Below are 113226 nucleotides of genomic sequence, written 5' to 3'. Positions count from 1 at the left end.
CTCGACATCGGCGATCAGCAGCCGGATGGAGTTGGTTCCGCAGTCGATGGCAGCAACTCTCATGGGGTGTCCTTCTCCTCGCCGGTGTTCGTGGGCGGTCGACGGCGTGGCCGTCCCGCGGGGGTCCTTGCCAGCACTCTATGCGGTCTCTCCGGTGTCCTGCGAGACCGGGTCCTGCGCGGCGTCGTCCTGACGGGCGAAGCCCTGATTCCTGCGGCGCACGTGCCGGCTGAGGTCGCGCTGCGGGACGTCGGCGTCGTGGTCCCAGGATCCGGCGCAGCTGCAGACCTGTGGGCTGAACTCCTCGGTGATGAGTTCCAGCGCCTCATCCCCGAGCGGGTTGATGCCGGGGCCGACCGCCAGGGAGTGCCCGACGAGCACGTGCAGGCATTTGACCCGGTCGGGCATGCCTCCGGCGCTGATGCCCTCGATCTCCCACACCGGTTCCAGCCCGGCGAGAGCGCGGATGCGTTCGCGCTCGGAGAGGTAGTTCTCATGGGCACCACGATAGGCCTGGGCGAGCTGGGTGTCGGTGGTGAGTCGCTCGCTCATCTGCGCCATCAGCCCGGAGGCCTCCAGCCGAGACACCGCGGCGGTGGCTGCCGGGTGGGTGAGGTAGAAGGTGGTCGGGAACGGGATCCCGTTGCTCAGCCGTGGGGCCGTGGCTGCGACCAGCGGGTTTCCGCAGGTGCAGCGGGCAGGGATCTCGACGACGTCGCGCACGGGCCTGCTCAGCTGCAGGCTCAGGGTGTCCAGATCACTGGGATGCGGTGTAGTCGAGTTCACGGGAGCCGAGTTTACTGCACTGCTGGGCGTCGCCGGGCCGGGCCTGCTGTCGAGTGCGGCGGCTTGGACGTCAGAGCGCTCAGCGTGTCGGCTCAGTCCTCGGCGGCGGAGCGGACCAGCGAGTCCCAGAGCGCCTCGGCCCAGGGAAGGTCGTGACGGACCTCGGTGGAGTCCAGCTCGTCAAGCTCTTCGGCGCTCTCCTCAGCCTCACCCATCACCTGGTAGCGACGCTCCCCCGGCATGACCAGGTTGATGCGTTCGCGGGCCTGCTGGCGGACGAAGTCTGGATCATCCCAGCGCATCAGCTCAGACTGCAGCTGGGCCTGTTCCTCCTGCTCGGCGGCGATCTGCGACTGGAGCTCGTTCATCTCGGAGCGCTGCTGGAAGAAGCTGTTCACGGTCGGGACCAGGAAGGAGATGACCACCAGGACCACGATGCTCAGCACGATCATCCGGCCCGGGAACGTGCGTTCCGGGACCACTGTGGCGGCGCTGACCGGGGTCTTCGGCGACCCAGACGCGGTGGAGGTGTTCCGCTTGCGTCGGGCGGTGATGTCGGCGGGGGTCCGGATCTCACCGGAGACCTGCTCGCGTTCGGCAAGCCGACGGGCCTGGGCCGCGCGCGCTTTGACCTCCGCTGAAGAGGCACGTCTGCTCGGCACGATATGTCACCGCCTTGAGGGGGAAGAGGGGGAAGTAGGCGTGGCTTCCGAGGATATCTGGACCCGGCCTCGGGACGCGGGTCTGACACGCGAACAGGTCAGGCTGCACCGTGAATTCTCCTCGCTGCACGTGGCGAACGAAGGACGGGGCGCCAGGCACCCGGACCTCTGGTCGAAACCAGGGTCCGCGACCTGACGCCCCGTCCTCATCGGCGCTCAGCGGGGCTGAGCCCCTCACGTGCGTCACGCGGTGACGTCGCGCGTGGGCTAGGCGTTGAAGCGCGGGAACACGGAGGCTCCGGCGTAGCGCGCGGCGTCGCCGAGCTCCTCTTCGATGCGCAGCAGCTGGTTGTACTTGGCGACGCGCTCGGAGCGAGCAGGGGCGCCGGTCTTGATCTGGCCCGAGTTCGTCGCCACGGCGATGTCCGCGATGGTGGTGTCCTCGGTCTCCCCGGAGCGGTGCGAGATCATCGTGGTGTAGCGGCTGCGCTGGGCCAGCGCGACCGCGTCGAGGGTCTCGGTGAGCGAACCGATCTGGTTGACCTTGACCAGCAGCGAGTTCGCGGTGTCCGCGGCGATGCCCTTGGCCAGGCGCTCGGGGTTGGTGACGAAGAGGTCGTCGCCGACCAGCTGCACCTTGTCCCCGATCTGCTCGGTCAGGGTCTTCCAGCCGGCCCAGTCGTCCTCATCGAGCGGATCCTCGATGGAGACCAGCGGGTAGGCGGCGACGAGCTCACCGTAGTAGGCGCTCATCTGCTCCGGAGTCCGGGACTCACCTTCGAAGGTGTAGACACCGTCGGCGTAGAACTCGCTGGCCGCGACGTCCAGTGCCAGCGCGATGTCCTTGCCCGGGGTGTAGCCGGCCCGCTTGATGGCCTCGGTGATCAGGTCCAGTGCCGCCCGGTTGGATGAGAGGTTCGGCGCGAAGCCGCCTTCATCGCCAAGTCCGGTGGCCAGGCCCTGCTCCTTGAGCAGCGCCTTCAGCGAGTGGTAGACCTCCACGCCGGCGCGCAGCGCCTCGGAGAAGGTGGCCGCACCGATGGGGGCGATCATGAACTCCTGGATGTCGACGTTGGAGTCCGCGTGGGATCCGCCGTTGAGGATGTTCATCATCGGCACAGGGAGCAGGTGCGCGTTGGGACCGCCGAGGTACTTGTACAGCGGCAGGTCGGAGGCATCGGCTGCGGCCTTGGCCACGGCCAGCGAGACGCCGAGGATCGCGTTGGCACCCAGGGAGCTCTTGTTCTCGGTGCCGTCGAGATCGAGCAGGATCTGGTCGATGATGCGCTGCTCGGTCGCGTCCTGTCCTTCCAGGGCGGCGGCGATGACGTCGTTGACTGCACCGACGGCGCCGGTGACGCCCTTGCCGAGGTAACGGTCCTTGTCACCGTCGCGACGCTCTGCGGCTTCGAAGGCGCCGGTGGAGGCGCCGGAGGGGACTGCGGCCTGGCCGAAGCTGCCGTCCTCGAGGAGGACATCGACCTCGACGGTCGGGTTGCCTCGCGAGTCGAGGATTTCGCGGCCGTACACACTGACGATCAGAGACATATTCTGTCGGCTCCTTGTTGTTCATTCGGTGGGAAACTTTTCGGGGGTGCCGAGCGCGCCCTTGCGCCGGTGCTTGCTTCTTCTCGAGCTGGTGCAGCTGCTCGATCAGGTCATGCGGTTCAGGTGGCTGCGCAGCGCCCGCTCCGGGTCCTGGCCCGCAGCGCGTGCGGTGCGCACCACAGCAAACAGTAGTTCACCGAGCTCCTCCTCGTCAGCCGCCGCCAGCGTGGCCGGGCCAGAGTTGGGGAGATGTTCACTGCGCTGCCGCCCGAGCCGGTCGATCACCTTGGCCGCCTTGGCCAGGGCCGGCAGGTGCGCCGGGAGCGAGCCGACGACGCCGGAGAGGTGGGTGCCGTCGTCGTCTTTCGGCTCTGCCGGCGTCGGGCTCTCCGGTGATGGGTTCCCCGGCGTTCCGTTCTCCGCCGCCTTCTCCTCGGTCTTGATCCGGGTCCAGGCGGCTTCGACCTGCTCGATGGTCGCGTGCGGGTCCACCGACAGGCCCCCGTCGGCGGTGAAGACGTGCGGGCTGCGGCGCACCAGCTTCGCGGTGATGGCCTGCGCCACCCCGTCGAGATCGAAGCTGCCGCGCTCCTCGGCGAGCTGCGCGTGCAGGGCGACCTGGAAGAGCAGGTCCCCCATCTCCTTGCGCAGACCCTCGTCGAGGCTGCCGGCCTCGATCTCTTCGAGCACCTCATAGGCCTCTTCGATCAGGTACTCGGTGAGGTCCCCGTGGGTCAGCTGAGAGGTCCAGGGGCAGTGCTCACGCAGCCGGGCGATGACCCAGCGCAGCATCGCGATCTGGTCACCGTCCGCGGGACCAGCGCCGGTCTGATCGGGGCTGGTCTGATCGGGGCTGGTCTGACCAGCACTCGTCGGACCGGTGCCGGTCTGCGGACCGCGACTCGGTATCACTGTGCGGTCACTGCCAGGCTTCGAGGATCATGCCTGCCAGGGCCTCGCGCTCCTCGTGGCCGAGGAAGGAGGACTCCAGGGCGTTGATCTGGAAGTCGGCGAGTTCCCCGAGGCCGTAGTCGAAGGTGCTGGCGATCAGTGCGAGCTCGCCGGAGAGGGTCACGCCGGAGACCAGCCGGTTGTCGGTGTTGACGCCGACGTTGAAGCCCAGCTGGTAGAGCATGTCGAAGGGGTGGTCGCTGAGCTCAGGCGGCTGACCCTGGGCGAAGCCGGCGATCGCCCCGGTCTGCACGTTGGAGGTGGGGCTGACCTCGAGGTGGATCTGGCGGTCGCGGACCCAGCGGGCCACGGGGCCGAGCTCGACCTGGAAGACCTCTTCCCCTGCCTCGGAGTCGACGTCGCCCTCGATCACGCTGATGTCCTCGGCGACCCGGACGCCGTGGCCCAGGCGCTGGGCGCGGCCGGAGACCAGGGCGTCGCGGACGGATTCGATGCCGTCGCCCTCGCCGGCGTGGACCGTGGTGGGAAGCATCTCGGTGGCGAGCCGGGTGAAGGCGTCGGCGAAGCGGCTGGGTGGGAAGCCTGCCTCGGGGCCGGCGATGTCGAAGCCGACGACGCCCTTGTCGCGGTGGCGCAGAGCGACCTCGACGATCTCATCGGCGCGCTCGGACTGGCGCATCGCGGAGACCAGCTGGCCGACGACGATGACGCCGTCCTGCCCGGCGACGGTCTCCATGCCCTGGTTCAGACCCTCCTGGACGGCCTCGACGGCCTCGTCGAGGCTCAGGCCCTGTTCCTGGTGCTGCTCCGGGGCCCAGCGGACCTCGGAGTAGATGATTCCGTCGGCGGCGAGATCTTCGACGTACTCCTTGGCGACGCGGCGCAGGTTCGACGCGGTCTGCATCACGGCGGTGGTGTGCGCGAAGGCCTCCAGGTACTGCTCCAGCGATCCGGAGTTCGCGTTCTGCCGGAAGCGCTCGGCGAGCTCGTCGGCGTCCTGGCTGGGAAGCTCGTGCCCGATCTCCGCGGCGAGCTCGATGAGCGTCGACGGGCGGAGCGAGCCGTCCAGGTGATCGTGCAGGGAGACCTTGGGCAGGTTGCGCAGCTGCTCTTCGAGCTTGGCGGCGGCGGAACGGGCTTCGGCATCAGTAGAAGTCATAGGAGTGAGTCTATCCAGGACTCGGACCCACGTCGCCCGACGCCCTCCGGACCTCACTGACCTGGGGCGTCGTCCTCGTCGTGGCGACGGTGATCATGGTCGTCGCGATCCCGGTGCAGCCGCAGCGGGGGCTCCACCGGCAGCGCGGCGGTGTCGAAGTAGCCCTCGGGGTCCAGGTGCACGCCCTTGCGATCCAGCCAGCGCGTGACGAGCCGGAAGATCCGGTCGAAGATCCAGCCCAGCAGCACCGCTCCGGTGATCGAGACCGTCATCGCGACCAACACCGAGTCGAAGATGTTCGCGCTGATCGCACCGATCCCCACCGAGTAGGAGGCCCAGACCAGCGAGGCGATCGCGTCGATCACCAGGAATCGGCGCAGCGAGAACCCGGTGGTGCCGGCGACGAAGTTGATCGCGACCCGGGCTCCGGGGATGAACCGGCCCACGAAGATCAGCAGCACCCCGCGCTTGTCGAGCTCATGGCGCGCCCAGATCAATGTGCGCTGCGGGGCGGGCCGGCGCATCCAGCCGAAGCGCATCGGCCCGATGGCGCGCCCGATCCGGTAGGCGATGAAGTCTCCGAGCAGCGCACCGGAGGCCGCGACCAGGATCACCCAGAGCAGGAACGGAGTGCCCGGCTCACCGGAGAGCGAGCCCAGTCCGACCACCAGCGAGTCCGAGGGCACGACCGGGAAGAACCCGTCGACCACGCAGAGCACGAAGAGGCCCACCAGGGTCCACCATCCGGAGGCGGCCTCCAGGATGGTCTGATTGATGGCGTCGAGGATCTGCCCAGGACTCATCCGGGTGGCCTCAGTCGGTCAGGTCCGCGGCCCTGATCCGATCGAAGACCAGGTCTGGGGTCTCGTGCGGTCCGCCCTCGGTGTCGACGTCCACGGCGCCCTCGAGCGCCTGCTGCGCCCGGCTGATCCGGTGCTCGTCATCGGTGAGCAGGGTGAACAGCGGCTGACCGGCGGTGATGGCGTCACCGGGCTTGGCGTGCATCCGCACCCCGGCGCCTGCCTGCACGGCGTCCTGCTTGCGCGCCCTGCCGGCTCCGAGCCGCCAGGCCGCCAGACCTACGGCCATCGCGTCCATCCGGGTCATGGTGCCCGAGGCCCCGGCGGTGATCGTGTGGCTGTGCACCGCCTGCGGCAGCGCCGCGTCGGGATTGCCGCTCTGTGCGGCGATCATCCGGCGCCAGGAGTCCATCGCGCGTCCGTTGCGCAGGTTCTCCGCCGGGTCGACCCCGGTGATGCCCACCGCGGTGAGCATCTCCTGCGCCAGCGCGACGGTGAGTTCGACGACGTCGGCGGGTCCCCCGCCGGCGAGCACCTCCACGGACTCCTGGACCTCGATGGCGTTGCCTGCGGTCAGTCCCAGCGGGGTGTCCATATCGGTGAGCAGCGCCGAGGTCTTCACGCCGGCATCGGTGCCCAGGGCGACCATCGTGCGGGCCAGTTCGACGGCGTCGGCCCGGGACTTCATGAAGGCACCGGAACCTGCCTTCACATCGAGCACCAGGGCGTCGGTGCCCTCGGCGATCTTCTTGGACATGATCGAGGAGGCGATCAGCGGGATCGCCTCCACGGTGCCGGTGACGTCACGCAGCGCATAGAGCTTCTTGTCGGCCGGGGCCAGACCGGGGCCGGCCGCGCAGATCACGGCGTTGACCTCGTCGAGCTGGCGCAGCAGAGCCTCGTTGCTCAGATCCGCCTGCCATCCCTCGATGGCCTCGAGCTTGTCCAGCGTGCCGCCGGTGTGACCGAGACCGCGTCCGGAGAGCTGCGGGACGGGCACGCCGAAGCTCGCCACCAGCGGCGCGAGTGTGAGCGTGATCTTGTCGCCGACTCCTCCGGTGGAATGCTTGTCCGCGGTGAGCCTGCGCCCGCCGTCGGGCGTGCGCAGCGAGGAGAAGTCCATCCGCTCGCCCGAGGCGATCATCGCGGCGGTCCAGTGCCCGATCTCCTCCCGGGTCATCCCGTTGAGCAGGATCGCCATGGCGAGCGCTGACATCTGCTCGTCCCCGACGAACCCGTCGGTGTAGGCGGCGATCATCCAGTCGATCTGCTCCTGGGAGAGCCGGCCGTGGTCCCGCTTGATCCGGATCAGTTCGACCGCATCGTGGGCGGAACGGTCATAGGTCGCACCAGCGGCGCTCATCGGGTCTCCAAGTCGTTCATCTCAAGATGGCGGGGGCCGAAGGATTCTGGCAGCAGGGCCTCCAGGGTGGTGGCGCCCTTGGCGGTGCGCACGTGCATGGTCTCGGCCGAGAACTCAAGAAGCAGCTGACGGCAGCGTCCACAGGGGGTGATGTACTCGCCCTGTCGGTTCACGCAGGTGAACGCCACGATCTTGCCTCCGCCGGCCATCTGCAGCGCACCGATCATGGTGCACTCGGCGCAGAGGGTGAGCCCGTAGGAGGCGTTCTCCACGTTGCACCCGGAGATGATCGATCCATCCTCCAGCAGCGCGGCGGCGCCCACCGGATAGTCCGAGTAGGGCACGTAGGCCCGGGTCATGGCGATGCGGGCCTGGGTGGTGAGACGCTCCCAGTCGGCATCGTGGTCCGGAGCCGGGATCCGTGCGATCCGCCCGGTCAGAAAGTCATCGTCCTGAGTCATAGGGGACATCCTACGAGGCCACACTGGGACCCGTGCGCCAATGTCGGCGGCGCTGGCGCGTCTCGGCTAGTCCCGGCGCAGCTCGTTGATCGCGCTGAGCGCCGTGGTGACCATGATCTTGGTGCCGTAGCCGATGCATCGCTCATCCGGGACGTAGTCCCCACGGTGCAGGTCGAAATCGATGCCGCCGGGGGTCTTGGTCCCGAGCCGGAACATCGCGCCGGGAAGCTCCTGCGTCATCCAGGCGAAGTCCTCCCCGCCCATGGACTGCGGGGCGAGCTCGAGGCCCTCGGAGCCGAGGACCTCCCGGCCGGCGTGCTCCAGCAGGGTGGTCTCGCGCTCGTTGTTGATCACCGGGGGCACGCCTCGGATGTGTTCCAGGTCGACGTCGACCCCCCAGGGGGCCGCGACCTGCTCGACGATCTCATCGAGGAGCTTGCCGGCGTCGCGCCAGGCCTCGGCGTCGAGGATCCGCATGGTCCCGACCAGGGTTCCGCTCGAGGGTATCGCGTTGTGCGCGCTGCCAGCCTCGATCTGTCCCCAGACCAGCGAGACCGCGGAGCGCACGTCCACGCGGCGGGAGAGCACCGCAGGCACGGTGGACGCGATGTGGGCCAGGGCGGAGACCATGTCCTCGGTCAGATGCGGCCGGGAGGTGTGTCCGCCGCGTCCGGTGACGTTGATCCGCACCACGTCGGCCGCAGAGGTGATGGCTCCGATGCGGGTGCCGATCATGCCGACCTCGATCCGCGGATCGCAGTGCAGCGCGAAGATCCGGGGCAGCGGCTCCAGCACGCCCTGGCGCACCATCTCCAGGGCGCCTCCGGGCATGGTCTCCTCGGCCGGCTGGAAGATGACGCGCACCTTCGCGCCCAGACCCGTCGGGTCGCCGTCGTTGATCCGCTGCTGGTGCAGCTGCTGCAGGCTCAGCGCGACCCCGAGCGCCACGGTGGTGTGGATGTCATGTCCGCAGGCATGCGTGACGCCTGGATGTGTGGAGGCGTACGGGAGGTCGGTGAGCTCGCTGACCGGCAGCGCGTCGATGTCCCCGCGGAATCCGGCCGCGAACTCCCCGGCGCCGATGTCCACGTAGAGACCGGTGGTCTCGGGCATCAGCTCCGGCTCCAGACCGACGGCGCGCAGCGCGGCGGCGAGCCGCTCCGTGGTGCGCTCTTCCTTCCAGGACAGCTCGGGGTGGGCGTGCAGATCGCGGCGCATCGCAATCAGGGTCGCCTCGAGCTCGTCGACCACCTCGGAGGCCGAGGCATGGGCCGCCTTGAGCATCACCGTCCGGCGTGCAGGCTCAGAGGACATCGGACTCTCCCTGGGCCCGCAGCGCCTCCACGGCCTGCTTCACCGACTGTGCGTGGTCGGTGGTGGTGACCAGCAGCGCATCCGGGGTGTCGACCACCACGATGTTCTCCACGCCGATCAGCGCCACCACGCGCTGGGTGTCAGAGACGACGACGCCGGAGGACTGGTCCGAATAGACCCTCGCCTTCTCCCCCAGCACCGTCATGGACTCCTGCTCGCGCGCCGGGTTCAGCCGGGCGATCGCGGCGAAGTCGCCGACGTCGTCCCAGGTGAAGTTCCCGGGGATCACTGCCACGTCACCGGCGGCGGCCGCGGGCTCGGCCACGGCGTAGTCGATCGCGATCTTCGGCAGCGCCGGCCAGACCCGTGCGGTGACCTCGGCCTGCTCCGGGGTGCCCCAGGCGGCGGCGATCTCTTCGAGACCCGCGTAGAGCGTGGGCTCTGCGCGGGACAGGTGCTCCAGCAGCAGCTTCACCGGGGCGACGAACATGCCCGCGTTCCAGAGGTACTCCCCGGAGGCGACGTACTTCTCGGCGAGCTCCTGGCCGGGCTTCTCGACGAACTCGGCGACGTCACGGGCATGCGGCGCACCCTCGATGGGCGCCCCGTCGACCTCGAGCGTCGCGCCGCGGCGGATGTAGCCGAAGCCGGTGGAGGGATGGGTGGGGGCGATGCCGATGGTGACGATCTTTCCGGTTGCCGCGGTGGCCACGGCCTCGCGCACCGCCTGCTGGAAGATCCCCACCGGGGCGATGACCTGGTCCGCGGCGAAGGACCCCATGATGATCTCGGGGTCGCGGCGGTGCAGGATCGCGGCGGCCAGCCCGATGGCGGCCGCGGAGTCCTTGGGCTCGGACTCGAGCACCAGGTCGTTCTCGTCCAGTTCGGGGATCTGCACCCGGACGGCTTCGCGGTGGGACTCCCCGGTGACCACCATGACGCGCTTGCCCGTGAGCGGAGCCAGCCGCTCATAGGTGCCGCGGATCAGCGTGGTGCCGGCACCAGTGAGGTCGTGGAGGAACTTCGGGGCGCTGGCCCGGGAGAGCGGCCAGAGTCGCGTGCCCACCCCGCCTGCGGGGATCACGGTGTAAAACTTGTCCAAGGATGCCTGTGAAGTCACTTCACCAGCCTAGACCCATACCTGGTCCGAGCTCAGTCAGCCGCGCAGCGGGTGGGCAGATCGGGCCCAGGGCAGGGTTTCGCGGGGCGCAAGGCTCCTTCGAGGCGGAGGCAGAGCGTCCCCGCCGAGGGTCTGCACGGCAGATTCCGGAATTGCGTCCCTACATTGCGGTTTTTCTACACGCTGTAGAAGTCATTTGGAGATGGCCGTCATTTCGCCTCCGGGCCCGGATCAGGCCTACGCTGGGCTGCGCAACAAAGCCTCCGGCACGGCACCACGACCCGCATCGGGGGCCGCGGTGCTCTAGTCTGGTAGCTGACAACAGACTCGCCTCGGCGTCACGGTTTCCGCACCGCCGCAGCGAAGAAATACACGTACGTAACTGTGCGGCGCGGAACGCCATGCAACGATGCAGGGAGGGAACAACAGGTGACGCAGACAAAAGGCACCCTTTATAAAGGCCGGGAAGGTATGTGGTCCTGGGTCGGACACCGGATCACGGGTGTCGGAATCTTCTTCTTCCTCCTGGTCCACGTACTCGACACGTCTCTCGTGCGAGTCTCGCCAGAGGCATATAACGCGGTGATCGGCGCGTATAAGAACCCGATCATGATCGTCGGTGAGATCGGCCTCGTCGGCGCGATCGTCTTCCACGCGTTCAACGGTCTGCGGATCATCCTGGTGGACTTCTGGTCCCAGGGCACCCGCTACCACCGCCAGATGCTCTGGACCGTGATGGGCCTCTGGGTCATCACCATGATCGGCTTCACCGTCCGCCACTTGATGCTGTTCCTTGACGGCTGGGGAGGGTTCTGAAAATGACCACCACAAAATCTGACGCCCTTCTTCCCGCACAGGGCATCGAGGCCCCCCGTTCCGGGCGCATCGATCCGAAGTACCTGCGCAACGGATTCTCGAAGTCCGGCAGCTTCGAGATGGCCGCATGGGTCTTCATGCGCGTCTCCGGCGCCGCGCTCGTGGTCCTGATCTTCGTCCACCTGGCAGTGAACCTGCTGGTCGGCGAGGGCATCCACCAGATCGACTTCGGCTTCGTGGCCGGCAAATGGGCCAACCCGGTCTGGCAGTTCTGGGACCTGACCATGCTCTGGCTGGCGATGCTCCACGGCGGCAACGGCATGCGCACGATCATCAACGACTACGCAGAGAAGGACTCCACACGGATGTGGCTCAAGTCCATCCTGTACCTCTCGGTGATCGTCATCATCGTGCTCGGCACCATGGTCATCTTCACCTTCGAGCCCTGCCTGCTCGACAACTCCGGCCAGCTGCTCGAGTCGTCACCCTCCTTCTGCCAGAACGTCTGATGCCCACCGGGCCTGACCCGGTGCGCACGACTGCGCGTTCTCAAGCTTCCGAACACCAAGAAAAGAGAGCCACAAGCTGATGCAGGTTCACAAGTACGACGTCGTCATCGTCGGCGCCGGTGGCGCGGGAATGCGCGCGGCCATCGAGTCCGGCCAGCGCGCCCACACCGCGGTGCTCACCAAGCTCTACCCCACCCGTTCCCACACCGGTGCGGCCCAGGGCGGCATGTGCGCCGCGCTGGCCAACGTCGAAGAGGACAACTGGGAGTGGCACACCTTTGACACCGTCAAGGGCGGCGACTACCTGGTGGACCAGGACGCAGCCGAGGTCATGGCCAAGGAGGCCATCGACGCCGTGCTGGACCTGGAGAAGATGGGTCTTCCCTTCAACCGCACCCCCGAGGGCAAGATCGACCAGCGTCGCTTCGGCGGACACACCCGCGACCACGGCAAAGCCGCCGTGCGCCGCGCCTGCTATGCCGCAGACCGCACCGGTCACATGATCCTCCAGACGCTGTACCAGAACTGCGTGAAGCACAACGTCGAGTTCTACAACGAGTACTACGTGCTGGATCTGCTCACCGTGGATGAGGAAGTCACCCGCGAAGACGGCACCACCTACATGCAGAAGAAGACCGCCGGCGTCGTCTCCTATGACCTGGCCAACGGCGAGATCCACGTCTTCCAGGCCAAGTCAGTGGTCTTCGCCACCGGTGGTCTGGGCAAGATCTTCAAGACCACCTCGAACGCGCACACGCTGACCGCAGACGGAATGGCCCTGGCCTACCGCGCCGGCATCCCGCTCGAGGACATGGAGTTCGTGCAGTTCCACCCGACCGGCCTGGCCGGACTGGGCATCCTGCTCTCCGAAGCCGCCCGCGGCGAGGGCGCCATCCTGCGCAACTCCGAGGGTGAGCGATTCATGGAGCGCTACGCTCCCACGATCAAGGACCTCGCACCGCGTGACATCGTCGCGAGGTCCATGGCCAACGAGGTGCGCGAGGGACGCGGCGCCGGTCCGAACAAGGACTACGTGCTGCTGGATCTGACCCACCTGGAGCCGGCGCACATCGACGCCAAGCTCCCGGACATCACCGAGTTCGCGCGCACCTACCTCGGCGTCGAGCCCTACACCGAGCCGGTGCCGGTCTTCCCGACCTGTCACTACGCCATGGGTGGAGTGCCCACCAACGTCAAGGCTGAGGTGCTTCAGGACAACGACACCGTGGTTCCCGGACTCTTCGCCGCCGGCGAGGTCGCCTGCGTCTCGGTGCACGGCTCCAACCGCCTCGGGACCAACTCGCTGCTGGACATCAACGTGTTCGGCAAGCGCGCCGGCATCGCCGCCGCCGAGTATGCCGCCACCGCAGAGTTCGTGGACATCCCGGAGAACCCGACGGCGTTCACCGAGAACCAGCTCAATGCGATGCGCGCCTCCACCGGCGGTGAGCGCACTGCGACGCTGCGCACCGAGCTCCAGGAGACTATGGACGCGAACATGCAGGTGTTCCGCTCCGAGGAGACCATCAAGGAAGCTCTCGCGGTGATCGCTGATCTGCGCAAGCGCTATAAGAACGTGCAGATCCAGGACAAGGGCAAGCGCTTCAACCTTGACCTGCTCGAGGCCGTGGAACTCGGCTTCCTGCTGGACATGGCCGAGGTCATGACCGTGGCAGCCCTGCACCGCAAGGAGTCCCGCGGCGGACACTACCGCGAGGACTACCCCGAGCGTGATGATGAGAACTTCATGCTCCACTCGATGATGTACCTCGACCCCGAGTCCTCGACCGATGGCACCACCGGCATCCGTGCCGACACCAAGCCAGTCGTCTTCACCCGTTACGAGCCGATGGAGCGTAAGTACTGATGAGCACTCCCACCAAAGAAGCCGCTGAGCCCGCATCCAAGATCGACATGAAGGAGAGCGGAGGCGGAGGCGAGATCCCGAGCTTCGACGTGACCCTCCAGGTGCGCCGGTATGACCCGGAGTTCTCCGACGACGCGCGCTGGGACGAATGGACGATCACCATGTACGGCACCGACCGTGTGCTGGACGCCCTGCACAAGGTCAAGTGGGAGATCGACGGTTCGCTCACGTTCCGCCGCTCCTGCGCCCACGGCGTCTGCGGCTCTGACGCCATGCGCATCAACGGCCGCAACCGTCTGGCCTGCAAGGTGCTGCTCAAGGACCTGGACACCTCCAAGCCGATCATGGTCGAGCCGATCAAGGGTCTGCCCGTGGAGAAGGACCTGATCGTGGACATGGAGCCGTTCTTCCAGTCCTACCGCGAGATCATGCCCTTCATGGTGAACAACTCCCCCGCCCCGACCGGCGAGCGGATCCAGTCCCCGGAGGAGCGCGAGCGCTTCGATGACACCACCAAGTGCATCCTCTGCGCCGCCTGCACCTCCTCCTGCCCGGTCTTCTGGACCGACGGGCAGTACTTCGGACCGGCAGCGATCGTGAACGCTCACCGCTTCATCTTCGACTCCCGCGACGACGCCGGCGACATGCGCCTGGAGGTCCTCAACGACAAAGAGGGCGTGTGGCGCTGCCGCACCATCTTCAACTGCACCGATGCCTGCCCGCGCGGCATCGAGGTCACCAAGGCCATCCAAGAGGTCAAGCGAGCGGTGCTGACCCGCAGCATGTGATTCCCGCTCGTCGAGTCAAAAAATCGTAGGGCTGCAGCTTGTCGTAGAGCTGCAGCCCTACGATTTTTCGTTTGGTCTACGATTTCTTCGCGAGCGGAACGCCGGCGGTGTGGAGTCGTGCCGCCAGCGCGCCGGGTCGCTGCAGATCGTCCCAGACCCAGCGCACCACCTTCAGCCCACGGGCGCGCAGCGCATCCTCGCGAAGCTTCTCCTCCCAGACGACGTCCTCAGCGGATGCACCGCTGAGTCCGGACCCGCGGGTGTACTTCAGCTTCCCGTCGAACTCGCCCACCACGCCGACGCCCGGCCAGTAGAAGTCCACGCGCGCGACGGTGCCGCCGAGATCAAAGCTGACCTGCAGCTGCGGCGGCTCGAACCCCAGGTCCAGCATCCGGACCCGGGAGAGGGACTCCCCCGCAGACTCCGAGCGTGCATCAGCCAGCTCGAGGCACGCCCGCCACCGGCCGAGCCTCCGCTGCGAGTGGATGAACCCGCCCCATGCCTCGAGCACCTCCAGGCTGAGACGTGCTCCGGAACGCACCCGTGCGCCGAGCACCGCGTCCAGGACGACGACGCCGGCCCCGGTCTCCATCCGCGGCACCGTGTCTGCCAGCAGCAGTCCGAACTCCTCCACCGCGCAGTGCGTCACCGACCCGGGCCAATGATCTCGGAAGCCCATGGCCAGGTCCTGGTGCGGCGGCTCATGCCCGGCGCCGACAAGCAGTCGAAACGCGGGGCGCGAGGTGCGCGGCGGGGCCACGTGTTCGTGCAGCCGGGTCGGAATCCCGCGCAGCGCGACGACCGAGGCGCTGGCGGCCCGCTCGTCGTCGTCCGGTGCGAGGTGGCGCCGCACCACGGCACGGGGGTCCGTGGAGCCGGTCATGACGGGTGGGGGAACCAGCCGCGTGCCTCCCTGATGCCGGGTGCGCAGCTGCACCGCATCCGGGGTCCGGATCAGCGGGACGCCGTGGAGCGCCAACCCGGTCTCGCGACAGAAGACCGGCGTGGAGCGGGTCATCGCAGCGGCGCCGGCGGCGGCCAGATGACGCTCCCACGGCGGGGCCGCGAGCCAGTCCGCTGTGTGCACGTAGATGCCACGCCGCAGCCGCAGCATCGCTCCCGCGTTGACCGCGCTCTTCAGCCGGGTGCTGCTGTGGATGCCGTCCGGGAGCTCCTGGGAGCGGATGAGCGTGATCTGCGCCGGAAGCGGGGTGGAGGTCGCGAGGTCCATCCGTCCACTCTGCGCAATGCTGTGCCGCATGGCTCCCGAGTGCGCCGGTCTGTGGATAACCCGGCGGCCCGGGCAGTGCACGCCACCCACCGGGCACCCTGAGGTGAAAAATCGTAGACCTGTTGAAACGTCGTAGGGCTAGAGCTCTACGATTCGCTGCAGGCCTACGATAATTTGACCCAGCGGGCGCGGGATCAGCGGGAGGCGGCGATCGGGCCCAGCCGGCGGTTCCGGTCGTCGGTGGCCAGCGCCGCCCAGGAGGCGCAGAGCAGGTAGATCAGGCTGAGCAGGAAGAAGTAGACGAAGAAGCCCAGCACCGTGGCGAAGGAGGACACGATCAGGTTTCCGCCCTCGACCCCGCTGAGCAGGAACGTCGAGAGCTGGCGCAGCAGCGAGGAGCCGATCGCGGCGATCAGCGCGGCCCGCCAGAGCACCGAGACCGGCATCACCACGCGGGAGGCCACCCGGAAGATCAGGATCGCGACCAGCACGTCGAGGACCAGCGGCACCGCCAGGGTGATCACGGTGCCGACGAGCCCCTGAAGCACGTTCAGGTTCCATCCCAGCACCCGTTCGCTGACCTCCAGCACCGATTCCGAGATCAGGCTGGTCGCGGTGGCGGCCAGCAGCATCGTGCCCAGCAGCACCATCACCCCGAGGTCCCGTGACTTCACCACCAGCACGTTCTCGTCCATCAGCGGGCGGTCGAAGATGCTCCGGATCCCGGCGCGCAGCCCGTTGATCCAGCTCAGCGAGGCCACCGCGGCGACCAGCAGCGAGACCACCAGGGTGAGTCCGAAGCCCTCGGTGTCGAAGAGCTGGGCCTGCGTGGCCAGTCCGTCCTCGCCGATCACCCCTGGCAGCGCGTCGTTGGTCAGATCCACGATCGTGTCCTGGAGCTCCTGGTCTCCGCCGATCACCAGACCGGCCACGGAGAATCCAGCGACCAGGGCGGCCGAGACCGAGAAGAACATCATGTAGGCCGCACCGGCGGCCATGACCGTGCCGTAGTGGAAGAGGAACAGGTTGAAGATCCGCATGCCGCGGGTGGTGTCGAGGCGGGTGAGCCCCCAGAACAGGGTCAGCCCGAACATCGACGCCCGGCTGCGGCCCTCGCGTCGGGCGTGTCCCCAGGCGCGCCGGGCCTTGACCTCACGGCGGCGCAGCCCCTCGAGGTCCAGCGGGTTGACCATCCCCGAGACTTCCTCGCGGTCGTTCATCGCCTTCGCGGCGGCTCGCGCGTGACCGGCGATCAGCCCGTGACCGCCGGTCCGCGGTCGCAGCCGGGAAGGGTCTTCGTTCACCGCAGGCTCACCACGCGGGTGTGATCCAGGCTCACTGCAGGCTCGCAGGGAGGAAGCCGACCTTGTCGTAGACCTCGGCGAGGGTCTCCCCCGCCACCGACCGCGCCTTCGCGGCACCGGTGGCCAACAGCGCATCGAGCTGCGCGGGATCCTCCAGCAGCTCCTCGGTGCGGCTGCGGATCGGGCTCAGCTTCGCCACAACCACCTCGGCCAGCTCCACCTTCAGATGGCCGTACATCCGGTCCTGATACTCCTCGACGATCTCCCCGATCGGACGGTCGGTGAGCGCGGAATAGATGCTCAGCAGGTTCGAGACGCCCGGCTTCTCGGCCTGGTCGAAACGGATCTCGGCGCCGTCGTCGGTCACGGCGGACTTGATCTTCTTCGCGATCTGCTTATCGGAGTCCATCAGGTTCAGCAGCCCGGCGGGCGACGCCGCGGACTTCGACATCTTGGCCGTGGGGTTCTGCAGGTCATAGATCCGCGCCCCGGCCTCCGGGATCAGCGGCTCCGGCACCCGGAAGGTCTCCCCGTAGCGGTGGTTGAAGCGCTGGGCCAGGTTGCGCGAGAGCTCCACGTGCTGCTTCTGATCCTGTCCGACCGGGACCCCGTGGGGCTGGTAGAGCAGGATGTCGGCGGCCTGCAGCATCGGGTAGGTGAAGAGTCCGACGCCGGCCGCATCGGCGCCCTGCTTGGCGGACTTGTCCTTGAACTGGGTCATCCGCGAGGCCTCGCCCATCCCGGTCAGACAGGTCATGATCCAGCCCAGCTGGGCGTGCTCGGGCACATGGGACTGCACGAAGACCGTGGAGCGCTCGACGTCGAGGCCGCCGGCGATGTACTGGGCCGCGGTCCGGCGGACCCGGGTGCGCAGCTCGGCCGGGTCCTGCTGCACGGTGATCGCATGCATGTCCGGGATGAAGAAGAAGGCGTCGTAGCGCTCCTGCATCTTCACCCAGTTGACCAGCGCTCCCAGGTAGTTGCCCAGGTGCAGGGAGTCAGCCGAGGGCTGCATCCCGGAGAGTACGCGCTCAGTCACAGCAGTTCCTTCGTGTCGTCGGGCAGAGATCGGGGTTCAGACGTCAGGGTTCGAACGTCAGTGTTCCATCGTCAGGGTTCAGGGTGGAGCAGAGCTCAGGGGAGCTTGTAGTCCACGACCAGCGGGGCGTGGTCTGACCAGCGCAGCGAGTAGTCCTGCGCCCGGTCCACCTTCAGGTTGCTCGCCAGCTCCGCCAGCGCCGGGGTGGCCATGTGATAGTCGATCCGCCACCCGGTGTCGTTGTCGAAGGCCTTCCCCCGGTAGGACCACCAGGTATAGGGCCCCTCGACCTCACCGGCCAGCGAGCGGGCCACGTCGGAGAAGCCCAGGTCACCGAAATACTGGTCGAAGTAGGCGCGCTCCTCCGGCAGGAAGCCGGAGTTCTTCACGTTGCCCTTCCAGTTCTTGATGTCGAGCTCCCGGTGGCCGACGTTGAGGTCCCCCATCACCAGCAGGTGATCGGTGCGCTCCGCCAGCTTAGGCAGGTGCTCGGTCATGTACTGCAGGAACCGCATCTTGTGCTCCTGCTTGGGCGTCCCCACCTCGCCGGAGTGCACGTAGACGCTGACCACGGTCAGGGTGGAGCCGTCACCAAGGGTGTAGTCGGCTTCGATCCAGCGGCCGTCGTCCTCAGGGTGGCCGTCACCGATGCCGTTGCGGGTGGCGACGGGGGCGTGGCGCGAGATGATCGCGACGCCGGCCCGACCCTTGTCCGCGGCCTCGTACTCGTGGACGTGCCAGGGCTGATCCTCATGCTCGGTCATCTCGGTGACCAGCTTGGTGAGGATCTCCTCGTTGGCGCGGACCTCCTGGAGCGCGAGGATGTCGATCTCGCGGTCTGCCAGCCACTGTCCCATGCCCTTGCGGTGCGCGGCGCGGATCCCGTTGACGTTGACCGACGCGATCCGGGTCTGCCCGGCGGGCTTGGGATCGACGATGCGGTGCGGGTGCTCGCCGAAGTCTGGGGCGTCTGTGGTCTCGGTGCTGGTGGAAGTCTCGGTGCTCTCGGAAGTCTGGGTCACGTCCGGTCCTCTCAGTTGACGATCTCGCCGGTGATCGGCTCATCGTCGTCGTTGGTGCGGTTCTTCGCGCGGTTCTGGGTCCCACGCTGCTGGCCTTCGGCGCCACGGCCGTCCTGACCCGAGCCGCCGGAGCCGCGCCCGACATGCTCAGAGAGCATGTCCCGGCCGTTGCCGGCGGTCATCTCGATGGTGTCCAGCGCGCGGTCCACCATGGCCAGGTCGGCCTCCTCGCCCTTGGCGAGCTCCTGGGTGATGACCCGCTTCTGCACCTGGACGATCTTGAAGGAGTGATCCAGCTTCAGGTTCCGTGCGTGGGTGTCCTCGTCGACCACCGCGGTGCCGCCCAGCGAGTCGGCCCGGCGCGAGGCCGCGTCGGCGCGCGCGGAGTCCAGCGTCTCGCCGAACTTCTTGGCACCGGACCGCACCGAGATCACCAGCACGGTGGCCAGCAGCAGCCAGCCTCCGGCGATCACGGCGATGATCCAGCCGATGACGTCGTTCTGGTTGGCGGCGAAGATCAGTGCGACCAGCAGCACGGTGATCATCACCGCGAAGCTGATCCCGGAGGTCCGCCGACCGAAGTTCTTGAGGGTTTCTTGCGCGCCAGATGCGCCGCCTGTGGGCAGTGACTGCTGAGAACTCATGCGCCTGATTATCCCTGCGATCACGGCCTCCTGGCGAATCGCCGCAGACCCGGCACAGCTTCCCCGGTGCAGACCGGAGGAAACCTGGTCATCGCCGACGCCGTCGGGGTCTGAAAGGATGGGCGGGAACGTCATCCCAAGCTGTTCCCACGATCCAGGAGGACCTGATGGCCGCACAACCCGAGCACCCCCGCCCCAATGATGCGCCCGAGCGCACCACCTACATGCGTCGCTACGCGCTGGACCCGGCGCTGGCGCAGGAGTTCGTCGGCTTCCTGACCAAGAAGGTCATCCCGGCGCGCGAGGAGCGCGGGTTCACCGTGGAGTCCATGTGGCTCTCCGACGGCATGGACGAGCTGACCTGGTTCGTCAGCCGGTTCGGTGACCGCGAGGAGTTCGCCCAGGCCGAGAAGGAGTGGGAGGAGTCCCCGGAGCGCGCCGAGATCTTCGCCGGCGCCCCGGCCTATGTGACCGCCAAGGATCTGCGCCCGGTCACCCGTCTGCGCTGATCCCGCGCTTCGCGGCCTGCCCGGCTCGGCGGGCCGCGAAGAGCGCCGCCGCCACCGAGGTCAGCATCAGGGCCGCGATCACCAGCGAGCTGGTGACGATCGCTGACTGATGCCCGGCGTCGGCGCTGATCGAGAAGTAGATGCCGGTGACCACCGCGATGCCGATCGCGGTGAACACCCGCTGCGCGGTCTGCGCGACGCCGCCGGCTGCTCCCGCCATGGGCTCCGGGACCTCGCGCATCGACAGCGTCTGCGCGCTGGGGATGATCAGCGCCTGGGAGAGTCCGACGACGCCCAGCGCGGCCCCGATGAGCCACAGCGAGCCGTACGGGGTCTCCATGAGCGCCGCGGCGCCGGCGAGCGAGAGCATCGCGACGACGCCGGCAACGGTCCCGCTGACCAGCATCCGGGGCCCCTTGCGCTCCACCGCGCGGCCCACCCGCGAGGAGAGCAGCATGACCATCAGTGCGCTGGGCAGCGTGACCAGCCCGGCGATCAGCGCACCCTCGCCGCGGCCCTGCTGCACGTAGACCGCCACCACCGCCCAGGTGGCTGGCATGCCGGCGAAGTACAGGCCCAGCACCAGTGAGTTCAGCGTGTAGCTGGGCAGCGTGAACAGCGCCAGGTTGACCATCGGGGCGGCCGGGTCGCGGCGGCCCAGCTGGCGCTCCCAGAGCGCCCAGAGGACCAGCACGCCGAGCCCCGCGACACCCAGAAGCCCGCCGAGCAGGCTGCGGAACTGGATGAAGGGCAGCATCAGCAGCAGCACCGCGATGCTGAGCAGCACGACCCCGAGCGGGTCCAGCCGCGCGATGCCGCGGGCCGCAGGGGCGGCCCGGGCATCCGGGGCGGCAGAGGCGTCCGGGGCCGCCGGGGCGTTCTGGTGGACCTCGGAGGCGTCGTCAGCGGGGAGCACGTCGGGGCCGGGCGCCTCGGCGTCGTCGAGGGTCTTGGGCAGCCAGAGCACGATGGCGATCAGCGCGATGATGGTGACCGGGACGTTGATCAGGAACGTCATCCGCCAGCCCAGGTCTGACCCGGTGGTGTCGATGATCAGCCCGCCCAGCGCCGGGCCGGCGGCCACCGCGACCCCGATGATGGTGCCCATCATCCCGTAGGCCCGGCCGCGGGCGGAGCCGCTGAACAGGCGTTGGATCATGCCGATGATCTGCGGGGTCAGGATGCCGGCGGCGAAGCCCATGAAGACCCGCGCGACGTTGAGCACCAATGGAGTCATCGCCAGCGCGGCGCCGAGCGAGGCGATGCCGAAGAGCACGACGCCGAACATGAAGATCCCGCGACGACCCCAGATGTCTCCTGCTCGTCCTGCCGGGACCAGCGCCATCCCGAAGGCCAGCGCGTAGCCGGAGAGCACCCACTGGAGATCCGCGGAGGTGGCCCCGAGGCTCTCCTCGATGGCGGGAAGCGCGACGTTGACGATGCTGATGCTCAGCAGCGCCGCGAAGAGCGGCAGGAACATCGCCGTCATCATCCGGCGGGAGCTGGAGGAGGTCTGGTTCACCAGCTCACCTTATCCCCGCTGCCCCGGCGCGAAGTGCTGACCAGGTGCTCATGACGCAGAACGGGGGCGCCCCCGTGAAGGAGCGCCCCCGTTGAGCAGGATCTCGTGACTACCGGCGGAACTGTGCCAGGTAGCCCTTGACCTCGGGGCTGAACGCCAGCACCAGCCAGTACACGGCCACAGCCACGTGGGCCACGACGAGCACCAGGCCCAGCATGGTGGCGCCAACGATGCCGAACAGGGTGAACACGATGCCGATGATCGCGAACACGATGCCTGTGACTCGTGCCCAGTTCTTGTTCTTCTTCAGTCCGAAGAACACCAGGAGGTAGAGGGCGGCGCCGACGAGCAGAGCGACCCACAGGAACGCCGTGAACAGGCCCATGAACAGGTCCACGGCCTCGGCCGCCTCAGCACCGGTCATGCCCTGCTGCTCGATGGCGTCGATGGCCTCCTGGCGGGCCGCTGCATCCTCGCCCATGAACAGACCTGGCAGGGCGCTCAGCACGTAGATCGCGAGCGAGACCAGGGTCAGGGTCTTGAGCAGGCTGTACTTCTTGGGCTCCGCGATCGGTCCCCCGTAGGTGCCCGGCGCGTAGGGATCCGTGCCGTACTTCGAGGTGGGCTGGCCGGGGCCGCCGGGGAAGCCCCCGGGCTGGTTGCTGCCGTAGCTGGGCTGACCACCGGGCTGGTTGCCGGGCTGGTGGTGGCCGTAGCCGCCGGGCTGGCCGTCCGGCTGGCCCCCGGGCTGGTTGCCGGGGAAACCTGCGGGCTGGTCTCCGTAGGGAGGGTTGCTCATGTCAGCTCCTTGTTCATTATTTGTGTTCACGACTCACTCTAGGCCCAGCGGGCCGGGCTCACTCGTAGCGAAGCGCCTCGATCGGGTCCTTCTTCGCCGCTCGCGCCGCCGGCAGCGTGCCGGCGAGGAAGGCGATGAACACGATCAGTGCCGTGATGCCGATGATCGCCAGCGGATCCACCGCGAAGAGCGTCAGCCCGGCGACGCCGCCCAGAGGCCCGCCCTCCCCGGTGAGCCAGGCGTTGCCGAGCAGCCCCGCACCGAGTCCGAGCACCACGCCGATGACCGAGCCCAGGATGCCGATGACCACGGCCTCCATGGAGAACAGGCCGAAGACCTTGCCACTGGACATGCCCAGCGCCTTCATCAGGCCGATCTCTCGGGTGCGTTCCTGCACCGACATCAGCAGCGTGTTCACGATGCCGAAGCTTGCCGCGAGCAGCGCGATCAGGCCGAAGCCGGAGAGCACCCAGGAGACCGCGTCGATGACGCCCTGCACCGCACCGATCTGGTCCTCCACGGTCAGCCCGAGGAGGTCCTCCTCGACCAGCGCGTCCTTGACGCCCTGTTCATTGGTCTCGATGTTCTCCACATCGACCACCGCCATGGTGTAGGCGTTCTGCGCCTGGCCCTCATATCCCTCCATGGAGAGATCGTTGAGCTGCTGGTTCAGTTCCCGGGACGGCATGGGGGTCGCCCCGATGCCGGAGAGCGCCTCTTCGGAGACGCCGACGACCTCGGCCTCGACCGTGGACTGCTCGCCGGTCACATTGCTGATCCCGATCTGGACGGTCTCGCCGATGACCTGCTCGGCGTCCTCGGTGTCGAAGATGGTGAGCCAGTCTTCGGGGATGCTGAGCTCCATGCCGTCATCGCCCGGGGCGTCGCCGGCCGCAAGCTCGAGTCCCAGCGCGTTGGCCGGCACGTCGAGCTCCAGGTCATACTGCGCACCGTCGGGCGTCTCGATGAAGTCGGGGGAGACGAAGACCATCGGGTCCACGGCGGAGACGTTCTCGATCTCCTCGATCGTCTCGATGTCAGAATCGGTGAGCACCCCGCCTCCGGAGCCGGGTCCGAACATCCCACCGGAGCTCGCTGCGGCCTCCGGGTCGTATTCGGCCGGGCCGTCGGTCGGCTCGGCGTCGGCCGCGCCGGTGCTCAGGACGAACATCTGCGAGGATCCGCCGAACCCGCCGACCACGGTGTCCACATACTTGTTGACCCCGGCGCCGAGCCCGGAGGTCAGGGTCAGCGTGAAGGAACCGATGACGATGGCGACCACGGTCAGGGCGGTGCGCAGCTTGGAACGGAAGGTGTTGCCCAGCGCGGTGCGCGCGACGTCGACTGACCTCATGCGTGCACCCCCGTGGCGCCATGTTCCTCGGTGACGATTTCGCCGTCCTGCATCATGAGTCGACGCTGGCACTTCGCGGCCAGGTCCTCATCATGGGTGACGACCACCAGGGTGATGCCCTGGTCGCGGTGCAGCCCGAAGAGGATGTCCTCCACGATCTCGGAGGTGGCGGTGTCCAGGTTGCCTGTCGGCTCATCGGCGAAGAGCACCGTGGGGTTGTTCACCAGCGCCCGAGCGATGCAGGCGCGCTGCTTCTGGCCGCCGGAGAGGTTCGTCGCCTTGTTCTTGGCCTTGTCGGCCATGTCCAGCTGCTCCAGGACCTCCATGCCGCGGCGGTTGCGCTCAGACTTGCCCACCCCTGCGATCTTCAGCGGCAGGGTGATGTTCTCCAGCACGGTCTGGTTCGGGTTGAGGAAGAACTGCTGGAAGACGAACCCGAAGGTGTCATTGCGCAGCTGTGAGACCTTCTTGGGCTTCAGCGCCGTCACCGGCTCCCCACCCAGCGCGACGACGCCGGAGGTGGGCTCGTCCAGAAGCGCCAACAGATGCATGAGGGTGGACTTGCCGGAACCTGATTTGCCCACGATGGCGACGGATTCGCCCTCATGGATCTCGAAGGTCAGGCCTTTGAGCGCGTCGAAACGGGTTGCGCCCTTGCCATAGACCTTGACCAGGTTCTCGGTCTCGAGAACTGGAGTGGACATTGATGACCTTTCATACTGCTCAGCGATGCTGCGGGGACCCGATGCGGGCGTGACCTGCAGCGAGAAGTTGGAACTACCTGTTCATTCTCCAGGATGACGGTGCCGAGAACATCGCCCCTAAGGATGAACCTCGGCGGGGCACCGACTCTGCGAAAATCCCTCGATCACGCTCTCACCAGGGATCATCGACGCGAGTACACTGCCAGTCATGCCCGTTGAACATGCGATCCGCGCCACAGGTCTGACCAAGCGCTATGGAGATTTCACTGCCGTTGACGGCATCGACTTCACCGTGAATCGAGGTGAGTCCTTCGGCCTGCTCGGACCCAACGGTGCGGGCAAGTCCACCACCATGCGGATGATCGCGGCGGTGGCCTCACGCAGCGCCGGGACGATGTCGGTGGCAGGACTCGATCCGGAGCAGAACGGACCAGAGGTCCGGGCTCGGCTGGGAGTGATCCCGCAGCAGGACAACCTGGACGAGGAGCTCAGCGTCCGGGAGAACATCATCATGTACGGCCGCTACTTCGGGCTGCCCCGGCGCTGGCTCAACGCCAAGACCGAGGAGCTCCTCGAGTTCGCCCAGCTCACCCACAAGGCCACCGCCCGGGTGGAGGACCTCTCCGGCGGCATGAAGCGCCGGCTGACCATCGCCCGCGCGCTGGTCAACGAGCCCGAGATCCTGCTGCTCGACGAGCCCACCACCGGGCTGGACCCGCAGGCGCGCCACATCCTCTGGGACCGGCTCTTCCGACTCCGGGAGTCCGGGACCACCCTGGTGCTGACCACCCACCACATGGACGAGGCCGAGCAGCTCTGCGAGCGCCTGATCGTGGTGGACCAGGGACGGATCATGGCGGAGGGCTCCCCCGCCGGACTCATCCGAGACCACTCCACCCGCGAGGTGCTGGAGCTGCGCTTCGGCCTGGACCGCAACCAGGAGCAGGCCCAGCAGCTCACCACGCTGCTCTCCTCCGCACCGGCGCCCTCCAACGGCAGGGCATCCTCCAGCGGCAGCGCATCCGGCGTCGGCTTCAGCCACGTCGAGGTGCTCCCCGACCGGCTGCTGGTCTATGCCGGCTCCGCAGAGTCCGCGCTGGAGCAGATCCACGCGGCAGGACTGCGTCCGATGACCTCGCTGGTCCGCCGGTCCTCCCTGGAGGATGTCTTCCTGCGACTGACCGGGAGGACCCTTGTCGACTGAGCACCTGACCCGAGACCCGGAGCTGCAGGACCCCGACAGTCCGGCCGCGGACAAGGTGACCATGGCCGGGCGGGCCCGACGCTTCGGCGCGCTGCACCAGGCCGAGCGCACGCTGCGCAGCATGCGGGCCTACGGCACCGTGATCCTCTTCTCCTCGGTGAGCCAGCCGATCATGTACATCCTGGCCATGGGGCTCGGCCTCGGCGTGCTCGTCGGCGAGGGCGGGGACTTCGCCGAATACGGTGCCAGCAGCTACCTGATGTACATCGCGCCGGCGATCCTGGCCTCCACGGTGGCCATGGCCGCGGGCATCGAGTTCACCTTCCCGGTGATGGAGGGGTTCAAGTGGCGTCGGCTCTACTACGGCGCCCAGGCCTCCCCGCTGAGCCCGGGTCAGATCGCCTCGGGCCACATCCTGGCGGTCAGCGTGCGCTTCGGGGTCCACGCCGCGATCTTCACCGGGGTGCTCTACCTCTTCGGGGCGATCAGCTCCCCGCTGGGGGTGCTGATGATCGCCAGCGCGATGCTCGGCGGGCTCGCGATCGGACTGCCGATCATGGCGTATGTCTCCACGCTGCGCGACGAGAAGGGTCAGATGTCGCTGATCCAGCGCTTCGTGATCATGCCGCTCTTCCTCTTCTCCGGCACCTTCTACCCGTTGACGAACCTTCCGGGCTTCCTGCAGGTCCTGGGCTGGTTCTCCCCCATCTGGCACGCCAACGAGCTGGGCCGGGTGCTCGCCTTCGGCCATCCCACCCCGGCGTGGCTGATCCTGGTGCATGTGCTCTACCTGCTGGGCATCACCATCCTCGCCTGGCTGGCGACGGTGCGGGTCTTCACCCGCCGGCTGGGCCTCGAGGAGTGGCGCGGCCGCACCCCGGGGGCCAAGGCCGATGCCAGGCGCCAGGAGCGGCTCGCGGTGAAGGACGCCTCCGACGTCGCCCGCTCGGTCCCCGGCGAGACCAGCTCCGCCGCGACCCCCGTTCGCTCGGAGCTTCCGCGGATCTCCTTCCGCCGCGGCTTCGGAGCGAACTACTACTCCGGCAACATCCGCGCGGTGTTCGGTCGCGGGCTGACCGCGATCCGGAACAACCGAGGAGTCATCTTCCTCTCCGGCCTGCTGGAGCCGGTGCTGTTCCTGACCTCCTTCGGCCTGGGCATCTCCCCGATGATCGCCGGGGTCGACGCCGAACAGGTCGGCTTGAGCGGCGGCGGGACCATCAGCTACGCGGCGTTCATCGCCCCGGCGCTGCTCGCGGTCTCGGCGATGAACGGTGCGATCTTCGACTCCACCTGGAACGTGTTCTTCAAGCTCAAGATCACCAAGCTCTACCGGACCATGATGTCCACATCGCTGGGCCCGGTGGATGTGGCGGTGGGCGAGATCTGCCTGGCGCTCTTCCGCGGCGGGCTCTACGCCCTGGGCTTCCTCGGCGTGCTGCTGGTCGGGGGTCTGGTCGATCCGCTGGCTGCGGTGCTGATGTGGTGCACCGCGCTCTTCGTCGCCCTGGGCTTCGCCTCGATCGGGATGGCGGTGACCTCCTTCATGACCCGGTTCCAGCAGATGGACTGGATGATGATGGTGCTGATGCCGATGTTCCTCTTCTCGGCCACGCTCTTCCCGATCAGCGTCTACCCCGCCGGGGTCCAGGCGTTCATCCAGGCGCTGCCGCTGTGGCACGCGGTGGAGCTGATGCGCGACATCGCCTTCTGGGACTTCAGCGGCCTGACCCTGGTGCACATCAGCTACTACCTGGTGATGATCGTCGCCGGACTGGCTCTGACGACCTACCGGATGAAGAAGCTCTTCCTCCGCTGAACCCCACTCCCACCCCGTTGAGGGGCGGATTCTGCGAGTACTTTTCGCCCCTTCGGGCTTGAGATGCTCGGAGAATCCGCCCCTCAATTCGTGGGTGTGCAGCATTGCCCTTGAATATCTCAATCATTGACTTCTTGAACTATTGGCCGCGGGGGCCTATCCTGATCGTGATGTGTTCTGGATCACAGTCGAGCGACCTGGCTGTGGTGATCCGAGCAACCTTGCACAAGGAGTCATAGATGACTGATGAGAGCTCAAGCCCGGGGATCGATCCCCGCGGTGATGCCCCCCGGACCCGTGAGGAGGACGTCCACCGGCTGCACCGCTGGGAGGCCTCCGCCGCCGCGGACCGCCGGGGCGGTGACATCCGCCGGCACACCGACGTCTCGACCTCGGCCGGCCTGGACATCGCCACCCGGCCTGACCCCGCGGCCCCGCTGACCTCGGTGGCGCAGAGCGGCGCGACCGGTCGCGCGACGACCTCAGGACCCGGTCGAGCCCGACGACGACGACGGCGCGGACTCGGCACCAAGGCCCTGGGCGCGGCCGGCGTGCTCGGCATGCTCCTGACCTGGGAGCTCCTGCCGGTGACCGGACTGGTCAATGCGCGCTTCATGCCCCCGGCCTCTGAGGCCATCGGTGGACTGATCAGCAACTTCGGACTGACAGACTTCTGGGTCGCCGTGGGTGACACCATGCGGGCCTGGGCGCTGGGCATGATCATCGCCGTGGTGCTCGCCACCGTGCTGGGCTTCATCATCGGATCGTCCACGTTCCTGCGCCGGTTCACGAATTCCACCATCGAGTTCCTGCGCCCCGTGCCCTCGGTGGCGCTGATCCCGCTGGCGGTCCTGCTCCTGGGCACCGACATCGAGTCCGCCCTGATGCTGATCGTCTATGCCTGCTTCTGGCAGGTTCTGATCCAGGTGCTCTACGGAGTCGCCGATGTGGACTCGGTGGCGATGAACACCGCCCGGTCCTACGGCCTCGGGCCCGTCGCCCGGATCCGCTACGTGATCTTCCCGACGGCGCTGCCGTACGTGATGACCGGTGTTCGCCTGGCGGCCGCGGTGGCGCTGATCCTGGCCATCACCGCCGGACTGATCATCGGCACCCCCGGCCTGGGCGCCGAGATCAGCCGGGCCCAGTCCGGCGGCAACTACGTCTCCATGTACGCCCTCGTGCTGGCCACCGGCCTGCTCGGGGTCCTGGTCAACCTGGTCATGCGCATGATCGAGCGCAAGATCCTGTCCTGGCATTCCTCGGTCCGCACGGAGGTGGCGGCATGACCTATATCCGTACTTTTCTGCACATCGTGGCGCTTCCGCTGATCCTGGTCCTCATCTGGTTCGTCGCGACGCTGGGTGAGGCGAGCTTCTTCGTCCCGACGCCTCAGCTGCTGATCGAGACCTTCTTCGAGACCTGGACCAGCGAGCGCTTCGTCAGCGACGTCTTCCCCTCCCTGGGAAGGCTCATGACCGGCATCGCGCTCTCGATCCTGATCGGCATCGTCGGCGGACTGCTGATCGGCTCCTTCCGGTGGCTCCGCGCGCTGCTGGAACCGACCCTGGAGTTCTTCCGGGCCATCCCGCCGCCCGTGCTGATCCCGGTGATCATGCTGCTGATCGGCATCGGCGACGAGATGAAGGTCTCGGTGATCGTGCTCGGCGCGGTCTGGCCGATCCTGCTCAACACCATCGAGGGTGTCCGCTCCATGGACGAGGTGCTGGCCGACACCAGCCGGACCTATGGGATGACCAAGTTCAACAGCGTCCGCTACCTGATCCTGCCCTCGGCCATGCCACAGATCATGGCCGGCATCCGGCAGTCGCTCTCCATCGCGCTGATCCTGATGGTGATCTCGGAGATGTTCGCCTCCACCGAGGGGCTGGGCTTCGCGATCGTGCAGTTCCAGCGCTCCTTCGCCATCCCGGAGATGTGGTCCGGGATCGTCCTGCTGGGCCTGATCGGCGTGGTGCTCTCGTTCATCTTCCAGCTCACCGAGCGTTGGGTCCTGGGCTGGTACCACGGGCTGCGCGAGATCGAGCAGTCAGCCTGAGCTCGGACTCGCATCGACCAGGCGAACCGGCGACCGCACGCCGCCGAGGCCACACCCCTGAACACGCTCCAGAGACACCAGTTCCACAGACTTCACTTCCAGAGAAGGGACCCGGAGATGACCTCCGCGCACTCACAGCCCACGAACCCCGTGATCAGCCAGTCCAGCATCCAGGAGACCCCGGACGGCCGGATCCCGGTGGGCAAGACCATGCCCGGCGAGCAGCCGATGCTCTCGGTGCAGAACCTGAAGAAGGTCTACCACACCGACGGCGGCGACATCGAGGCGGTCAGGAACCTGACCTTCGATCTGCCCAAGGGTCAGCTGGCCTGCCTGGTGGGACCCTCCGGCTCGGGCAAGACCACGCTGCTCAAGTGCATCTCAGGCCTGATGGCGCCCAGCGCCGGAGAGGTCACGCTGCACGGACAGAAGGTCACCGGACCGCCGAAGTCGATGGCAGTGGTCTTCCAGGAATATGGCCGCTCGCTCTTCCCCTGGCTTCGTGTGGCCGAGAACGTCGAGCTGCCGCTGAAGAACCAGGGGATGGACAAGGCCGCCCGCAAGGAGGCGGTGGAGCAGGCTCTGGAGGCGGTGGGACTGGCCCATGTGCCGAAGTCCTATCCCTGGCAGCTCTCCGGCGGCATGCAGCAGCGCGTGGCGATCGCCCGCGCCGTGGCCTATCAGCCGGAGGTGCTGCTCATGGATGAGCCCTTCGCGGCGGTGGATGCCCAGACCCGTGCGGACCTGGAGGACCTGGTCCGCGGCATCTGGAAGAAGCTGGGCGTCTCGGTGCTCTTCGTGACCCATGACATCGATGAGTCCGTGTATCTCGGCGAGCGGGTGATCATCCTGTCCTCCTCGCCGACGATCATCCAGGAGGACGTGCTGGTGGACCTTCCGGCGGAGCGGGATCAGCTCGAGACCAGATCCTCCCAGCGGTTCGCCGAGCTGCGTCACCACGTCTATGAGCAGATCCAGCTGGCGAAGAAGGGCTTCCGGCCCGAGGATGCCGTCGCCATGAAGTAGTCCGACCGGGACCGGGGCGCCGGGGCCGAATCTGGCCCCGGGGCCCGGTGTTGGGACTGGGGCCCGGGATCCCGGCCGGGGCCGAGGACCCGGTGCTGAGACGGGAGCCGGGCCTAGAAGACGATGCGGGCGAGCAGCTCGCGCAGCTGATCCCGCTCAGCGGAACTCAGCTTCTTCAGGGTCTGATCCTCGGCCTCGCGGGTGCGCCGGGCGGCCTGGGCGTAGAGCTCCTGGCCAGCCTCGGTGGCGACCAGGATCTTGGAGCGCCGGTCCCGCGGGTCAGGCTCCCGGCGGATCACACCTCGACCCTCCAGCACGTCCACCAGCGCGACGACCTGGCTGGGGTCCAGATCCAGGAACCCTCCCAGCTCACGCTGCGAGGGGTTGGTCCCGGAGCAGGCCATGGCGAGCACCGAGAAATGCCGGACCTTCAGGTCCAGATCTGCCAGCAGCTGGTTGGCCAGGGCATTGCCCCGGCCACGGGCACGCGCAGTCAGGAAGGCGACCTCTCGAGCCAGGGGAGAGTGCAGAAAGCGCTCCTCGCTTCCCTCGCTGGTGGCCGACTTCGTCGAAGACGGCGCCGCGGCGGAGGCGGCGGTGGTCGAGGGGGGCATGGATTCTCCTAGCAGCGGTTCCCGGATGCGGGATTGGACGGATGAGAAGCCAAATCATTGACTTTCTCAATATTATCAAGTGAGATGTATCACAGTAAACCTAGACCGTCAGGTCATACAGAAGGAGAGACTATGTCGTTGCAAGGCAAGGTAGCCATCGTGACCGGGTCCGGAGCCGGACTGGGACTCGCATACGCCCAGGAACTCGCCGCCCAGGGCGCCGCCGTCGTCATCAACGACGTGGACCAGGCCCACGCCGACGCCGCCGTGGCGACGATCGAATCCGCCGGCGGCCGCGCCGTCGCCGTCGTGGCCCCGGTGGGCTCCACCGAGACCGCGGAGCAGCTGGTCCAGGCCGCGCTGACCAGCTTCGGCGGCCTCGACATCCTGGTCACCAACGCCGGGATCCTGCGCGACAAGTCGCTGCTGAAGATGTCCGACGAGGACTTCGACGCCGTGATCAACGTCCACCTGAAGGGCACCTTCACCTGTGTCCGGGCGGCGTTCAAACACTTCAAGACCGAGGGCGTCGCCGGGCGGATCGTCTGCATCGGCTCCCCCACCGGTCAGCGCGGAAACTTCGGACAGACCAACTACGCGGCCGCGAAGGCCGGCATCGTCGGCATGGTGCGCACCTGGGCGCTGGAGATGAAGCGCGCCGGAGTCAGCGTCAACGCCGTGATCCCGGTGGCCGCCACCGCCATGACCAAGACGGTGCCGTACTTCCAGAAGGCCGTGGAGGCCGACGAGCAGGGTGAGCCCATGCCCGACTTCTTCCGCAAGGGCCTCGGCTTCGGCACGGCAGCCGATGCGGCCGGCGTCGTCGCGTTCCTCTCCTCCGACGCCGTCGAAGGCATCACCGGGCAGGTCATCGGCGCCGGCGGCGACCGCCTGCAGGTCTGGAGCCACCCGGAGCCGGTGGTCCAGGAATACCACGACGGCGGCTGGGACTACGCCACGCTGCAGACCGAGGGCCGCGACATCATCGGTGCTCACCTGCAGTCGGTGGGCGAGTCCATGCCGGAGCTCCCCGCCGAGCTGCAGCCCACCCCCTGAGCACGCAGCCCGCGCCACGCGCCGCGAACGACCTGACAGACCGAACAGCCCGAGCAGACCGAGCCGGAAAGGGCCCCTCCCGATGCGATACCGATCCGCGATCGACGTAGCCACGATCGAAGCTGTGGACACCCATGTCCACCTGGAGATGGACTCCGACGGACATCGGGCGCTGCCCGAGCTGTTCTTCGACGCCTCCGCGAAGTACTTCAAGACCGAGGAGCGCACGCCCTCGATCGATCGCATCGCGGAGGTGTACCGGTCCCATCGGATGGCGGCCGTGGTCTTCACCGTGGACGCCCGGACCCAGATGCAGCACGCGCCGAACTCGATCGACGATCTGGTCGCGGGATGCCTGCGCAACAACGACGTGCTGCTTCCCTTCGGCTCGGTGGACCCCCGCACGGGACCCGCGGCCCTGATGGAGGCCCGGCGCCAGGCCGAGGAGCTCGGAGTCCGCGGATTCAAGTTCCACCCCACGGTGCAGGGCTTCGACCCCTCCGACCAGCAGTTCTACCCGCTCTGGGAGACGCTGCAGGAGATCGGGCTGCCGCTGATCTTCCACACCGGACAGAACGGCATGGGCGCGGGCACGCCCGGCGGGGCGGGGTTGAAGCTGAAGTACTCCAATCCGCTGCTGCTCGACGACGTCGCGGCGGACTTCCCCGGGCTGCCGATCATCATGGCGCACCCTTCGGTGCCCTGGCAGGACGAGGCGATCTCGATCGCCACGCACAAGTCCAACGTCTACATCGACCTCTCCGGCTGGTCCCCGAAGTACTTCCCTTCAGCTCTGGTCCGCAGCGCGAACAACATCCTCTCCGCCAAGCTGCTCTTCGGCACCGACTATCCGCTGATCACGCCGGAGAAATGGCTGCGCGCCTTCGCCGAGCTGCCGATCAAGGACGAGGTCCGGCCGAAGATCCTCAAGCACAACGCGGTCGCGCTGCTCGGGCTCGACGAATCAGGAGCAGCTCATGCGTGAACCTGTCACCGGCACGGTCATCCCCTCGGACCTCTACGGCTTCGCGGAACGACTCACCCCCGCCGAGCGCGGCGTGATCACCGAGCTGCGCGAGGTGCTCAGCACCCAGGTCCATCCGCACCTGAATGCGGCATGGGATGAGGCCCGCTTCCCGGCGGAGATCATCGCCCCGCTGCGCGGCCTGGAGCTGATGGACCCGCCGGCCCTGCGCGGGGCGGGGGAGCCGATCCGGGACCTCTTCCTGGGCTTCCGGAACTTCGAGCTCACCCGGTGCGACATCAACGTGGCCACCTATTACAACGCCCAGGCCAGCCTGTTCCGCACGGTCTGCGCCGTGGGCGGCTCCGCCGAGCAGGCCCGCGAGCTGGACCCGAAGATCGTCTCCCACGAGCTCACCGGGGTGTTCGGGCTGACCGAGCCCGAGCACGGATCCGACGTCGCCGGAGGTCTGGCGACCACGGCCACCCAGGATCCGCAGACCCAGGACTGGATCATCGAGGGGGCCAAGCGCTGGATCGGCGGCGCCACCGCGGCCGACGTCGTCGCCACCTTCGCACGGGACACCGCCGACGGCCAGGTGAAGTGCTTCCTGGTCCCGACCTCCGCCGCGGGAGTCTCCATGAAGGTCATCCCGCGCAAGGCCTCGCTGCGGATCATGCAGAACGCCGACATCACCTACCATCAGGTCCGGGTCCGGGACAGCGCACGGCTGCAGCGGATCAACAGCTTCTCCGACGTCGCAGGATGTCTGCGCCGGATGCGCTCGGACGTGGCGTGGATGGCCACCGGGGCCATGGCCGGCGCCTACGAGGCCGCGCTGAGCTACGTCCGGCAGCGCGAGCAGTTCGGCCGGCCCATCGCCGGGTTCCAGCTGATCCAGGAGAAGCTCGCACTGATGCTGGGCAACCTGACCGCCTCCCTGGGCATGGTCGTCCAGCTCACCGAGCAGCAGGCCGCAGGGATCTACCGCGACGAGAACTCCGCGCTGGCCAAGATGTACACCTCGCTGCGACTGCGCGAGACGGTGGCGCTGGCCCGCGAGGTCTGCGGAGGCAACGGGATCACCCTGGACACCGACGTCGCCCGCTTCCATGCCGACGCCGAGGCCATCTACTCCTATGAGGGCACCCACGAGATCAACGCGCTGATCGTAGGACGCGCGGTGACCGGAGTAGGAGCCTTCACCTAGCCCCCCCTGCCCGCCCACGTCACTCCCAGCAGATCTCGCGACTGAGATTCGACCCGGGGACACGCCTACCCAAAACACAATGTGACCCAGGACACACTCGGGTCGCTCGAGCAGTGAATCACTCACCACCTCAAGGAGCAGCATGACCGACACCAACCCCGCCCGCACCGTCGTCTCATTCGAGGACGCACGCACGATGGCCGGCACCGACCTCGGTGAGACGGCCTGGCGCGAGATCACCCAAGAGATGATCGACACCTTCGCCGAGGCCACCGACGACCACCAGTGGATCCACGTGGACCCCGAACGGGCCAAAGACGGACCGTTCGGAGCGCCCATCGCCCACGGCTTCCTGACGCTGTCGCTGATCATCCCGTTCTGGGGCGAGCTCTTCGACGTCACCGATGTCGGCACCAAGCTCAACTACGGCCTGGACAAGGTCCGCTTCACCGCACCGGTGAAGGTCGGATCCAAGGTGCGGATGCGCGGCACCATCAGCGCCGTCGAAGAGGTCAAGGGTGGCGGTCTCCACCTGGTCGTCGACGCGACCTTCGAGGTCGAAGGCCAGGAGCGCCCCGCCGTGGTGGCGACCTTCCTGGCTCGCTTCTACCCGTGATCAACAAGGCCTAGCACCCGTCATCACCCGCACTGACTAGATACGCCCATCGTGGGCCGCCCCTCCGCGACCCCACACACCAAGGAGCAACCATGAAGAAGAATTTCGCATCCATCACCGGGATCGCCGCGGTCAGCATCCTCGCACTGAGCGCCTGCGGCTCGGGATCAGCCTCCGGCGGCGACGACGCCGACGCTGAGGGTGATACCGGCAGCGAGAACGGCGAGCTGACGTCGATCACGGTGGGCGTGCTGCCCATCGCACCCTCGGTCGGGATCTACTACGGCATCGAGAACGGCATCTTCGAGGAGCACGGGCTCGACGTCGAGCTCTCCGACTCGAACGCCGGAGCGGCGATGCTCCCCGCCGTGAGCAACCAGCAGCTGCAGTTCGGCATCGGCAACCCCAACTCGGTGCTCAACGCCAATGACCGCGGCCTCGACATGCGGATCGTCACCGGCTACTCCAACTCGCTGGCCGAGGGCGATGACATCGCCGGGGTGGTCTCGACCGTGGAGAGCGGCATCGATGACTGGACCGGGCTCGAGGGCAACACCGTCTCGGTCAACGCGCTGCAGACCCAGGGCGACCTGACCATCATGGAAGCCGTGGAGCAGGCCGGCGGCGACCCTGAAGCCGTGGAGTTCTCCGAGATGCCCTTCCCGGACATGCAGGCCCAGCTGGAGCAGGGCAACACCGACGCCATCTGGGTGCCCGAGCCCTTCCTGAGCAACGCACTCGCCGACGAGGCGAACCAGCTGGTCGGCTACTCCTTCCAGGACGCCATCGCCGGAATGCCCACCATGGTGAGCTTCAGCTCCGGGGAGTACGTCGACGAGAACCCCGAGGTCGCCCAGGCGTTCAGCGACGCGATGACCGAATCCCTGGAGGCCGCCGAGGCGGATGAGGAAGGCGTGCGCGCGCTGCTTCCGGAGTTCATCGACCTGCCCGAAGAGGCCGCCGAGAACCTCCGCATGGAGGAGCTCGACGGCGAGATCCGCCGGGATCAGATCGAAGAGGCCGGTGCGCTGATGGTGAAGTTCGACTTCATCAGCAACGAGCCGGACACCTCCACGCTGTACTTCGAAGGCGAGTAAACCCCTTCTGCGGGAGCGCGGCGGTGGTGGGAGGAGAGATCCCTGCCGACCACCACCGCCGCGCATCCACGCGGACCCCTGAGCCCTGACGCTTGACCCTTGACCCTTGACCCCAGGGACGTTCGGCACCGTCGCCGTCGTCCCTGACCGCTGACCACATCGGAGATTCATCATGAAGCACCTCTCCCGCGGGGCCTTCGCCCTCTGCGCCGTCCTTGCCCTCTCAGCCTGCGGAAGCGGCTCCCCCTCTGGCGATGCCGACGGCGAACCAGCCGACGACGCGGAGGCCGGAAGCGGCGAGCTCACCGAGGTTGAGCTCGGACTGATCCCCATCGTTGACGTGGCGCCGATCTACCTGGGTCAACAGGAGGGCATCTTCGAGGAGCATGGCATCGAACTGACGCTCACCCTCGCACAGGGCGGCGCCGCCATCATCCCCGCTGTGTCCTCCGGAGATATGGACTTCGGGTTCTCCAACGTGACCTCCCTGCTCATCGCAGCCGACAACGGGCTGCCGCTGCAGACCGTGGCCGCAGGCCCGCAGACCACCGGCGATTCGGAGAATGACTTCGGCGCCGTCCTGGTCAAGCCGGACTCCGGCATCGAATCTGCGCAGGACCTTGAGGGCCAGCGCGTGGCCGTGAACACGCTGAACAACATCTCGGACTCGATGATCTCCGAAGGCGTGCTCGAAGCCGGCGGCGAGCCGTCGAACGTCGATTTCGTGGAAGTAGCCTTCCCGGACATGCTCGCCCAGCTCGAGGCTGACAATGTCGACGCCATCTTCGCCGTGGACCCCTTCGCGAGCATGGCCGACAACGAGGGCTACGATCGGATCTTCGCTCCCTACGCTGATGTCGTGGAAGAACTCGGCGTCGGCACCTACTTCGCCTCCCAGCAGCTGGTCGATGAAGATCCGGAGCTGGTCGAGAGCTTCCATACCGCGGTTCGGGAGTCCCAGGCCTACGCCGCGGAGAATCCCGAGGCGGTGCGCCAGGTCTTGCTGGAGTACACCTCCATCGACGAGTCCATGCTGGAAGAGCTCGCCATCCCCGCGTTCCCGGAAGACGTCAATCTTGATTCCCTCGAAGAGGTCGCGGAGATCTCCGAGCGGCATGGACTCATCGGTGAAGTTCCGAACATCGATGACCTGGTCTGGGAGGGTGCTCGATGAAGAACCACGGACTCGGCGACTGGATCCACCGCCGCAGGGTACGGTCGCGTGGACGCACGGCGCTGATCAGCGCGGCCGGAGAACAGACCTATGACCAGCTCGCGCAGCGCGTCGACCAGCTCACCAACGCCCTGGCTGATCGTGGACTCAGCCCTGGTGACCGGGTCGCGTATCTGGGGGAGAACTCCGCGGCGTTCCTCGAGACGCTCTTCGCCGCCGGAAGCCTCGGCGCGGTCTTCGTGCCGCTGAACACCCGCCTGGCCCCGCCGGAGATCCAGTTTGCGCTGCAGGACTCCGGCGCGAGACTGCTGGTCACCTCGACCACGTTGTCGGCTCTCGCGGCGCCCGCCTCCCGGGACACCGCCGTAGAACGCATCCTCACCGTGGAGGACGCGCCGTCGCGGAGCGAGGAGCCGGCCGCATTCCCGGTGCCGGTGGAGCAGTTCGAGGCGGTGCTGGCCTCCGGCGGGACCGGGCGCCTCGACGTCGCCGTCGAGCTCGATGACCTGGCGGTGATCCTCTACACCTCCGGGACCACCGGCAACCCCAAGGGTGCGATGCTCACCCACGGGAACCTGACCTGGAACGCGATCAATGTGCTCACCGACTTCGATCTCTCCAGCAAGGACGTGGCGCTGATGATCGCGCCGCTGTTCCACGTCGCGGCCCTGGGGCAGGGGGCGCTGCCGGTGCTGCTCAAAGGGGGCAGCATCATCTTGGAGCAGCGCTTCGAACCGGGACGAGTGCTGGCGCTGATCGAAGAGCACCAGGTCACCAATATCTCCGGAGTGCCCACCACGTTCCAGCTGATCTGTGAGCACCCGGCGTGGGAGGACACCGACATCTCCTCGCTGCGCAACCTCACCTGCGGGGGCTCCGCGGTGCCGCTGCGGGTGCTCGATGCCTATGAGCGACGCGGTCTCGCCTTCACCATGGGCTACGGGATGACCGAGACCTCGCCGGGAGCCACCACCCTGCCCCCGGCCTACTCGCGGCCCAAGCAGGGCTCCGGGGGGCTCCCCCATTTCCACACCGATGTCCGCGTGGTGGACCCGTCCGATCGGCCCTGCCCGGTGGGCGAGGTCGGGGAGATCCAGGTCCACGGCCCCAACGTGATCACCGAGTACTGGAACCGCCCCGAGGCCACAGCCTCCTCATTCGTGCAGGAGGCCGATGGGCTCTGGCTCAAGACCGGGGACATGGGGTACTTCGATGAGGACGGCTTCCTGTTCATCTCCGACCGGCTCAAGGACATGATCATCTCCGGCGGGGAGAACATCTACCCGGCCCAGGTGGAGCAGCAGATCGCCGCGCTTGAAGCGGTGGCCGCGGTCGCCGTCATCGGAGTCGAGGATGCCCGCTGGGGCGAGGTCCCCCGGGCGGTCGTCGTGGTGCGCGAGGGCCACGAGCTCACCGAGGACCAGGTGCTCAGCCATCTCGACGGCAAGCTGGCCCGGTACAAGATCCCGAAGTCGGTGGTGTTCGTGGAGTCCATGCCGCGCACCGCCTCGGGCAAGATCCGCAAACCTGACCTGCGCAGGCAGTTCGCCTAGTCTCCGGCGTCGGCGGCCGGGACGTCGGCGTCGAGCCGTTCCAGCAGCTCCAGGCCGCTGTGCGCCCAGTCCACCTCGGCCTGGGCCAGCCGGATCAGCCCCTCGTAGGCGAAGGCCTTGAACGCGACGATGCGCTCGTGCTGCTCGGCAGGATAGCGCTCGAGCCGGGCCGCGATCATCGGGTGCTCATGGGACTCGATCGCCTGGACCTGGCTGCTCCACTGCGCGATCTGCTCGGTGTAGTGCGCCGCATGCTGCTCCAGATGCATGCGCACGCTCTCCGGGTCGGTCCATTCGAAGTAGGCCGCCTGCATATGGGCCACATCGCGCCAGGGAGCGTACTTCAGCGGAGTGGCCATCCAGTCGCGGAACGCCGCCTCCCCCGCCGCGGTGATGTAGTACCGCGTCTTGGTGCCCTTCGGACCCCACCGCTCTTCGCGCCCCTCGACCAGGGCCTCGGCCTCCATCCGGCGCAGCTCGGGATAGATCTGCGAGTCCGGGGCGTGCCACACATGACCGACCGAGCCTTCGAAGCGCTTGGCGGTCTCGTACCCGGTCAGTGGTGCTGCGGTAAGGATCGCCAGAATGGCGTAGCGCAGGCTCACGGCGTCGGGACCTCTCGAGATGGGGCAGGTGCTTGCCCTCCACTATATCCAGAGCTATCCTGTGACTCAGAGCACATATAACTATGTACATAGCTATTGGCGTTGTCGAGCAGGCCGGAACCGGTCGTCGCGGCAGCCCCGAGCCCCAGGAGGCGGACATGACGGATCTGAGCCCGAGCGGTGCCACCGCGAAGAACATGGCATACCCACTCAACGCCTGGTACGTGGCTGGATGGGATCACGAGGTCAATCGCAAGAAGATCCTCTCCCGCAAGGTCGCTGACCGCCCGATGGCCCTCTACCGCACCGAGGAGGGTCGCCCTGTCGCCCTGACCGACGCCTGCTGGCACCGGCTCGCTCCGCTGTCCATGGGGTCCCTGGTGGGTCCCGACGGGGTCCAGTGCCCGTACCACGGCCTGCAGTACAACTCCGCTGGCCGCTGCACCTTCATGCCCGCACAGCAGACGATCAACCCCTCCGCGATGGTGAACTCCTTCCCCGTGGTGGAGCGGCACCGGTTCATCTGGGTCTGGCCCGGGGACCCGATGCTCGCCGACGCAGAGCTGATCCCGGACATGCACCAGATGGGCTCGGACGAGTGGGCCGGCGACGGCAAGACCATCGACGTGCGCGCCAACTACCAGCTGGTGCTGGACAACCTGATGGACCTGACCCACGAGGAGTTCCTGCATTCCTCCTCGATCGGCCAGAAGGAGCTCAGCGAGTCCGATATCGAGGTCACCCACGATGACCGCACGGTCACCGTCACCCGGTTCATGGAGAACATCGACGCCCCGCCGTTCTGGCTGAAGAACATGCGCGACAAGTTCCCGGACTTCGAGGGGAAGGTCGATCGCTGGCAGATCATCGAGTTCCAGATGCCCTCGACGATCTGCATCGACGTGGGCGTGGCGAAGGCGGGCACCGGGGCACTCACCGGGGACCGCAGCCAGGGCGTCAACGGGTACGTGATGAACACGATCTCCCCGGTGGACCAGAGCAACGCCATGTACTACTGGGCCTTCATGCGGAACTATCGCCTGGAGAGCCAGCGGATCACCACCGAGCTGCGCGACGGCGTGCACGGGGTCTTCGCCGAGGACGAGGAGATGCTGACCGCGCAGCAGCAGGCGATCCTGGACAACCCGGACCACGAGTTCTACAACCTCAACATCGACGCCGGCGGCATGTGGGTGCGGCGGCTGATCCAGCGCGCCGTGGAGGCCGAGCGCGCACTGGTGGCCTCCGACGCCGACCTCTCCGACGCCAAGGGCTGATCCCCGGTGTCTCAGGGAACCCAGCTGCACTGGCAGCACGCCGTGGTGACCTCCCACCGGGCCGCCGCCGATGAGATCGCCGAGATCGTCCTGGCCGGTGAGCGACCGCTCTTCACCGAGCCCGGCGCCCATATCGACGTGCGCGTCGCCCCGGGTCGCAGCGACTCCGAGTCGGTCCGCTCCTACTCGGTGGTCGAGGGTGCGCCGGACGGGTCCTGGGTGAAGATCGGGGTGCGCCGCTCCCCCACCTCGCGCGGCGGATCGCGGTTCATGCACGCCCTTGAGCCGGGCGACTCCCTGGAGGTCACCTCGCCGCTGCAGAACTTCCCGCTGCGCGTAGGAGCACCGCGGTATGTGCTGCTCGCCGGCGGTGTCGGCATCACGGCGATCCACTCGATGGCCCGGGTGCTCAAGCGCCTCGGCGCGGACTACCAGCTGGTCTTCGTCGGACGCTCCCGCCCGGCGATGGCGTTCCTGGACGAGCTGCGCGAGGAGCACGGACCACGGCTGAGACCCTCCGTCGACGACGAGGGCGATGTCCTTGACGTGCACGAGCTGCTCGATGGCGTGGATCACTCCACCGAGTTCTATATGTGCGGTCCCATCCGGCTGATGGATGCGGTGCGCCGAGCCTGGATCGAGCGCGGGCTGCCGCTGCCGAATCTGCGCTATGAGACCTTCGGCAACAGCGGCTGGTTCGATCCGGAGGAGTTCGAGCTGCGGATCCGCGGGTCTGAGCGCAGCACGGTGGTCTCTGCGGACGAGTCGATCCTCGAGGCGCTCGAGCGGGTCGGCGTGGAGGCGATGTACGACTGCCGCAAGGGCGAATGCGGACTCTGCGTGGTCAAGGCCGAGCAGCTCCACGGCGTGATCGACCACCGGGACGTCTTCTTCAGCGAGGCGGAGAAGCGTGCCGACACCAAGCTCTGCGTGTGCGTGTCTCGGGTGGCCTCCTGCGCCGGTTCCGCGCAGGCCGACGGCGCTCAGGCCGGTTCCAGCGACGGCGAGGCTGATCGCGAGGGCTCGGCCTCGAGGCGTCCGATGCTGACCCTCGACTTCCCCTGACCCAGTCCCCTCAACGTGGACCTGTCCTGACCGCAGCGCTGCTCATGGCGCACCGCCGGTCACCGCCCGGTTGTGCTGCATCGCGACGGCGATCCACCCGCTCAGCGCATCCTCGCGCGTGATCGCCTCGGCGGAGACCTGGATCCAGCCGGGCCCCATGTCGCGTCCCGGCCCCATCTCCGCCTCGGTCGCGCCGGGCCGCTCGAGCAGCTCCTGGTGCTGGTGGGCGTCGACGCGCACCAGCAGGCCTCCATCTTCCAGGGCGCTGAGGATCATCTTCTCGTTGACCATGATCGAGCGTCCGCCGAACATCGAGACCTCGCGGATCACAGGTTCGCGGGCCAGACGGTCTCGGAGCCGTTCGAGGAGGGCGTTCTGCGCGGGGGTCATGGCTGCCTCTTCCCTGCTTCAGCTCTGTGGCGACAGGCGCGCCGTCGTCCTCATCAGGGTGAGTCTAGGGCGCGGCACCCGGCCCGCCTACGGTCAGCGGCCCTCCCATACACGTCGAGGGGCGGATTCTGCGGGCAGTTCATGGGCCGCAAGGCCTCGACTACTCGGAGAACCCGCCCCTCAACGCGAAAGCGGGAGCTGGGGCTACTTCCAGCCCAGCGGCTTGGCCACGTGCTCGACCAGGGACTCCAGGATGTGGGCGTTGTAGTCCACTCCCAGCTGGTTGGGCACGGTGACCAGCACGGTGTCCGCGGCCTGGACCGCTTCGTCCTTGGCAAGCTCCTCGACCAGCACCTCGGGCTCGGCGGTGAAGCTGCGCCCGAAGATCGCGCGGGTCTTCTCGTCGATCATCCCGATCTGGTCCTTGGAGTCGCGCTGGCCCAGGAAGTAGGCCCGGTCCTGGTCCGAGACGATGGGCAGGATCGATCTCGAGACCGAGACCCGAGGCTCGAAGCCGTGATCATGCTTGGCCCATTCCTCGCGGAAGGCCTGGATCTGCTTGGCCTGCTGGATGTGGAACGGCTCGCCGGTCTCGTCGTCCTTGAGCGTGGAGCTCATCAGGTTCATGCCGCGCGACGCCGCCCAGCATGCGGTGGCGTCGGATCCGGCGCCCCACCAGATCCGCTGACGCAGACCCTCGGAGTGCGGCTCCAGGCGCAGCAGCCCGGGCGGGTTCGGGAACATCGGACGCGGGCTCGGTTCGGCGAAGCCCTGACCGGAGAGCACCTGCAGCGCCACCTCGGTGTGCCTGCGACCCATGTCAGCGTCGGACTCGCCGTCGGCGGGCTGGTAGCCGAAATGCCGCCAGCCTTCGACGGCCTGCTCTGGTGAGCCGCGGGAGATGCCGAGCTGCAGTCTGCCCTCGGCGATGAGATCCGCCGCGCCGGCGTCTTCGGCGAAGTAGAGCGGGTTCTCGTAGCGCATGTCGATCACGCCGGTGCCGATCTCGATCCGCGAGGTCTTCGCGCCGACGGCGGCGAGCAGCGGGAACGGCGAGGCCAGCTGCCGGGCGAAGTGGTGCACCCGGTAGTAGGCCCCGTCGACGCCGAGCTCTTCGGCCGCCACAGCGAGGTCGATGGACTGCAGCAGCACGTCAGACGCAGAGCGGGTCTGCGAATGCGGTGAGGGCGTCCAATGTCCGAAGGAGAGGAATCCGAGGTTTTTCACATTTGAAAGAACACGCTGGGGTGCACGGCTATTCCTGGGTGCGGCGCGAGCTGCCGGGAGAGCCGCCTCGCCAGCTACTGCGCGAGCTGGCGCTCCGCGGTGAGGACCACGTTGGCGAGCAGCTCGGCCCGGGTCATCGGCCCGACGCCGCCTGGGTTGGGCGAGTACCAGGAGGCCACCGACTCGATGCCCGGGGCGAGGTCGCCATAGATCTTCGCCTTGCCGGTCTCCGGGTTCACCTCCCGGGTGACTCCCACGTCCAGGGCGATCACGCCGGGCTTCAGGTCCGCGGGGTCGATCATGTGCTTGACCCCTGCGGCGGCCACGACGACGTCGGCGGTGGCCAGGTGCGCGGCCAGGTCCTTGGTGCCGGTGTGGCACAGGGTCACCGTGGCGTTGACGTCGCGCCGGGTCAGCAGCAGCCCGATCGGCCGGCCGATGGTGACCCCGCGTCCGACGACGACGACGTGCTTGCCGCGCAGGTCCAGGCCGTAGTGGTCGAGCAGATCCACGCACCCCTTGGGCGTGCACGGGAGCGGGGTGGTGATCTCGTCGTTCACGTTGGCCACGAGCCGACCGAGGTTCATCGGGTGCAGCCCGTCGGCATCCTTCTCCGGGGAGATCGCTTCGAGCACCTGCTGGGTGTTGAGCTGCTTGGGCAGCGGCAGCTGAACGATGTAGCCGGTGCAGGCCGGGTCGTTGTTGAGCTTCTCCAGCTCGGCGAGCAGCTGCTCCTGGGTGGTGTCGGCGCTGAGCTCCACCTGGATGGAGTTGATCCCCACCTCGGCGCAGTCGCGGTGCTTGCCGGCCACGTAGGACTGGCTGCCCGGATCGGCTCCGACCAGCACCGTGCCCAGGCCCGGGGTGACCCCTCGGGCCTTCAGCGCGGAGACCCGTTCGGCCAGGTCAGCCTTGAGCGCCTTGGCGGTGGCCTTGCCGTCGAGGATCTGTGCCGGCTGGGAATTCTGGGCCTGCTGTGACGTCTCGGTCATCGTCGGCCTCACCACTCCTCGAGGCCTTCGTAGAGCGGGAATGCCTTGGTCAGCGCGGAGACGCGGGACTTCAGCCCGTGGAGGTCCGCATCCGGCTTCAGCGCCTCGGCGATGATGTCGGCGACCTCGCGGAACTCCTGTTCGGCGAATCCACGGGTGGCCAGGGCGGGGGTGCCGATGCGCAGACCGGAGGTGGTCATCGGCGGGCGCGGGTCGTTGGGCACCGCGTTGCGGTTGACCGTGATGCCGACCTCGTGGAGCCGGTCCTCGGCCTGCTTGCCGTCGAGCTCAGAGTTGCGCAGATCGACCAGGACCAGGTGCACGTCGGTGCCGCCGGTGAGCACCGAGACGCCGTGCTCGGTGACGTCGGGGGCGATGAGCCGCTCGGCCAGGATCTGGGCGCCTTCGATGGTGCGCCTCTGCCGCTCGGCGAACTCTTCGGTGCCGGCGATCTTGAACGCGATGGCCTTGGCCGCGATGGCGTGCATCAGCGGGCCGCCCTGCTGGCCGGGGAAGACCGCGGAGTTGATCTTCTTCTTGTGCTCTTCCTTGGTCAGGATGATGCCCGAGCGGGGACCGGCGAGGGTCTTGTGCACGGTGGTCGTGACGACGTCGGCGTAGGGCACCGGGTTGGGGTGCAGCCCTGCCGCGACCAGGCCGGCGAAGTGCGCCATATCCACCCAGAGGATCGCTCCGACCTCGTCGGCGATCTCACGGAAGCGCGCGAAGTCGAGCTGGCGGGGGTACGCGGACCAGCCGGCGACGATCATGTCGGGCTGTTCGGCGATGGCCTGTTCGCGGACCTTGTCCATGTCGATGATGCCGGTCTCGGCGTCGACCTCATAGGCGGCGATCTCGTAGAACTTGCCGGAGAAGTTCAGCTTCATGCCGTGGGTCAGGTGTCCGCCGTGGGCGAGCGAGAGGCCCATCAGCTTGTCGCCGGGCTTCAGGAACGCGGTCATCACGGCCACGTTGGCCTGGGCGCCCGCGTGGGGCTGGACGTTGGCGTGCTCCGCGCCGAAGAGCGCCTTGGCGCGTTCGATCGCGAGGTTCTCCGCGACATCGACGAATTCACAGCCGCCGTAGTAGCGCCGCCCCGGGTAGCCCTCGGCGTACTTGTTCGTCAGCACCGAGCCCTGGGCTTCCAGAACGGCGCGCGGCACGAAGTTCTCGCTCGCGATCATCTCGAGGGTGTCGCGCTGACGTCCCAGCTCATCCGAGATCGCCTGAGCGATCTCTGGATCGACCTCGGCCAGTGGGGCGTTGTTGATATCCGATGTGCTCATGCTCTGAAGCTCTCCTTGCGGATGAATACGGGGCAGCGTGAGCCAGTCTATCGCCCAGCGGGGGCGGTCCATGCCGGATTGCCGGGCTTGACCCCCGTCAGGACAAGGATGTGACACACACCCGATTTTATTGTGAATGACTCATATGTGCGGCACACTGGGGTGATGACCTCCCCCGACTGGCCTGCCCGGCTGCGCGAACGCGGACTCCGCGTCACTCGCCAGCGCCTGGCCGTCCTGGAGGCCGTGTCTGCCCAGCCGCATAAGCCGGCCGAGGCGATCCACGCCTCCGTCCGCGCAGCGCTGCCCGAGATCACGGTGCAGTCGATCTATACGGTGCTCCATGACCTCACCGCGCGGGAGCTGCTGCGCCGGTTCGACCCTCCGGGCTCCCCGGCCTGCTACGAGACGCGCACCCACGACAACCATCATCACGCGATCTGCACGTTGTGCGGCCGGATCGAGGATGTCGAGTGCGTTCATGGCGAGGCGCCCTGCCTGCAGGCTCCGGCCAGCCTGGGCATGCAGATCCAGATCGCCGACGTGGTCTTCCGCGGCGTCTGCAGAACCTGCGGGGAGAGCTCCGCGGAGCTCGTCGGCTCCGGCGGCTCTGCGGAGGCCTGAGCCGCTGCTGCGCTCGCCCGGCGGGCCTGCCTGCTGACGCCTGCGGTCGCATGCCGTGCCGACACACAGAGATCCCCCGCAGGGAACCGGTGTTCCCTGCGGGGGATCTCTGGAGAGAAGACCTCGATCACACGTCTCCGTCGTCCTCCATGGTCTCTTCGTCCATGGGCTCTTCCTCCATGGTGTCTTCCTCCATGGGCTCTTCCTCAGTCGCTGGATCCTCGACCGCTGGGTCCTCGGTCTCGGTCCCGCCGTCATCGCAGGCCGTGGCCCCGAAGAGGGCCAGGGAGCCGATGCCGACGACGCCGGCCAGGGTGCGAAGCTTGCTCGTCTCGGTGGTAGCCATGTTTCGTTTACCTCCGTCATTTGCATCAAGTGATGCTGCGCGGTCTTTCCGCGGTCTGTCATCGTCGAGGGACCGTGTTGGATCACCGTGATGACCTGCACCCATACTGCACAGACGACAGGCCTCAGCGCCAGCAGAATCTGCCGATTCGCGTCGATTCGATGGAAGCTCTTACCCCGCGTCAAGCCCCTGTTGCTGTGCGGACCAGTTCCTGAGTGAGAGCTGGGCGCAGGCCGGAGGTCCTCCGCGTGGAGTCCAATCACGCCAGGTCGGGGTCAGACCAGGTCGTTGAGGATCTGCTGCAGCTGCTCATCCTGGATGACCGTGTCATCCTCGGGCTGCTCGGGCGTGCCCGCCTCCTCCCAGTCGGTGACGGTGACCTCCAGGTCTGCGTCTTCGCCGGGCAGGACCAGTCCGATCAGCTGCGGTGATTCCTGGTCGGCGAGCACGGCCAGCTCGACCTCTTCGTTGGAGTAGACCCAGACGTTCTGACCTTCTCGGGTGTCCAGGGAGGTCTCCAGTTCGAGCTCGGCCAGCGAGTCCACCTCCAGGGTCTCGGTGATCTCGGCGCGCAGCATCTCCAGCACGGCGGCGGGAGTGCGCGGCACGGAGGGCTCGGCGCCGCTGACGTCGATCCATTCGCCCTCGGCGCTCAGCGCTGCGCGGAGCTCCTCGGCGTCGACCTCCGGCTCCACCTCAGGTGGGACCTGCGCCTGATAGTCGAAGACGAAGGCTTCGACACTCTGATAGGCGTCGTCGCCGAAGCTGAGCACCTCGAAGTCCGGGGTGTAGTCCAGGACGGCGGCCGAGTCACCCTCGAGCTCTCCGGTGACCGAGAGCTCGAAGCTCTCCCCCTCATCTTCGAAGAACTCTGGCGCGTAGCCGAAGAGCTGGTGGCCGCGCTCGAGGCCCGCGACCATGTTGATGCTCACGCTGGACTGGTCCATGGAGGACTCCCAGACATCGTCCTCGATCTCCGCGAGGTCGGCGACCTCCTGGTCATCCTCGCTCTCGGCGATCTCGTCGGAGGCCACGCCCTGACTCTCGGCACCCTCTGCGTCGAGGTTCTCCTGCGGATTCTCCGCTTCGCGGGGGTCTTCCCCGCCGCAGCCGGCAAGTGCCAGGGCCGCGATGCCCAACACCGCCGTCAGGCTGGATGCTCGGCTGACGGCCTTCGGGGACGTCTTCGTCGTGCTGCTCATGGTGTCTACCTTCCACTGTGTCTCGGGGCCAGGCCTAGGCGTCGTCTGCTTCGGTGGACCAGCCCTGCTCGTCGGCGATCGCCTCGAAGATCTCATCCAGGGTCATCACGTTCTCGGGCTTCTCCGGACGCTGCGCCTCGTCCCAGGCGCTGAACGCGTAGGTCGACTCGCCGTCGCGCATCTCGAGCAGGTAGGGCGTGCCCTCTGCGGCGACCACCAGCTCGGTGGCGCCGTCGGCGGTGGCGTAGACGTAGACCTCGGTGCCCTCTCGGGTCTCCGCGGCCCCGTCCATCGCGGCGGCCTCGTCGCCGTCGAGCTCGCGCTGCCAGGTGCTGATGAAGTCCTGGGCGGAGAACACGGCTCCGGCACCCTCGGTGCTGAACTGGACCCACTGCTCGGCGACCACCGAGGTGAGGAACTCCTCCTCGAGGAGGTCGGCGATCTCCTCGTCGAGCTCGCTCATCAGCAGCGCGGCGAAGTCCTCTCCGCGGAAGTACTCCACGCCGTCGACGGCACGCTGGGTGAAGGTCACATCCCCGGCGGTGAAGGTCATCTCCGAGTCGCTGCCGTCCACGGCCCCGTTGATCAGCAGATCACCGGTGTCGTCTTCGTCGATCTCCTCGAACATCTGATCGACGTCGGCCTCAGCCGCCTGGATCTCGCCCTCGATGCTCACGGTGTCCGCGGTCAGCATCGCGTCCCACATCCGGTCCTGGATCTCCCCGAAGGACGGGACCTCGGGCTCGGCGGCGTCGGCGTCGTCCTCGAAGGGGTTTCCGGCGCAGCCGGTGAGCAGCACGACGGCGGCGACGCAGCTGCCTGCCAGGGCCGAGCGCTTCATAGGGTCTCCTTGGGGAACGTTCATGATGACCAGCGAACCCTGCGCGGGGACGATGCCGGTGGGACTCTTCAGCGTAGCGCGTCGAACACCACCGGCACCGGCACCGGGGATGTCAGAGGAGCCGCGGATCCCCAGGGCGCTTCACGCGCAGCCATCGGTAGCCGTAGCCCTCCAGGGTCACCTCGGTGGCCTGCTCGGCGTCGACGGCGCAGGCCCCGTCCTGGAGCAGGTCGATGAGCTCGGTGCCCTTCTCCTCGTCGTGGAGGGTCAGCGGCACCACCAGCGACTTCGGCGAGAGGTTGTGGATCAGGACCATCGACTGGTCACCGCTGGTCATCCTGTGGGCCAGCACCTCGTGGTGCGGCTGGTCCAGGATCGTGAGCTCGCCCCAGCCCAGCTCGGGGCAGTCGCGGTAGCGCCTGGCCAGCCGACCGACGTGGTGCAGCAGCGAATCGGGGTCCCGGCGCGCCTGGGCCGCGTTGACGTGCTCCGGACCGAAGGGACCTTTCACGACCTTGCGGGCGAGCTTCGAGGGGCGGGCCGAGGAGAATCCGCCGTTCTTGTCCTGGCTCCACTGCATGGGCGTGCGCACGGCCTCACGTCCGGGCACCTCGAGGTTCTCCCCCATGCCGATCTCCTCACCGTAGAAGAGCACCGGTGTGCCGGGCAGCGAGAACAGCAGCGAGTAGGCCATCTTGATCCGTCGCGGATCACCGTCGAACATCGCCGGGAGTCGACGACGCAGGCCCCGTCCGGCGAAGCGCATGTCTTCCTCGGGGGCGAAGGTGTCGAGCACCTCGTCGCGCTCCTGGGCCGAAAGCAGGTCGAGGGTGAGCTCGTCGTGGTTGCGCAGGAAGTTTGCGTACTGGGTCTCGACCGAGAGGTTCTGCGGGCGCTCTGAGAGCGCCTCGGCGAGCGGCCTGGCGTCTTCGCGGGCGAAGGAGAGGAAGGTCTTCTGGTTCACGGTGAAGTCGAACTGCATGGTGAGCTGGTCGCCGTCCTCGCCGCCGAAGAAGGCGAGCTGGTCCTGGTGCGGGAGGTTGACCTCACCGAGGATCATCGCGGAGCTGGTGCCGCTGGAGCGGCGTTGGAGGAAGTCGCGCAGCGTGCGCAGGTAGTCGTGGGGTTCCACGAACTCGTGCTGATCGGCGCCGGTGAGCGTGGTCTGGTTGATCGCGAAGGGCACGGCGTCGACCCGGAAGCCGTCCACGCCGAGCTGGAGCCAGAAGCCCATGGTCTTGGTGATCGCCTCGCGGACCTGCGGGTTGGCGGTGTTGAGGTCTGGCTGGGTGTGCAGGAAGTGGTGCAGATACCACTCCTCGGTCTTCTCGTCGTAGGTCCAGATTCCATCCTCCTGGCCGGGAAACATGGCCTCCTCGGAGGTGTCCGGCGGGGTGTCGCTGCGCCAGACGTAGAAGTCTCGGTAGGGGCTGTCTTTGGAGGCCCGAGACCGGCGGAACCAGGGGTGCTGGTCCGAGGTGTGGTTGATGACGAGATCCACGATCACTCGGATGCCCCGGTCGTGGGCGACCCGGACCAGCTCCACGAAGTCACCGTGATCGCCGTAGCGCGGGTCGACGCCGAACATGTCGGAGATGTCATAGCCGTTGTCGCGGCGCGGTGAGGGGTAGAAGGGCATGAGCCAGAGGCAGCTGACGCCGACGTCGGCGAGGTAGTCGATGCGCTGGGTCAGCCCGGGAAGGTCCCCGATCCCGTCGCCGTCGGAGTCCAGATAGGTCTCCAGGTCCACGCAGTAGATGACGGCATTCTTGTACCAGAGGTCTGCGGTGTCGGTGATGCGCATCAGGCGTCCTTCAGTTCGGGGAGGATCGCCTCGCCGGCGAGATCGAGCCAGGGCCGCTGTTCCTGGCCCACGTGGTGGAGGTAGACGTGGTCGAAGCCGGGCTCGACGGCGGCGCTGATCCATTCGGCGAGTTGGCCGGGCTCCGCGGAGATCCAGACGGCCTTCGCCACGGTCTCGAGGCTGACCTCGGCGGCGGCGGAGTCGAAGTGCTCAGGGGTGGGCAGGTCCTGGTCCAGCGGTGCGCCGAAGACGTTGGTCCGCCACTGGTCGTGGGCGATGGCGTCGGCCTCTTCCCGGGTCTTCGCCCAGCTGAGATGCACCTGCAGCATCGCGGGGCCCTCGCCTCCGGCCTCCCGGTAGGCGCTGAGCACCTCGTTCTGCGCGTCATCGGGCTGGTTCAGCGTGATCATGCCGTGGGCCCAGGTGGCGGCGAGGCGCGCTGCCTCGGGGGTGATGCAGGTGGCGTAGAGCGGGATGGGCTCTGCGGGGCGGTCATAGAGGTAGGCGTCGTCCACGCTGACGAATCCGCGGTGGCTGATGATGCGTTCTCCGCGGTGCAGTCGGGAGATGATGTCGGCGCACTCGAGCAGCCGGCGTCGTCGGGTCTCCTTGTCCATCCAGAGCTCTCCGGTGACGTGCTCGTTCATCGCCTGTCCGGCGCCGAGGGCGGCCCAGTAGCGGCCGGGGAACATCTCTCCGAGGGTGGCGGTGGCTTGGGCGACGATGGCGGGGTGGTAGCGCTGGCCGGGGGCGATCACCGATCCGATGGGAAACTCGGTGGTGGCGAGTGCGGCGCCCAGCCAGGAGAGGGTGAATCCCGAGTGACCCTGCCGCTGGGACCATGGCATGAAGTGGTCCGAGCTCATGGCGGCCTGGAATCCGACCGTCTCGGCGTGCTGAACGTCGCGCAGCAGCTGGGAGGGGGCGATCTGTTCCTGTGATGCGTGGAACCCGTAGATGGTCATGTGCGAGTGCCTCTCGTCTCGTGTGCTTCTCTAGAGGCTACTGAGAGTGCCCTGGTGATCGCCTGGACGTGGGAGAACTGTTACCTGGCGTCGTCGCCCTGCGCCGCGCGGTGCGCATCCTTGTGGCCCAGGTAGACCTCGGCGTTGCTGCGCAGCCCGGCGATCTCCTCCTCGCTGAGCTCACGCCGGACCTTCGCGGGGACCCCGGCGACCAGCGATCGCGGCGGGATCTGCGTACCTTCGAGCACCACCGCGCCGGCGGCGATCAGGCTCTGCTCGCCGATCACGGCGCCGTTCATGATGGTCGCGCTCATCCCGATCAGCGATCCGTCACCCACGGCGCAGCCATGGACCACCGCGGCGTGCCCCACCGAGATCCCGGCGCCGAGGGTACACGGGTGACCGGGGTCGGCGTGGAGCACCGCGTTGTCCTGCAGGTTCGTCCCTTCGCCCACGACGATCGGGGCCGAGTCGCCTCGGACCGAGACGCCGTAGAAGGCGGAGGAGTCAGCCGCCATGGTGACCTCTCCGGTGATCGCGGCGGTGGGGGCGAGGAACACGCGCTCACCGATCTGGGGCGTGTGTCCGTTGACGGTGAGCACATGTGCCATGAGGTGACTCCTGGGATCCGGAGGGTATCGGGACGTACGGGAAGGCTGCTGAGGTCAGTAACCCTGAGCGGGATCGACCAGGCCCAGCATCGGCTCCCCGGCGGTGAAGCGGCGGTGGTTGGCCAGGATCCGTTCACGCAGCAGCGGCACCACCATCTCGGTGGTGTCGGCGGTGTGCGGGGTGATCAGGCAGTTCTCCAAGGACCAGAGCGGGTCGGACTCGGGAAGCGGCTCGGGATCGGTGACGTCGAGGCCGGCGCCGCGCAGGGTGCCGGTGGTCAGCGCCTCGACGAGCGCTGCCTGGTCCACCAGGCTTCCGCGGCCGACGTTGGCGACCACGGCACCCTCGGCCAGCAGCGCCAGCCGGTCGGCGTTGAGCAGGTGTCGGGTGGTGGGGGTCGCCGCTGCCGCGAGTGCCACGACCTCGGCACCCTTCAGGGCCTCATCGAGGCCGTCGAAGGCCACAGTGACATCGGCGTGCTCCACCGGCTCTGCGGTGCGTCGCACCACAGTGACGTGGGTGTCGAAGGCCTTGTAGAGCCGGACGATCTCCGCCGCGACACCACCTCCGCCGACGACGACGCAGCGCAGCCCGTTCAGCGAGATCCCACCCTCGGTGCCCCAGCTGCTCGCCAGGGCGCGGACCTTGAGCCCGCGCAGTGCGGCGAGGGTCAGGGCCAGTGCGTGTTCGCCGACGGGCTTGGCGTAGGAGCCCTTGGCGGAGGTCCAGGTCAGGTCGGGGAACCGGGTGAGGATCTCGGCATAGAGCTCGATGCCGGCGCTGGGCAGCTGGACCCACCTCACCTGGGGGTTCGCCTCGAGGACCTCGGTGAGGTTGAGCTTCTTGAACATGCCGGTGACGATGATGCCCGCGGGCTGTTCATCGTGACCGACGATGTCGGCGCCCTGCTCGCGCAGCCCGGCCAGAAGCTCGGCGTCGCCTTGGGGCATGATGTGGAGTCGAGAAGTCATGGATTCATCCTGTCATGACCGCTCCCCCACACGGCGCATTCCCCGCCGCTGCCATGTTCTGCCAGGCCCAGGTCAGGCCCGACAGAACCGGTCAGCGGCGGGTGAGACGCCGGGACGGATCAGCCTTTGAGGCCGTCGATGATGCTGTTCAGCGTGGCCGAGGGGCGCATCGCGGCGAAGGCCTTGGCCTCGTCGGGACGGTAGTAGCCGCCCAGATCCACCGGTTCGCCCTGAACGCCGTTGAGCTCGCTCAGGATCTGCTCCTCGTTGGAGGTCAGCGCCTCTGCCACCGAGGCGAAGCGCTGGGCCAGCTCGTTGTCCTCGGTCTGCGCGGCGAGCTCCTGGGCCCAGTACATGGCCAGGTAGAAGTGCGAGCCGCGGTTGTCGATGGTGCCGATCTTGCGTCCCGGGGAGCGGTTCTCCATCAGGAAGGTGGCCGTGGCGCGGTCCAGCGCCGACGCCAGCACCTTGGCCTTCGGCGCCTGAGCCTGCTCGGCGTACTTCTCCAGCGAGGGCACCAGGGCGAAGAACTCACCCAGGGAGTCCCAGCGCAGGTAGTTCTGCTCGGCGAGCTGCTGGACGTGCTTCGGCGCGGAGCCGCCTGCGCCGGTCTCGAACAGGCCGCCGCCTGCCATGAGCGGCACGATGGAGAGCATCTTCGCCGAGGTGCCCAGCTCGAGGATCGGAAAGAGGTCGGTGAGGTAGTCGCGCAGCACGTTGCCGGTCACCGAGATGGTGTCCTCGCCGCGACGCAGCCGCTCCACGGTGTACTTCGTGGCGGCCACCGGGTCGAGGATCTTGATCTCGAGCCCGTCGGTGTCCAGCTCGGCCAGGGCGTGGTCGACCTTGGCGATCATGGTGCGGTCGTGGGCGCGCTTCTCATCGAGCCAGAACACTGCGGGGGTGCCGAACTCGCGGGCGCGGGTCACGGCCAGCTTCACCCAGTCCTGGATCGGGGCGTCCTTGGTCTGGCAGGCGCGCCAGATGTCGCCGACCGAGACCTCGTGCTCGAGGAGCACGTCACCGGCGGCGTTGGTGACCTGCACGGTGCCGGCGGCGTCGATCTCGAAGGTCTTGTCGTGGGAGCCGTACTCCTCGGCCTTCTGCGCCATCAGCCCGATGTTGGGCACGGTGCCGATGGTGGTCGGGTCGTAGGCGCCGTGCGCTCGGCAGTCCTCGATGACCGCCTGGTAGACCCCGGCGTAGGAGGAGTCGGGGATGACCGCGAGGGTGTCGTCGGTCTCTCCGGTGGGACCCCAGGCCTTGCCGCCGTTGCGGATCATCGCGGGCATGGAGGCGTCCACGATCACGTCGGAGGGGACATGCAGGTTGGTGATGCCCTTGGCGTCATCGACCATGGACATCCGGGGACCGTCGGCCAGTCCCTGCTTGATCTCGGCCTTGATGGCGTCTCCGGCCTCGCCGAGCTTCTCGGCGCCGGCGAGGATCGAGGCCAGGCCGTCGTTGGCCGAGAGCCCTGCCTCGGAGAGGGTCTTGCCGTGCTTCTCGAAGACCGTCGGGAGGAAGGCGCGCACGATGTGGCCGAAGATGATCGGGTCCGAGACCTTCATCATGGTGGCCTTCAGGTGAGCGGAGAAGAGGACGTCCTCCTCCTTGGCGCGGGCGACCTGGGCGGCGAGGAACGCGTCGAGCTCGGCGGCGCGCATCACGGTAGCGTCGACGACCTCGCCGGCCTTGACCGGGAGGGATTCCTTGAGCACCGTGGAGGTGCCCTCGGTGGAGACGTGGGTGATGGTGAGCGTGTCCTCGGTGTCGAGCACCACTGACTGCTCGTTGGCGGCGAAGTCACCGGACTCCATGGTGGCCACGTTGGTCTTGGAGTCTGCGCTCCAGTCCCCCATGGAGTGCGGGTTGGCGCGCACGTAGTTCTTCACCGAGGCGGGGGCCCGGCGGTCCGAGTTGCCCTCGCGCAGCACCGGGTTCACCGCGGAGCCCTGGACCTTGCCGTAGCGGGCGCGCACGTCGCGCTCCTCGTCGGTGGAGGGGGACTCAGGGAAGTCGGGCAGCGCATAGCCGGCGGACTGCAGCTCGGCGATGGCGGCCTTGAGCTGGGGTGCTGAGGCTGAGATGTTCGGCAGCTTCACGATGTTGGCTTCGGGCGTCTTCGCCAGATCGCCGAGCTCTGCCAGGGCGTCGCTCTCGCGCTGGTCCTCGCGGAGGTACTCCGGGAACTGCGAGATGATGCGGCCTGCGAGGGAGATGTCGCGGGTCTCGACCTCGACCCCGGCGGGGGCGGCGAAGCCCTCCACGATGGGCTTCAGGGAGAAGGTGGCCAGCATCGGCGCTTCGTCGGTGTTGGTATAGATGATCTTTGCCGTCGGCATGGATCTCCTCAAGTTTGGTCTTATGTTGTTTCCCTGGTCACAAATCTACCTCAGATGGCCCTGCTGGCCCGGGCGATCAGATTCCCAGCACGGCGCGGGCGATCATGAAGTACACGATGAGTCCGGTGGCGTCCACGAAGGTGGAGATGAACGGGTTGGCGAAGACTGCCGGGTCGGCGCCGAGCTTCTTGCCCAGCAGCGGCATGAGCCCGCCCACGGAGGCGGCCAGGGTGCAGATGGACAGCAGGGTCAGCCCGACGACGATGCCCAGGTCCCAGCCGTAGAAGAGCCCCGCGACCAGGAAGCCCAGCACTCCGAGGGTCGCACCCAGGGTGATGCCCACCCGGACCTCGCGCCAGAGCACCTTGAACACGTCACGGGTGCCCACGTCACCCAGCGCCAGGGCACGGGTGACCGTGGTGGCGGCCTGGTTGCCGGAGTTGCCGCCGGTGCCGATCAGCAGCGGCACGAACAGGCTGAGCACCACCATGGATTCGATGGCGCCCTCGAAGACGTCGAGCACCTGCACGGTGAGCGCGGCACCCAGCGCCAGGACCAGGAGCCACACCACGCGGGAGCGCATGATCTGCAGCACCGGGGTGGAGAGGTAGGGACGGTTCAGCGGCTCGGCGCCGCCGTGGCGGGCGGCGTCCTCGGATTCGGCGCGCTCGAGGATGTCCAGCGCGTCGTCGACCGTGAAGATCCCGACCACCCGGTGTTCGGAGTCGGTGACCGGCACGGCGAGGTGCTTGCGGTCGGCGCACATGCGGGCGGCGTCCTCGGCGTCGTGATCGGCGTCGACCGAGTCGGCCTCGCGCATCAGGTCCGCGATGGGGGTGTCTGGGCTGTTGCTGACCAGGTCGCGCAGCGAGACGACGCCCTTGAGCAGCCGACCCGGGTCCACCACGGGCAGGGTGTAGAGCGTCTCGGCGTCCTCGCCGGCCTTGCTGACCTTCTCCATCGCCTCGGCGACGGTCCAGTGCTCCGGGATCGCGACGAACTCCGGGCTCATCTCGCGTCCGATGGTGCCGTTGGGGTAGCCCAGCACGATGCTGGTCAGGCTGCGCTCGCGCGGATCCAGGTGGCGCATCATCCGGCGGGCCACCGAGGCGGGCAGCTCATCCATCAGCCGGACCCGGTCATCGGGGTCCAGTGACTCGAAGTAGTGCGCGACCTCGGCGTCTTTGAGGCCCTCGATGATCTCGCCCTGCAGCGCCTGGTCGAGCAGGTCGAACGCCTCGACCGCGGTGCCCTTGGAGAGCAGCCGGAAGGCCACCGCGCGGTCCTTCACGCCCAGGCGTTCCAGGAAGTCGACGATGTCGCCGACGTTGAGCTCTTCCAGGGCGTGGCGCAGGTCCGTGAGGCGCTCCTCACGGATCATGTCTTCCAGCTCGTCAAGCAGTTCGTTCACGGGTTCCACCCTTTCGAGGGTGCCGAGCAGGCATAGGGCGGCCGGCCCCGCGGCCGGGGCATGCGGTCCGGCCGCGGATCAGGTCGGCAGCGGGGGTGATCAGCCGAGGTGTCGATCGGTGAAGATGGGCCGATCAGTGGAAGAAGTGGCGGGTGCCGGTGAGGTACATGGTCAGGCCGGCCTCGCGAGCTGCGGAGATGACCTCCTCGTCGCGCTGGGATCCGCCGGGCTGCACGACGGCGCGCACTCCGGCGGTGATCAGGCTCTGCAGCCCGTCGGCGAACGGGAAGAACGCGTCGGAGGCGGCCACGGACCCGCGGGCCCGCTCCACCCCGTCTCCGCCCAGGGTGTTCGCGCGCTGGACGGCGAGCCGGCAGGAGTCCAGCCGGTTGACCTGACCCATGCCGATCCCGACCGTGGCCTGGTTCTTCGTCAGCAGGATCGCGTTGGACTTCACCGAGCGGATCGCCCGCCAGGCGAAGTCCAGGTCGGCGAGCATCTGCTCGTCGGCGGCCTCGCCGGAGACCAGCTTCCAGCCCGAGGGGGTGTCACCCTCGGCGTCCACCGCGTCGGAGGCCTGGAGCAGCATGCCGCCGGAGATCTGCTTGTACTCCACCCGGTCGCGGCGGTGGCCTTCGGGCAGGCGCAGCAGTCGGATGTTCTTCTTCTTGGTCAGGATCGCGAGCGCCTCCTCCTCGAAGGCGGGCGCGACGACGACCTCGGTGAAGATCTCCGAGACGGTCTTGGCCATCTCTGCGGTCACGGTGCGGTTCGCCGCGATGACCCCGCCGAAGGCGGAGAGCGGGTCGCAGGCATGGGCGGTGCGGTGAGCCTCGGCCACGGACGATCCGACGGCCACGCCGCAGGGGTTGGCATGCTTGATGATCGCCACGGCGGGCTGGGCGAAGTCGAAGGCGGTGCGCACCGCGGCGTCGGCGTCGACGTAGTTGTTGTAGCTCATCGCCTTGCCGTGCAGGGTCTCGGCCTGGGCCAGACCCGGGCGGGCGCTGGAGTCGGCGTAGAGGGCGGCGGGCTGGTGCGCGTTCTCGCCGTAGCGCAGGGTGTCCAGGCGCTGCAGCGCGAGCCCGGCGTAGGGCGGGAAGTTCAGCTTCTTCTCGGTGCGGTTCAGCGGCGAGGCGGGCACGGAGGAGGCGTCGAAGTCGTCGTCGAACTGCTGGGAGGTCCAGCGCGCGACGGCGGTGTCATAGGCGGCGGTGTGCGCGAAGGCCAGGGCCGCCAGGCGCTGCCGGGCGGCGAGCGTGAAGCCTCCGGCCGAGGCCGCGGAGATGATGTCGTGGTAGCGCAGCGGGTCCACCACCACGGCCACGGAGGCGTGGTTCTTGGCGGCGGCGCGGACCATCGAGGGACCGCCGATGTCGATCTGCTCGACGATCTGATCCTCGGCCGCTCCGGAGGCGACGGTGTCGGCGAAGGGGTAGAGGTTCACCACGACCAGGTCGAAGGGCTCGATCTCGAGCTCCTCCAGCTGCGCCCGGTGGTCCTCACGGCGTCGGTCGGCCAGGATTCCGGCGTGCACGCGGGGGTGCAGGGTCTTGACCCGGCCGTCGAGGCATTCGGCGAAGCCGGTGACCTCGGAGACCTCCACCACGGGGATCCCGGCGCCGGCGATGCGCTTGGCGGTGGAGCCGGTGGAGACGATCTCGACCCCGGCAGCGTGGAGACCTGTGGCGAGGTCCTCCAACCCGGTCTTGTCATAGACCGAGATCAGTGCGCGTCGGATCGGCTGGCGGGCCTGGGCGCCGGAGGTGCCCGACGGTGCAGCTGCGGGGGTGTTCTGCGCTGCGGAATCGCTGACGGTGCTCATGCACACTCCTCTGAGGGGACGACGCTGGGGGGACCTGGTCCAGTCTACCGACCCGGTTCAGGACTCAAATTTGTAGCCCAGCCCGCGGACGGTGATCAGGTACTCCGGACGCGAGGGGTCGGGCTCGATCTTCGCGCGGAGCCGTTTGACGTGGACGTCGAGGGTCTTGGTGTCTCCGACGTAGTCCGAGCCCCAGACCCGGTCGATGAGCTGGCCCCGGGTGAGCACGCGTCCGGCGTTGCGCAGCAGCATCTCCAGGAGCTCGAACTCCTTCAGCGGCAGGCTCAGCGGCGTGCCCTGGACCTCCACGGTGTGGCGTTCGATGTCCATGCTCACCGGTCCCGCGGTGACCATCGAGCCGTCGTCGACCTCGGTCTCGACCCGGCGGCGCAGCACCGCACGGACCCGGGCGAGCAGCTCGCGGGAGGAGTAGGGCTTGGTGACGTAGTCGTCGGCGCCGAGCTCCAGGCCCACCACCTTGTCGATCTCGGAGTCCTTCGCCGTGAGCATGATCACCGGAACATTGGACTGCAGCCGGATCTGCCGGCAGACCTCGGTGCCGGACTGGCCGGGGAGCATCAGGTCCAGCAGGACGAGGTCGGCACCCTCCCGGGTGAAGATCTCGACGGCGTCGAGGCCGTTCTCCGCGACGACGACGTCGTAGCCCTCCTTCTCGAGGGTGTAGGACAGGGCCTCCGAGAATGAGGGTTCATCCTCGACGAGCAGAATTCTGGTCACGCGTTTCCTCCTTCGCCGGCCCGCTGGGGTGCCGGATTCTCTGCACTGTGACGCGAGGCAGAACGATGTATGGCGGTGCGAACGGTGGCCTCGGGCAGCTCGGCCAGGCCGCGGCCGAGCCCTTCGAGGGTGTCGAGGCTCTCGTCGAGCTCGGGCAGGCGCACGGTGAACGTGGAGCCCCTCCCCTGCTGGGACCACAGCGCGACCTCGCCGCCGTGGTTGGTGATCACGTGCTTCACGATGCTCAGACCCAGTCCGGTGCCGCCGGTCTGCCGGGAACGGGCGGCGTCGACCCGGTAGAAGCGTTCGAAGATCCGCTCCTGGTCCTCCTTGGCGATGCCGATCCCCTGGTCGGTGATGGTGACCTGGGCGATCCCGTCGCGGCTGGAGAGCCCGATGCCGACCCGGGTGGACTCCGGGGAGTAGCGCACCGCGTTGTCGATCAGATTCCGGAACGCCATGGCGAGCTGGTCCGCGTCGCCGTGGACCCGGTGCGGCAGCGCGCCGCCGATCTTGAGCTCGATGTTCTTCGCCTCGGCCGGCAGCCGGGAGCGGTCCGCGGCGTCGGCGATGACGTCCTCCAAATCCACCGGGCGGCCGGCATGGACCACGTTCTTGCCCTGCACCCGGGAGAGCTCGATGATGTCCTGGACCAGCGCCGCGAGCCGGCGGGATTCCTTGTGCAGACGCTGGGTGAAGCGCCGGACGGCGACGTCGTCGTCGGCTGCGTCCTCGATGGTCTCGGCCAGCAGCGAGATCGCCCCGACCGGGGTCTTCAGCTCGTGGGAGACGTTGGCGACGAAGTCGTTGCGCACCGCCTCGATCCGGGAGAACTCGGTGCGGTCATCGGCGAGGACCAGGATGTACTCATCTCCCAGCGGGGCCACGCGCAGGTGCACGACCAGGGAGGTCTCCCCCTGCAGCCCGCGGGCCAGCTCGTGCTCTTGGTCGATGATCACCCCGTCCCCGCGGACTCGGGCAGTGAGCTTCAGGAGCTGCTGATGGACCACGGTGTGTCCGCGGACCAGGCCGAAGGCGTAGGCGGCGGGATTGGCGCGCACCACCCCGTCCACGGTGTCCACGACGATATAGGCCAGCCCCAGCGAGGCAAGCACCTCGGTGGCGCCGGCGGGCATCGAGGGTTCGTCCACATCGATGCCGGCGCCGCGCTGCTTCTCACTGACGCGGAAGGCATACATGCCGACAACGCCCAGTGCCAGGCCGACGACGCCGGACAGTGCGGCGATGAGCAGGGGATCCACGTCCTACAGCTTAGGCCCGCCTCCCGGTGGGCTGCACCATAAGCCCGCAGCGGCGCCCAGGGTTCAACCAGCGTTCACCTTCGCGTCGACTGCAGACTTCGGTTGCGTTCATGTGCACCAGCAAGGATTCAATGTCGGGATACTCCACGGCGGGAAAGGAACGCAAACACGTGCGAAAGCTCTTTCAGGCAGACCTCATCAACCTTGGTGAGCAGCTGATCCAGATCACAACATTGGTCCACACAGCGATGGAGAAGGCCTACACCGCCTTCGACACCACCGATCTTCAGCTGGCGGAGGAGGTCATCGCCGCCGACGCGCAGATCGACCGGCTGCAGGTCGAGCTCGACGAGAAGGCCATCGAGCTGCTCGCGCTTCAGGGCCCTGTGGCCTCTGACCTGCGGATGATAGTGGGGGCGCTGCGGATGAGCACCTCGCTGGAGCGCATGGGCGACCTCGCGCGGCATATCGCGCAGCTGGCCCGGATGCGCTACCCGGACCGGGTCGCCCCGGACGCGCTGCATCCGGTCTTCGACAAGATGGCGAAGCTCGCCACCGAGATCTCCTCCCGGCTGATCACCCTGCTGGAGACCCGCGAGCTGCACCTGGTCGCGGAGATCCACGCGCTGAACGAGCAGCTCAATGATCTGCACGCCTCCGTGTTCACCATCGTCGCCGCCGATGACTGGGGCCAGAGCGCGGCCACCAGCGTGGACTCCACCCTGGTGAGCCGGTTCTTCGAGCGCTTCGGCGATCATGCGGTCTCGGTCGCGAACAAGGTCGACTACCTGGTCACCGGTGCCTGGGACTCCCGCGAGCACTGAGCCCTCCGGGACATACGAAAAAGCCCCTCGGACATCGCCTGATGTCTGAGGGGCTTTCTTGTGGTGCAGGCTACTTCTTGCCCTGGTTCGCCACGGCCTTGATCGCGTCCTTGGCGGCCTCGGGGTCGAGGTAGGTGCCACCGGGGTTCAGCGGCTTGAGATCCTCGCCCAGCTGGTAGTGCAGCGGGATGCCGGTGGGGATGTTCAGCCCGGCGATGTCCTCGTCGGAGATGCCGTCGAGGTGCTTCACCAGCGCGCGCAGCGAGTTGCCGTGCGCTGCGAGCAGCACGGTCTTGTTCTCGCGCAGATCCGGCACCACGGCGGACTCCCAGTAGGGCAGCATCCGGTCCACGACGTCCTTGAGGCATTCGGTGCGCGGTGCGGAGTCGCCGAGATCGGCGTAGCGCGGATCCCCCAGCTGGGAGAACTCGTCGTCGGCGGCGATCTCCGGCGGCGGGGTGTCGTAGGAGCGGCGCCACATCATGAACTGCTCTTCGCCGTACTGCGCCAGCGTCTCGGCCTTGTCCTTGCCCTGGAGCGCACCGTAGTGGCGCTCGTTGAGCCGCCAGTCGCGCTTGACCGGGATCCAGAGCCGGTCAGCGGTCTCCAGCGCCAGGTGTGAGGTGGTGATCGCGCGCTGCAGCAGCGAGGTGTGGACCACGTCGGGAAGCAGCTGGTGCTCCTTGAGCAGCTCCCCGCCGCGTGCGGCCTCTTCGCGGCCCAGCGCGGTCAGCGGCACATCCACCCAGCCGGTGAAGAGGTTCTTCTCGTTCCAGTCGCTCTGCCCGTGGCGGAGCAGGATCAGGTCATAGGCCATAGGAGTGTGTCTCCCTTTCGGAGTCGAACGTGGAAATCAGCGCGGGAGCGCGGTCAGCGGCGCCGGTTCAGGCGACCGATGACAAGGTCAGTCGGAGACTTCGGGGTTGACGTCGGTGAGGTAGACCATCGCCATGCAGGCCGCGGCCACCGGGAAGATCAGGCCGAAGGGACCGGCTCCGGCAGCCCCGAGCAGGGCCAGCACGACGGCGCCGCCGGTCATGCCGAGCCAGAAGCCCTTGGTCCGCTTGAAGGCGATGTCGAAGCGCTGCGCGTTCTTGGGGATGCACTTGACCAGCGCGACGATGGCCAGACCGAGGCAGACCAGCGCGAAGGCGAGGTGCATCCAGCCTTCGGCCAGCAGGACGAAGCGCCAGATGTCAGAGAGGGGTGACTGCATACCCCGATGTTATCGGATGGGCTCCCCGGTTGCGGCGGTGCGCAACGCGTTGAGCAGATCTGCGAACAGATCCTCGACGTCCTCGATGCCCACCGAGAGCCGGATCAGCCCGTCAGGGACCGAGGACGGTTCGCCGGGATGACGACGACGGCGCTCGGCCAGCGATTCCACGCCGCCCAGGCTGGTGGCCGGGGTCCAGAGCGCAAGCGCGCTGAGCACGGCGTCGGCCACCTCGGCCTCGGTGCGTTGGCTGGTGATCCGCTCGCCAGCACCGGAGTCGCCGGACTGAGGCTGTCCAGAGTCTGAGGCTGTTGCACCGGGCCGGTCGGCGTCGACCTCGATGGTCAGGATCGCGCCGAACCCGCCGAGCTGCTCTGCGGCACGCTGGTGCTGCGGGTGCGAGCTCAGGCCGGGGTAGTTGACCTTGCGCAGCGGAAGTCCGGCGTCCCGGCTGAGCTCATCCAGCCGGCGGGCCAGCTCGCCGGCGTTGGACTCCGAGGCGTCGAGGCGCAGCGCCAGGGTCCGCACGCCGCGCAGGGCGAGGAAGACCTCCATCGGCCCCGGGATCGCGCCGTGCAGGGTGCGGTGCTGATGCAGCCGCGCGTGGAGCTCGGGGTCAGCTGTGATCGCGGCGCCCATGATGAGATCCGAGTGTCCGGAGAGGAACTTGGTCACCGAGTGGACCACCACATCGGCGCCGTGGACCAGCGGACGCTGGCGCAGCGGGGTCGCGAAGGTGTTGTCCACCGCGGTGAGCACCCCGCGTCGCTTCGCGGCGGCGAGCAGCGCGGGGAGATCGGCGATCTCCAGCATCGGGTTCGTCGGGGACTCGACCCAGAGCATCACCTGCGTGTCCTGGGCGCTGGCCAGGGTGGAGACGTCATGCACGGCGCTCAGGACCTGCTCGGTGTCGGCGATGTCCACCCGGTGCAGCGTGAGCAGACCCTGGTCCGCCATCTGCTGGGCCAGCGTGGAGAAGCCCATGTAGCTGTGCCGCGGCATGATCAGGTGGCTTCCGGGGGCCAGCAGGTGCACGACGGCGGAGATGGCGGCCATTCCGGAGGAGAACAGCAGTCCGGGCAGCACCTGGATCGGGTGCTCCTCGGCGGTGGTGACCAGACCCTGCGACTGGTGGCTGGTCCGGGTGCCGGCCTCGAGCTGGGCCAGCAGCTCCTCCAGCGGCGACCAGGAGGGCATTCCCTCGCGGGCGTAGTCCATGGCGGCGTGGACGCCGGGCCGGTAGGAATACGTGGAGGTGAAGTCCACCGGCATGTTGACGGGCTGGTTCGGACCGTGGGGGCCGCGGCCCGCGCTGACCACAAAGGTGCGTTCGTGCTGGTTCACACCGTTACGGTACCGCAGCCGGTGTCAGGGATCCGCTCTGCCGCATGCGACTGACCGGATCCCCGCCGGAACTCCGTGTCACGTCCGTGTCACCGGGGCTGGGTAGGCTGGGGCCGTGACCCATCTCAGACGCGGAGGATTCGTCGCCTTCGAAGGCGGCGACGGCGCCGGCAAGACCACCCAGCTGGACCTGCTCGAGTCCTGGTTCAAGGAGCAGGCGGTGCCCTACGAGCGCACCCGTGAGCCCGGCGGCACCGCGATCGGCGAGCGCATCCGCTCTCTGGTGCTCGAACACGACCAGGGCGAGGTCGACCCCCGCACCGAGGCGCTGCTCTTCGCCGCCTCCCGCGCCGCCCATGTGGTCCAGCGGATCGAGCCGGCGCTGATCGCCGGCCGCTTCGTCCTCTGCGACCGTTATGTGGATTCCTCGGTGGCCTACCAGGGTGTCGGCCGTGAACTCGGGACCGAAGCCGTCGCTGAGATCAATGCCTTCGCCACCGGCGGGCTGCAGCCCGACCTCACCGTGGTGCTGGACATCGACCCGGCCGCCGCCCGGGCTCGCCGCGAGGGCCGGGCGGGGCTCTCTGACCGGATCGAGTCTGCCGAGGACGCCTTCCACGATCGGCTGCGCCACGCGTTCCTCGCCCGCGCAGACTCAGCACCCGAGCGCTACCTGGTGCTCGACGCCGCCGGATCCGCGCAGGAGCTGCAGGCCGCGATCCGCACCCGGGTCCAGGAGCTGCTGCGTCAGGAGCGGCTGAACCCATGAGCGTCTTCACCGAGCTGGTCGGGCAGGACGCCGTCGTCGAACAGCTGCGCCGCGCCGCGGGGTCGGGGACCCCGGCCCATGCGTGGCTGTTCACCGGTCCCCCGGGGTCGGGGCGCTCCAACGCCGCACGTGCCTTCGCCGCTGCGCTGAACTGTGAACAGGACGAGCCTGCCGCCCGCGGCTGCGGCGAATGCCGGACCTGCCGGCTGGTCGCCGCGGAGAGCCACCCCTCGGTGAAGCTGGTCTCCACCGAGAACGTGACCTACAAGATCGACGACGTCCGCGAGCTGATCACCACCGCGCAGGAGAAGCCGCAGGGTGCCCGCTGGCGGGTGATCGTGGTCGAGGACGCGGACCGGATGACCGAGCGCGCCACCAACGTGCTGCTCAAGGCGATCGAGGAGCCGCCGCCGCACACGCTCTGGGTGCTCTGCGCCCCGAGTCCGGCGGACGTGCTGGTCACCATCCGCTCGCGCTGCCGCCTGGTGAGCCTGCGGATCCCACCCACTGCCGCGGTCGCGCAGCTGCTGATCACCCGGGACGGGCTGAACGAGCAGCAGGCCCAGTTCGCCGCGCGGGTCTCACAGAACCACATCGGCGTCGCGCGCCGGCTCGCCCGGGACCCGGAGGCGCGCCGTCGTCGCGAGCAGGTGATCACCCTCCCGCTGCGGCTGACCTCCTCCTCGGCCGCGATCAAGGCCGCGGGCTCCCTGGTGGAGATGACCCAGGCGGATGCGGCGAGCACCGCTGAGGCGCGGCTGGAGGTCGAGCAGGCCTCGCTGCGCCGGTCGCTGGGACTGGATCCCGAGGAGAAGATCCCGCCGAAGCTGCGCAGCCAGTTCAAGAAGCTCGAAGAGGAGAACACTCGGCGGGCCAAGCGCGCCGTCGCCGATTCCCTGGACCGGGCGCTGATCGATCTCACCGCGGTCTTCCGGGACGTGCTCAGCCTGAAGCTCGGCACCGGCGCCGAGCTGATCAACGAACATCTGCGCGAGGAGCTGCACCGCTACGCGGAGTCGCTCAGCGCGGAGCAGACCCTGGCCGGGCTGGACGCGATCAACGCCGCCCGGACCCGGATCACGCAGAACGTCCCTCCGCTGCTGGCCATGGAGGCTCTGATGATGCAGTTCCTACCCGGGAGGTCCCGTGCCTGAGAATCTCGTCCGTCCGCGCAGGGTCCGACTGATCAGCCTCGCCGCCGCTGCCGCGCTGCTGCTCTCGGGCTGTGTGAACTCCGGCGGGGATGAGGCCTCCGGCACCGAGGCCACGCCCGGGACGCAGGGCGCCAAGGCGGAGCCGGTGACCGCGACCTCGGTCCCGGCCGAGGAGCTTCCCGGCGCCGCCGAGGACTACACCGAGTACTACGAGCAGGACCTCGAGTGGAGCTCCTGTGCGGAGACCATGCTGTGCGCCGATGTCACGGTGCCCATGGACTGGGCCGAGCCCGGTGCGCAGGAGGATCTCGAGATCCAGATCATCAGCTCCGAGACCGGCGGGGACGACGCCGAGTATCTGCTCACCAACCCGGGCGGTCCCGGCTCCTCCGGGTACGACGCCGTGGCAGACACGCTCTCGATCGCATTCAGCGAGGAGCTCGCCGAGGGATACAACATCATCGGCTTCGACCCGCGCGGGGTGCACCGGTCCGCGCCGGTGACCTGCCTGGACGACGCCGAGATGGACGAGTACCGCGAGCAGGTCTCCGAGGAGCAGCTCGATTCCGACGCCGCCTACACCGAGGCGCGCGAGTCGGCCGCCGAGCTGACCGCGAAATGCGAGTCCGAGAGCGGCGCCCTGCTGGGGCATGTGGACACGCTGTCCGCGGTCCGGGATATGGATGTGATCCGGGCCGCGCTGGATCAGGACGAGCTGAACTACCTGGGCTTCTCCTACGGCACCAAGCTGGGTATGACCTACGCCCAGCACTATGGCCCTCGGGTGGGGCGCTTCGTGCTGGACGGGATGCTGGACGTCTCCCTCGACGCGCACGAGCTGAACAAGGGACAGGCGGTCGGCTTCGAGGAAGCGCTTGCGAACTACGCGCAGTGGTGCGTCGAGCAGGAGACCTGCCCCGCCGGGGACAGCGAGGACGAGGTTCTCGAGCGCGTGCAGGACCTCTTCGCCGGTGTCGCTGAGACTCCGACGCAGGGCGCGGATGGTCGGACGATCAACGTCTCCACCGTGGTGAGCGGGTTCATCACCCCGATGTACAGCCGTGCGAGCTGGCCGCTGCTCTCCGAGGCGCTGACCATGGCCCTGGTGCAGCAGGACTTCACGGCCTTCCAGTATTTCGCTGACCTGCAGGCCGGGCGCAGCCCCGACGGCAGCTATGAATGGATCAACAGCTTCGCCTTCAACGCCGTGATGTGCCTGGACTACCCCATGCCGCAGGACCAGGAGCAGATCGACGCCGAGTTCGACGAGGTCTCCGAGGAGGCACCGACCTTCGGGCCCTATCTCGGGCACCGTGCGGTGGTGTGCGGCGAGTGGCCCGCAGAGAACGTGTCCGAACCCTGGTATCCGGATCTCGGCGAGGTCGACGAGCTGCTGATGATCGGCACCACCGGTGACCCGGCCACCCCGGTGGAGTGGGCCGAGAACATGCACGAACAGGTGCCGCAGTCTTCGCTGATCATCCGCGAGGGAGAAGGTCATCTCGCCTATCGCACCGGCAACAGCTGCGTGGACGAGGCGGTGGACGGCTACCTCCTCGACGGGGAGCTCAGCGAGGGTCGCGCAGACTGCTGAGGGTTCTTCTACCGCTTGTAGAAGAGCGCGAGTAGACTCTGACTACCGGTGACGACGACGTCCATGCGGCGCACCTGACTCATCGGCACCATTCAGCTGATCTGCGTTAGGACACTGCCATGAACAATGAAGTCCCTGTCACACCCGCTGCGGCGTCACACGACTCCGCCCAGACCCACGACGCTCACCCATCCACTGCCGCGGAGCCCGCCGCTGCCGGTGAACAGACTCGGGCGCCGCGGCCCCTGGGTGTCCTCGTCGGATTCGACGGTTCGGCCAATGCCACCTCCGCGCTGCGCTGGGCCGCGAGAGAGGCACACTTCCGGGGCCTCCCGCTGACGGTGATGAGCTCCTACACGATTCCCCCGGCGGTGAGCGGGTACCTGGAGAGCTTCCCGGACTCCGGCGGCCAGACCCTGGCCCGGCAGGCGACGGAGAAGACGCTGAACCTGGCGCAGGAGCAGCTGGCCGGACATGCCGGTGAGGTCACCTACCGGTTGGAGCACGGCGACGCCTCCGGGGTGATGGTCAACCTCTCCGGCTCCGCGGAGCTCTGCGTGGTGGGAAGCCGCGGACGTGGCGGGTTCACCGGACGCATCCTGGGCTCCGTCGCGGCGGCGCTTCCCTCCCACGCCCACTCCCCCACGGTGGTCGTCCCGCATACCCAGGAGTCCAGCGTGGGCGAGGGCGCCGAAGCGATCAGCACCCCAGATACCCGCCCCGTGGTGGTCGGCATCGACGGCTCCGCACACTCGCGCAAGGCCGCGGTGGAGGCCGCCCGCACGGCGATCAGCCACGGCACCCGGCTGCAGCTGATCATGGCGCTGCCCCCGCTGACGACGGCGGCCATGTGGTACCCGGAGCTGGCCGCCCGCGAGCAGGCGATCGTGCAGACCCGGGTGGACGACCTCAATCGGGATCTCGACGTCGAGGTCGGCTGGGTCCAGGCGCAGTTCCCCGAGCTCGCCGTCTCCGGCTCGGTGGAGGAGGGCTACCCGGTCAACGTGCTCCACGAGATGAGCGGGCAGGTCCAGCTCACCGTGGTGGGCACCAGAGGTCACGGCGGGGTGCGCAGCGCGCTGCTGGGCTCGGTCTCCCGGGAGCTGCTGCATCACGCGACCGCTCCAGTGATGGTGGTCCCGGCCCACGACTGAGCGAGCTTTGACCGCGGTGAGGTGCACCAGTAAAGTGAACCCTCGTGCGCCTCACCGCAGCGCCACGCCGCCTTAGCTCAGTCGGTAGAGCGATTCACTCGTAATGAATAGGTCGCCGGTTCGATTCCGGCAGGCGGCTCCACGAAGACCCTCTGACCTGGATGTCCAGGCCAGGGGGTCTTTCTCGGTTCCGGACCCCTGAGCTGCACCGTGGATCACGATCGAGAATCCTCCAGCGCCGGACTCGACGTCGCCCCGTCGCAGCTATTCCGAGTCCTGGACCAGCGCGTAGACCCGGGACGGGCTCGCGGTCCCGTCCACGATCGGCAGCGGCGCCACCACGAGCATCGCCCCTGTCGCTGGCAGCTTGTCCAGGTTCTGTAGCGAGGTGATCCCGTACTTGTCGTTGCCCAGCAGGTGATAGTGGACCGGGAAGGGCGGGTCGAGCTCGGCGCCGCGGCCGGCGTCGATCCCGACCGTCTCCACGCCGATGCCCGAGAGCGAGGTCTGCTCCGCGATCCACAGGGCCGCCTCTGCCGAGATGCCGGGGGTGTGTGAGCCGGTCTCGTCGGCGTTGAGGAAGGCCTCCTGATCCTGGGAGAAGCGGTCCCAGCCGGTGCGCAGCAGCAGCCAGCCGTTCTCCGGCAAGGGGCCATGCTCGGTCTCCCAGGCACGGATGTCATCGATCTGCAGCAGGAAGTCCGGATCTTGCTCGACCTGCGCCCTGACGTCCAGCACCGCGGCAGGCCCGATCAGCCGTTCGGGCGGGATGGAGGACACATCGTGGCCCTTGCGTCCTGAGACCCAGTGCACCGGGGCGTCGATGTGGGTTCCGACGTGTTCCCCGGTGTGGATGTTGTGGTGCTTCCAGAACGGACCCGGCGCGTCGTATTCGGCGACCTTGTCCAAGCTGAAGTCGATCAGGTTGGCGAAGGGCTCCGGCAGCTTCAGCGTCGGCGTCGAGGCCGAGAGTGGATTGGTCAGGTCGACGATGCGCACGGAGTTGTCGGACAGGCCAGCGATCAGCGCGTTCACTGCGGTCATGTGGTTCCACCTTTTTCTGGTCAGGGGATTTCTGGTGAGGATATCGGAGCGTCAGTGCCCCTTGAAAGCCTCCGCCAGCCACCAGGAGCCTCCATCGTCTGCGATCTTCGCATCGATCACCACCGGACCGGTGGGTTCAGACGCCACCCATGCACGCAAGGGTTCCAGGTCCTCGGTGGAGCGGACGGTGAGTCCTTCGGCGCCGAATCCTCGGGCGATCGCGGCGATGTCCGTGTCCGGGAACGTCACCGTCGCCAGATCCTGATCTGCACCGAAATGGTGCACCTCGGCGGAGTAGGCGGCATCGTTGTAGACCACCACGACCAGCGGCAGCTTCAGCCGCACCGCTGTCTCCAGCTCCTGGACGGCCATCAGGAATCCCCCGTCGCCCGTTCCCAGCACCGGCATCCGCCCGGGCTGCGCCAGCGCTGACCCGATCGCTGTGTACAGACCGAGTCCGATCGATTGGAACGCCTGGGTGAAGCAGAAGCCGAACTCGTCCGGGACGTCGAAGTACTGACTGGGGTATCCCATGAAGTTTCCGGAGTCGATGCTGACGATGCGCTCGGCGGGAAGAAGGCGATTGATCTCCTTGGAGAGCTCCCGCGGATCCACGCTCTGTCCCGGAGTGCCCAGGACCTCGGTCGGCGTCTGGTCCCAGCGGGAGCCGGTGGCGATGCGCTCGCGCACCTCAGCGGTGCGGTAACCGGTCCTCTCGCGACCGTCGAACGCCTCCAGCAGGGCCCCGGCCACGCCGGCCGCACTGCCGAGGATCGGGAGGTCCACCGGTCGATGCGCGCCCAGCGCGGAGTCCTCCACGTCGATCTGGGCGACCACCGCATCGGGGCCGATGAGCTTCCCGTGCCGCGTGGTCCACATGTTCAGGGCGCAGCCGAATGCCACGATCAGGTCGGCATCACGGATCAGCTCCGCGCTGAGCGGTGAGGCGAAGCCGCCTGAGATGCCCAGGCTGAAGTCTTCGCCGGTGAACAGCCCCTTCGCCACCGCGCTGGTGGCCAGCAGCGCCCCGCTCGCCTGGGCCAGCGCGGCGATCTCCGCCTTCGCGCCGCGTCCGCCGCGCCCCGCCAGGAAGACCGGCCGCTGGCTGCGCGAGAGCGCGTCGATGAGCGGCTCGAGCTCGGCCTGGGACGGCGTGATCTCGGGTCGGGGTTCCACGCCGAGCTGCGGGATCTCTCCGACCGCCGCTGCGACCTGGAGGTCCAGGGGAAGGTTCAGGACCACCGTGCGGCGATCTCTGACCGCTTTCCGGTAGGCCCTCAGCGTGTCGGCGAGCGCCGATTCCGCGGAGTGGACACGGTCGGACTCGGCGCCCAGAGCGCGGGCGAAGCCGCTCTGGTCCATGGCGAAGTTGGAATTCACCTGATGGGCGGCGGACTCTGCGGCCAGCACGATCATGGGGGTGCGGGACTTCGCCGCCTCGCTGATCCCGGTGCCGGCGTTGGTCAGGCCGCACCCCTGGTGCAGGCTCAATACGCTGACCTCTCCACTCATCCGGGAGTACGCGTCCGCCATCGTCGCCGCGCCGCCCTCATGCCTGGAGGCGGTGAACGGCACCCCAGCGTGGCGCAAGGCGTTGGTGACGACGAAGTTGCCGCTGCCGACGACGCCGAAGGCGTGACCGACACCGAGCCGGGCGAGGTAGGCGCCGACCTGTTCTGCGACGGTGGTCATCTGCTCCCCCTGGATCGTTGAATCGCTGACATCACCTATTCGATCATGCCGGCGCTGGTCTGGGGTGGGTCAATCGCGGAGCCTTTCGGTCGGCCCTCTTGAAGCTGGCGCGCGCCGTCGGAGGCGCGCAGACCCGGCACTTCAGCTCCAGCTGGGAGCTCGACGTCGCTCCCGAGTGGACGACGCGAGCCCTGCGGGTGACCACCCGCGGCTTCGGCTGGTCGCGCTCCCTGGAGCTGATCCGGTCGGCGGAAGGAAGGTGGAGCGCAAAGGCGAGCACCGGCGGTGATACCCAGCTGCCACCGCCGGGGCTCGCCGATCCGGGGATCCTCGACGGAGCGATCGACTGCGATCTCGGACTCTGCCCGGTCACCAACACCATGCCCATCCGTCGGCTCGGACTGCTGGACCGGGAGGTGGAGGAGACCCGGCTCATCATGGCCTGGGTGGAGATGCCGTCGCTTCGCGTGCTGCGCAGCGAGCAGATCTACTCCTCCCTGTGGGCCGGTGACCGCAGGCTGGTGCGCTACAGCAGCTCCAGTCGAGACTTCAGCGCGGATCTGACCGTGGACTCCTATGGCCTGGTGATCGACTACCCCGCACTGGCTCGCCGCGTCAGCAGCGACACATGATCCAGGCGCCGCAAGGTCGCCGGGTCTTCCGTTAGTCTCAACTCTCGGGCTCCGCCCTCGAGAGGACATCATGGAACACCACTTCGCGCAACGGATCCGACGGGTCCGGCCCTCAGCCATCCGCCAGCTGCTGCAGCTCGGCGACGACCCGTCGATCACCTCGTTCGGCGGAGGCTACCCAGACCCGGGCCTGTTCCCCGTCGCGCAGCTTCGTGAGGTCTATGACCACGTCCTGCGTGAGCAGGGCCGCACCGCTCTGCAGTACACCGGCACCGCGGGCATTCCCGCCCTGCGAGCGCAGATCGCTGAGCGGATGGTCCGCGACGGGTCGACCTGCGGCGCCGACGACGTTCTGGTGCTTCAGGGCGCCCAGCAGGGCCTCGACCTGGTCGCGAAACTGTTGATCAACCCCGGCGACGCGATCGTCACGGAGAACCCCACCTTTCTGGGGGCACTCGTGGCCTTTAACCCCTACGAACCGGACTATGCCCCGGTGGCCCTCGACGAGGACGGCATGGACATGGAGTCCCTGGAACAGGTGCTGGCCGACACCCCGCGGGCGAAGTTCATCTATGCCATCCCGGATTTCCAGAACCCCACCGGCGTCACGCTGAGCACCCAGCGCCGCCATCGCCTGCTCGAACTGGCCCACGAGCACGACCTCATCGTCTTGGAAGACACCCCCTACCGGGAACTCCGCTTCGAGGGTGAACAGCTCCCGACGCTGCACTCCCTGGACACCGAGGGTCGGGTGATCCATCTGGGCAGCTTCTCCAAGACGCTCGCGCCGGGGCTGCGGATGGGGTACGCGGTGGCGCATCGAAGCATTCTGGCGAAGCTCGAGCTGCTCAAATTGGCGGCCGACACCCAGTCGTCCACGCTGAACATGACGGCCACCGCGCGGTTCCTGACCGAGTTCGACCTCGATGCCCACCTCGAGGCCGTCCGCCCGGCCTACCGGGCCAAGCGCGACGCGATGGTGGGCGCCATGGCGGAGAGCTTCCCCGCCGGGGTGCAGTTCACCCGGCCCGAGGGCGGCCTGTTCACCTGGGTGACCTTCCCGGAAGGCTTCGATGCCGCCGGGTTCATGGCCGAGCAGGTGCTGCCGAAGGCCCGGGTCGCCTACGTCCCCGGCGAGACCTTCTTCCCGACGACATCCCCTGCGACGCAGGCCTCGCACTACGCGCGGTTCAGCTACGCCAGCGTTCCGCATGAACAGATGGTCGCCGGCATTCGGCGTCTGGGGGATCTGCTGGCAGCGTCCTGAGCGGTTCCGGGCACCGAAGCGATAGGAGGGTCAGCCGGTCACGACCAGTCCCAGGTGCTGCGCCAGGGAAGGGGCCAGCTCCACCAGCTGTTCCTCGCTGATCACCGCTCCCTTCAGTCCGGCGAGCCCGACGATCCGGCTCAGCTGGGCTCCGCGCAGGTCGACATCCTTCAGCCGGGCTCCGCTGGCCTCCAGGGTGCCGATGGTGCAGTCGGAGAACCTCACCCGGGTGGCTCGGGCACCGGAGATGTCCAGCTCCGTGATGGTGCAATGTTCGAACACGACGTCCGTCAGGACCGCGTTGCGCAGATTCACCAGGTCCAGCTTGCAGCCGCGCAGCACCAGCCCGCTGATCCCGGCGTCGTAGAGCTCCGCGACGCCGAAGCGGCTGCCCTCGATCGAGACGTCCCTCCAGGTGGAGCGGGGGGCCTTCAGATGCGGCGAGCTCACCCGCTCCCAGTCCGATTCCAGCACCGAGGCTGCAGAGAGATCCGTGTCGCTCAGCGTCACGGATCGCAGCCTGGATTCGGTGAGTCTGCCGCCGGAGAGATCCATGCCGGTCAGGTCGACATCCTCCAGGAGGACCCGGTCTGCCTGACCGGTGCGCTCGAGCGTCTTCACGCTGCCCACCTCCAGGTCACGCGGTCGGGACGTGCGGAGCTTCGGGCCTTGAATCGGTCGCATCTGCCTGCCTCTCAGTCGGGCCCAGCCTAGCCCCGCGGCCGGACATGGCCCGGTGTTACAGTGCAAAGATGGATCTTCGAGTAGCTGCCTATGCCGTCATCACGGACCACGATGGGCGGATGCTGCTGCCGCACTGGCATGTCAGCGGCACCGCCAAGGGGTGGACTCTCCCCGGTGGCGGGCTGGAGCCGGGCGAGGACCCGGCCGACGGCGTCGTCCGGGAGGTCTTCGAGGAATCCGGCTATGAGGCGGAGGTCGAGCAGCTGCTGGGCATCGACAACTTCATCATCCCCGGGGACCGTCGCATCCATGAGAGCGAGCGCGGGACGCCGCTGCAGAACCTGCGCATCATCTACCGGGCGCGGGTCACCGGAGGGTCCCTGACCGTGGAGCCGGACGGGTCCACCGACGCGGTGCGCTGGTTCAGCCACGCGGAGATCGACGGGCTGCACCGGGTCTCGCTGGTCGACATCGGCCGGCGCTTCGCCGGTCTGCTGTCCGACGCCGCTCACTGATCCCCCGTCGCAGAGCCTGCGTCGCGGGTCGGCCACTCCGGTCCGCGGGCGGGCGCGTGTTCAGACCGCGGCGTCTGAGGCGTCCTTGAGTGCCTCTTTGACCTGATCGGCGCGGCGTCGCACCGCCAGCAGCTCACCGTGGCCCAGCCGCACCATCGCGGCCGCCTCGGCGGTGGTGGCCAGGTGATTGGCCGCTCGGGAGAGCGAAGAATGCAGCTTGGTGGCTCCGCCCGGCACCTGCAGGCCGTCGCTGAAGTGGCTGGTCTGCGCCCTGCGGCAGAGCTCGTAGACGGTGTCCAGCTGCTCGGCCAGCTCATCGCCGATCAGCACCAGCTGGCTGTAGATCGCGTCGTCCTTCACCCCGTCGATCACCTGGTGATACCGGTCCAGCCCGCGGACGTAGCGGTCGTGGGCCTGGCGCCAGAGTCCCTTGCCCAGCTCTTTGTCGAGGCGACGGGCGCGGCGGCGGCGGGGAAAGAGCTTCATCATGATGCGCAAAAGTCTATCGAATCGCGCCCTGACGATCCGTTGAGCGGCGGATTCCACGACTTGTCGGGCCCGGAGTCCGCGTCAGCTGCTCGCAGATTCCGCCCCTCAAGGCCAGGGTCAGACCATGGTGAGCAGGATCTTGCCGGTGTGGGTCCCCGAGTCGAAGTACTCATGGGCCGCGGCGGCCTCCTCCAGCGGGAAGGTCTTATCGGTCTGGACCCTGATCTGCCCGGATTCGATCAGCGGCCAGATCTCCTCGCCCACCGCCTGCACGATCTCGGCCTTGGCCTCAGCGTCGCGGGCGCGCAGGGTGGTCGCAATGATCAGCAGCCGCTTGGCCAGCATCAGGCCCAGGTCCAGCTCAGCGGTGCGTCCGCCCTGCAGCCCGATGATCACCAGTCGCCCGGCTGTCGCGAGCGAGCGCAGATTGGTGTCCAGGTACTTCGCGCCGACGACGTCGAAGATCACGTCCACGCCGCGTCCGTCGGTGAGCTCCTGGACCCGTGCCCCGAGGTCCTCCTCGCGGTAGTTGATCACATGGTCGGCTCCCAGTTCGACGGCGATGCTCGCCTTCTCTGCGGAGCCCACAGTGGTCAGCACCTCGGCGCCGAGTCCGTGCAGGTACTGCAGCGCGAAGGACCCGATCCCGCCGGTCCCGCCGTGGACCAGCACCGTGTCCCCCGGCCGCACCTGTGCCTCGCCGCGCAGATTCGAGTGCACGGTGGCGGCCACCTCGATCAGCCCGGCGGCGTCGGTGAGGCTGATCCCCGTCGGGACCGGGAGCACGTGGCGGGCGTCGACGACGACCTGCTCGGCGTAGCCACCCCCGGCCAGCAACGCCACGACCTCCTTGCCGATCAGCTCCTGAACCGCGAGGTCACTGCCCTGGCCTGCGGCGATGACCCGGCCGGAGACCTCCAGGCCGGGGATCTCGGAGGCGCCCTTCGGCGGCGGGTACACCCCGAGGCGCTGCATCACGTCGGCCCGGTTCAGCCCCGCGGCGGCGACCTGGATCAGCACCTGCCCGGCGGCGGGCGTGGGGTCGGCCCGCTCGGCAAGGCTGATGACCTCTGGGCCACCGGCATCGGTGTACTGCACTGCTCGCATGCTCGCGCTCCTCAACTCGATCCGCACCTGCGACTCACGTATAGTCTGTGACTGGAGTTTTCCACGAAACACCGGAGAGCTCCACGCCGGCTGAAAAGTCGAGGAGCGCTGTCCGAGCGGCCGAAGGAGCTGGTCTTGAAAACCAGTGTGCGGCAACCCCGTACCGTGGGTTCGAATCCCACGCGCTCCGCTGGATGACGTGTGGGGTCCCGCGGCCGGGACCCCACACGGCGCTCTGAAGCAGGTCATCTAGGAATCTCCCGCACCGACCACGCGGACGCCGTCGGTGAATCGGAGGTGCGGATGCGCAAGGACACGGCGGGACCAGGCCTGCTGAGCATCCTGCTCGGCGCCGTGGCCGTCGGCCCGCTGCTGCTCTACGGGCTCAGCGCGACCAGCGAAGAGATCATCACCGACCTCGGGATCAACGAGGCCCAGTTCGGCCTGCTGGCCACCATCTGCTTCGCCTGCGCGGCCGTGGGCAACGCCACCCTGGGACGACTGGCGGACCGCCACTCCGATCTCACGCTGATGACCGTGATCTTCCTGATCGCCTCCCTGGCGCTGGGCCTGGCCGGGGTGCCCGGGGGCTATCTGGTGCTGGTGATCGCCGCGGGACTCTCCGGGGTCGCCCAGTCCTTCCCCAACGGGGTCACCAACCGGATCCTGCTGGAACGGGTACCGGCGAACAAGCGCATCGGCTGGGTCGGAGTGAAGCAGTCCGGGGTCCAGGTCAGCCAGCTGATCGCCAGCCTGAGCTTCCCGCTGCTGGCCGTGCTGATCGGCTGGCGCGGCACCGCGCTGCTCGCCGCCCTGGTCCCCCTCGTGCTGCTGGTCTTCACCTGGCGCATCCTGCGCAGGGTCCCGCTGCTGCACCCGCGGCGCGACGCAGCCCCGTCGACGGAGCCGTCGAATCACCCGGCACCCGCCCGCGGTCATTCGGCCGCGGTCTGGGCGCTGGCGGCGTTCGGCTGCCTCAACGGGATCGGCGTGCAGGCGACCAACGTCTACCTGCCGCTCTTCGCGGTCCGAGAACTCGACTTCTCCCTCGTCCTCGGCGGCGCGACGGCCGCCGTCGCCGGCGTGGTCGGGGTGACCGCCCGGATCGGGTGGGCCCGGGTCATGGCCCGGGGCACCTCGGGGCCGGTGCTGCTGCTGGTCCTCGCGCTGACCGCACTGACCGGCGTCGGGGCCTTCCTCGGCGCCGACGCGACCGGCTGGCCCGCGCTGCTGTGGACCGCGGTGATGCTCCACGGCGCCTCGGCCCTGGGCGTCTCGGTGGTGCTGATGAGCGTGCTGCTGCGCAGCATCCCCTCGGCCAAGATGGCGTCCGCCTCCGGTGTGGTCACCGCCGGGATGTTCACCGGCTTCGCGATCGGACCGCTGGGCATGGGTCTGATGATCAGCTCCGGCGGGGGCTTCACGCTCGGCTGGCTGGCCGTGGGAGGGATCTACCTGCTCTCCACGCTGCTGGCGGTGATCCTGGTCAGCCGCCGTCGTCGGTCCGGGAACAGCTGAGCCGCAACATGCCGGCGGCAGGGTCCGAGCTCCCAGTACAGTGAGCCGTGAACAGACCCTAACCAGGAGGTCACCCATGACCGGCCACACTCCCCCGCAGGACGTCCAGCACGCCGCCCAGCGCGCCCTGACCTGGATCGACGAGGGCAGGGCCGGGAAGGGCTTCACCGATACCGGACGCCACCGGGCGCAGGAGCTGGCCGAGGGTGCCGAGGTTCCGCTGGAGCACATCCACAAGATGCGCCAGTACTTCGCTCGGCACACCGTGGACCGCGACGCCGAGGGCTTCCACCACGGCCAGGACGGCTACCCCAGCCCGGGCCGGGTCGCCTGGGACGCCTGGGGCGGGGACCCCGGTGAGACCTGGGCGAACCGGGCGAAGTTCGACGACGCCGACTGAGCATCCACCGCAGCAGCGAGCAGGCACCGATCATGGCATTCACCAAGGGCGACAAGGTCTCCTGGAACACCCAGCAGGGCAAGACCCACGGCACTGTGAAGAGCAAGCACACCAAGGACCTGAAACACCAGGGCCAGACGTTCCGCGCCTCCTCGGAGGACCCGGTCTACGTCGTGGAGTCCGAGAAGACCGGCGCCGAGGCGGCGCATCACGAGAAGGCGCTCGACAAGCGCTAGCCGATCAGGGCTGCTTCTGCGCGATCCGCGACGGGGATCGCACGAAGAACGCTCCGGCCACGGCGGCCAGAGACACGATCCCGGCGATCATGAACGCCGACTGCGCCCCGGAGGCCTGTGCCGCGATCTCCCCGAGCGAGCCCGACTCCTGGGCCGCGACCCGGGACATCGTGGTGATCAGCACCGCCACGCCGACGGCGCCGCCGACCTGCTGCAGGGTGTTCAGCACCGCGGAGCCGTGGGAGTACAGGGTCGGCCGCAGCGAGCTCAGCGAGGCGGAGAACAGCGGGGTGAAGGACATCGCCAGGCCGATGGACATCGCGATCTGGATGCTGGCGAGCAGCGCGACCGAGGTGTTCTCGCCGACCAGGCTGTAGGACCAGAGGCCGCCGGAGACCAGGATGGTGCCCGGGATGAGCAGCGGACGGGGGCCGCGGGCGTCATAGATGCGCCCGACGATGGGGCCGAGGATGCCCATCACCACGGAGCCGGGCAGGACGATGAGTCCGGCCTGGGTGGCCGAGAGACCGACGACGTTCTGCAGGTAGAGCGGCAGCAGCGTCAGGCTGCCGAACATCGACAGTGCCAGGATCGTCATCACCACGACCGCCATCGTGAAGTTCACCGAACGGAAGACCCGCAGGTCCAGCAGCGCCTGCTCCCGGCGCTGCAGGCGCAGCTGGCGCCACACGAACAGCGCCAGGGACACCACGGCCGCGCCGAGCATCAGCGCGATCACGCTCGTCGGGGTGTCCGCGGACTCGGTCCCGTGGGCGCTGCCCAGCTGGCTCAGCGCGAAGACCGCGCCGCCGAAGCCGAGGGCGGAGAGGATGACCGAGGCGGGATCGATGCGCCGGTACTGGGACTCCCCCAGGTTCAGCATCCACTTCGCGCCGATCAGCAGCGCGACCACCGCGATGGGCAGGATCAGTCCGAAGATCCAGCGCCAGCTCAGCGAGTCCAGGATCAGACCGGAGAGCGTGGGGCCGATCGCGGGAGCCAGCGCCATCACGATGCCGGCGCGGCCCATGATCCGACCGCGGGAGTGCTCCGGCACCACGTTCATCACCGTGGTCATCAGCAGCGGCATCATGATCGCGGTGCCCGAGGCCTGCACGATCCGACCCAGCAGCAACACCGTGAACCCGGGGGCCACAAGGCAGATCAGGGTGCCGAGGGTGAAGAGCGTCATCGCGGTCAGGTAGACGCCGCGGGTGCTGAAGCGCTGCAGGACCAGGCCGGTGATCGGGATGACCACTGCCATGGTGAGCATGAACGCGCTGGTCAGCCACTGTCCGAGCGAGGGTGCGATGCCCAGTTCGACGTTGAGCTGCGGGATCGCGATGCCCATCGTCGTCTCGTTGAGGATCGCGACGAAGGCTGAGATCAGCAGCAGCCAGATGACTCGCATTCCCCGAGGATCGATCGCTTCTGGCCGGGCTTGGGCCTCTGTGCTCACGGACACTGTTGAACTCCTTGAAAGAAAATCGCGCGAGGGACGGACGCGGTCATGCGTAACCTCACCGGAGAGACACTATATGACTATCGTGGCAGAGTCTGCCAAAACCGACAGTTAGACTGGACACATGGACGAATCACCGGCGATCGGCATACGGGAACGAGCGCGTGGCGCGCTGCGCGGAGAGCTCGCGGATGTGGCGCTTCGGCTCTTCGAGGAGCGCGGCTATGACCAGACGCCCGTGGATGACATCGCGTCCGCGGCCGGCATCTCGCCGCGCACGTTCTACCGCTACTTCGGCACCAAGGAAGAGGTCCTCTTCGGTGACCTGCCACCGACCAGCGTGGATCTGCCGGCACTGCTCGAGGACCACCTCCTGCGGGCGGGTCCCTGGGAAGCGCTGCATCAGACGCTGCGCCACGTCGCCGAGAACATCGGCACCCAGCGCGGCCGCTGGTCGCGGCTGCTGCGAGTGGTCAACACCAGCGACACGCTGCGCGCCGGGCATCTGGAGCAGCAGATGAACCTGGCTCAGTCCCTGATCCCCACACTGGTCCCCGCGGTGGAAGGCCCTGCGGGCTGGAGCGACCTGCGCGCCCGAGTGCTGGTGCACGCCGCGCTGACCTGCTTCGACACCGCGTTCTCACACTGGGCCGAGCGCGACGGCGACATCGAGATGCTCGAGGCCCTGGACATCGCGTTCACGACGTTCTCGACTCTCGACTCCGTACAGGCCTGAATTCCGGGCTGCCCGAGTACAGGACCACCGGCCCCCGAAGCCTGCCTGGAGTGTTCAGCTCTGGCAGGACGGGCAGAAGTAGATCACCCGGTCCGCCACGGCGGCCTTGCGCAGCTCCGGCTCGCCGAGCTCGCTCTTGCGCAGCCGGGTGCCGCAGCGCATACAGGGCTTGCCGCCGCGCCCGTAGACCCAGTACGGCGGACCTGCCGTGGGGTTGGCGGTGGTGCATCGGCGGATCCGCAGCCGGTTCACGGTGAGCAGCTTCTCGCTGAGGTCGATCACGCGCGCCAGATTGGCCACCTCCGCCACCGGTCTGGTGGGCAGGATGCCCGCCAGGAAGCAGATCTCGCTGCGGAAGACGTTGCCGACGCCGGCGAGGTTGCGCTGGTCGAGCAGCGCGACGCCGATGCTGCGCTGGGGTGCAGAGAGCAGTCGCCGGGTCGCCTCGGCTGGGTCCCAGTCGGGGCCCAGCAGGTCGGGGCCGAGATGTCCGAGCCGCTCCTGCTCCTCCGCCGGGGAGTAGATGTTCAGCTCCCCCAGCAAGAAGCCCACGGCTTCCTGGTCCTGGGTGCGGAGCACGCAGCGGGCGGTATGGGCCGGGCGTCGCCACTGCGGCCTTCCGCCCTGGGCATCCCGGGGGTAGACGTGCCAGGTGCCTTCCATCTTCAGGTGGGAATGCACCGTGAGGTCACCGAACTGCATCAGCAGGTGTTTGCCGCGGGCGATCACCTGCTGAACGGTCCGGCCGGAGAGATCCACCGTGGCATAGCTGGGCACCCGGAAGTCGCTGGCGGTCAGCACCTTCCCGCCGAGGGCGGCATGCAGCACGGCCGCCTGCCGGAACACGGTATCTCCCTCGGGCACGTCAGGTCTCCGTCAGTGGTTCGGGAGGTCCGAAATCAGGTCTGGTTCTTGAAGACCACGAGGAACTTACGGGCTTCCTCTTTGGTCAGCGGCGAGTGCGCAGACAGCAGCTCCGCCGCCTGGTCCACACGATCATCGCGCAGCAGCGCGTAGAGCTGATCGTGGACCCAGGGCTCCAGGTCGTCGTGGGAGAGGGTGATCTTCTCCTCGCCGCGCTGGACCTCGAGGTGGAAGCCTGCCATCTCTTCCTCTTCGGTGTCCCAGTCCTCGGGGATGGTGAGCTCGTCGTCGGGGTTGAACCCGGACTCTGCCATCAGACGAGCGGCGCGGGCGTCCACGTCATGGGGAGCGTCCGGGTCGCGGCGGGGCTTGTCGCCGCCGGGGATGTCCGGGATCTGCTCGGAGTTCTCCCCGATGATCTCCCCGGTCTGCGGGTCGGCCTCGCCGAGGGGCTTGGACGGATCCCGGTCCGGGGCGTCGCGGTCAGAGTCATGACGGTCCGCGGAGCCGGCGTCGTCGCGGACCCCGTCGATGACGTCTTCGACCAACTCGCCGTCGAGCACCTCGTCCCGAGATCCAGGGCGATCGTCGGTGTCGATCGGGCTGGCGACCGCTCCGTCGTCGTCGGAGCCGCCCAGCTCGTCCTCGGCGCGCAGCTCCGAGGGGGCCTGCTGGGGGTAGGCATGGAGCGCCTGGACCGCGATGATGCAGTCCTTGATCGGCGCACCGGTGGACTGCTTGAAGATGGCCAGCGCCCGCCGGCCGTCCTCCGCGCCGATGGCGCGGTAGAGCTCGCGGTGCTGCTCGTCGGAGAGGGCCAGCGCAGCCTTTCGCGCGTTCTCCGGCGTCACCGCCACCTTGATGCCGTCGTTGAGCTTCTGGGCCTGCCGCTGCATCAGCATGCGAATACCCAGGAACAACATGACACCGACTGCGAGCACTACCAGAATTTCCACACTGCCAGTCTACGTTGGTTCTCCTGGGCGCGAGCTAGATGAACCCTGCTCACGTACGATAATCCCGTGACTATTGATCTTTCAGCCTCTTTCAAGGCATACGACGTCCGCGGACTTGTGGACGAGACCATCACCGAAGAGTCGGTGCGCGCCGTGGGCGCCGCATTCGTCGACGTGCTCGGCCTCGCCGGGCAGACCGTCCTGGTCGGTGGTGACATGCGGGCATCCTCCGCAGACTTCACCGCGGCCTTCACCCAGGGGGCCACCTCTCGCGGAGCGAACGTGACCCAGCTGGGTCTGGTCTCCACCGACATGCTCTACTTCGCCTCCGGGACCATGGAGGCCCCAGGCGTGGTCTTCACCGCCAGCCACAACCCGGCGCAGTACAACGGGATGAAGATGTCCAAGGCCGGCGCCGTGCCGCTCTCGGCCGAGACCGGGCTGGAAGACATCCGCGACGCCGCGCAGGCCTACCTCGACGCCGAGGAGATCCCCGCAGTCGAAGAGCCTGGATCAGTGGAGCTGATCAACATACTGGCCCAGTACTCCGAATACCTGCGCTCCCTGGTGGACCTCTCCGGGATCAAGCCGCTGAAGGTCGTGGTCGACGCCGCCAACGGCATGTCCGGGCTGACCACCGGTGCGGTGCTCGGTGACGACCTCCTGTCCGCCCTGCCGCTGGAGATCACCCCCTTGTTCTTCGAGCTCGACGGCAGCTTCCCCAACCACCCGGCCAACCCGCTGGAGTCGGAGAACCTCCGCGACCTGCAGGCCAGGGTGCGTGAGACCGGCGCGGACATCGGTCTGGCGTTCGACGGCGACGCGGATCGCTGCTTCGTGATCGACGAACTCGGCGAGCCCGTCTCCCCCTCCGCGGTGACCGCCCTGGTGGCCCGCCGTGAGATCACCCGGGCCCAGGCCGAGGGCGAAGAGACCCCCGTGGTCATCCACAACCTGATCACCTCCCGTGCGGTCCCCGAGGTCGTGGAGCAGGCCGGCGGCCGGGCCGTGGAGACCCGCGTGGGTCACTCCTACATGAAGGCCGTCATGGCCGAGGAGCAGGCGATCTTCGGCGGCGAGCACTCCGCGCACTACTACTTCCGCGAGTTCTTCAACGCCGACACCGGCATGCTCGCCGCGATGCATGTGCTCGCGTCACTGGGCAACCAGGGCCTGCCGCTGAGCGAGCTGGCCGCCGAGTTCAACCCCTACGCGGCCTCCGGGGAGATCAACTCCGAGGTCGAGGACAAGGCCGGAGCCGCCGAGCGCGTCGAGGCCGCCTTCGCTGACCGCGACGCCGAGATCTCCCACATGGACGGTCTCACCGTCCGCGCCACGGACGGCACCTGGTGGTTCAACCTGCGTCCGTCCAACACCGAGCCGTTCCTGCGGTTCAACGGTGAGGCGCACAGCCGGGAGAAGATGGAATCCGTGCGCGACGAGGTCCTCGGACTGGTCACGCAGGGCTGACCTTGCAATGCTGATCAGGCAAGCCTGATCGTCTGATCGACAGCGGGGCCCGGCACCTGGTGCCGGGCCCCGCGTCGTCGGATCACGCTCAGCTGCGGGTGGAGCGCTTGAGCAGCCACAGCAGGTACGGCGGGCCGAGCACCGCCACGACCAGTCCGGCCGGCAGCTGGTCCGGCGCGATCACGGTGCGCCCGAAGGTGTCCGAGACCGAGACCAGCACCGCGCCCAGCAGCGCGGCGACGGGCAGGAACCAGCGGTGCTCCCGGCCGACCAGCATCCGCGCCATATGCGGAGCGGCCAGACCGACGAAGCTGATCACCCCGACGCCCACCACCGCCACCGCGGAGAGCAGCACCCCGATGATCAGCGCGGTGGCGCGCACCCCGGAGAGCCGCACCCCGAGGATCCTCGGCGTCATGTCATCGATGCTGATCAGGTCCAGTTCCCGGCGCAGGAAGATCAGCACCGGGATGGAGAGCAGCAGCATCAGCAGGATCGGGGTGAGGTCGCTCCAGGTGGTGCCGAAGGTGGAGCCGCCCAGGAACGAGATGGCCATCGCCTGGTTATAGGGGTTCGTGGAGGAGATCAGCAGCTGGGTGATCGCCTGCGCGGCGGTCATGACGCCGATCCCGACCAGCACCACCTTCTCGGGAGAGCTCCCCCGCGACCCGGCGAGCAGGAACACCACGAGTCCGGCGAGCACCGCACCCACGGCGGCTCCGGCGGACATCGTCCAGGCCGAGGTGTTGAACAGGATCAGCGCGATCACCGCTCCTGCGCCCCCGGAGGCGGCCACCCCGAGGATTCCGGGGTCCGCGAGCGGGTTGCGGGTCACGGTCTGCACCAGCGCGCCGGCGATCGCCAGCACCGCTCCGGCCAGCACCGCCGCGGCGACGCGGGGGCTGCGGAAGTCCAGGGTGATCTCGATGGCGCGCGCGGCCTCGCCGGAGAGCCAGAGCTGGAGGTCGCCCAGGCGCAGCCACCAGTCCCCCAGCAGCATGCCGACCCCGGCGAGCAGCATCAGCAGCACCGCCGCGGCGATGGTCAGCGTCACCCTGCGGCTCAGCGTGATCCCATGCGGCAGCGGCATCGCGGAGATCTCCTGGTTGCCTCCGGCGCTGCGCATCCGCAGCGCGAGCACCACGAGGAACACCGCGCCGACCAGGGAGGTGACCACTCCTGTCGGGATGGCCACGGCCAGGTTCGGTCCGGCCACCGCGAAGACCAGGGCGCGGACCGCGACGTCGGCGCCGATCACGATCAGCGCGCCGAGCAGCGCGGAGGCGCTCAGCGCCCAGGTGAAGCGGCCCAGCCGGGTGATCCGGGAGCTGAGCAGGCGCACGATCGCCGGTGCACACAGGCCCACGAAGCCCAGCGGACCCACCATGGTCACCGCGGCCGCCGAGAGCGCGACGGCGCAGATCAGCAGGCCGGCACGCAGGAACGCCACGTTGACGCCCATGGACTGGGCGGTGTCTGCGCCCAGCGACAGCACATCGGTGCTGCGGGCGAGCAGGACCAGGCCGATGGTCGCGGCGATGACCACCGGCAGCAGCGGCAGCAGCCCGGAGAGCCCGGCGAGGTTCAGCGTGCCGGCGCCCCAGAGGAAGAGCCCCTGGGTGGACTGGGCGTAGAGCATCAGCAGCGCCGCGGTCACCGAGGCCAGACCCATGGCCACCACGGTGCCGGCGAGCACCAGCCGGATCGGAGCGTGTTCGGAGAACCCGGCGAGCAGCAGCACGACGCCGGCCGCCACCCCTCCGCCGAGGAAGGCCAGTGCCGCGGAGCTCAGCAGCGGCAGCGAAATCCCGAAGGCGGCGGCTGCGGTGAGCGCCAGGTGCGCACCCGCGTTGACCGCCAGGGTGTCCGGGGAGGCCAGCGGGTTGCGCGTCATCGCCTGCAGCGCACACCCGGCAATGCCGAGCGCCGCCCCGACCACGAGCCCGCCCACCAGCCGCGGGAGCCGCGAATCGAGCGCGAGCGCCCGCAGCTGGGAGGCGGACTCGCCGTCGTCGGAGCTGAAGAGTGCCGCCAGCAGGTCCCCCGGCGAGGTCGCTGAGGTGCCCTGGGTCAGGTGGACCACCGAGAGCAGCCCCAGCAGCACGCCGGCGATGACCAGGGCGCCCAGGGCGGTGGCGCGCGCCTTCGCCGGGAACCCCGCCGAGCCCGCGGAGACGGACGTCGGCGCCCCAGCGGCACTCAACAGGTCAGTCACTACTGGCCGGCAGTCTCGGCTGCGGTCTCGGCGAGGTAGTCGATCCACTGACCGGCCGAGGCCGGGCCGCCGTAGATCCAGATCTCTTCCACCGGGTGGGTGGCCTCATTCTCGACGAAGCCCAGCGAGTTCCAGACGGAGTTGTCCTCGAGCGTGGAGAAGGGATCCTCGGGCTCGGTCTCGGCGGTCCACCAGTACATGATCGTGTCGTCCTCGAGCGCGGTCAGGCCCTCGATGTCGGACTGGCTGATCGCGAAGGCCTCATCACCCGCGTCCTCCCAGGCCGATTCCAGTCCGATCTCCTCGCCCAGGGTCTGCGCGAGGGCGCCCGGGCCGTGCATCCGGAAGGTGGCGGTGTTGCCCTCCACGGTCGGGTAGACCAGCACGAACGGGGTGCCGGCGATTCCGGCCTCCTCGATGGTCGCGGCGCCGGCGTCGCGGGTCTCCTCGAACTCGGCCCAGACCTCGTCGGCGCGGTCCTCGGCGCCGAGCAGCTCTGCGGTCATCCGGAAGTTGTCCTCCATGTTGCCCAGCGGATCCGAGGCGTCGGCTCCGGGCTGCAGCACCACCGGGGCGATCTCCTCGAGATCTTCCAGCAGGCCTTCCGGGACGGAGACGTCCACGCCGAGGATCAGGTCCGGATCGGCCTGACCGATGGCCTCCAGGCTCGGCTCGGTGCGCAGCCCGACGTCGGTGGTGTCCTCGTCCAGCGGAGCCGCGGAGTTCCACATTCCATAGCCCTCCAGGTCAGCGACGCCGACCTGGTTCCCGCCGAGGATCTCGACGTTCTCCGTCTGCGCCCACTCCAGGGTGACCACGCGTTCTGCCGGGGCATCGAGGGTGATCTCTTCGCCGCGATAGTCGGTCACGGTGACCGGCCCGGACTCGGCGGCGGCCGCATCCTCCTCGGTGTCTTCAACATCGGTGGTGCCACAGGCGGTCAGCGCCATCAGGACGACGGCGGCGGCCGCAGACGTCCTGCCAAGGCGGGGAGAGAGGTTCATAGTGGGAAGAGTTCCTTTCGGTAAGGGTCAAACAGGTCGAAAACGGGGTGAAAACTGCGGGCCGGGCAGGGCTGAAGAAGGCAGGCGAAGGCCTGCGGGTGACCAGCGTGGGTGCGTCCTGACCGGACTGGGTGCACTCAGCAGCTAGGCGGAGAGCAGCACCGGTTCTGCCAGCTCTTCGGCGCGGGCGGCCGAGCGGCGCCCGGACCGCTGGGCCCGGACGGCGAGTCCGCCGAAGGGCAGCGGGGCCACCTGGATGTTCACGCCGAAGGTGGCGCTGAGCCGTTCGGCGGTCATCACCTCAGCCGGGGTTCCGGCGGCGGTGATCCGTCCTTCGGAGACCAGGATGACCCGGTCAGCGATATCGGCGGCCTGCTCCAGGTCATGGAGCACCACCCCGATGGTCAGTCCGTGGGTGTCGGCGAGGTCTCGGATCAGGTCGAGCAGGCTCATCTGGTGCTTGAGGTCCAGGAAGGTGGTGGGCTCGTCCAGCAGCAGGACATCGGTCTCCTGGGCCAGGCAGGTGGCGAGCCAGACGCGCTGGAGCTGTCCGCCGGAGAGTTCCGCAACGGGACGATGACGCAATTCCTCGAGTCCGGTCAGCGAGATGGCGCGTTCGACCGCTTTCGCGCACGCTTCGTCGGTGCGGCTGAAGCGCTTCCGGTGCGGATGCCGACCAAGCTCGACCACTTCGGTCACGGTCAGTCCCCCGGGTGTCGGGCGCTGCTGGGCGAGGATGGTCAGCCGCTTGGCGAAGGCCCGTGGTGAGAGCGCCGCACTGTCAGCACCGTCCAGGGTCACGCGTCCCGTGGTGTGGGCGAGTCGGCAGATGCCGCGCAGCAACGTGGATTTGCCGCTGCCGTTGGGGCCGATCAGGGCGGTGACCCCGCCGGGGAGCAGCTCGACGTCGGCCTCGTGGACCACCGGGGCGGCTCCGTAGGAGACCGAGACTGACTCTGTCCGCAGCGTGGCGGGCGTTCGTTTGATTGGCACATCTGCATGTTAGCAAATTATTGGGAAGGTGAGCCTAACTCGTGCGCAGAAGTTCCGTCGACGTGGTCCAGAGCCGTCTGGCGTTCTCGGGATCCAGTGCATATGCCCGCACCCCGTGGGTGCCGTCGATGATCTCCCCGACCGTCTCTGCCTCCTGGCAATCCTCGAGATAGAGTCCGCCGACACCGTCGAGCAGAGGTGACGTGGCGGCGAGGACCGATGTGGCAGCGCCCTGAGCGGGCGTCTTCATCGCGATGCCGACGTCGGCCACATAGGCCTTCGTGTCGGCGAGCGCCTGCGGGTCCCAGTGACGCTGCAGGTTGGTCCAGATGCCTCCGGGCATCACGGCGTTGGCGGTGATGCCCTCTGCGGCCCACCGGCGTGAGGCCTCGACGGCGAAGAGCACGTTCGCGGTCTTGGACTGGCCGTAGGCCTGACCGGGGTCATAGGCCCTGCGCTCGAAGAACAGGTCCTCGTAGACGATGTCTGACATGCCGTGTCCGCTGGAGCTGACCGAGACGATCCGGGCGTCGCCGGACTCGAGAAGTCCGGCATGCAGTCCCAGTGCAAGAGCGAAGTGGCCGAGGTGGTTGGTGGCGAACTGCAGCTCCCATCCCTGCGGGGTCCGCAGCTCGGGCGTCATCATGATGCCTGCGTTGTTGATCAGCAGGTGCAGCGGACCGGACCAGCCGTCCGTGAACCGCTGCACCGAGGCGAGGTCGGCCAGGTCGAGCGGGTGCACCTCCGTGGAGGCCGCTGGATGGGTGCGGGCGATGTCATCGGCGGCTCGGCGGCCCGCCGGCACGTCACGCACGGCAAGCACCACGTGAGCTCCGGCCCCGGCCAGTGCGCGGGCGGTCTCCACCCCGATCCCCGAGGAGGCTCCGGTCACGACGGCAGACTTCCCGCGCAGATCAACCCCCGCCAGAACGTCGGAGGCGGTGCTGGTCGCGGTGAAGCCGGAGGTGAAGCGCGCCATCGGTATGGTCCTCTGATCCTGGGGGCGTAGGGGCTCCTACCTTCCACCGCCAGTCTGGACGCTCGCCGCAAGCGGGGTGTCTCCCGCCGGAGGTCAGCTGAACTCACGCTTCGGACCCATAAGCTGATCGGTATGACGCTCTCCAGCCCGCTGCCCGAGACTCCTGATCCGGCGGACGCCGCGCCCGGAGAGGCCACGCTCACCATGCTGAACCCGGACTTCCCCTTCAGCTACGACCATTACCTGCAGCACCCGGCCGGGCTCGGCAGCATCCCCGAGCAGGCGCAGGGCACCGAGGTCGCGGTGATCGGGGCCGGGCTGGCCGGCGTCGTCGCCGCCTATGAGCTGATGAAGCTGGGACTGAAACCGGTGATCTTCGAGGCCGGGGAGATCGGTGGCCGGCTGAAGACGCAGTCCTTCGCCGCGGCCCCGGAGGTGGTCGCGGATCTGGGCGGGATGCGCTTCCCGACCTCGGGCAAGGCGTTCTACCACTATGTGGATCTTCTCGACCTGCCCACCCGCGAGTTCCCGAACCCGCTCACCGCGGCCGCACCGTCCACGGTGATCGAGCTCAAGGGCCAGTCCCACTACGCCGAGGACGCCAGCCATCTGCCGCCGTTCTTTGCGGAGGTGGCCGAGGCCTGGCAGCGCGCCCTCACCGAGGAGGCGGACCTCGTGGCGGTGCAGCAGGCCATCTGTGACCGCGATGTTCCTGAGCTGAAGCGGCTCTGGAACCAGCTGGTGGAGCGCTTCGACGATGAGTCCTTCTACGGGTTCCTGTCCTCCACGCAGGCGTTCAAGGAGCTGAGCTTCGAGCACCTGGAGGCCTTCGGCCAGGTCGGCTTCGGCAGCGGCGGGTGGGACACCGACTTCACCAACTCGATCCTTGAGGTGCTGCGCGTGGTGTTCACCGGCGCCGATGATCACCACCGCAGCATCGTCGGCGGCGCCCAGCGCCTGCCGGTCCAGCTGTGGAAGCACCGGCCCGAGCAGCTGCAGCACTGGGCGGCCGGGACGTCGTTGGAGTCCCTGCATGGCGGAGCCCCGCGCGGGGCGGTCTCCGGGATCCACCGCGGCACCAATCCGGCGCTGCCCGGAGGCGGGGTGCGGGTCACCGAGAAGTGGGGCCGCACCCAGGAGTTCGCGGCCGCCGTGGTGACCTGTCAGTCCTGGCTGCTCTCGGCGCGCATCGACACCGACGAGAACCTCTTCGCCCCCTCGATGTGGACCGCGATCGAGAAGAGCCACTACATGCTCTCCTCGAAGACCTTCGTGATGGTCGACCGGCCCTTCTGGCGCGACATCGACCCGGAGACGGGGCGCCCGGTGATGTCCATGACTCTGACCGATCGACTCCCCCGGGCCACCTACTTGCTCGATGAGGGCCCGGATCGGCCCGCCGCGATCCTGCTGAGCTACACCTGGAACGACGACGCGCTGAAGTGGCTGCCGCTGGATGCCGCGGAGCGGACCCGGCTGATGCTGCATTCGCTGGCGAAGATCTATCCCGGGGTGGACATCGGCGCGCATATGATCGGCGAGCCGATCACGGTCTCCTGGGAGGCGGACCCGAACTTCATGGGTGCCTTCAAGAACAACCTGCCGGGACATTACCGGTACCAGGAGCGGCTCTTCGGGCACTTCGTCCAGGACCGACTGCCGGAGCATCAGCGCGGGGTCTTCCTCGCCGGAGATGACATCTCCTTCACCGCCGGCTGGGCCGACGGCGCGGTGACCACCGCGCTGAACGCAGTCTGGGGCGTGCTCCACCACCTCGGCGGTGCCGCGGCGCCACAGAACCCAGGTCCGGGCGACGTCTGGGATGACCTCGCCCCGGTGCGGCTGGACTGACCGGCTGCGCCGGGCGGCTAGAGCCAGCTCCGGTGGAGCTCGGCGCGCCGGTCGTGAAGGTAGTCCGCGCCGCCGGCACCTCGCTCCTCGGGCGGCTCCGGCAGGTCCACGACCAGCAGACCCGGATCAGCACCCAGCTCCCCCAGGACCTGCCCGGCAGGTCCGACGACGACGCTGCGCCCATCGAACACCAGCCCGCCCTCGGGGCCGCAGTGATTGGCGTAGGCCAGGGTGATCCCGTTCTCCACCGCACGCGCGGGCAGCAGGATCCCCGGCACCGAGGTCTCATCGCCCGCCAGGGCCGTGGGCACGAGCACCAGCTGGGCTCCGCGCACCGCGGCGGCGCGGACCATCTCCGGGAACTCCACGTCATAACAGACCAGCAGCCCCACCTGCACACCGCCCCAGCTGACCACCAGTGGCGGCTGCTCACCCGGAACGAACGCAGCCTGCTCCTGGGGCCCATAGAGCTGGACCTTCTGGTAGCTGGCGAGCACCTCACCGTGTGCGTCGGCGAGCTCGGCGGTGATGCCGCGACGATCTGGGGCCTGGGCACCGGGCAGCGACCACACCAGGGCGATGTCACGGTCCCGGGCGATGCCGCGCAGCCGGGTCCGGACGGCGTCGACCTGCTCCGCGCTGACCTGGGCGCGGATCTGCGCCGGGACATAGCCGAAGCCGAAGAGCTCCGGGGTGAGCAGCAGCTGCGCCCCCTGGGCGCGGGCCCGGGCTGCGGCGTCGTCGATCAGCTCCAGATTGTGCTCGGACTCCAGCGGGCGGGCGGTGTGCTGCATCAGCGCGATTCGCATGGACCCAGTATCCCTCCTGGGGCGCGAAAGGTGGCTGGCAGCGCGGAGGCCGGAGATCATCGCGGAGGGCGCGGGGCGGAGGTCAGCGTCGTCGTCCCTTGGTGCGCTCGTTGGACTGGAGTCGTTTCGTCAGCGGCCGCATCAGGACGTCTCCGAGCACGATCCCGGCGGCGATGGCCATGATGATGATCAGCGCATCGAAGATCTCATAGAGACCTGCGGTCCGGTTGATCGAGGACTCACTGATCGCGATCTGATACATCCCGCGGAAGACGATGAGGCCCGGGAGCATGAACATCATCGCGGGAACCGCCACGACCAGCTGCGGGGCGCGCAGTCGCAGTGCCACCACCCGGGCCAGCGCACCGACCACCGTGGCGCCCAGGATCGGGGTGAACCACCCGCCGAAGCCCATGACCTCGCCCGCGGAGACCCCGGCGAACCCCAGCGCCGCGACGGCTCCGGTGGGCAGCAGCAGACGGTAGGGAGCCTGCTGCACCACCGCGGCCGTGATCGCGGTCAGGAACACCAGGGCGGCAAGGACCCCGGGATGGTAGATCCGCATGATCTCCTGGGTGACGTCCAACTCCGGGGCGCCGGCCCGACCGGTGAGCACGACGCCGACCATGATCCCTGCCGTCAGCCCGGAGAAAGCGACCAGCGAGGAGACCAGCCTGCCCGCCGCAGTGATGGGGAACGCGTTGATCGCATCTTGGATGGCTGAGACGATCCGCACGCTGGGCAGCAGGATCATCAGTCCCCCGGCCACCACCATCGAGGTGGTGATCGGTGCCCCCAGGGTCAGGGCGCAGAGCGCCACCGCGGTGGCCAGGAAGCCGCCCACCGCCAGCGTGAAGATCTCCGGCACCCGCCAGATCGTGAGCTGGCGGGTGACCGCGAGGACCAGAAGCGTGGCCAGGAACCCCAGCGAAGCGTCCAGCAGCGGCGCCCCCGTATAGCTGGCGAACAGCCCCGCGAAGAGCGCCCCTGACATCGCGACGACCCACCGCGGGTACGGCTTGGGGTCGCCGATGATGTCCTGCAGCGTCTCCTCCGCCTCGGCGCGGGTGATCCGCCCGAACGCGATATCGGTCACCAGGGTGTGCACCTCGGAGAGCGCCCGGAAGTTCGCCGACCAGGAGCGCACCACCCGCACCCGCGAGTACGGAATCTTCCCCGGGGGTGACCAGTTCAGGATGATCGATTGATTGGTGATGTCCACATCGGTGTTCTTCATCCCGAAGGCCGAGGTCACCGCGAGGATCGAGGTCTCCACCTCCAGCGCGCCGGCGCCATACCGGAAGAGCGCCTCCCCGAGGTCGAGGACCAGGTTGATCGTGACGAGCTCATCGGCCTCTCCCGGTTCCTGGGCCTGATGCGGGTTCTCGAAGGGAGTCCCGGAGAGCCAGTCCAACGTCGACATCTGCCCCGTCGCCTGCGAGACGGGACGGATCAGCCTGCTCGCCAGGAGTCGTCCCGGGAAGATGCTGCTGCGCCCGGACTGCCGAGGCGCCGGCCCTCGGCCTGCCGCGTCCTGCTGTCCCGGGTCCGGTTCCACCGGGGTGTCCACACCGGGCTGCGCGGGCCATCGGGAGGCACCGCGGTCCGCAGACAGCTGATGATCCGAGAGGGGGTCGGACGGGGACTCAGACCAGTGCCTCGATCCGCCTCCCGCATCGGGAGGAAAATACGTCGTGGTCGGAAACTGCGGCGCGGACGTCAGGTCCTCGAACCTATAAGACTCCGGGCTGCCCTGGACCTCCGGATCATGCACCGCCTCGGGCCAGTCATGCAGCGTCTCCTCCGCGGCCGAGTGGTGCCAGGAGTCCAGGACGTGCTGGGTGAGGCTGCGCGCGAAGCCGACGTCGTCCTCGGGCTCCTCGGCGGGCCGCACGATCGGCCGCAGCAGAGCCTCGTGCTCATCACGATCGATGCGCGGATCGATGGCCAAGTGGGTGTCCGCATCCGTCTCTGCGGAGTCTCTCGCGGGTTCGCGGACAGCGTCAGGGTCTACCGGCACGAACCCGGTGTGCGACTGCGGGGAATCATGGGGCTGCATAGGGCCTCCGCGACGTGGAGCATCTGGGAAGAACCCTGATCGGTCCTGTGATTCTGCCACGCGTGGAACAGCTGAGAAAACCCCCTTGATTCCCGGCCGTCGAGCGTGCCGTCGTCTCGATCGTGACCGGCGTCCTGCTGGATCGGAGCGGCACGCGGGCACCGCTCGCCGCACGAGGTCGGGGCGCAGGCCTTGGAGACGCCTCAGGTGCGCAGGTGTGATGCGCCGTTGAAGTCTAGGATCGCGCCGGAGGCCCAGACCGCTTCCGGAGAGGTCAGGTATGCCACTGCCTGCGCGACCTCTGCTGGAGTGCCGACTCGCCCGAACGGACTCTGCGAGCGGAGGGCGTCGCCGGCGTCTCCCGAGAGCTTCGACGACTGACGCTCGGAACTGATGAACCCGGGGGCGATCGAGGTGACGGAGATGCCGTGCCGTGCCAGCGCGAGGGCCAGGGATTGTCCCAGTGCGTGGAGACCCGCCTTGCCCGCGCCGTAGGCCGGGAAGTCCAGCTCTCCGCGGAAGGCGCCCCTGGTGCCGATGTTCACGATGGAACCCGGTGCACCCCGATCGATCAGGTGCCGGGTCACCAGATAGCTCAGGTTCGCCGCACCCAGGAGGTTCACCGCGAGCATCTCGTTCCAGACCCGCTGCCATGACGCATAGTCGACGGCGTCGATCCGATGAGCGGTCGAGTCGCTCGGGGCGATCGCCGCGTTGTTGACCAGAACGTCGATGCTGCCGAGACCGGTCACAGCGTGGCCGACGATGTCGGCGGCCGCCTGGGGGTCGCGGAGATCGCCACGAACCAGCATGTGCCCCGCACCCTCGAGCTGCCCCATGATCTGCTCAGCCGCCGAACTGTCGGAGCCGAAATGGACGGCGATCACATCGCCGCGCGCGGCCAGCACCCTGCTGATCGCTCCACCGATGCCCCGCGAGCCACCGGTCACCAGCACATTGGCCACGACTTCTCCCTCCAGGCGAGTGGCGGCAGACCTCTCCCGAGACGGTCTGGACCGGATCAGAAGACCATGTCGAAGGCGAACGGGCCGATGAGCACGGTGAAGATCGTGATCAAGATGACCCCGACCACGTTGAGCACCAGGCCACCACGGACCATCTCGGTGATCTTCACATACCCGGTGGCGTAGACGATCGCGTTCGGCGGGGTCCCCACCGGCAGCATGAACGCACACGTCGCGGCCAGCGCGGCCGGGATCAGCAGCGTGATCGGGTCCACCCCGATCCCCACGGCGACACCGCCGAGGATCGGGATGAACGTCGCCGCGGTCGCGGTGTTGCTGGTGATCTCGGTCAGCAGCAGCACGATGGTGACCACCACCGCGAGCAGCAGCACGATCGGCAGCGCGCCCAGGCCGCTGACCTGTTCACCGAACCAGGCGTCGAGTCCGGTGCTGGCCACGGCCGCGGCCAGGGAGAGGCCGCCGCCGAAGAGCAGCAGCACGCCCCAGGGCAGGCCCTCCTCGGCGTCCTTCCACTGCAGGGTCATGTTCCCGCGCTTATCACCGGGGATCAGGAAGAGCAGGATCCCGGCGCCGATGGCGATCACGGTGTCATCGAAGAGTTCCAGCCAGGGCAGCTGTTCCCCGATGGTCCCGATCCCGGAGAGCACTCCGGGCACGATCCAGCAGAACGCGGCAAGGATGAACACGCCGAGTACGACCTTCTCGCCCTGGCTCATCCGGCCCAGGCCGGCGATCTCTTCTTCGATGAGCTTCTTGCCGCCGGGGATCTCCGGGAGTTGGAAGCGGAACATCACTCGGGTGATCAGCAGCCAGGAGAGCCCGATGAACACGATCACGATCGGCACGCCGAGCATCATCCATTGGGCGAATCCGACGGTCTGGCCGAGTTCTTCGCTGATGTAGCCCGCGACGATGGCGTTGGGCGGGGAGCCCAGCAGGGTGCCCAGCCCGCCGATGGTCGCGGCCCAGGCGATGGAGAGCACCAGGGCGACTCCGAAGATCCGGACCTCGCGGTTCTCGATGACGTCGCTGATGGCTTTGCCGGAGCGGATGTCTTCGTTCATGGAGGCGTTCTGCTCATCAGTGCCGGTGTGGCGGCTGTTCTCGATGACCAGGGTGAGCACGCTGAGTCCGATGGGCAGCATCATCAGGGTGGTGGCGGTGTTGGAGACCCACATGGAGAGGAACGCGGTGGCGATCATCATGCCCAGGATGATCTGGCGGGGGTGGGTGCCGACGCGTTTGAGGGTCAGCAGCGCGATCCGGCGGTGGAGGTTCCATTTCTGCATCGCGATCGCGATCAGGAACCCGCCGAGGAACAGGAACACGATCGGGTTGGCATAGGGGGCGGTGACCTCGCCGATCTCCAGGGCGGTGAGCACCGGGAAGAGCACGATCGGCAGCAGCGAGGTGACCGAGAGCGGCATGGATTCGGTCATCCACCACACGGCCATGAGGATCGCGACCCCGGCGACGAGCCGGGCGTCGGGGGACATGTCAGCGGCGCCCAGCAGCGCCCAGACCAGGATCGCGAGGACCACGCCGAGTCCCCGGAAGGCCCAGGTCTTCGCCGGTGAGCGCGTGGGACCTTCGGTATCGATGTCGTCCCCACGCTGGGCCTGGTCGGGCGTCGCGCCCCCGGGCTGATCACTCATCGCGCTGTCCCCGCCTCCTGCTGGCCCCTCCAGCGATTGCTGTGACACGTGTCACGTGTGGCTCACAATGTAGAGCACCCCCGGTGGGCTGACTAGGGCCACAGTCCCGGAGCTCCCTACCCACCGGCAGCTCAGCGTCGTCGCGGTCCGACCGTCCGGGCGTGGTTGCGTATGCTTGTCCCCGATGTTCTGGCAGCCGCCTGCGCATTCGTCGCGGCGGGCTGTTGGCTCTGCTCGCTGAGCCAAGGACGCGTGACACAGATGAACAGCCAGGACAAGGCACTCCGAACGGTGCCAGATGCTGAGCAGAACCGCGGCAGCACGCCAGCACGCCGTTCCCGCCCCAACGGAGTCTTCCTCATCTCGGTGGCCGCGCTGCTGAGCTTCGTGCTCTGGGCCGCACTGGCCCCGGAGCAGCTGAATCTGGTGATGACAGCAGCCTCGAACTGGTCCTCGCAGAACATCGGGTGGGCCTATCTGGTCGTCACCGCGGGCTGCATCGTGCTGATGGTCTACCTCGGACTGAGCCGGTTCGGGAAGATCCGGCTCGGCGAGGACCACGATCGTCCGGAGTTCAGCAACTGGTCCTGGATCGCGATGATCTGCGGCACCGTGATGGGCATCGGTCTGATCAGCTACGGCGCGGCCGAGCCGATGAGTCACTTCATGGCGCCGCCGCACGGGCTCGCCGAGCCGGAGACCATGGACGCCGCCGTGCGGGCGATGCAGTTCTCCTACTTCAACTGGGGCCCCAACGCCTGGGCGCTGTTCGGCGTCTTCGGCCTCGCCATCGCGTACTCCACCCACCGTCTGCACAACTCCGGACTGATCTCCCCGATGCTGCGCCCGGTGCTCGGCAAGAGCATGGACGGATGGGCGGGTCAGCTCATCGACATCTTCACCATCATCGCGACGCTCTTCGGCACCACCACATCGCTGGGGCTCGGCGCGGCGCAGATCGCCGAAGGCGTCAACAGCCTCACCGGCATTCCCTCGGATCTGTTCGTGCAGGTCGTCATCATCGCGGGGATCACCGTGGTCTTCACGCTCTCTGCGATGTCCGGAGTGACCCGCGGCATCAAGTGGATCAGCAAGGCGACCATGCTGGCCGCCGCGGCGCTGGGACTCTTCGTCCTGATCGTGGGCCCGACCGGCTTCATCAGCAACCTCTACTTCCGGTCCATGGGGCAGTTCGTCGCCGAGTTCCCGATGGTCGCGCTGCTCACCCCGAGCACCCCGGAGGACCTGCAGTGGATGCAGTGGTGGACCTACTTCATGATGGCCTGGTGGCTCAGCTGGGGAGCCTTCGTCGGGATCTTCCTGGCGAAGATCTCCAAGGGACGCACCATCCGTGGATTCGTGGTCGCGGTGCTGGGCGTGCCGACTCTGGTGTTCAGTCTCTGGTTCACGATCTTCGGCGGCTCTGCGATCCACCTCGACATGTTCTCCGGGACCAGCATCGGCGAGGCGACCCTGGAGGACACCAACGTGACCTTCTTCGCGCTGCTCGGTGAGCTGCCGCTGACGGCCATCACCTCGGTGCTCACGGTGCTGATGGTGGTGCTGTTCTTCGTCTCCAGCGCCGACTCGAACACCTTCGTGCTCAGTGTGCTCTCCTCCCGCGGCTCGATGTACCCGAGCCGTCCGATGCTGGGCACCTGGGGCCTGCTCACCGGGCTGTGCGCCGTCGTCCTGCTGATCGTCGGCGGGCTTCAGGCGCTGCAGCAGACCGCGCTGCTCTCGGCGGTGCCGTTCACGATCATCGTGACGCTGCTGGGCATCTCGCTGATCAAACAGCTGCGCGGTGATGCCCGCTTCACCGACACCGCAGCCGGCCACGGCGCCCCGCGCACCCCGGTCCGGGCGGAGCCGCGCACCTAGCGCCGAGCTCCCCGTTCCGGGCGTCTTCTGCGCGACAATGAGGCGTATGGACACCCACGACGCGTCGACCCAGCACCCGCAGACCCCTGCCCAGCCAGAGGCCCCGGTGGGGCCGCGCGACAGTTCCCGGACCCCGCGCTTCGCCGGGGCGGCGAGCTTCGCGCTGCTGCCGCTGCTGGACGCGGTGGGCACCGCGGACATCGCGGTGGCCGGGGTGCCCTTCGACTCCGGCGTCAGCTACCGGCCGGGCGCCCGGTTCGGCCCTGCGCACGTGCGGGAGTCCTCGCGGCTGCTGCGCCCGTACAACCCTGCCCAGGACATCGCTCCCTTCGCGGTGCAGCAGGTGGCCGACGCCGGGGACATCGTGGCGAACCCGTTCGACCTGGATGAGGCGATGGAGCAGGTGTACCAGGGCGCGAAGGACCTCCTGACCCGCGCGGGCCGGCTCGCAGTGATCGGCGGAGACCACACGATCGCGTATCCGCTGCTGCGCGCCGTCGCCGAGAAGCACGGACCCGTGGCGGTGCTCCACGCCGACGCGCACCTCGACACCTGGGACACCTATTTCGGGGCGCCGCTGACCCACGGCACCCCGTTCCGCCGCGCCTCCGAGGACGGGTTCATCGATCTCAGCGCCAGCGCCCACCTGGGCATCCGCGGGCCGCTCTACGGCAAGGCGGATCTGGCCGACGACGCGCGGCTGGGGTTCCAGATCACCACCAGTGAGTTCATCGAGGAGCACGGAGTCGCGGCGGCGATCGACCGGCTCAAGCAGCGCCTGGCCGGAAAGCCGGTCTATATCTCGGTGGACATCGACGTGCTGGATCCGGCGCACGCCCCGGGCACCGGCACCCCCGAGGCCGGCGGGCTGACCAGCCGTGAGCTGCTGCGGATCATTCGCGCGCTGAGTGATCAGCAGGTCGTCGGGGTGGACGTGGTGGAGGTCGCCCCCGCCTATGACCATGCGCAGCTGACCGGGATCGCGGCCGCGCACGTGCTCTACGAGCTGATCTCGGCGATGGGCGCAGAGAAGGCCCGGCCAGCGCGCTGAACGCGCGGGCCGAGCCTTCTGCCTCAGCTCAGGTCGTCAGGACACCTCAGGGAGTCAGACGACGACGCAGCTCTTCGCTCTCGGCCGCGATGGACTCCGGCAGGGAATCGCCGAACTGGGCGAACCACTCGTCGATGCCTTCGAGCTCGGTGACCCATTCGTCGCGGCGGACGGTGATCGAGTCCTCGAGCGCCTCGGGGGTGATGTCCAGCCCGGTAAGGTCCAGTCCATCCATCGTGGGCGTGAAGCCGATCGGGGTCTCCACGGCCTTGCCGCCGCCCTCGAGACGTTCGGTGACCCACTTGAGCACGCGCGAGTTCTCGGAGAACCCGGGCCAGGAGATCTTCCCGTCGCGTCCCTTGCGGAACCAGTTCACCAGGAAGATCTCGGGCAGCTTGGACTGATCGGCCTCACCGGAGACCTCCACCCAGTGCTTGAGGTAGTCCCCAGCGTCGTAGCCGATGAAGGGAAGCATCGCCATCGGGTCGCGGCGCACATTGCCCACCGCGCCCTCGGCTGCGGCAGTGGTCTCTGAGGAGAGCGTGGCGCCGAAGAAGATGCCGTGCTTCCAGTCGCGAGCCTGGGTGACCAGCGGGACGGTGGTCTTGCGCCGTCCGCCGAACAGGATCGCGTCCAGCTTCACCCCGTTGGGCTCGAAGTACTCCGGAGCCAACATGTCGGTCTGATCGATCGGGGTGCAGAACCGGGCATTGGGGTGTGCCGCGGGCCGATCCGAGTCTGGCGTCCATTCCTCGCCGCGCCAGTCGGTGAGGTGTTCCGGGGCCTCGGGGGTCATGCCCTCCCACCAGACGCCGCCGTCGTCGGTGAGCGCGCAGTTGGTGAACACCGAGTTGCCCTTCGCGATGGCGCGCATGGCGTTGGCGTTGCTGTGCCAGCCGGTGCCCGGGGCGACCCCGAAGTAGCCGGACTCCGGGTTGACCACGCGGAACTCGCCGTCATGACCCGGGCGGATCCAGGTGATGTCATCGCCGAGCGTCTCGGCCTTCCACCCGTCGAGAGTCGGGTCGATCAGCGCGAGGTTCGTCTTGCCGCAGGCCGAGGGGAAGGCGCCGGCGATGAAGTAGCTGCGGTTGGCGGGGCTGGTGAGCTTGAGGATGAGCATGTGCTCGGCGAGCCAGCCCTCGTCGCGGGCCATCACCGAGGCGATGCGCAGCGCGTAGCACTTCTTCCCCAGCAGGGCGTTGCCGCCGTAGCCGGAGCCGTAGGACCAGATCTCCCGGGTCTCCGGGTAGTGCACGATGTACTTCTCCTCGTTGCACGGCCAGGGCACGTCCTGCTGACCGGGATCCAGGGGCGCGCCGACGGAGTGGACCGCCGGCACGAAGAAGGCGTCGAGCTCCTCGATCTTGTTCAGCACATCGGTGCCGATCCGAGCCATGATGCGCATGCTGGTGACCACATAGGCCGAATCGGTGATCTCCACCCCGAACTTGGGGTCCTCGGCGTCGAGGTGGCCCATCACGAAGGGGATCACGTACATCGTGCGGCCGCGCATCGCGCCGTCGAAGACGCCCCGAAGCTTCTCGCGCATCTCGGCCGGGTCGACCCAGTTGTTGGTGAAGCCGGCGTCGCGCTCATTCTCGGAACAGATGAAGGTTCGGGACTCCACGCGGGCCACATCGGCCGGGTCCGAGAACGCGGCGAAGGAGTTGGGGAAATCAGGGCTCGTGAGCCGGGTGAAGGTTCCGGACTCGACCAGTTCATCGGTCAGTCTCCGGTACTCGGCCTCGGATCCGTCCACCCAGTGGATCCGGTCCGGCGTGGTGAGGGCTGCGATCTCCTGGACGAAGTTCAGCAGCGGGGCATGTGTTGTGGGAGCATCAGCCGAGATCTCGGGATCTGTGGTCCTCGATCCAGACGATCCATTCGCACCGGGCGCCGTTGCAACGGTGTTGACCATTGTTTCCCTCCATTGGGTACAGGTTCGTTCTGACCCCCTCCTGGTTGGTGAGACCAGGACCCAAGGAAGTGGGACATCGTCGATGTCCTCAGGTGCCCACAGCACTGTGCGCACTCATCCCTGCATCCCCGTCAACACCGATGGGGACCAGCTACATACCACTGTAGCGTTCCCAGATGACGGGACTGTAAACGACGACGGCGTGGCTCCCCTATGGTCGCCGCCTCGGTCCAGACCCTGCGCTGAGCTGGGGCAGGCGTTGTTCCACCGCGCTGAGCCGAGGATGATCAGGAGCTGATTTGTCGGCCCTCGAGGGTCCGTGTATAGTCTTCTAGGTCGCGATCGCCCAGCGGTCAGGCAGTGAAAAGTGAAGATGCGCCTATAGCTCAGCTGGATAGAGCGTCGGTCTACGGAACCGAAGGTCAGGGGTTCGAATCCCTTTGGGCGCACAGAAGAACGAGAAGAAGCACCCCTGCGAATCTGATGATTTGCAGGGGTGCTTTTGTCTGTGCCGCGAGTCTTCGGCCCCGCCCGAACTCCGCGGCACCGACGCCGGCTCGAATATCGGACCACCGTGTTGCAGCCATCGCCGGAGAGACGAGTCTGGTGCGCCGGACGCCGGTCTGGTCCCAAGGGTTCCCCCGGAGTTTTCCCAGTCCTATCCTTGGATCAGATCCCACGGGAGATCCAGCCGAGAGAGCTCGCCATGGCAGAGACACCTTCACCCAGGCCGCCCCAGGACTCACCCACTCCCCCGAAGATGAGACCGGGTCAATGGGTTCTGCTCATCGCCGGTGCGCTGTTGCACGGCGCAGGCAGCACTCTTCTGCTCACCGCGGCGGTGGCGAGCCTGATCCCGGAGCCGAGCGAGTGGAGATTCAGGCCGTACCACCGGGTCGACTACATGGCCGAATGGGATCCCGAGCAGGCCACGCAGTGGTGGGAACAGCTGCAGGACACCATTCCGACGCTGCTGATCATCGGCGCGGCGGCTTTCGTGGCCGGCGTCGTCGCCCTGCTCTTCGGTGCGGCCGGGCTTGGGCGCGACATCGATCCGAAGCGTCTGACCGACGCCCGCGGAGGCACCAGAGCCGACGTCGACCCAGCTGGCCCGCACCCAGCTGACCCCGGCGGCCTGGCCGCGCCCCGCCCGGCGCAGCCGACGCCGGTCTATCCGGTCCGGCTCACCGGATTCCTCGACGCCCCACCCTCCCGCGGCCTCTGGCTGGTGAAGTGGCTGCTGGCGATCCCGCACTACATCGTGCTGGCACTGCTCTGGCTCGCCGCATTCGTCACCACCATCGCCGCGGGACTGGTCATCCTGTTCACCGGGAAGTACCCCCGCGCCTGGTTCTGCTTCAACGTGGGCGTGCTGCGCTGGTCCTGGAGAGTGGCGTTCTACGGCTACTCGGCGCTGGCGACAGATCGCTATCCCCCCTTCACCCTGGCCCACGCGAATTATCCGGCGGACCTGAGCATCGCCTATCCGGAGCGGCTCTCGCACGGGCTGGTGCTGGTGAAGTCCTGGCTGTTGGCGATTCCCCACCTGCTGCTGATCGGGATCTTCACCAGCCCCTCGGGCACCAGCTGGCAGAGCAGCTGGGACGAGACCGGCACCACCGGCCCGATGACCGGACCCGGAGCCGGCTTCTCGCTGCTGGGCCTGCTGCTGCTGATCGCGGTCATCATCCTGCTCTTCACCGGGCGGTATCGACCGGGCATCTTCGACTTCGTCATGGGCCTGAACCGCTGGGGTCACCGGGTCGCCGCCTACGTCATGCTGATGCGCGATGAGTACCCGCCCTTCCGGCTCGATCAGGGCCCGGTCGAACCCGGGTGGGAGGACGGCAGCGTCACCGGCCGCACCCCGGAACGCACCCGCACCGACCCCACCACGTGGACGGACTGGGTCTAGGAGCGCCATGAGAGCCTGGTCCAGCAGCTCGATCAGCTCCACCCTTGGACGGACAGACCTCCCCGTTCCCATTCCCGAGCCCGATGAGGTGCTGCTGCGCGTCGAGGCCTGCGGAATCTGCCGCACCGATCTCCATGTCATCGATCACGAACTGGCCCCGCACCGCGCCGACGTCGTCCCCGGGCACCAGATCATCGGAATCGTGAAGGCTCGAGGCTCGGGTGTTCGACGCATCGAGATCGGAGATCGCCTCGGCGCGGCCTGGCTGCGTCGGACCTGCGGCAGCTGCGCCTGGTGCCGGTCCGGCCGGGAGAACCTCTGCCCAGACTCGCTCTACACCGGGTGGGACACCGATGGCGGCTTCGCCGACTACGTCACCGTCCCCGCCGGCTTCGCCTACCCCCTGGGCACCGAGATCGATCCCGTGCAGACCGCCCCGCTGCTCTGCGCCGGAATCATCGGCTACCGGGCGCTGGCTCGGAGCAGACTGCCCCCGGGAGGAACTCTTGGCATCTACGGCTTCGGCTCCAGCGGGCACCTGACGGCTCAGCTGGCGATGGCCGCCGGGGCACGGGTCTGCGTCATGACTCGCGGGGAGACCAACCGCAGGCTGGCCCGACAGCTCGGCGTCGACTTTGTCAGCGACAGCTTCGGCGACCCTCCGGAACCGCTGGATTCCGCCATCATCTTTGCTCCCGTCGGAGACCTGGTGCCTGCAGCCTTGAAGGCGACGACGCGCGGGGGCACCGTCACGATCGCCGGGATCCACGTGAGCGATCTCCCGCGGATGCCCTACCAGCAGACCCTGTTCCACGAACGAGATCTGCGCAGCGTCACCGCCAACACCCACGCCGACGGCATCGAGTTCCTGCGCCTGGCCCAGCGACTCGACATCCGCGCAGAGGTCACACCGTACGAGTTCGACGCGCTGCCGGTCGCCCTGGAGGACCTCCGCCGAAGCCGCGTCTCAGGGTCTCTGGTGCTCGCCCTCTGACCGAAGACCGTCTCACTCCGCCAGTTCAGCGACCCGGCGGCTTCAGTGCTCATGCGACATCAGCGCCTATGGGACCTCAGCGCTTGTGAGACCTCAGCGCTTGTGGGACCTCCGTGGCTCATGCGTCGGGATCACCAGCACCGGGCAGACAGCCCGGTTCAGCACCGCCTGGCTCACCGAGCCCAGCAGCAGCCCGGCGAATCCCCCATGACCGCGGGTGCCGAGCACCACCAGCGTCGCGGTGCGCGAGGCTTCGGAGAGCACGCCCGCCGGGGAGCCGTCGAAGAACTGCCAGCGCACCGGGACACCGGTGGACTTCGCGGCGACCTCTTGGGTCATCGCTTCAAGGTGGTCGGTGTAGCGCCGGCGCAGATTCGGCAGCTCGAGGTTGTGCTCCACGGTGTTGGGATACCAGTGCCCCTGGGCGTTCAGCGGGGCCGCCGAGACCAGCGTCAGCGGCGCGTTGACCAGGTCCGCCGCCTCGGCGGCCAGGTGCACGACGTCGGAGGCGCGGTCGCCGACGTCGACCCCGACCACGATCTCGGAGTCGAAGTTGAGCTCATCAGTGACGTTCGCGAACGAGCGTCGGCTGTGCTCACGCGCCGAGGACTCCTCCATCAGACTCACCGGCTCATCGTGGGCCGCCTCGGCGTCCGGCCGGTCCTGTTCGGGTGCCATCAGCTCGGACTCGGAGTCGGACTCCCATCGCTCCGGCACCACGAGGGTCGGGCAGTGTGCGTGTGCGGCAAGCTTCCCGGAGACGCTGCCCAGGAACCGCCCGGCAAACCGATTGCGACCACGCTTGCCGACGACGGCGATGCGAGCCTCGCTGCTCTCATCCACCAGGGTTGCTCCGGCGTCGCCTTCAGCGGTGCGGGACGTGACCACCACGCCTGCCTCGGCCGCCCGGCCGGAGTATTCGTCGAGCATGTCCTGCACGGAATGGGCCGCCTCGGACCGGTACTGGTCCAGCTGTCTCACGTAGTAGTCGTCGGTCACGACTGGTCGAATGAATGTTCCGATAAGACGCAGCGGCAGTTCGCGCTGCTTGGCGATCATCAGTCCCACCTTGAAGGCGCGCTCGCTGCCCGCCGACCCGTCGATACCGACCAGCACGCCTGGGACGCCGCTGCTGGTGGCTTCGTGTGCCTCAGCCATAGCACAAGGTTACGCCTTGTTTCCAGTCATGTGCGGGGATTGTTTTCACGATCAGATCACTTTCACGACGCAGGCGAAATGACGGATCCCGCCAGCCCGCGTGTCCTGCGTCACACGGTGCCACCGACAGCCAACCTGTGAGTGGGACGAAACCTGTTGCATACACAGGCAAACACAGATAAAGTGTGCCTAAACCCACACGAAAGTGGTCTGGGTCACTGAAAAGGAGCTCAGCATGACGTTGCTCGCCCCCGAGCGGCACGAGCGGATCCTCGACCGACTGCGCCGCACCGGCACGATCACGGTCCAGGAGATCGCCCGCGACCTGAAGGTGACGAAAGAGACCGTCCGCCGTGACCTCGACCAGCTCGAGATCGCCGGCTCGCTGCAGCGAGTCCACGGCGGCGCCGTCGCCAGCTCCGCACCGTCGCGCCGGGAGACCTCGCTGCGGCAGCGGCAGAGCGAGCACTCCGCGCAGAAGCGGGCGATCGCCCGGGAGGCGTTCAGCTTCGTCCCCTCCTCCCCCGATGCCTCGGTGCTGCTCGACGCAGGCACCACCACCGAGGCCCTCGCCGACCTGCTGGGCGCGGACGAGGCACAGCGACACACCCGGTTCGTGACCACCAGCTCCGTCCCGATCGCGCAGAAGCTCGCCGAGGTCAGCTCCCTGGATGTCGAGGTGCTCGGCGGCAAGGTCCGCGGGATCACCGGCACCGTGGTGGGCGCCCAGGCTGTCGCCACGCTTGCTCGCCGCCAGGCCGACGTCGCGTTCATCGGCACCAACGGCGTGGACGCCGGCTTCGGCCTCTCCACCCCGGACACCGCCGAGGCTGCGGTGAAGTCCGGACTGGTCCACGCCGCACGTCAGGTCGTGCTGCTCGCAGATTCCAGCAAGCTCGGCCAACGCACCCTTGTACAGTTCGCAACCCTGGAGGAGATCGATGTGCTGATCACCGATGCCGCACCGCACCCCGAGCTCGCCCACGCGCTCGACGAGGCCGATGTCCGAGTGATCGTGGCGGTCACCCCATGATCGTCACCTTCACGCCCAACCCGAGCCTCGACAAGACGCTTGAGCTCGACGCTCCGCTGCGCACCGGCGCGGTCCAGCGCGCGATCGGTCACACCGCTGAGCCGGGGGGCAAGGGAGTCAACATCTCCCGTGCGCTCACCGCAGCCGGCACGCCGTCGCTGGCGGTGCTCCCCGGTGACGCCGGAGATCCGGTGCTGCTCGCCCTGCAGGAGCTCGGCGTGGAAGCTCGGGCGCTGCCGCTGGGCGCACCGCTGCGCACCAACACCGCGATCACCGACCCGCAGGGGATCACCACCAAGATCAACGAACCCGGACCAGCGTTCGACGCCGCACTCACCGCCGCTCTGCTGGAGCTCCTGCTTCAGGCCTCAGCGGGCGCCTCGTGGGTCGCGCTGGCCGGGTCGCTTCCCCCCGGAGTCCCGGTGGACTTCTACGCCCAGGCCATCACCGCGCTCCGCGAGACCTTCGGAGACCAGGCGCCGAAGATCGCGCTGGACACCTCCGGGGAACCGCTGGCGGCAGCACTGCCCGCCGGGCCGGACCTGATCAAGCCCAACGCCGAAGAACTCCTCGAGCTGCACGCGGCCTTCACCGGCTCCGCGGCCACCCACCCGGCGGCCGCGCAGCGACTCGCCGAGGAGCTCGAGAACGACCCCGCCCGCGCCGTGCAGCTCGCCACCGAGCTGCAGCACCACGGTGCTCACGCCGCCCTGGTCACCCTCGGTGCCCATGGTGCGGTGCTCATCCCCCAGCTGACGGCGAGCTCACGCGAGGCTGCGCCCGCCGCGCTGCGCGCCTGGGGGCCCCCGATCGTGCCGCGCTCCACCGTGGGAGCCGGTGATGCCTCCCTCGCCGGATTCATCGCCGCCGCCCAGGACGGAGCTTCAGAGACCGAATCACTCAAGCACGCCATGGCCATGGGACGAGCCGCGGCAAGTCTGCCCGGCTCCATCATGCCGACACCGGAACACCTCAGCACCGCAGAACTCAGCACCGAACACCTCATCCTCAACCCGAGAACGACCACTACCGTGAATGTGGAGACATCATGAATACCATCATCACGCCGGACCTGGTGAGCCTCGACAAGCTCACCGCCGGCAGCAAGCGCGAGGTCATCGACGCCCTCGCCGCACTCGTCGGCTCTGCCGGACGCAGCACCGCCGTATCTGAACTCGCCGCCGACGTCTGGGCCCGCGAGGAGACCTCCGAGACCGGCATGCCCGGCGGCATCGCCATCCCGCACTGCCGCACCGGCGCGGTCACCGAAGCCACGCTGGCCTTCGCCCGCCTGGCGCAGCCGGTGGACTTCGGCTCCACCGACGGCCCGGCTGACCTGGTCTTCATGATCGCCGCCCCCGACGGCGCCGATCAGGCTCACCTGAAGATCCTCTCGGCCCTGGCGACCTCGCTGATCAACGACGAGTTCCTCGCCGATCTGCGCAGCGCCGACTCCGAGCAGCGCGTGGTCGACCTGGTGGCCGAGGCCGTTCAGCCGGCCCCGGTGACCGCCAACGCCGGGGGCCGCAGCTCCTCGTCGAGCACCGCCGCATCGACCGCCGGGACCCGAGACGCCACTGAGAAGACGACCACGACGGTCGGTCGGCTCGTCGCCGTCACCGCCTGCCCCACCGGCATCGCGCACACCTATATGGCGGCCGACTCGCTGAAGAAGGCCGCGAGGGAAGCCGGCGTGGAGCTCCAGGTGGAGACCCAGGGCTCCTCGGGCGCGACGCCGCTGGGCGCCGAGACCATCGCCGCCGCCGATGCCGTCATCTTCGCCACCGACGTCGACGTCCGCGACCGTCACCGCTTCGCCGGCAAGCCCGTGATCGCCTCACGGGTCAAGCGCGGCATCGACGAGCCGGCCAAGATGATCGCCGAGGCGCTCGCCGCGGCGAAGGACCCGAACGCCGCAGTCGTGCCTTCGGGCGGATCCGGGGACTCCGACGGCAGCACCGCTGCCAGCGGGGAGCGCGAAGGCTTCGGCCGCGCCACCCAGCGGATCCTGATGACCGGCGTCAGCTACATGATCCCCTTCGTCGCCGCAGGTGGCCTGTTGATCGCCCTGGGCTTCCTGCTCGGCGGCTACAACATCACCGAGGTCGCCACCGACGTGGCGCTCGGCAACTCACTGTGGAACCTGCCCACACCTGATCAGCTGCCCGAGGAGTTCCTCGGCTGGGGGTCGCTCGGCGGCTACCTTGGGTCGGTCTTCTTCACCCTCGGTGGAGCAGCCATGGGCTTCCTGGTCCCCGCGCTGGCCGGCTATATCGCGTTCGGCATGGCCGATCGTCCCGGCATCGCCCCCGGCTTCACTGCGGGCGCGATTGCGCTGACCATGGATGCCGGCTTCATCGGCGGCATCGTCGGCGGTGTCCTCGCCGGTGCGGTGGCGCTGTGGTTCCGCAAGCTCAGCGTTCCGCGCTGGCTCTCGGGACTGATGCCGGTGGTGATCATCCCACTGCTGGCGACTCTGGTTGCCGGTGGCCTGATGCTCCTGGTCCTGGGCGGACCGATCGCCGCGCTGACCGCGGCCCTCGAAGGCTGGCTCAACGGGATGACCGGCTCGGCAGCGATCCTGCTCGGCATCATCCTTGGTCTGATGATGTGCTTCGACCTCGGTGGACCGGTCAACAAGGTCGCCTACTCCTTCGCCGTGGCCGGACTCTCGGCCGCCGTCGCCGAAGGCAGCACCGGACCGCTGATGATCATGGCAACCGTCATGGCGGCCGGAATGGTCCCGCCGCTGGGCATGGCCTTCGCGACCTTCATCGATGCTCGCCTGTTCAGCCCCGCCGAGCGGGAGAACGGCAAGACCGCCGTACTCCTGGGTGCAGCCTTCATCTCCGAAGGCGCCATCCCGTTCGCCGCAGCCGACCCGCTGCGCGTGCTGCCGGCCTCGATGATCGGTGGTGCCGTGACCGGCGCCATGACCATGGCCTTCGGCATCACCTCCTACGCCCCGCACGGCGGCATCTTCGTGCCGTTCGCCATCGACAACTTCTGGCTGTTCCTGGTGGCCGTGCTGGCAGGCTCCATCGTCACCGCGTTCACGGTGATCGCCCTGAAGCGCTGGGCACGTAAGGGTGTAACCTCTGCTGCATGATTGAACGCACTGCGGTGATCGCCGCGGCGGCCGGGCTCCACGCCCGGCCTGCCGCGGCGTTCGCGTATGCAGCCGCAGAACAGCCGGTCCCGGTCGAGATCGCGAAGGCAGCCGCGCCGGAGCTCTCAGTGCAGGCGGACAGCCTGCTGGGCGTGATGAGCCTGGACGTGGCGCAGGGCGACCAGGTGGTGCTGCGAGCCCGTGGAGCAGGCGCTGAGCAGGCCCTGGAGACGCTGGTGCGGATGCTGGAGACGGCGGGCTGACTCAGCCGGCGGTGAAGAAGTCCGTGAGCTCTGCGTCGCGTCCGTCAAGCTCGACCCAGGGCTTGTGCACCTGGAACCGGGCGATCCCGGCCGGCGGCCAGGACCCGGCCATCTGGATCACCGGATCCTCCTGCGAGAGCGCGGAGGCCAGGCCCATGCTCAGCTCCTGGACCCCGGGCATATGGGCGACCACCAGCAGCGTGCGCACCGTCTCGGGGACCTCATTGATGATCGAGAGCATCGAGCGCGGCGGCGCGAGGTAGAGCCGGGAGTCAAGGTACGGCGTCGGCGCCTTCTCCCCCAGCTCGTGGTTGACCCAGATGCAGGTCTGCCGGGTGCGCATCGCATCCGAGCAGATCGTGTTGTCCGGCAGATTGCCCGAACTCACCAGCCAGCGTCCGACGGCGCGCGCCTGCTCCTGCCCGTGGCGGGTGAGCGTGCGGCTGTGGTCGTCACCGGAGAAGGAGTGTCCAGACTCGCCGTGGCGCAGGATCAGAAGTTCAGGCACGACAGGCCTAGATCGAGTATTCCGGGGCCGCCCAGACGGTGACCTCAGGGTGCTCGTAGAAGCGGTAGCCCTGGCCTCGCACGGTGCGCACCGTGTTGGCCAGGCGTCCCAGCTTGGAGCGCAGCCGGCGGATGTGCACGTCGATGGTGCGCTCGTTGGGCATCTGGTCCGGGTCCACATTGCGCCACAGGGTGTTGAGCAGCTCCTCGCGTCCCACGGTGCGCGATCCGTTGTCGACCAGGTAGTTCAACAGTTCGAACTCCTTGAAGGTCAGGTTCAGGCCTTCACCGTCGAGCCGAACCTCGCGGCGGGAGAGATCGATCAGCACCCCGGAGCTGGTGGGCGCCGGCGGGGTGTTGATGGGCACCTCGACGCCGCGGTGGGTGACGGTGGGATCACCCAGCGCCTGCCGCACGACCTCGAGGTCGCTGCCTTCGTGGGCGGCGGAGGCCAGGGCCATGGCGATGTGCACCTGGGCCTCGGAGGCGATGTGTTCCACGTAGTCGCGCAGCTCGGTGGCGATCTTGTGCAGCGAGGTTCCCGCCGCGCTGGCGGCGTCCTCGTCGAGGCCCACGTAGACGACGAAGCCGCGGGTCACGATATCGGGCTGGACCATCTGCGGTCCCCCGCCGTTCTGTGCGACCACCGGCACCGGCGAGGTGCGCGGGTGGGCGTCTCGAGACTCGTCGGTGGCATTGGCAGCGCGGATCCGACGGGCCATCTCGGCGCGGCGAGCTGCGTTGCGCACGGAGACATGGACGTAGCCAGGATTCTGTGGCTGACTCAGGTGTGCGGACATCGTGGGCAACTCCCCCGCTGCAGGTGGACGGTGGTATCCATTACAGCGTGTCCGTCACATTTGGAATCCGCAAGTAACAAAAGGGGGGATCTTCCACATAATGAGATCCAGAGACCATTTTGTGACCGGGATCACATAATCAGGCCTTGTAGGCCGGTTGACCGGCTCCTCGAAGGATGCAACGCGGCACGTCGGACGGCGCCAGGGTCCAGGCTTCCAGCACGCCTGGGAGGGTCGTGCCGGGAGAGCTACTGGGCGAGGCCGTAGAGGCGATCGCCGGCGTCGCCGAGCCCCGGGACGATGTAGGACTTCTCGTTGAGCTTCTCGTCGATGGCGGCGAGGTAGAGCTCCACCTCGATGTCGCCCACCTTCTCGCGCAGGCGTTCGATGCCCTCGGGGGCGGCCAGCAGGCAGATGCAGGTGATCTTCGCCGCGTTGGCCTTCTTCAGGAACCGGATGGCCTCGGCGAGGGTGCCGCCGGTGGCCAGCATCGGGTCCAGCACGAAGACGTGGCGGCCGGTGAGGTCATCCGGGAGCCGCTCGGCGTAGGTGATGATGTCGAGGGTCTCTTCATTGCGGGCCATCCCGAGGAATCCGACCTCTGCGGTGGGGACCATCGCGGTCATCCCGTCCAGCATGCCGAGCCCGGCGCGCAGGATCGGCACGACCAGCGGCTTGGGATCCGCCAGCTGGGTGCCGGTCATCGTGGCCACCGGTGTCTGGATCTCCACCGGTTCGGTGGCGATGGAGCCGCTGGCCTCATAGGAGAGCAGCATGACCAGCTCGCGAGTCAGTTCACGGAACTGGTTCGAAGCGGTCTCCACCCGTCGCAGCTGGGTGAGCTTATGGGAGATCAGTGGGTGTTCCACAACCTGTACGCGCATGGACTCAAAACTACCAGCACCCCTGCAGATCAAGCCCCGGACCACCCCGCCCAATAGTCTTGGGTGGTGACCGAGAACCTGAAGTCCGACGCCGCGTGGTCCCCCCGGTCACGCGGAGATCAGGAGAGCGCCGTCGGACGCTGCCTCGAACTGGCCGCCGAGGCGGGCGCGAGTGCCGACGTGCCGGTGGGCGCCGTCGTCTTCTCTGCTTCTGGGGAGGTGCTCGGCGAGGGCTTCAACACTCGGGAGCGAGACGGTGACCCGGCCGGCCATGCGGAGATCTCCGCGCTGCGCGCCGCCGCCGCCGCGCTGGGGACCTGGCGTCTGGACGGCTGCGTGCTTGCGGTGACGCTGGAGCCCTGTGCCATGTGTGCGGGGGCGATCTACCAGTCTCGGATCGGTCACGTGATCTTCGGCGCCTGGGACGAGAAGGCCGGGGCGGCCGGATCGGTGTTCGACATCCTGCGGGAACCCCGGCTCAACCACTGGGTGGAGGTCCATCCCGGGGTCCGGGCCGAGGAGTGCGCCGCCCAGCTGCGCTCCTTCTTCGAGCAGTTCCGCGGATAGGCTTGGCGTCGTGTCCACACCAACTTCACCGCAGCTCTCCATGCCCTCCGCCGCGCAGCTGGCCCACGCGCAGTCGCTCTTCGCGGTGACCCCCGACTTCCCCGAACCCGGCGTCCTCTTCCAGGACATCTCCCCCGTGCTGGCCGATCCCACGGCGCTGCGCACGATCGCGGAGGGCCTGGTGGCCCCCTTCGACGGAACCTTCGACATGGTCGCCGGGATCGAAGCGCGCGGCTTCACCCTGGCGGGGATGATCGCCGCGCTCACCGGCACCGGATTCATGCCCATCCGCAAGGCCGGAAAGCTGCCCGCCCCTGCCGGCCGAGTGGAATACACCCTGGAGTACGGCACCGCGGTGATCGAGGCCCCCGATGTGCTCAAGCCCGAGCATCGCGTGCTCATCGTCGACGATGTGCTGGCCACCGGCGGCACCCTGGCGGCGACCCGGGAGCTGATCGGCCAGCTGGACTGCCGGGTGGCCGGCGCTGCCGTCGTCCTGGAGATCGAGGCGCTCGGCGGACGCCGGCTCTGCGGCGAGGTGCACGCGCTCTTCACGAGCTGACCACCCGCACGGCGGGTGTTTCCCATGGGTGCTTTTGGGTGAGCGCGAGATGTTTGCGTATACTCAACGGGCCTGGTGACGTGTCCGAGCGGCCGAAGGTGCAGCACTCGAAATGCTGTGTGCGGTTACCCCGCACCGTGGGTTCAAATCCCACCGTCACCGCCGATGTCCTGTCTCAATAGATAGGAAACACCCCGAACCGTCAGGTTCGGGGTGTTTTGCTTTGTGGCTGATACTTCCGTGAAGGGTCCAGGACGAGGTCTCTGAGGATCTCACCGGTGCGGTAGTCCACGACCATGATGTGGCGGTCTTTGACCAGCAACACGACGCGGGTTCGGGCGTGGGTTCGCCCCACCCCGATGTGATACATCCTGGATTCGTACCGAAGAGTCACCGTCCCATTGATATCAATCCGGTCATGCCGGTACCGGGTCTCATCCGGACCCAACGGCGAGGGCCCATCCTTAGCCCTGCCGATATAGGCCGCATA

106 protein-coding genes, 4 tRNA genes and 1 pseudogene (1 of these 111 only partly in view) are annotated in these 113226 nt (G+C 68.0%); 48 read left to right on the top strand and 63 right to left on the bottom strand.

From position 1 onward, the window contains the following. The 11 genes from BCL67_RS03250 to BCL67_RS03200 form a co-directional block, all read right to left on the bottom strand. On the bottom strand, nt 1-63 hold the beginning of the coding sequence (locus tag BCL67_RS03250; protein ID WP_106122023.1) for a Ppx/GppA phosphatase family protein. The gene continues 939 nt to the left of window position 1, outside the view; 63 of the gene's 1002 nt are visible here — the first part of the coding sequence; the start codon lies at nt 61-63; its stop codon lies off the left edge, out of view. A gap of 75 nt (nt 64-138) precedes the next feature. Next, entirely contained in the window at nt 139-786 is a 648-nt protein-coding gene (locus BCL67_RS03245; protein ID WP_106122022.1) for a DUF501 domain-containing protein, read from the bottom strand. A gap of 92 nt (nt 787-878) precedes the next feature. Next, a complete protein-coding gene (locus BCL67_RS03240; RefSeq protein WP_106122021.1) occupies nt 879-1448 on the bottom strand; it encodes an FtsB family cell division protein in 570 nt (189 codons plus the stop codon). A gap of 267 nt (nt 1449-1715) precedes the next feature. Beyond that, a complete protein-coding gene (eno, locus tag BCL67_RS03235) occupies nt 1716-2996 on the bottom strand; it encodes a phosphopyruvate hydratase (protein ID WP_106122020.1) in 1281 nt (426 codons plus the stop codon). 105 nt (nt 2997-3101) lie between these two features. Beyond that, on the bottom strand, nt 3102-3908 hold the full coding sequence (locus BCL67_RS03230) for a MazG nucleotide pyrophosphohydrolase domain-containing protein (protein WP_258174716.1): 807 nt from the start codon (nt 3906-3908) through the stop codon (nt 3102-3104). Nucleotides 3909-3915: 7 nt separating this feature from the next. Continuing rightward, a complete protein-coding gene (locus tag BCL67_RS03225) occupies nt 3916-5067 on the bottom strand; it encodes an adenosine deaminase (RefSeq protein ID WP_106122019.1) in 1152 nt (383 codons plus the stop codon). A gap of 53 nt (nt 5068-5120) precedes the next feature. After that, on the bottom strand, nt 5121-5870 hold the full coding sequence (locus tag BCL67_RS03220) for a DedA family protein (protein ID WP_106122018.1): 750 nt from the start codon (nt 5868-5870) through the stop codon (nt 5121-5123). Nucleotides 5871-5880: 10 nt separating this feature from the next. Next, entirely contained in the window at nt 5881-7230 is a 1350-nt protein-coding gene (locus tag BCL67_RS03215) for a thymidine phosphorylase (RefSeq protein WP_106122017.1), read from the bottom strand. Continuing rightward, nucleotides 7227-7691 carry a cytidine deaminase gene (locus BCL67_RS03210; RefSeq protein WP_106122016.1) on the bottom strand — a complete coding sequence of 155 codons (465 nt, stop codon included), beginning with the start codon at nt 7689-7691 and terminating at the stop codon, nt 7227-7229. Before BCL67_RS03210 ends, BCL67_RS03215 begins: the two co-directional genes overlap by 4 nt. Before the next feature lie 66 nt (nt 7692-7757). After that, nucleotides 7758-8975, bottom strand: coding sequence for an amidohydrolase (locus BCL67_RS03205; protein ID WP_106122137.1), 1218 nt, complete (start codon nt 8973-8975; stop codon nt 7758-7760). A gap of 19 nt (nt 8976-8994) precedes the next feature. After that, the gene (locus BCL67_RS03200; protein WP_106122015.1) at nt 8995-10125 is read right to left on the bottom strand and encodes a mannose-1-phosphate guanylyltransferase; all 1131 of its coding nucleotides are present in this window, start codon (nt 10123-10125) and stop codon (nt 8995-8997) included. 429 nt (nt 10126-10554) lie between these two features. Between BCL67_RS03200 and sdhC the strand changes: the two genes are divergently transcribed. The 4 genes from sdhC to BCL67_RS03180 all read left to right on the top strand — a co-directional run bounded on the left by sdhC (nt 10555) and on the right by BCL67_RS03180 (nt 14105). Continuing rightward, nucleotides 10555-10941 (top strand): succinate dehydrogenase, cytochrome b556 subunit, encoded by a 387-nt coding sequence (sdhC, locus tag BCL67_RS03195; protein ID WP_106122014.1) that lies wholly within the window; start codon nt 10555-10557, stop codon nt 10939-10941. A gap of 2 nt (nt 10942-10943) precedes the next feature. Continuing rightward, nucleotides 10944-11450: a succinate dehydrogenase hydrophobic membrane anchor subunit gene (locus BCL67_RS03190; RefSeq protein ID WP_106122013.1), complete on the top strand. Its 507-nt coding sequence runs from the start codon at nt 10944-10946 to the stop codon at nt 11448-11450. A 79-nt stretch (nt 11451-11529) separates the two neighbouring features. After that, nucleotides 11530-13317, top strand: coding sequence for a succinate dehydrogenase flavoprotein subunit (gene sdhA, locus BCL67_RS03185; protein WP_106122012.1), 1788 nt, complete (start codon nt 11530-11532; stop codon nt 13315-13317). Further along, on the top strand, nt 13317-14105 hold the full coding sequence (locus BCL67_RS03180; RefSeq protein WP_106122011.1) for a succinate dehydrogenase iron-sulfur subunit: 789 nt from the start codon (nt 13317-13319) through the stop codon (nt 14103-14105). Before sdhA ends, BCL67_RS03180 begins: the two co-directional genes overlap by 1 nt. 76 nt (nt 14106-14181) lie before the next feature. Here BCL67_RS03180 and BCL67_RS03175 read toward each other — a convergent pair whose 3' ends face one another. The 5 genes from BCL67_RS03175 to BCL67_RS03155 form a co-directional block, all read right to left on the bottom strand. After that, on the bottom strand, nt 14182-15336 hold the full coding sequence (locus tag BCL67_RS03175) for a hypothetical protein (RefSeq protein ID WP_106122010.1): 1155 nt from the start codon (nt 15334-15336) through the stop codon (nt 14182-14184). Between the two features lie 194 nt (nt 15337-15530). Beyond that, a complete protein-coding gene (locus BCL67_RS03170; protein WP_181255868.1) occupies nt 15531-16640 on the bottom strand; it encodes a YihY/virulence factor BrkB family protein in 1110 nt (369 codons plus the stop codon). Nucleotides 16641-16671: 31 nt separating this feature from the next. Beyond that, nucleotides 16672-17709 carry a tryptophan--tRNA ligase gene (gene trpS / locus BCL67_RS03165; RefSeq protein ID WP_374955622.1) on the bottom strand — a complete coding sequence of 346 codons (1038 nt, stop codon included), beginning with the start codon at nt 17707-17709 and terminating at the stop codon, nt 16672-16674. A 65-nt stretch (nt 17710-17774) separates the two neighbouring features. Continuing rightward, the gene (locus tag BCL67_RS03160) at nt 17775-18617 is read right to left on the bottom strand and encodes an exodeoxyribonuclease III (protein ID WP_106122136.1); all 843 of its coding nucleotides are present in this window, start codon (nt 18615-18617) and stop codon (nt 17775-17777) included. Nucleotides 18618-18712: 95 nt separating this feature from the next. Next, a complete protein-coding gene (locus BCL67_RS03155) occupies nt 18713-19345 on the bottom strand; it encodes a hypothetical protein (protein WP_181255867.1) in 633 nt (210 codons plus the stop codon). A gap of 167 nt (nt 19346-19512) precedes the next feature. Between BCL67_RS03155 and BCL67_RS03150 the strand changes: the two genes are divergently transcribed. Continuing rightward, the gene (locus tag BCL67_RS03150) at nt 19513-19854 is read left to right on the top strand and encodes a hypothetical protein (RefSeq protein WP_106122007.1); all 342 of its coding nucleotides are present in this window, start codon (nt 19513-19515) and stop codon (nt 19852-19854) included. Here BCL67_RS03150 and BCL67_RS03145 read toward each other — a convergent pair. The 4 genes from BCL67_RS03145 to BCL67_RS03130 all read right to left on the bottom strand — a co-directional run bounded on the left by BCL67_RS03145 (nt 19838) and on the right by BCL67_RS03130 (nt 24233). Next, on the bottom strand, nt 19838-21376 hold the full coding sequence (locus tag BCL67_RS03145; RefSeq protein ID WP_106122006.1) for an MFS transporter: 1539 nt from the start codon (nt 21374-21376) through the stop codon (nt 19838-19840). The genes BCL67_RS03150 and BCL67_RS03145 overlap by 17 nt on opposite strands. A gap of 109 nt (nt 21377-21485) precedes the next feature. Further along, nucleotides 21486-22175 carry a DUF4064 domain-containing protein gene (locus BCL67_RS03140; protein WP_106122005.1) on the bottom strand — a complete coding sequence of 230 codons (690 nt, stop codon included), beginning with the start codon at nt 22173-22175 and terminating at the stop codon, nt 21486-21488. 58 nt (nt 22176-22233) lie between these two features. Beyond that, nucleotides 22234-23529: an ABC transporter permease gene (locus BCL67_RS03135; protein WP_106122004.1), complete on the bottom strand. Its 1296-nt coding sequence runs from the start codon at nt 23527-23529 to the stop codon at nt 22234-22236. Then, complete coding sequence (locus BCL67_RS03130) at nt 23526-24233, bottom strand: ABC transporter ATP-binding protein (protein WP_106122003.1); 708 nt, start codon at nt 24231-24233, stop codon at nt 23526-23528. Before BCL67_RS03130 ends, BCL67_RS03135 begins: the two co-directional genes overlap by 4 nt. 208 nt (nt 24234-24441) lie before the next feature. On the opposite strand from BCL67_RS03130, the gene BCL67_RS03125 reads away from it, so the two are divergent. The 5 genes from BCL67_RS03125 (at nt 24442) to BCL67_RS03105 (ending at nt 30341) form a co-directional block, all read left to right on the top strand. Beyond that, nucleotides 24442-25437 carry an ABC transporter ATP-binding protein gene (locus BCL67_RS03125; RefSeq protein WP_106122002.1) on the top strand — a complete coding sequence of 332 codons (996 nt, stop codon included), beginning with the start codon at nt 24442-24444 and terminating at the stop codon, nt 25435-25437. Next, nucleotides 25427-27256 (top strand): ABC transporter permease, encoded by a 1830-nt coding sequence (locus BCL67_RS03120; RefSeq protein WP_258174712.1) that lies wholly within the window; start codon nt 25427-25429, stop codon nt 27254-27256. Before BCL67_RS03125 ends, BCL67_RS03120 begins: the two co-directional genes overlap by 11 nt. A 560-nt stretch (nt 27257-27816) precedes the next feature. Beyond that, a complete protein-coding gene (locus tag BCL67_RS03115) occupies nt 27817-28545 on the top strand; it encodes an ABC transporter permease (protein ID WP_106122134.1) in 729 nt (242 codons plus the stop codon). After that, nucleotides 28542-29315: an ABC transporter permease gene (locus tag BCL67_RS03110; protein ID WP_106122001.1), complete on the top strand. Its 774-nt coding sequence runs from the start codon at nt 28542-28544 to the stop codon at nt 29313-29315. The genes BCL67_RS03115 and BCL67_RS03110 overlap by 4 nt, the downstream gene beginning before the upstream one ends. A gap of 210 nt (nt 29316-29525) precedes the next feature. Then, nucleotides 29526-30341, top strand: a complete 816-nt coding sequence (locus BCL67_RS03105) for an ABC transporter ATP-binding protein (protein ID WP_308737946.1) — start codon at nt 29526-29528, stop codon at nt 30339-30341. Nucleotides 30342-30454: 113 nt separating this feature from the next. Here BCL67_RS03105 and BCL67_RS03100 read toward each other — a convergent pair whose 3' ends face one another. Next, a complete protein-coding gene (locus tag BCL67_RS03100; RefSeq protein ID WP_106121999.1) occupies nt 30455-30955 on the bottom strand; it encodes a MarR family winged helix-turn-helix transcriptional regulator in 501 nt (166 codons plus the stop codon). Between the two features lie 132 nt (nt 30956-31087). Here BCL67_RS03100 and BCL67_RS03095 point away from each other — a divergent pair, with 132 nt between their 5' ends. From BCL67_RS03095 to BCL67_RS03065, 7 genes are all read left to right on the top strand, one after another. Continuing rightward, complete coding sequence (locus BCL67_RS03095; protein WP_106121998.1) at nt 31088-32011, top strand: SDR family NAD(P)-dependent oxidoreductase; 924 nt, start codon at nt 31088-31090, stop codon at nt 32009-32011. A gap of 82 nt (nt 32012-32093) precedes the next feature. After that, a complete protein-coding gene (locus BCL67_RS03090) occupies nt 32094-32996 on the top strand; it encodes an amidohydrolase family protein (protein WP_106121997.1) in 903 nt (300 codons plus the stop codon). Further along, complete coding sequence (locus BCL67_RS03085) at nt 32989-34185, top strand: acyl-CoA dehydrogenase family protein (protein ID WP_106121996.1); 1197 nt, start codon at nt 32989-32991, stop codon at nt 34183-34185. The genes BCL67_RS03090 and BCL67_RS03085 overlap by 8 nt, the downstream gene beginning before the upstream one ends. A gap of 142 nt (nt 34186-34327) precedes the next feature. Continuing rightward, a complete protein-coding gene (locus tag BCL67_RS03080) occupies nt 34328-34801 on the top strand; it encodes a MaoC family dehydratase (RefSeq protein ID WP_106121995.1) in 474 nt (157 codons plus the stop codon). 92 nt (nt 34802-34893) lie between these two features. Continuing rightward, nucleotides 34894-35898: an ABC transporter substrate-binding protein gene (locus tag BCL67_RS03075; RefSeq protein WP_106121994.1), complete on the top strand. Its 1005-nt coding sequence runs from the start codon at nt 34894-34896 to the stop codon at nt 35896-35898. Nucleotides 35899-36070: 172 nt separating this feature from the next. After that, complete coding sequence (locus BCL67_RS03070) at nt 36071-37072, top strand: ABC transporter substrate-binding protein (protein WP_106121993.1); 1002 nt, start codon at nt 36071-36073, stop codon at nt 37070-37072. Then, nucleotides 37069-38625 carry an acyl-CoA synthetase gene (locus tag BCL67_RS03065; RefSeq protein ID WP_106121992.1) on the top strand — a complete coding sequence of 519 codons (1557 nt, stop codon included), beginning with the start codon at nt 37069-37071 and terminating at the stop codon, nt 38623-38625. Before BCL67_RS03070 ends, BCL67_RS03065 begins: the two co-directional genes overlap by 4 nt. Here the strand turns inward: BCL67_RS03065 and BCL67_RS03060 are convergent. Further along, on the bottom strand, nt 38622-39230 hold the full coding sequence (locus BCL67_RS03060) for a PadR family transcriptional regulator (protein ID WP_106121991.1): 609 nt from the start codon (nt 39228-39230) through the stop codon (nt 38622-38624). The two genes, BCL67_RS03065 and BCL67_RS03060, sit on opposite strands and share 4 nt — an antisense overlap. A gap of 158 nt (nt 39231-39388) precedes the next feature. Here BCL67_RS03060 and BCL67_RS03055 point away from each other — a divergent pair, with 158 nt between their 5' ends. Further along, nucleotides 39389-40507, top strand: coding sequence for an aromatic ring-hydroxylating dioxygenase subunit alpha (locus BCL67_RS03055; protein WP_106121990.1), 1119 nt, complete (start codon nt 39389-39391; stop codon nt 40505-40507). A 6-nt stretch (nt 40508-40513) separates the two neighbouring features. Beyond that, a complete protein-coding gene (locus tag BCL67_RS03050; RefSeq protein ID WP_181255866.1) occupies nt 40514-41572 on the top strand; it encodes a PDR/VanB family oxidoreductase in 1059 nt (352 codons plus the stop codon). A 42-nt stretch (nt 41573-41614) separates the two neighbouring features. Here BCL67_RS03050 and BCL67_RS03045 read toward each other — a convergent pair whose 3' ends face one another. The 4 genes from BCL67_RS03045 to glyA all read right to left on the bottom strand — a co-directional run bounded on the left by BCL67_RS03045 (nt 41615) and on the right by glyA (nt 45467). Then, entirely contained in the window at nt 41615-41962 is a 348-nt protein-coding gene (locus BCL67_RS03045; protein ID WP_106121989.1) for a TfoX/Sxy family protein, read from the bottom strand. Between the two features lie 204 nt (nt 41963-42166). Continuing rightward, on the bottom strand, nt 42167-43189 hold the full coding sequence (locus BCL67_RS03040) for an LLM class flavin-dependent oxidoreductase (RefSeq protein WP_106121988.1): 1023 nt from the start codon (nt 43187-43189) through the stop codon (nt 42167-42169). A 74-nt stretch (nt 43190-43263) separates the two neighbouring features. Beyond that, the gene (locus BCL67_RS03035) at nt 43264-44181 is read right to left on the bottom strand and encodes a bifunctional methylenetetrahydrofolate dehydrogenase/methenyltetrahydrofolate cyclohydrolase (protein ID WP_106121987.1); all 918 of its coding nucleotides are present in this window, start codon (nt 44179-44181) and stop codon (nt 43264-43266) included. An 8-nt stretch (nt 44182-44189) separates the two neighbouring features. Next, nucleotides 44190-45467: a serine hydroxymethyltransferase gene (gene glyA, locus BCL67_RS03030; protein ID WP_106121986.1), complete on the bottom strand. Its 1278-nt coding sequence runs from the start codon at nt 45465-45467 to the stop codon at nt 44190-44192. 165 nt (nt 45468-45632) lie between these two features. Between glyA and BCL67_RS03025 the strand changes: the two genes are divergently transcribed. Continuing rightward, a complete protein-coding gene (locus BCL67_RS03025) occupies nt 45633-46091 on the top strand; it encodes a Fur family transcriptional regulator (protein WP_106121985.1) in 459 nt (152 codons plus the stop codon). 127 nt (nt 46092-46218) lie between these two features. On the opposite strand, the gene BCL67_RS03020 is transcribed toward BCL67_RS03025, so the two are convergent. The 12 genes from BCL67_RS03020 to BCL67_RS02965 form a co-directional block, all read right to left on the bottom strand. Then, nucleotides 46219-46437 (bottom strand): hypothetical protein, encoded by a 219-nt coding sequence (locus tag BCL67_RS03020; RefSeq protein ID WP_106121984.1) that lies wholly within the window; start codon nt 46435-46437, stop codon nt 46219-46221. A 275-nt stretch (nt 46438-46712) separates the two neighbouring features. After that, entirely contained in the window at nt 46713-47639 is a 927-nt protein-coding gene (locus BCL67_RS03015) for a hypothetical protein (protein ID WP_106121983.1), read from the bottom strand. A 34-nt stretch (nt 47640-47673) separates the two neighbouring features. Continuing rightward, nucleotides 47674-48480 carry a hypothetical protein gene (locus tag BCL67_RS03010; RefSeq protein ID WP_106121982.1) on the bottom strand — a complete coding sequence of 269 codons (807 nt, stop codon included), beginning with the start codon at nt 48478-48480 and terminating at the stop codon, nt 47674-47676. Between the two features lie 112 nt (nt 48481-48592). Next, the gene (locus tag BCL67_RS03005) at nt 48593-50284 is read right to left on the bottom strand and encodes an alpha-amylase family protein (protein WP_106121981.1); all 1692 of its coding nucleotides are present in this window, start codon (nt 50282-50284) and stop codon (nt 48593-48595) included. After that, entirely contained in the window at nt 50284-51249 is a 966-nt protein-coding gene (locus tag BCL67_RS03000) for a TIGR03885 family FMN-dependent LLM class oxidoreductase (RefSeq protein ID WP_106121980.1), read from the bottom strand. The genes BCL67_RS03005 and BCL67_RS03000 overlap by 1 nt, the downstream gene beginning before the upstream one ends. 80 nt (nt 51250-51329) lie before the next feature. Continuing rightward, the gene (locus BCL67_RS02995; protein WP_106121979.1) at nt 51330-51860 is read right to left on the bottom strand and encodes a gamma carbonic anhydrase family protein; all 531 of its coding nucleotides are present in this window, start codon (nt 51858-51860) and stop codon (nt 51330-51332) included. 54 nt (nt 51861-51914) lie between these two features. After that, nucleotides 51915-52832, bottom strand: a complete 918-nt coding sequence (locus BCL67_RS02990; RefSeq protein WP_106121978.1) for an NAD(P)-dependent oxidoreductase — start codon at nt 52830-52832, stop codon at nt 51915-51917. A gap of 119 nt (nt 52833-52951) precedes the next feature. Beyond that, nucleotides 52952-55177 carry an NADP-dependent isocitrate dehydrogenase gene (locus BCL67_RS02985; RefSeq protein ID WP_106121977.1) on the bottom strand — a complete coding sequence of 742 codons (2226 nt, stop codon included), beginning with the start codon at nt 55175-55177 and terminating at the stop codon, nt 52952-52954. 76 nt (nt 55178-55253) lie between these two features. Beyond that, nucleotides 55254-56588, bottom strand: a complete 1335-nt coding sequence (gene mgtE, locus BCL67_RS02980; RefSeq protein WP_106121976.1) for a magnesium transporter — start codon at nt 56586-56588, stop codon at nt 55254-55256. Nucleotides 56589-56721: 133 nt separating this feature from the next. Further along, the gene (gene purH, locus BCL67_RS02975) at nt 56722-58413 is read right to left on the bottom strand and encodes a bifunctional phosphoribosylaminoimidazolecarboxamide formyltransferase/IMP cyclohydrolase (protein WP_106121975.1); all 1692 of its coding nucleotides are present in this window, start codon (nt 58411-58413) and stop codon (nt 56722-56724) included. Between the two features lie 57 nt (nt 58414-58470). After that, entirely contained in the window at nt 58471-59151 is a 681-nt protein-coding gene (locus BCL67_RS02970; protein ID WP_106121974.1) for a response regulator transcription factor, read from the bottom strand. Next, the gene (locus BCL67_RS02965; RefSeq protein WP_106121973.1) at nt 59148-60413 is read right to left on the bottom strand and encodes a sensor histidine kinase; all 1266 of its coding nucleotides are present in this window, start codon (nt 60411-60413) and stop codon (nt 59148-59150) included. Before BCL67_RS02965 ends, BCL67_RS02970 begins: the two co-directional genes overlap by 4 nt. Before the next feature lie 170 nt (nt 60414-60583). Between BCL67_RS02965 and phoU the strand changes: the two genes are divergently transcribed. Next, nucleotides 60584-61237: a phosphate signaling complex protein PhoU gene (phoU, locus tag BCL67_RS02960; RefSeq protein WP_106122132.1), complete on the top strand. Its 654-nt coding sequence runs from the start codon at nt 60584-60586 to the stop codon at nt 61235-61237. 70 nt (nt 61238-61307) lie between these two features. Here the strand turns inward: phoU and BCL67_RS02955 are convergent, their stop codons facing one another. The 3 genes from BCL67_RS02955 to BCL67_RS02945 all read right to left on the bottom strand — a co-directional run bounded on the left by BCL67_RS02955 (nt 61308) and on the right by BCL67_RS02945 (nt 63797). Further along, the gene (locus BCL67_RS02955) at nt 61308-62054 is read right to left on the bottom strand and encodes a phosphoglyceromutase (protein ID WP_106121972.1); all 747 of its coding nucleotides are present in this window, start codon (nt 62052-62054) and stop codon (nt 61308-61310) included. A gap of 87 nt (nt 62055-62141) precedes the next feature. Then, complete coding sequence (locus BCL67_RS02950; protein ID WP_258174711.1) at nt 62142-62453, bottom strand: DUF2516 family protein; 312 nt, start codon at nt 62451-62453, stop codon at nt 62142-62144. Nucleotides 62454-62462: 9 nt separating this feature from the next. After that, nucleotides 62463-63797, bottom strand: coding sequence for a trans-sulfuration enzyme family protein (locus tag BCL67_RS02945; protein ID WP_258174709.1), 1335 nt, complete (start codon nt 63795-63797; stop codon nt 62463-62465). Nucleotides 63798-63912: 115 nt separating this feature from the next. Between BCL67_RS02945 and tmk the strand changes: the two genes are divergently transcribed. The 5 genes from tmk (at nt 63913) to BCL67_RS02920 (ending at nt 68610) form a co-directional block, all read left to right on the top strand. Beyond that, a complete protein-coding gene (tmk, locus tag BCL67_RS02940; RefSeq protein ID WP_106121971.1) occupies nt 63913-64566 on the top strand; it encodes a dTMP kinase in 654 nt (217 codons plus the stop codon). After that, nucleotides 64563-65720: a DNA polymerase III subunit delta' gene (locus BCL67_RS02935; RefSeq protein WP_106121970.1), complete on the top strand. Its 1158-nt coding sequence runs from the start codon at nt 64563-64565 to the stop codon at nt 65718-65720. The genes tmk and BCL67_RS02935 overlap by 4 nt, the downstream gene beginning before the upstream one ends. Continuing rightward, entirely contained in the window at nt 65713-67314 is a 1602-nt protein-coding gene (locus tag BCL67_RS02930; protein WP_106121969.1) for an alpha/beta hydrolase, read from the top strand. The genes BCL67_RS02935 and BCL67_RS02930 overlap by 8 nt, the downstream gene beginning before the upstream one ends. A 119-nt stretch (nt 67315-67433) precedes the next feature. Continuing rightward, nucleotides 67434-68468, top strand: coding sequence for a universal stress protein (locus BCL67_RS02925; RefSeq protein WP_106121968.1), 1035 nt, complete (start codon nt 67434-67436; stop codon nt 68466-68468). Between the two features lie 66 nt (nt 68469-68534). Next, nucleotides 68535-68610 (top strand) — tRNA-Thr (locus BCL67_RS02920). Between the two features lie 122 nt (nt 68611-68732). On the opposite strand, the gene BCL67_RS02915 is transcribed toward BCL67_RS02920, so the two are convergent. Continuing rightward, a complete protein-coding gene (locus BCL67_RS02915) occupies nt 68733-69512 on the bottom strand; it encodes a cyclase family protein (protein ID WP_106121967.1) in 780 nt (259 codons plus the stop codon). A 51-nt stretch (nt 69513-69563) separates the two neighbouring features. Beyond that, nucleotides 69564-71204 (bottom strand): thiamine pyrophosphate-binding protein, encoded by a 1641-nt coding sequence (locus BCL67_RS02910; RefSeq protein WP_106121966.1) that lies wholly within the window; start codon nt 71202-71204, stop codon nt 69564-69566. A 98-nt stretch (nt 71205-71302) separates the two neighbouring features. Between BCL67_RS02910 and BCL67_RS02905 the strand changes: the two genes are divergently transcribed. Next, nucleotides 71303-71836, top strand: a complete 534-nt coding sequence (locus BCL67_RS02905) for a putative glycolipid-binding domain-containing protein (RefSeq protein ID WP_181255865.1) — start codon at nt 71303-71305, stop codon at nt 71834-71836. A gap of 70 nt (nt 71837-71906) precedes the next feature. Next, the gene (locus BCL67_RS02900; protein WP_106121964.1) at nt 71907-73103 is read left to right on the top strand and encodes an aminotransferase-like domain-containing protein; all 1197 of its coding nucleotides are present in this window, start codon (nt 71907-71909) and stop codon (nt 73101-73103) included. Between the two features lie 30 nt (nt 73104-73133). On the opposite strand, the gene BCL67_RS02895 is transcribed toward BCL67_RS02900, so the two are convergent. Then, nucleotides 73134-73724, bottom strand: a complete 591-nt coding sequence (locus BCL67_RS02895) for a pentapeptide repeat-containing protein (RefSeq protein ID WP_181255864.1) — start codon at nt 73722-73724, stop codon at nt 73134-73136. Between the two features lie 131 nt (nt 73725-73855). On the opposite strand from BCL67_RS02895, the gene BCL67_RS02890 reads away from it, so the two are divergent. Next, nucleotides 73856-74302 (top strand): NUDIX hydrolase, encoded by a 447-nt coding sequence (locus tag BCL67_RS02890; protein WP_106121962.1) that lies wholly within the window; start codon nt 73856-73858, stop codon nt 74300-74302. A gap of 60 nt (nt 74303-74362) precedes the next feature. Here BCL67_RS02890 and BCL67_RS02885 read toward each other — a convergent pair whose 3' ends face one another. Together BCL67_RS02885 and BCL67_RS02880 are read right to left on the bottom strand one after the other, a co-directional pair. After that, the gene (locus tag BCL67_RS02885) at nt 74363-74791 is read right to left on the bottom strand and encodes a hypothetical protein (protein WP_308737944.1); all 429 of its coding nucleotides are present in this window, start codon (nt 74789-74791) and stop codon (nt 74363-74365) included. A gap of 117 nt (nt 74792-74908) precedes the next feature. Further along, entirely contained in the window at nt 74909-75898 is a 990-nt protein-coding gene (locus BCL67_RS02880; RefSeq protein ID WP_106121961.1) for an NAD(P)H-quinone oxidoreductase, read from the bottom strand. Nucleotides 75899-76000: 102 nt separating this feature from the next. Between BCL67_RS02880 and BCL67_RS02875 the strand changes: the two genes are divergently transcribed. The 4 genes from BCL67_RS02875 to BCL67_RS02860 all read left to right on the top strand — a co-directional run bounded on the left by BCL67_RS02875 (nt 76001) and on the right by BCL67_RS02860 (nt 78052). Next, nucleotides 76001-76088 (top strand) — tRNA-Ser (locus BCL67_RS02875). A gap of 113 nt (nt 76089-76201) precedes the next feature. Then, nucleotides 76202-77416: an MFS transporter gene (locus tag BCL67_RS02870; protein WP_106122129.1), complete on the top strand. Its 1215-nt coding sequence runs from the start codon at nt 76202-76204 to the stop codon at nt 77414-77416. Nucleotides 77417-77492: 76 nt separating this feature from the next. Further along, nucleotides 77493-77816 carry a hypothetical protein gene (locus tag BCL67_RS02865; protein ID WP_106121960.1) on the top strand — a complete coding sequence of 108 codons (324 nt, stop codon included), beginning with the start codon at nt 77493-77495 and terminating at the stop codon, nt 77814-77816. 32 nt (nt 77817-77848) lie between these two features. Next, nucleotides 77849-78052: a hypervirulence associated TUDOR domain-containing protein gene (locus tag BCL67_RS02860; RefSeq protein ID WP_106121959.1), complete on the top strand. Its 204-nt coding sequence runs from the start codon at nt 77849-77851 to the stop codon at nt 78050-78052. A gap of 4 nt (nt 78053-78056) precedes the next feature. Here the strand turns inward: BCL67_RS02860 and BCL67_RS02855 are convergent, their stop codons facing one another. Beyond that, entirely contained in the window at nt 78057-79463 is a 1407-nt protein-coding gene (locus BCL67_RS02855) for an MDR family MFS transporter (RefSeq protein ID WP_106121958.1), read from the bottom strand. 175 nt (nt 79464-79638) lie between these two features. Here BCL67_RS02855 and BCL67_RS02850 point away from each other — a divergent pair, with 175 nt between their 5' ends. After that, entirely contained in the window at nt 79639-80250 is a 612-nt protein-coding gene (locus tag BCL67_RS02850) for a TetR/AcrR family transcriptional regulator (protein WP_106121957.1), read from the top strand. A gap of 54 nt (nt 80251-80304) precedes the next feature. On the opposite strand, the gene BCL67_RS02845 is transcribed toward BCL67_RS02850, so the two are convergent. Continuing rightward, nucleotides 80305-81114 (bottom strand): DNA-formamidopyrimidine glycosylase family protein, encoded by an 810-nt coding sequence (locus BCL67_RS02845; RefSeq protein WP_106121956.1) that lies wholly within the window; start codon nt 81112-81114, stop codon nt 80305-80307. A gap of 35 nt (nt 81115-81149) precedes the next feature. Further along, entirely contained in the window at nt 81150-82070 is a 921-nt protein-coding gene (locus tag BCL67_RS02840) for a hypothetical protein (protein ID WP_146131061.1), read from the bottom strand. A gap of 66 nt (nt 82071-82136) precedes the next feature. Here BCL67_RS02840 and BCL67_RS02835 point away from each other — a divergent pair, with 66 nt between their 5' ends. Next, a complete protein-coding gene (locus BCL67_RS02835) occupies nt 82137-83540 on the top strand; it encodes a phosphomannomutase/phosphoglucomutase (protein WP_106121954.1) in 1404 nt (467 codons plus the stop codon). 88 nt (nt 83541-83628) lie between these two features. Here BCL67_RS02835 and BCL67_RS02830 read toward each other — a convergent pair whose 3' ends face one another. The 4 genes from BCL67_RS02830 to BCL67_RS02815 all read right to left on the bottom strand — a co-directional run bounded on the left by BCL67_RS02830 (nt 83629) and on the right by BCL67_RS02815 (nt 88731). Beyond that, complete coding sequence (locus tag BCL67_RS02830) at nt 83629-85743, bottom strand: iron ABC transporter permease (protein WP_106121953.1); 2115 nt, start codon at nt 85741-85743, stop codon at nt 83629-83631. Nucleotides 85744-85754: 11 nt separating this feature from the next. Further along, nucleotides 85755-86759 carry an ABC transporter substrate-binding protein gene (locus BCL67_RS02825; RefSeq protein ID WP_106121952.1) on the bottom strand — a complete coding sequence of 335 codons (1005 nt, stop codon included), beginning with the start codon at nt 86757-86759 and terminating at the stop codon, nt 85755-85757. Between the two features lie 144 nt (nt 86760-86903). After that, nucleotides 86904-87752, bottom strand: coding sequence for an ABC transporter ATP-binding protein (locus tag BCL67_RS02820; RefSeq protein WP_258174707.1), 849 nt, complete (start codon nt 87750-87752; stop codon nt 86904-86906). Between the two features lie 34 nt (nt 87753-87786). Then, the gene (locus tag BCL67_RS02815; protein ID WP_106121951.1) at nt 87787-88731 is read right to left on the bottom strand and encodes an SDR family NAD(P)-dependent oxidoreductase; all 945 of its coding nucleotides are present in this window, start codon (nt 88729-88731) and stop codon (nt 87787-87789) included. A gap of 132 nt (nt 88732-88863) precedes the next feature. Between BCL67_RS02815 and BCL67_RS02810 the strand changes: the two genes are divergently transcribed. Further along, complete coding sequence (locus BCL67_RS02810; protein ID WP_106121950.1) at nt 88864-90582, top strand: flavin monoamine oxidase family protein; 1719 nt, start codon at nt 88864-88866, stop codon at nt 90580-90582. 17 nt (nt 90583-90599) lie between these two features. On the opposite strand, the gene BCL67_RS02805 is transcribed toward BCL67_RS02810, so the two are convergent. The 4 genes from BCL67_RS02805 to BCL67_RS02790 all read right to left on the bottom strand — a co-directional run bounded on the left by BCL67_RS02805 (nt 90600) and on the right by BCL67_RS02790 (nt 96091). Next, the gene (locus BCL67_RS02805; RefSeq protein ID WP_181255863.1) at nt 90600-91391 is read right to left on the bottom strand and encodes a carbon-nitrogen hydrolase family protein; all 792 of its coding nucleotides are present in this window, start codon (nt 91389-91391) and stop codon (nt 90600-90602) included. An 82-nt stretch (nt 91392-91473) separates the two neighbouring features. Further along, nucleotides 91474-93450, bottom strand: coding sequence for a threonine/serine exporter family protein (locus tag BCL67_RS02800; RefSeq protein ID WP_106121948.1), 1977 nt, complete (start codon nt 93448-93450; stop codon nt 91474-91476). Between the two features lie 203 nt (nt 93451-93653). Beyond that, nucleotides 93654-94415 (bottom strand): SDR family NAD(P)-dependent oxidoreductase, encoded by a 762-nt coding sequence (locus BCL67_RS02795; RefSeq protein ID WP_106121947.1) that lies wholly within the window; start codon nt 94413-94415, stop codon nt 93654-93656. A 56-nt stretch (nt 94416-94471) separates the two neighbouring features. After that, on the bottom strand, nt 94472-96091 hold the full coding sequence (locus BCL67_RS02790) for an SLC13 family permease (RefSeq protein ID WP_106121946.1): 1620 nt from the start codon (nt 96089-96091) through the stop codon (nt 94472-94474). A 261-nt stretch (nt 96092-96352) separates the two neighbouring features. Between BCL67_RS02790 and BCL67_RS02785 the strand changes: the two genes are divergently transcribed. Together BCL67_RS02785 and speB are read left to right on the top strand one after the other, a co-directional pair. Beyond that, complete coding sequence (locus BCL67_RS02785; protein ID WP_106121945.1) at nt 96353-97972, top strand: BCCT family transporter; 1620 nt, start codon at nt 96353-96355, stop codon at nt 97970-97972. 46 nt (nt 97973-98018) lie between these two features. After that, nucleotides 98019-99023 carry an agmatinase gene (speB, locus tag BCL67_RS02780; RefSeq protein ID WP_106121944.1) on the top strand — a complete coding sequence of 335 codons (1005 nt, stop codon included), beginning with the start codon at nt 98019-98021 and terminating at the stop codon, nt 99021-99023. A 46-nt stretch (nt 99024-99069) separates the two neighbouring features. Here the strand turns inward: speB and BCL67_RS02775 are convergent, their stop codons facing one another. Further along, on the bottom strand, nt 99070-100944 hold the full coding sequence (locus BCL67_RS02775; RefSeq protein WP_106121943.1) for a phosphoenolpyruvate carboxykinase (GTP): 1875 nt from the start codon (nt 100942-100944) through the stop codon (nt 99070-99072). Nucleotides 100945-101319: 375 nt separating this feature from the next. Between BCL67_RS02775 and BCL67_RS02770 the strand changes: the two genes are divergently transcribed. The 3 genes from BCL67_RS02770 to BCL67_RS02760 all read left to right on the top strand — a co-directional run bounded on the left by BCL67_RS02770 (nt 101320) and on the right by BCL67_RS02760 (nt 103853). Further along, nucleotides 101320-101393: transfer RNA gene (locus BCL67_RS02770), tRNA-Arg, on the top strand. A gap of 257 nt (nt 101394-101650) precedes the next feature. Beyond that, on the top strand, nt 101651-102859 hold the full coding sequence (locus tag BCL67_RS02765; RefSeq protein ID WP_219886374.1) for a DUF4389 domain-containing protein: 1209 nt from the start codon (nt 101651-101653) through the stop codon (nt 102857-102859). Between the two features lie 7 nt (nt 102860-102866). After that, a complete protein-coding gene (locus BCL67_RS02760; RefSeq protein WP_106121942.1) occupies nt 102867-103853 on the top strand; it encodes a zinc-dependent alcohol dehydrogenase family protein in 987 nt (328 codons plus the stop codon). A gap of 93 nt (nt 103854-103946) precedes the next feature. Here the strand turns inward: BCL67_RS02760 and BCL67_RS02755 are convergent, their stop codons facing one another. Beyond that, nucleotides 103947-105011 (bottom strand): universal stress protein, encoded by a 1065-nt coding sequence (locus BCL67_RS02755; RefSeq protein ID WP_106121941.1) that lies wholly within the window; start codon nt 105009-105011, stop codon nt 103947-103949. Between the two features lie 235 nt (nt 105012-105246). Between BCL67_RS02755 and BCL67_RS02750 the strand changes: the two genes are divergently transcribed. Genes BCL67_RS02750 through BCL67_RS02735 form a run of 4 tightly spaced genes read left to right on the top strand, consistent with a single transcriptional unit; the run spans nt 105247 to nt 109416 of the window. Beyond that, nucleotides 105247-106044 carry a DeoR/GlpR family DNA-binding transcription regulator gene (locus BCL67_RS02750; protein ID WP_308737943.1) on the top strand — a complete coding sequence of 266 codons (798 nt, stop codon included), beginning with the start codon at nt 105247-105249 and terminating at the stop codon, nt 106042-106044. After that, a complete protein-coding gene (locus BCL67_RS02745) occupies nt 106041-107096 on the top strand; it encodes a 1-phosphofructokinase family hexose kinase (protein WP_106121940.1) in 1056 nt (351 codons plus the stop codon). The genes BCL67_RS02750 and BCL67_RS02745 overlap by 4 nt, the downstream gene beginning before the upstream one ends. Next, a complete protein-coding gene (locus tag BCL67_RS02740) occupies nt 107093-109153 on the top strand; it encodes a PTS fructose transporter subunit IIABC (RefSeq protein ID WP_106121939.1) in 2061 nt (686 codons plus the stop codon). The genes BCL67_RS02745 and BCL67_RS02740 overlap by 4 nt, the downstream gene beginning before the upstream one ends. After that, a complete protein-coding gene (locus BCL67_RS02735) occupies nt 109150-109416 on the top strand; it encodes an HPr family phosphocarrier protein (protein WP_106121938.1) in 267 nt (88 codons plus the stop codon). Before BCL67_RS02740 ends, BCL67_RS02735 begins: the two co-directional genes overlap by 4 nt. 1 nt (nt 109417) lies before the next feature. On the opposite strand, the gene BCL67_RS02730 is transcribed toward BCL67_RS02735, so the two are convergent. The 3 genes from BCL67_RS02730 to upp all read right to left on the bottom strand — a co-directional run bounded on the left by BCL67_RS02730 (nt 109418) and on the right by upp (nt 111607). Then, a complete protein-coding gene (locus tag BCL67_RS02730) occupies nt 109418-109924 on the bottom strand; it encodes a SixA phosphatase family protein (protein ID WP_106121937.1) in 507 nt (168 codons plus the stop codon). 7 nt (nt 109925-109931) lie between these two features. Next, nucleotides 109932-110723 carry a winged helix-turn-helix domain-containing protein gene (locus BCL67_RS02725; RefSeq protein ID WP_106121936.1) on the bottom strand — a complete coding sequence of 264 codons (792 nt, stop codon included), beginning with the start codon at nt 110721-110723 and terminating at the stop codon, nt 109932-109934. A gap of 248 nt (nt 110724-110971) precedes the next feature. Continuing rightward, nucleotides 110972-111607, bottom strand: a complete 636-nt coding sequence (gene upp / locus BCL67_RS02720) for a uracil phosphoribosyltransferase (protein ID WP_036473377.1) — start codon at nt 111605-111607, stop codon at nt 110972-110974. 66 nt (nt 111608-111673) lie between these two features. Between upp and tadA the strand changes: the two genes are divergently transcribed. The 3 genes from tadA (at nt 111674) to BCL67_RS02705 (ending at nt 112898) form a co-directional block, all read left to right on the top strand. Next, nucleotides 111674-112174: a tRNA adenosine(34) deaminase TadA gene (tadA, locus tag BCL67_RS02715; protein WP_258174705.1), complete on the top strand. Its 501-nt coding sequence runs from the start codon at nt 111674-111676 to the stop codon at nt 112172-112174. 40 nt (nt 112175-112214) lie between these two features. Next, complete coding sequence (locus tag BCL67_RS02710) at nt 112215-112736, top strand: adenine phosphoribosyltransferase (RefSeq protein ID WP_106121935.1); 522 nt, start codon at nt 112215-112217, stop codon at nt 112734-112736. Between the two features lie 74 nt (nt 112737-112810). After that, nucleotides 112811-112898: transfer RNA gene (locus tag BCL67_RS02705), tRNA-Ser, on the top strand. Between the two features lie 40 nt (nt 112899-112938). Here the strand turns inward: BCL67_RS02705 and BCL67_RS15595 are convergent. Beyond that, nucleotides 112939-113226 (bottom strand): annotated as a pseudogene (locus tag BCL67_RS15595) (IS481 family transposase); the annotation flags it as partial.

Source organism: Nesterenkonia sandarakina (assembly GCF_003003175.1).
GTDB lineage: Bacteria > Actinomycetota > Actinomycetes > Actinomycetales > Micrococcaceae > Nesterenkonia > Nesterenkonia sandarakina_A.
This window is presented reverse-complemented; position numbering and strand designations above follow the sequence as displayed.

Bases quoted from the DNA above. Each gene is read 5' to 3' on its own strand.
- eno (WP_106122020.1), bottom strand. From the start codon at position 2,996: ATGTCTCTGATCGTCAGTGTGTACGGCCGCGAAATCCTCGACTCGCGA.
- BCL67_RS03225 (WP_106122019.1), bottom strand. From the start codon at position 5,067: ATGACTTCTACTGATGCCGAAGCCCGTTCCGCCGCCGCCAAGCTCGAA.
- BCL67_RS03220 (WP_106122018.1), bottom strand. From the start codon at position 5,870: ATGAGTCCTGGGCAGATCCTCGACGCCATCAATCAGACCATCCTGGAG.
- BCL67_RS03215 (WP_106122017.1), bottom strand. From the start codon at position 7,230: ATGAGCGCCGCTGGTGCGACCTATGACCGTTCCGCCCACGATGCGGTC.
- BCL67_RS03210 (WP_106122016.1), bottom strand. From the start codon at position 7,691: ATGACTCAGGACGATGACTTTCTGACCGGGCGGATCGCACGGATCCCG.
- BCL67_RS03205 (WP_106122137.1), bottom strand. From the start codon at position 8,975: ATGCTCAAGGCGGCCCATGCCTCGGCCTCCGAGGTGGTCGACGAGCTC.
- BCL67_RS03190 (WP_106122013.1), top strand. From the start codon at position 10,944: ATGACCACCACAAAATCTGACGCCCTTCTTCCCGCACAGGGCATCGAG.
- sdhA (WP_106122012.1), top strand. From the start codon at position 11,530: ATGCAGGTTCACAAGTACGACGTCGTCATCGTCGGCGCCGGTGGCGCG.
- BCL67_RS03180 (WP_106122011.1), top strand. From the start codon at position 13,317: ATGAGCACTCCCACCAAAGAAGCCGCTGAGCCCGCATCCAAGATCGAC.
- BCL67_RS03175 (WP_106122010.1), bottom strand. From the start codon at position 15,336: ATGGACCTCGCGACCTCCACCCCGCTTCCGGCGCAGATCACGCTCATC.
- BCL67_RS03155 (WP_181255867.1), bottom strand. From the start codon at position 19,345: ATGAGTTCTCAGCAGTCACTGCCCACAGGCGGCGCATCTGGCGCGCAA.
- BCL67_RS03150 (WP_106122007.1), top strand. From the start codon at position 19,513: ATGGCCGCACAACCCGAGCACCCCCGCCCCAATGATGCGCCCGAGCGC.
- BCL67_RS03140 (WP_106122005.1), bottom strand. From the start codon at position 22,175: ATGAGCAACCCTCCCTACGGAGACCAGCCCGCAGGTTTCCCCGGCAAC.
- BCL67_RS03135 (WP_106122004.1), bottom strand. From the start codon at position 23,529: ATGAGGTCAGTCGACGTCGCGCGCACCGCGCTGGGCAACACCTTCCGT.
- BCL67_RS03130 (WP_106122003.1), bottom strand. From the start codon at position 24,233: ATGTCCACTCCAGTTCTCGAGACCGAGAACCTGGTCAAGGTCTATGGC.
- BCL67_RS03125 (WP_106122002.1), top strand. From the start codon at position 24,442: ATGCCCGTTGAACATGCGATCCGCGCCACAGGTCTGACCAAGCGCTAT.
- BCL67_RS03115 (WP_106122134.1), top strand. From the start codon at position 27,817: ATGCTCCTGACCTGGGAGCTCCTGCCGGTGACCGGACTGGTCAATGCG.
- BCL67_RS03110 (WP_106122001.1), top strand. From the start codon at position 28,542: ATGACCTATATCCGTACTTTTCTGCACATCGTGGCGCTTCCGCTGATC.
- BCL67_RS03105 (WP_308737946.1), top strand. From the start codon at position 29,526: ATGCCCGGCGAGCAGCCGATGCTCTCGGTGCAGAACCTGAAGAAGGTC.
- BCL67_RS03100 (WP_106121999.1), bottom strand. From the start codon at position 30,955: ATGCCCCCCTCGACCACCGCCGCCTCCGCCGCGGCGCCGTCTTCGACG.
- BCL67_RS03095 (WP_106121998.1), top strand. From the start codon at position 31,088: ATGTCGTTGCAAGGCAAGGTAGCCATCGTGACCGGGTCCGGAGCCGGA.
- BCL67_RS03090 (WP_106121997.1), top strand. From the start codon at position 32,094: ATGCGATACCGATCCGCGATCGACGTAGCCACGATCGAAGCTGTGGAC.
- BCL67_RS03085 (WP_106121996.1), top strand. From the start codon at position 32,989: ATGCGTGAACCTGTCACCGGCACGGTCATCCCCTCGGACCTCTACGGC.
- BCL67_RS03080 (WP_106121995.1), top strand. From the start codon at position 34,328: ATGACCGACACCAACCCCGCCCGCACCGTCGTCTCATTCGAGGACGCA.
- BCL67_RS03075 (WP_106121994.1), top strand. From the start codon at position 34,894: ATGAAGAAGAATTTCGCATCCATCACCGGGATCGCCGCGGTCAGCATC.
- BCL67_RS03070 (WP_106121993.1), top strand. From the start codon at position 36,071: ATGAAGCACCTCTCCCGCGGGGCCTTCGCCCTCTGCGCCGTCCTTGCC.
- BCL67_RS03065 (WP_106121992.1), top strand. From the start codon at position 37,069: ATGAAGAACCACGGACTCGGCGACTGGATCCACCGCCGCAGGGTACGG.
- BCL67_RS03055 (WP_106121990.1), top strand. From the start codon at position 39,389: ATGACGGATCTGAGCCCGAGCGGTGCCACCGCGAAGAACATGGCATAC.
- BCL67_RS03045 (WP_106121989.1), bottom strand. From the start codon at position 41,962: ATGACCCCCGCGCAGAACGCCCTCCTCGAACGGCTCCGAGACCGTCTG.
- BCL67_RS03035 (WP_106121987.1), bottom strand. From the start codon at position 44,181: ATGACCGAGACGTCACAGCAGGCCCAGAATTCCCAGCCGGCACAGATC.
- glyA (WP_106121986.1), bottom strand. From the start codon at position 45,467: ATGAGCACATCGGATATCAACAACGCCCCACTGGCCGAGGTCGATCCA.
- BCL67_RS03025 (WP_106121985.1), top strand. From the start codon at position 45,633: ATGACCTCCCCCGACTGGCCTGCCCGGCTGCGCGAACGCGGACTCCGC.
- BCL67_RS03020 (WP_106121984.1), bottom strand. From the start codon at position 46,437: ATGGCTACCACCGAGACGAGCAAGCTTCGCACCCTGGCCGGCGTCGTC.
- BCL67_RS03015 (WP_106121983.1), bottom strand. From the start codon at position 47,639: ATGAGCAGCACGACGAAGACGTCCCCGAAGGCCGTCAGCCGAGCATCC.
- BCL67_RS03010 (WP_106121982.1), bottom strand. From the start codon at position 48,480: ATGAAGCGCTCGGCCCTGGCAGGCAGCTGCGTCGCCGCCGTCGTGCTG.
- BCL67_RS03005 (WP_106121981.1), bottom strand. From the start codon at position 50,284: ATGCGCATCACCGACACCGCAGACCTCTGGTACAAGAATGCCGTCATC.
- BCL67_RS03000 (WP_106121980.1), bottom strand. From the start codon at position 51,249: ATGACCATCTACGGGTTCCACGCATCACAGGAACAGATCGCCCCCTCC.
- BCL67_RS02995 (WP_106121979.1), bottom strand. From the start codon at position 51,860: ATGGCACATGTGCTCACCGTCAACGGACACACGCCCCAGATCGGTGAG.
- BCL67_RS02990 (WP_106121978.1), bottom strand. From the start codon at position 52,832: ATGACTTCTCGACTCCACATCATGCCCCAAGGCGACGCCGAGCTTCTG.
- BCL67_RS02985 (WP_106121977.1), bottom strand. From the start codon at position 55,177: ATGCCGACGGCAAAGATCATCTATACCAACACCGACGAAGCGCCGATG.
- purH (WP_106121975.1), bottom strand. From the start codon at position 58,413: ATGAGCACCGTCAGCGATTCCGCAGCGCAGAACACCCCCGCAGCTGCA.
- BCL67_RS02955 (WP_106121972.1), bottom strand. From the start codon at position 62,054: ATGGCCTATGACCTGATCCTGCTCCGCCACGGGCAGAGCGACTGGAAC.
- BCL67_RS02950 (WP_258174711.1), bottom strand. From the start codon at position 62,453: ATGCAGTCACCCCTCTCTGACATCTGGCGCTTCGTCCTGCTGGCCGAA.
- BCL67_RS02935 (WP_106121970.1), top strand. From the start codon at position 64,563: ATGAGCGTCTTCACCGAGCTGGTCGGGCAGGACGCCGTCGTCGAACAG.
- BCL67_RS02925 (WP_106121968.1), top strand. From the start codon at position 67,434: ATGAACAATGAAGTCCCTGTCACACCCGCTGCGGCGTCACACGACTCC.
- BCL67_RS02915 (WP_106121967.1), bottom strand. From the start codon at position 69,512: ATGACCGCAGTGAACGCGCTGATCGCTGGCCTGTCCGACAACTCCGTG.
- BCL67_RS02910 (WP_106121966.1), bottom strand. From the start codon at position 71,204: ATGACCACCGTCGCAGAACAGGTCGGCGCCTACCTCGCCCGGCTCGGT.
- BCL67_RS02900 (WP_106121964.1), top strand. From the start codon at position 71,907: ATGGAACACCACTTCGCGCAACGGATCCGACGGGTCCGGCCCTCAGCC.
- BCL67_RS02890 (WP_106121962.1), top strand. From the start codon at position 73,856: ATGGATCTTCGAGTAGCTGCCTATGCCGTCATCACGGACCACGATGGG.
- BCL67_RS02885 (WP_308737944.1), bottom strand. From the start codon at position 74,791: ATGATGAAGCTCTTTCCCCGCCGCCGCCGCGCCCGTCGCCTCGACAAA.
- BCL67_RS02880 (WP_106121961.1), bottom strand. From the start codon at position 75,898: ATGCGAGCAGTGCAGTACACCGATGCCGGTGGCCCAGAGGTCATCAGC.
- BCL67_RS02870 (WP_106122129.1), top strand. From the start codon at position 76,202: ATGCGCAAGGACACGGCGGGACCAGGCCTGCTGAGCATCCTGCTCGGC.
- BCL67_RS02865 (WP_106121960.1), top strand. From the start codon at position 77,493: ATGACCGGCCACACTCCCCCGCAGGACGTCCAGCACGCCGCCCAGCGC.
- BCL67_RS02860 (WP_106121959.1), top strand. From the start codon at position 77,849: ATGGCATTCACCAAGGGCGACAAGGTCTCCTGGAACACCCAGCAGGGC.
- BCL67_RS02855 (WP_106121958.1), bottom strand. From the start codon at position 79,463: ATGCGAGTCATCTGGCTGCTGCTGATCTCAGCCTTCGTCGCGATCCTC.
- BCL67_RS02850 (WP_106121957.1), top strand. From the start codon at position 79,639: ATGGACGAATCACCGGCGATCGGCATACGGGAACGAGCGCGTGGCGCG.
- BCL67_RS02825 (WP_106121952.1), bottom strand. From the start codon at position 86,759: ATGAACCTCTCTCCCCGCCTTGGCAGGACGTCTGCGGCCGCCGCCGTC.
- BCL67_RS02815 (WP_106121951.1), bottom strand. From the start codon at position 88,731: ATGGCGCGCTTCACCTCCGGCTTCACCGCGACCAGCACCGCCTCCGAC.
- BCL67_RS02810 (WP_106121950.1), top strand. From the start codon at position 88,864: ATGACGCTCTCCAGCCCGCTGCCCGAGACTCCTGATCCGGCGGACGCC.
- BCL67_RS02805 (WP_181255863.1), bottom strand. From the start codon at position 91,391: ATGCGAATCGCGCTGATGCAGCACACCGCCCGCCCGCTGGAGTCCGAG.
- BCL67_RS02800 (WP_106121948.1), bottom strand. From the start codon at position 93,450: ATGCAGCCCCATGATTCCCCGCAGTCGCACACCGGGTTCGTGCCGGTA.
- BCL67_RS02790 (WP_106121946.1), bottom strand. From the start codon at position 96,091: ATGAGTGATCAGCCCGGGGGCGCGACGCCCGACCAGGCCCAGCGTGGG.
- BCL67_RS02785 (WP_106121945.1), top strand. From the start codon at position 96,353: ATGAACAGCCAGGACAAGGCACTCCGAACGGTGCCAGATGCTGAGCAG.
- speB (WP_106121944.1), top strand. From the start codon at position 98,019: ATGGACACCCACGACGCGTCGACCCAGCACCCGCAGACCCCTGCCCAG.
- BCL67_RS02775 (WP_106121943.1), bottom strand. From the start codon at position 100,944: ATGGTCAACACCGTTGCAACGGCGCCCGGTGCGAATGGATCGTCTGGA.
- BCL67_RS02765 (WP_219886374.1), top strand. From the start codon at position 101,651: ATGGCAGAGACACCTTCACCCAGGCCGCCCCAGGACTCACCCACTCCC.
- BCL67_RS02760 (WP_106121942.1), top strand. From the start codon at position 102,867: ATGAGAGCCTGGTCCAGCAGCTCGATCAGCTCCACCCTTGGACGGACA.
- BCL67_RS02755 (WP_106121941.1), bottom strand. From the start codon at position 105,011: ATGGCTGAGGCACACGAAGCCACCAGCAGCGGCGTCCCAGGCGTGCTG.
- BCL67_RS02750 (WP_308737943.1), top strand. From the start codon at position 105,247: ATGACGTTGCTCGCCCCCGAGCGGCACGAGCGGATCCTCGACCGACTG.
- BCL67_RS02745 (WP_106121940.1), top strand. From the start codon at position 106,041: ATGATCGTCACCTTCACGCCCAACCCGAGCCTCGACAAGACGCTTGAG.
- BCL67_RS02740 (WP_106121939.1), top strand. From the start codon at position 107,093: ATGAATACCATCATCACGCCGGACCTGGTGAGCCTCGACAAGCTCACC.
- BCL67_RS02735 (WP_106121938.1), top strand. From the start codon at position 109,150: ATGATTGAACGCACTGCGGTGATCGCCGCGGCGGCCGGGCTCCACGCC.
- BCL67_RS02725 (WP_106121936.1), bottom strand. From the start codon at position 110,723: ATGTCCGCACACCTGAGTCAGCCACAGAATCCTGGCTACGTCCATGTC.
- upp (WP_036473377.1), bottom strand. From the start codon at position 111,607: ATGCGCGTACAGGTTGTGGAACACCCACTGATCTCCCATAAGCTCACC.
- BCL67_RS02710 (WP_106121935.1), top strand. From the start codon at position 112,215: ATGCCCTCCGCCGCGCAGCTGGCCCACGCGCAGTCGCTCTTCGCGGTG.